Source organism: Gramella sp. KN1008 (assembly GCF_004332155.1).
In the GTDB taxonomy this organism is placed as follows: domain Bacteria; phylum Bacteroidota; class Bacteroidia; order Flavobacteriales; family Flavobacteriaceae; genus Christiangramia.
In genome coordinates this window covers 1-112,808 of the sequence record NZ_SJDV01000007.1, presented here as the reverse complement: position 1 = coordinate 112,808, position 112,808 = coordinate 1, and the positions used below count along the sequence as shown (strand labels likewise).

97 protein-coding genes and 1 tRNA gene are annotated in these 112,808 nt (G+C 40.4%); 44 read left to right on the top strand and 54 right to left on the bottom strand.

What is annotated here, in order from left to right:
- Positions 1 to 480: 480 nt before the first annotated feature.
- The 13 genes from EZJ28_RS13300 to sucC form a co-directional block, all read right to left on the bottom strand.
- Positions 481 to 1,215, bottom strand: coding sequence for a hypothetical protein (locus EZJ28_RS13300; protein ID WP_131398686.1), 735 nt, complete (start codon positions 1,213 to 1,215; stop codon positions 481 to 483).
- An 11-nt stretch (positions 1,216 to 1,226) separates the two neighbouring features.
- A complete protein-coding gene (locus EZJ28_RS13295) occupies positions 1,227 to 1,655 on the bottom strand; it encodes a hypothetical protein (RefSeq protein WP_131398684.1) in 429 nt (142 codons plus the stop codon).
- 683 nt (positions 1,656 to 2,338) lie between these two features.
- Positions 2,339 to 3,199: a biotin-dependent carboxyltransferase family protein gene (locus EZJ28_RS13290; RefSeq protein WP_131398682.1), complete on the bottom strand. Its 861-nt coding sequence runs from the start codon at positions 3,197 to 3,199 to the stop codon at positions 2,339 to 2,341.
- Positions 3,183 to 3,893, bottom strand: a complete 711-nt coding sequence (pxpB, locus tag EZJ28_RS13285; RefSeq protein WP_242670124.1) for a 5-oxoprolinase subunit PxpB — start codon at positions 3,891 to 3,893, stop codon at positions 3,183 to 3,185. The genes EZJ28_RS13290 and pxpB overlap by 17 nt, the downstream gene beginning before the upstream one ends.
- Positions 3,894 to 3,919: 26 nt before the next feature.
- A complete protein-coding gene (pxpA, locus tag EZJ28_RS13280) occupies positions 3,920 to 4,660 on the bottom strand; it encodes a 5-oxoprolinase subunit PxpA (RefSeq protein ID WP_131398678.1) in 741 nt (246 codons plus the stop codon).
- Between the two features lie 5 nt (positions 4,661 to 4,665).
- On the bottom strand, positions 4,666 to 5,886 hold the full coding sequence (locus EZJ28_RS13275; protein WP_131398676.1) for an Nramp family divalent metal transporter: 1,221 nt from the start codon (positions 5,884 to 5,886) through the stop codon (positions 4,666 to 4,668).
- Positions 5,883 to 7,037: a DUF2891 domain-containing protein gene (locus EZJ28_RS13270; RefSeq protein WP_131398674.1), complete on the bottom strand. Its 1,155-nt coding sequence runs from the start codon at positions 7,035 to 7,037 to the stop codon at positions 5,883 to 5,885. The genes EZJ28_RS13275 and EZJ28_RS13270 overlap by 4 nt, the downstream gene beginning before the upstream one ends.
- Before the next feature lie 115 nt (positions 7,038 to 7,152).
- Positions 7,153 to 8,691, bottom strand: coding sequence for a YifB family Mg chelatase-like AAA ATPase (locus EZJ28_RS13265; RefSeq protein ID WP_131398672.1), 1,539 nt, complete (start codon positions 8,689 to 8,691; stop codon positions 7,153 to 7,155).
- A 98-nt stretch (positions 8,692 to 8,789) separates the two neighbouring features.
- Positions 8,790 to 9,929 (bottom strand): sensor histidine kinase KdpD, encoded by a 1,140-nt coding sequence (locus tag EZJ28_RS13260; RefSeq protein WP_131398670.1) that lies wholly within the window; start codon positions 9,927 to 9,929, stop codon positions 8,790 to 8,792.
- Between the two features lie 149 nt (positions 9,930 to 10,078).
- Complete coding sequence (locus tag EZJ28_RS13255) at positions 10,079 to 10,939, bottom strand: BadF/BadG/BcrA/BcrD ATPase family protein (protein WP_131398668.1); 861 nt, start codon at positions 10,937 to 10,939, stop codon at positions 10,079 to 10,081.
- A gap of 105 nt (positions 10,940 to 11,044) precedes the next feature.
- Complete coding sequence (gene gap / locus EZJ28_RS13250; protein ID WP_131398666.1) at positions 11,045 to 12,043, bottom strand: type I glyceraldehyde-3-phosphate dehydrogenase; 999 nt, start codon at positions 12,041 to 12,043, stop codon at positions 11,045 to 11,047.
- 16 nt (positions 12,044 to 12,059) lie between these two features.
- Positions 12,060 to 13,046 (bottom strand): 6-phosphofructokinase, encoded by a 987-nt coding sequence (gene pfkA, locus EZJ28_RS13245; protein ID WP_131398664.1) that lies wholly within the window; start codon positions 13,044 to 13,046, stop codon positions 12,060 to 12,062.
- A 246-nt stretch (positions 13,047 to 13,292) separates the two neighbouring features.
- On the bottom strand, positions 13,293 to 14,486 hold the full coding sequence (gene sucC, locus EZJ28_RS13240) for an ADP-forming succinate--CoA ligase subunit beta (RefSeq protein ID WP_131398662.1): 1,194 nt from the start codon (positions 14,484 to 14,486) through the stop codon (positions 13,293 to 13,295).
- 266 nt (positions 14,487 to 14,752) lie between these two features.
- On the opposite strand from sucC, the gene lysA reads away from it, so the two are divergent.
- The 4 genes from lysA to EZJ28_RS13220 all read left to right on the top strand — a co-directional run bounded on the left by lysA (position 14,753) and on the right by EZJ28_RS13220 (position 18,476).
- Complete coding sequence (gene lysA / locus EZJ28_RS13235) at positions 14,753 to 15,985, top strand: diaminopimelate decarboxylase (RefSeq protein WP_131398660.1); 1,233 nt, start codon at positions 14,753 to 14,755, stop codon at positions 15,983 to 15,985.
- 226 nt (positions 15,986 to 16,211) lie between these two features.
- Positions 16,212 to 17,120, top strand: a complete 909-nt coding sequence (locus EZJ28_RS13230) for a CHAD domain-containing protein (protein ID WP_131398658.1) — start codon at positions 16,212 to 16,214, stop codon at positions 17,118 to 17,120.
- Positions 17,121 to 17,134: 14 nt separating this feature from the next.
- Positions 17,135 to 17,908, top strand: a complete 774-nt coding sequence (locus tag EZJ28_RS13225; RefSeq protein WP_131398656.1) for a cyclase family protein — start codon at positions 17,135 to 17,137, stop codon at positions 17,906 to 17,908.
- Between the two features lie 4 nt (positions 17,909 to 17,912).
- Entirely contained in the window at positions 17,913 to 18,476 is a 564-nt protein-coding gene (locus EZJ28_RS13220) for a 2'-5' RNA ligase family protein (RefSeq protein WP_131398654.1), read from the top strand.
- A 24-nt stretch (positions 18,477 to 18,500) separates the two neighbouring features.
- On the opposite strand, the gene EZJ28_RS13215 is transcribed toward EZJ28_RS13220, so the two are convergent.
- The 3 genes from EZJ28_RS13215 to EZJ28_RS13205 are packed head-to-tail and all read right to left on the bottom strand — an operon-like array spanning position 18,501 to position 25,688.
- Positions 18,501 to 20,456, bottom strand: coding sequence for a DUF3857 domain-containing protein (locus EZJ28_RS13215; protein WP_131398652.1), 1,956 nt, complete (start codon positions 20,454 to 20,456; stop codon positions 18,501 to 18,503).
- Between the two features lie 4 nt (positions 20,457 to 20,460).
- Positions 20,461 to 22,395, bottom strand: coding sequence for a transglutaminase domain-containing protein (locus EZJ28_RS13210; RefSeq protein WP_131398650.1), 1,935 nt, complete (start codon positions 22,393 to 22,395; stop codon positions 20,461 to 20,463).
- The gene (locus EZJ28_RS13205) at positions 22,392 to 25,688 is read right to left on the bottom strand and encodes a toxin-antitoxin system YwqK family antitoxin (protein WP_131398648.1); all 3,297 of its coding nucleotides are present in this window, start codon (positions 25,686 to 25,688) and stop codon (positions 22,392 to 22,394) included. Before EZJ28_RS13205 ends, EZJ28_RS13210 begins: the two co-directional genes overlap by 4 nt.
- 246 nt (positions 25,689 to 25,934) lie before the next feature.
- Here EZJ28_RS13205 and EZJ28_RS13200 point away from each other — a divergent pair, with 246 nt between their 5' ends.
- A complete protein-coding gene (locus EZJ28_RS13200) occupies positions 25,935 to 26,870 on the top strand; it encodes an isoaspartyl peptidase/L-asparaginase family protein (RefSeq protein WP_131398646.1) in 936 nt (311 codons plus the stop codon).
- Here the strand turns inward: EZJ28_RS13200 and EZJ28_RS13195 are convergent.
- The gene (locus tag EZJ28_RS13195) at positions 26,858 to 27,730 is read right to left on the bottom strand and encodes a cyanophycinase (RefSeq protein ID WP_131398644.1); all 873 of its coding nucleotides are present in this window, start codon (positions 27,728 to 27,730) and stop codon (positions 26,858 to 26,860) included. The genes EZJ28_RS13200 and EZJ28_RS13195 overlap by 13 nt on opposite strands.
- 89 nt (positions 27,731 to 27,819) lie before the next feature.
- Between EZJ28_RS13195 and cphA the strand changes: the two genes are divergently transcribed.
- Entirely contained in the window at positions 27,820 to 30,474 is a 2,655-nt protein-coding gene (gene cphA, locus EZJ28_RS13190) for a cyanophycin synthetase (protein ID WP_131398642.1), read from the top strand.
- Between the two features lie 235 nt (positions 30,475 to 30,709).
- Positions 30,710 to 32,095, top strand: a complete 1,386-nt coding sequence (locus EZJ28_RS13185) for an FAD-binding oxidoreductase (protein ID WP_207388467.1) — start codon at positions 30,710 to 30,712, stop codon at positions 32,093 to 32,095.
- A 136-nt stretch (positions 32,096 to 32,231) separates the two neighbouring features.
- Here the strand turns inward: EZJ28_RS13185 and EZJ28_RS13180 are convergent, their stop codons facing one another.
- From EZJ28_RS13180 to EZJ28_RS13160, 5 genes are all read right to left on the bottom strand, one after another.
- Positions 32,232 to 34,778 (bottom strand): M14 metallopeptidase family protein, encoded by a 2,547-nt coding sequence (locus tag EZJ28_RS13180; RefSeq protein ID WP_131398638.1) that lies wholly within the window; start codon positions 34,776 to 34,778, stop codon positions 32,232 to 32,234.
- 42 nt (positions 34,779 to 34,820) lie between these two features.
- Positions 34,821 to 35,480, bottom strand: coding sequence for a hemolysin III family protein (locus tag EZJ28_RS13175; protein WP_207388466.1), 660 nt, complete (start codon positions 35,478 to 35,480; stop codon positions 34,821 to 34,823).
- Between the two features lie 106 nt (positions 35,481 to 35,586).
- On the bottom strand, positions 35,587 to 36,696 hold the full coding sequence (locus tag EZJ28_RS13170) for a sensor histidine kinase (protein WP_131398636.1): 1,110 nt from the start codon (positions 36,694 to 36,696) through the stop codon (positions 35,587 to 35,589).
- Entirely contained in the window at positions 36,697 to 37,461 is a 765-nt protein-coding gene (locus EZJ28_RS13165; protein WP_131398634.1) for a LytTR family DNA-binding domain-containing protein, read from the bottom strand.
- Between the two features lie 182 nt (positions 37,462 to 37,643).
- Complete coding sequence (locus tag EZJ28_RS13160) at positions 37,644 to 38,201, bottom strand: hypothetical protein (RefSeq protein ID WP_131398633.1); 558 nt, start codon at positions 38,199 to 38,201, stop codon at positions 37,644 to 37,646.
- 328 nt (positions 38,202 to 38,529) lie between these two features.
- Between EZJ28_RS13160 and EZJ28_RS13155 the strand changes: the two genes are divergently transcribed.
- Positions 38,530 to 39,900 (top strand): short-chain fatty acid transporter, encoded by a 1,371-nt coding sequence (locus tag EZJ28_RS13155; protein ID WP_131398631.1) that lies wholly within the window; start codon positions 38,530 to 38,532, stop codon positions 39,898 to 39,900.
- Between the two features lie 27 nt (positions 39,901 to 39,927).
- Here the strand turns inward: EZJ28_RS13155 and EZJ28_RS16050 are convergent, their stop codons facing one another.
- From EZJ28_RS16050 to serA, 3 genes are all read right to left on the bottom strand, one after another.
- Positions 39,928 to 40,083, bottom strand: a complete 156-nt coding sequence (locus tag EZJ28_RS16050; RefSeq protein WP_165499083.1) for a hypothetical protein — start codon at positions 40,081 to 40,083, stop codon at positions 39,928 to 39,930.
- 373 nt (positions 40,084 to 40,456) lie between these two features.
- Positions 40,457 to 42,040 carry an NADP-dependent glyceraldehyde-3-phosphate dehydrogenase gene (locus EZJ28_RS13150; RefSeq protein WP_131398628.1) on the bottom strand — a complete coding sequence of 528 codons (1,584 nt, stop codon included), beginning with the start codon at positions 42,038 to 42,040 and terminating at the stop codon, positions 40,457 to 40,459.
- Between the two features lie 92 nt (positions 42,041 to 42,132).
- The gene (gene serA, locus EZJ28_RS13145; RefSeq protein WP_131398626.1) at positions 42,133 to 44,025 is read right to left on the bottom strand and encodes a phosphoglycerate dehydrogenase; all 1,893 of its coding nucleotides are present in this window, start codon (positions 44,023 to 44,025) and stop codon (positions 42,133 to 42,135) included.
- A gap of 320 nt (positions 44,026 to 44,345) precedes the next feature.
- On the opposite strand from serA, the gene EZJ28_RS13140 reads away from it, so the two are divergent.
- The 10 genes from EZJ28_RS13140 (at position 44,346) to EZJ28_RS13095 (ending at position 55,540) form a co-directional block, all read left to right on the top strand.
- Entirely contained in the window at positions 44,346 to 45,035 is a 690-nt protein-coding gene (locus EZJ28_RS13140) for a TetR/AcrR family transcriptional regulator (RefSeq protein ID WP_131398624.1), read from the top strand.
- Positions 45,025 to 46,689, top strand: coding sequence for a peptidase domain-containing ABC transporter (locus EZJ28_RS13135; protein WP_131398622.1), 1,665 nt, complete (start codon positions 45,025 to 45,027; stop codon positions 46,687 to 46,689). Before EZJ28_RS13140 ends, EZJ28_RS13135 begins: the two co-directional genes overlap by 11 nt.
- Before the next feature lie 3 nt (positions 46,690 to 46,692).
- Positions 46,693 to 48,039 carry an HlyD family secretion protein gene (locus EZJ28_RS13130; RefSeq protein WP_131398620.1) on the top strand — a complete coding sequence of 449 codons (1,347 nt, stop codon included), beginning with the start codon at positions 46,693 to 46,695 and terminating at the stop codon, positions 48,037 to 48,039.
- Entirely contained in the window at positions 48,036 to 49,421 is a 1,386-nt protein-coding gene (locus EZJ28_RS13125; RefSeq protein WP_131398618.1) for a TolC family protein, read from the top strand. The genes EZJ28_RS13130 and EZJ28_RS13125 overlap by 4 nt, the downstream gene beginning before the upstream one ends.
- 304 nt (positions 49,422 to 49,725) lie before the next feature.
- Positions 49,726 to 50,511, top strand: coding sequence for a DUF1080 domain-containing protein (locus tag EZJ28_RS13120; protein WP_131398616.1), 786 nt, complete (start codon positions 49,726 to 49,728; stop codon positions 50,509 to 50,511).
- A 446-nt stretch (positions 50,512 to 50,957) separates the two neighbouring features.
- Positions 50,958 to 52,043, top strand: coding sequence for an efflux RND transporter periplasmic adaptor subunit (locus tag EZJ28_RS13115; protein WP_131398614.1), 1,086 nt, complete (start codon positions 50,958 to 50,960; stop codon positions 52,041 to 52,043).
- Positions 52,040 to 53,302 (top strand): FtsX-like permease family protein, encoded by a 1,263-nt coding sequence (locus EZJ28_RS13110; protein WP_131398612.1) that lies wholly within the window; start codon positions 52,040 to 52,042, stop codon positions 53,300 to 53,302. The genes EZJ28_RS13115 and EZJ28_RS13110 overlap by 4 nt, the downstream gene beginning before the upstream one ends.
- Before the next feature lie 8 nt (positions 53,303 to 53,310).
- Positions 53,311 to 53,985 carry an ABC transporter ATP-binding protein gene (locus EZJ28_RS13105; RefSeq protein WP_131398610.1) on the top strand — a complete coding sequence of 225 codons (675 nt, stop codon included), beginning with the start codon at positions 53,311 to 53,313 and terminating at the stop codon, positions 53,983 to 53,985.
- A gap of 160 nt (positions 53,986 to 54,145) precedes the next feature.
- Complete coding sequence (locus EZJ28_RS13100) at positions 54,146 to 54,628, top strand: hypothetical protein (RefSeq protein WP_131398608.1); 483 nt, start codon at positions 54,146 to 54,148, stop codon at positions 54,626 to 54,628.
- Positions 54,629 to 54,751: 123 nt separating this feature from the next.
- Positions 54,752 to 55,540, top strand: a complete 789-nt coding sequence (locus EZJ28_RS13095) for an endonuclease/exonuclease/phosphatase family protein (protein ID WP_131398606.1) — start codon at positions 54,752 to 54,754, stop codon at positions 55,538 to 55,540.
- Positions 55,541 to 55,684: 144 nt separating this feature from the next.
- Here the strand turns inward: EZJ28_RS13095 and EZJ28_RS13090 are convergent.
- Positions 55,685 to 55,769 (bottom strand) — tRNA-Ser (locus EZJ28_RS13090).
- A gap of 179 nt (positions 55,770 to 55,948) precedes the next feature.
- On the opposite strand from EZJ28_RS13090, the gene EZJ28_RS13085 reads away from it, so the two are divergent.
- Together EZJ28_RS13085 and EZJ28_RS13080 are read left to right on the top strand one after the other, a co-directional pair.
- The gene (locus EZJ28_RS13085) at positions 55,949 to 56,656 is read left to right on the top strand and encodes an SGNH/GDSL hydrolase family protein (RefSeq protein WP_131398604.1); all 708 of its coding nucleotides are present in this window, start codon (positions 55,949 to 55,951) and stop codon (positions 56,654 to 56,656) included.
- Positions 56,657 to 56,748: 92 nt separating this feature from the next.
- Entirely contained in the window at positions 56,749 to 57,771 is a 1,023-nt protein-coding gene (locus EZJ28_RS13080) for a M28 family peptidase (RefSeq protein ID WP_131398602.1), read from the top strand.
- Between the two features lie 255 nt (positions 57,772 to 58,026).
- On the opposite strand, the gene EZJ28_RS13075 is transcribed toward EZJ28_RS13080, so the two are convergent.
- Entirely contained in the window at positions 58,027 to 58,668 is a 642-nt protein-coding gene (locus tag EZJ28_RS13075; protein WP_131398600.1) for a protein-L-isoaspartate(D-aspartate) O-methyltransferase, read from the bottom strand.
- Between the two features lie 135 nt (positions 58,669 to 58,803).
- Between EZJ28_RS13075 and EZJ28_RS13070 the strand changes: the two genes are divergently transcribed.
- From EZJ28_RS13070 to miaA, 7 genes are all read left to right on the top strand, one after another.
- Positions 58,804 to 59,769 carry a Gfo/Idh/MocA family protein gene (locus EZJ28_RS13070; RefSeq protein WP_131398598.1) on the top strand — a complete coding sequence of 322 codons (966 nt, stop codon included), beginning with the start codon at positions 58,804 to 58,806 and terminating at the stop codon, positions 59,767 to 59,769.
- A 151-nt stretch (positions 59,770 to 59,920) separates the two neighbouring features.
- Positions 59,921 to 60,811, top strand: coding sequence for a 3-hydroxyacyl-CoA dehydrogenase family protein (locus EZJ28_RS13065; protein ID WP_131398596.1), 891 nt, complete (start codon positions 59,921 to 59,923; stop codon positions 60,809 to 60,811).
- Between the two features lie 102 nt (positions 60,812 to 60,913).
- Positions 60,914 to 62,149 (top strand): DUF1015 domain-containing protein, encoded by a 1,236-nt coding sequence (locus EZJ28_RS13060; protein ID WP_131398595.1) that lies wholly within the window; start codon positions 60,914 to 60,916, stop codon positions 62,147 to 62,149.
- A 66-nt stretch (positions 62,150 to 62,215) separates the two neighbouring features.
- Positions 62,216 to 62,875 (top strand): YggS family pyridoxal phosphate-dependent enzyme, encoded by a 660-nt coding sequence (locus EZJ28_RS13055; RefSeq protein WP_131398592.1) that lies wholly within the window; start codon positions 62,216 to 62,218, stop codon positions 62,873 to 62,875.
- A 15-nt stretch (positions 62,876 to 62,890) separates the two neighbouring features.
- Positions 62,891 to 64,264 carry an exonuclease domain-containing protein gene (locus tag EZJ28_RS13050; RefSeq protein WP_131398590.1) on the top strand — a complete coding sequence of 458 codons (1,374 nt, stop codon included), beginning with the start codon at positions 62,891 to 62,893 and terminating at the stop codon, positions 64,262 to 64,264.
- Positions 64,265 to 64,296: 32 nt separating this feature from the next.
- Positions 64,297 to 65,127, top strand: a complete 831-nt coding sequence (locus EZJ28_RS13045) for an ion transporter (protein WP_131398588.1) — start codon at positions 64,297 to 64,299, stop codon at positions 65,125 to 65,127.
- The gene (miaA, locus tag EZJ28_RS13040; RefSeq protein ID WP_131398586.1) at positions 65,120 to 66,034 is read left to right on the top strand and encodes a tRNA (adenosine(37)-N6)-dimethylallyltransferase MiaA; all 915 of its coding nucleotides are present in this window, start codon (positions 65,120 to 65,122) and stop codon (positions 66,032 to 66,034) included. Before EZJ28_RS13045 ends, miaA begins: the two co-directional genes overlap by 8 nt.
- Here the strand turns inward: miaA and EZJ28_RS13035 are convergent.
- From EZJ28_RS13035 to EZJ28_RS12935, 21 genes are all read right to left on the bottom strand, one after another.
- Positions 66,031 to 70,530 carry an Ig-like domain-containing protein gene (locus EZJ28_RS13035; RefSeq protein ID WP_131398584.1) on the bottom strand — a complete coding sequence of 1,500 codons (4,500 nt, stop codon included), beginning with the start codon at positions 70,528 to 70,530 and terminating at the stop codon, positions 66,031 to 66,033. The genes miaA and EZJ28_RS13035 overlap by 4 nt on opposite strands.
- A 232-nt stretch (positions 70,531 to 70,762) precedes the next feature.
- The gene (locus tag EZJ28_RS13030) at positions 70,763 to 71,485 is read right to left on the bottom strand and encodes a response regulator transcription factor (RefSeq protein WP_131398582.1); all 723 of its coding nucleotides are present in this window, start codon (positions 71,483 to 71,485) and stop codon (positions 70,763 to 70,765) included.
- Positions 71,486 to 71,489: 4 nt separating this feature from the next.
- Positions 71,490 to 73,067, bottom strand: a complete 1,578-nt coding sequence (locus tag EZJ28_RS13025; RefSeq protein WP_131398580.1) for a sensor histidine kinase KdpD — start codon at positions 73,065 to 73,067, stop codon at positions 71,490 to 71,492.
- Between the two features lie 64 nt (positions 73,068 to 73,131).
- On the bottom strand, positions 73,132 to 73,725 hold the full coding sequence (gene coaE / locus EZJ28_RS13020) for a dephospho-CoA kinase (RefSeq protein ID WP_131398568.1): 594 nt from the start codon (positions 73,723 to 73,725) through the stop codon (positions 73,132 to 73,134).
- Positions 73,722 to 74,663, bottom strand: coding sequence for a YbbR-like domain-containing protein (locus tag EZJ28_RS13015; RefSeq protein WP_131398566.1), 942 nt, complete (start codon positions 74,661 to 74,663; stop codon positions 73,722 to 73,724). Before EZJ28_RS13015 ends, coaE begins: the two co-directional genes overlap by 4 nt.
- Positions 74,656 to 75,672: a glycosyltransferase family 2 protein gene (locus EZJ28_RS13010; protein ID WP_131398564.1), complete on the bottom strand. Its 1,017-nt coding sequence runs from the start codon at positions 75,670 to 75,672 to the stop codon at positions 74,656 to 74,658. The genes EZJ28_RS13015 and EZJ28_RS13010 overlap by 8 nt, the downstream gene beginning before the upstream one ends.
- A gap of 98 nt (positions 75,673 to 75,770) precedes the next feature.
- Positions 75,771 to 76,592 carry an enoyl-ACP reductase gene (locus EZJ28_RS13005; protein ID WP_131398562.1) on the bottom strand — a complete coding sequence of 274 codons (822 nt, stop codon included), beginning with the start codon at positions 76,590 to 76,592 and terminating at the stop codon, positions 75,771 to 75,773.
- 180 nt (positions 76,593 to 76,772) lie between these two features.
- Positions 76,773 to 78,425 carry a DNA repair protein RecN gene (gene recN, locus EZJ28_RS13000; protein ID WP_131398560.1) on the bottom strand — a complete coding sequence of 551 codons (1,653 nt, stop codon included), beginning with the start codon at positions 78,423 to 78,425 and terminating at the stop codon, positions 76,773 to 76,775.
- Positions 78,426 to 78,483: 58 nt separating this feature from the next.
- Positions 78,484 to 79,371 (bottom strand): DUF4835 family protein, encoded by an 888-nt coding sequence (locus tag EZJ28_RS12995; RefSeq protein WP_131398558.1) that lies wholly within the window; start codon positions 79,369 to 79,371, stop codon positions 78,484 to 78,486.
- A complete protein-coding gene (coaBC, locus tag EZJ28_RS12990; RefSeq protein ID WP_131398557.1) occupies positions 79,364 to 80,572 on the bottom strand; it encodes a bifunctional phosphopantothenoylcysteine decarboxylase/phosphopantothenate--cysteine ligase CoaBC in 1,209 nt (402 codons plus the stop codon). Before coaBC ends, EZJ28_RS12995 begins: the two co-directional genes overlap by 8 nt.
- A gap of 14 nt (positions 80,573 to 80,586) precedes the next feature.
- Entirely contained in the window at positions 80,587 to 80,913 is a 327-nt protein-coding gene (locus EZJ28_RS12985; RefSeq protein ID WP_131398555.1) for a DNA-directed RNA polymerase subunit omega, read from the bottom strand.
- A gap of 10 nt (positions 80,914 to 80,923) precedes the next feature.
- On the bottom strand, positions 80,924 to 81,748 hold the full coding sequence (locus tag EZJ28_RS12980) for an outer membrane protein assembly factor BamD (protein ID WP_131398553.1): 825 nt from the start codon (positions 81,746 to 81,748) through the stop codon (positions 80,924 to 80,926).
- 123 nt (positions 81,749 to 81,871) lie between these two features.
- Entirely contained in the window at positions 81,872 to 82,747 is an 876-nt protein-coding gene (gene dapA, locus EZJ28_RS12975; protein WP_131398551.1) for a 4-hydroxy-tetrahydrodipicolinate synthase, read from the bottom strand.
- A complete protein-coding gene (locus tag EZJ28_RS12970) occupies positions 82,747 to 83,259 on the bottom strand; it encodes a DUF6913 domain-containing protein (protein ID WP_131398549.1) in 513 nt (170 codons plus the stop codon). The genes dapA and EZJ28_RS12970 overlap by 1 nt, the downstream gene beginning before the upstream one ends.
- 119 nt (positions 83,260 to 83,378) lie before the next feature.
- Complete coding sequence (locus EZJ28_RS12965) at positions 83,379 to 84,077, bottom strand: hypothetical protein (RefSeq protein WP_131398547.1); 699 nt, start codon at positions 84,075 to 84,077, stop codon at positions 83,379 to 83,381.
- Positions 84,078 to 84,224: 147 nt separating this feature from the next.
- Complete coding sequence (locus EZJ28_RS12960; RefSeq protein WP_165499082.1) at positions 84,225 to 84,902, bottom strand: M15 family metallopeptidase; 678 nt, start codon at positions 84,900 to 84,902, stop codon at positions 84,225 to 84,227.
- Positions 84,903 to 84,919: 17 nt separating this feature from the next.
- Entirely contained in the window at positions 84,920 to 86,914 is a 1,995-nt protein-coding gene (gene ligA / locus EZJ28_RS12955) for an NAD-dependent DNA ligase LigA (RefSeq protein WP_131398545.1), read from the bottom strand.
- Between the two features lie 16 nt (positions 86,915 to 86,930).
- On the bottom strand, positions 86,931 to 87,602 hold the full coding sequence (locus EZJ28_RS12950; protein WP_131398543.1) for a VOC family protein: 672 nt from the start codon (positions 87,600 to 87,602) through the stop codon (positions 86,931 to 86,933).
- 2 nt (positions 87,603 to 87,604) lie between these two features.
- Positions 87,605 to 88,207, bottom strand: a complete 603-nt coding sequence (locus EZJ28_RS12945) for a TIGR00730 family Rossman fold protein (protein WP_131398541.1) — start codon at positions 88,205 to 88,207, stop codon at positions 87,605 to 87,607.
- Between the two features lies 1 nt (position 88,208).
- Complete coding sequence (prmC, locus tag EZJ28_RS12940) at positions 88,209 to 89,060, bottom strand: peptide chain release factor N(5)-glutamine methyltransferase (protein WP_131398539.1); 852 nt, start codon at positions 89,058 to 89,060, stop codon at positions 88,209 to 88,211.
- Positions 89,061 to 89,151: 91 nt separating this feature from the next.
- Complete coding sequence (locus EZJ28_RS12935) at positions 89,152 to 89,637, bottom strand: GNAT family N-acetyltransferase (protein ID WP_131398538.1); 486 nt, start codon at positions 89,635 to 89,637, stop codon at positions 89,152 to 89,154.
- A gap of 28 nt (positions 89,638 to 89,665) precedes the next feature.
- On the opposite strand from EZJ28_RS12935, the gene ribD reads away from it, so the two are divergent.
- The 4 genes from ribD to EZJ28_RS12915 are packed head-to-tail and all read left to right on the top strand — an operon-like array spanning position 89,666 to position 92,790.
- The gene (gene ribD / locus EZJ28_RS12930; protein WP_131398688.1) at positions 89,666 to 90,724 is read left to right on the top strand and encodes a bifunctional diaminohydroxyphosphoribosylaminopyrimidine deaminase/5-amino-6-(5-phosphoribosylamino)uracil reductase RibD; all 1,059 of its coding nucleotides are present in this window, start codon (positions 89,666 to 89,668) and stop codon (positions 90,722 to 90,724) included.
- Positions 90,702 to 91,310: an HAD family phosphatase gene (locus EZJ28_RS12925; protein WP_131398536.1), complete on the top strand. Its 609-nt coding sequence runs from the start codon at positions 90,702 to 90,704 to the stop codon at positions 91,308 to 91,310. The genes ribD and EZJ28_RS12925 overlap by 23 nt, the downstream gene beginning before the upstream one ends.
- Complete coding sequence (locus EZJ28_RS12920) at positions 91,307 to 92,179, top strand: EamA/RhaT family transporter (RefSeq protein ID WP_131398534.1); 873 nt, start codon at positions 91,307 to 91,309, stop codon at positions 92,177 to 92,179. Before EZJ28_RS12925 ends, EZJ28_RS12920 begins: the two co-directional genes overlap by 4 nt.
- The gene (locus EZJ28_RS12915) at positions 92,176 to 92,790 is read left to right on the top strand and encodes a YigZ family protein (RefSeq protein ID WP_131398532.1); all 615 of its coding nucleotides are present in this window, start codon (positions 92,176 to 92,178) and stop codon (positions 92,788 to 92,790) included. Before EZJ28_RS12920 ends, EZJ28_RS12915 begins: the two co-directional genes overlap by 4 nt.
- On the opposite strand, the gene EZJ28_RS12910 is transcribed toward EZJ28_RS12915, so the two are convergent.
- Positions 92,787 to 93,185: a thioesterase family protein gene (locus EZJ28_RS12910; RefSeq protein WP_131398530.1), complete on the bottom strand. Its 399-nt coding sequence runs from the start codon at positions 93,183 to 93,185 to the stop codon at positions 92,787 to 92,789. The genes EZJ28_RS12915 and EZJ28_RS12910 overlap by 4 nt on opposite strands.
- Positions 93,186 to 93,388: 203 nt before the next feature.
- Here EZJ28_RS12910 and dnaA point away from each other — a divergent pair, with 203 nt between their 5' ends.
- From dnaA to EZJ28_RS12895, 3 genes are read left to right on the top strand one after another with little or no spacing between them, the layout of a single operon-like run.
- The gene (dnaA, locus tag EZJ28_RS12905; protein ID WP_131398528.1) at positions 93,389 to 94,816 is read left to right on the top strand and encodes a chromosomal replication initiator protein DnaA; all 1,428 of its coding nucleotides are present in this window, start codon (positions 93,389 to 93,391) and stop codon (positions 94,814 to 94,816) included.
- Positions 94,817 to 94,826: 10 nt separating this feature from the next.
- Positions 94,827 to 95,294, top strand: a complete 468-nt coding sequence (locus EZJ28_RS12900) for a low molecular weight protein-tyrosine-phosphatase (protein WP_131398526.1) — start codon at positions 94,827 to 94,829, stop codon at positions 95,292 to 95,294.
- Entirely contained in the window at positions 95,291 to 96,019 is a 729-nt protein-coding gene (locus EZJ28_RS12895; RefSeq protein WP_131398524.1) for an SAM-dependent methyltransferase, read from the top strand. The genes EZJ28_RS12900 and EZJ28_RS12895 overlap by 4 nt, the downstream gene beginning before the upstream one ends.
- Here EZJ28_RS12895 and EZJ28_RS12890 read toward each other — a convergent pair.
- From EZJ28_RS12890 to dapF, 4 genes are all read right to left on the bottom strand, one after another.
- The gene (locus EZJ28_RS12890; RefSeq protein WP_131398522.1) at positions 96,016 to 96,684 is read right to left on the bottom strand and encodes a peptidoglycan-binding protein LysM; all 669 of its coding nucleotides are present in this window, start codon (positions 96,682 to 96,684) and stop codon (positions 96,016 to 96,018) included. The genes EZJ28_RS12895 and EZJ28_RS12890 overlap by 4 nt on opposite strands.
- A gap of 197 nt (positions 96,685 to 96,881) precedes the next feature.
- Positions 96,882 to 97,925, bottom strand: a complete 1,044-nt coding sequence (gene mltG, locus EZJ28_RS12885) for an endolytic transglycosylase MltG (RefSeq protein WP_131398520.1) — start codon at positions 97,923 to 97,925, stop codon at positions 96,882 to 96,884.
- Entirely contained in the window at positions 97,915 to 98,445 is a 531-nt protein-coding gene (locus EZJ28_RS12880) for a GNAT family N-acetyltransferase (RefSeq protein ID WP_131398518.1), read from the bottom strand. The genes mltG and EZJ28_RS12880 overlap by 11 nt, the downstream gene beginning before the upstream one ends.
- Positions 98,439 to 99,224, bottom strand: a complete 786-nt coding sequence (dapF, locus tag EZJ28_RS12875; protein ID WP_131398516.1) for a diaminopimelate epimerase — start codon at positions 99,222 to 99,224, stop codon at positions 98,439 to 98,441. The genes EZJ28_RS12880 and dapF overlap by 7 nt, the downstream gene beginning before the upstream one ends.
- A gap of 131 nt (positions 99,225 to 99,355) precedes the next feature.
- On the opposite strand from dapF, the gene EZJ28_RS12870 reads away from it, so the two are divergent.
- The 10 genes from EZJ28_RS12870 (at position 99,356) to EZJ28_RS12825 (ending at position 112,055) form a co-directional block, all read left to right on the top strand.
- Positions 99,356 to 100,753, top strand: coding sequence for a trypsin-like peptidase domain-containing protein (locus tag EZJ28_RS12870; RefSeq protein WP_131398514.1), 1,398 nt, complete (start codon positions 99,356 to 99,358; stop codon positions 100,751 to 100,753).
- A 234-nt stretch (positions 100,754 to 100,987) separates the two neighbouring features.
- On the top strand, positions 100,988 to 102,436 hold the full coding sequence (locus EZJ28_RS12865; RefSeq protein ID WP_131398512.1) for a glyceraldehyde-3-phosphate dehydrogenase: 1,449 nt from the start codon (positions 100,988 to 100,990) through the stop codon (positions 102,434 to 102,436).
- Between the two features lie 202 nt (positions 102,437 to 102,638).
- Positions 102,639 to 103,232, top strand: a complete 594-nt coding sequence (locus tag EZJ28_RS12860; protein WP_165499081.1) for a hypothetical protein — start codon at positions 102,639 to 102,641, stop codon at positions 103,230 to 103,232.
- Positions 103,233 to 103,276: 44 nt separating this feature from the next.
- Positions 103,277 to 103,957 (top strand): tRNA (guanosine(37)-N1)-methyltransferase TrmD, encoded by a 681-nt coding sequence (gene trmD, locus EZJ28_RS12855; RefSeq protein WP_131398508.1) that lies wholly within the window; start codon positions 103,277 to 103,279, stop codon positions 103,955 to 103,957.
- A 117-nt stretch (positions 103,958 to 104,074) separates the two neighbouring features.
- Positions 104,075 to 104,425, top strand: a complete 351-nt coding sequence (rplS, locus tag EZJ28_RS12850; RefSeq protein ID WP_131398506.1) for a 50S ribosomal protein L19 — start codon at positions 104,075 to 104,077, stop codon at positions 104,423 to 104,425.
- A gap of 586 nt (positions 104,426 to 105,011) precedes the next feature.
- Positions 105,012 to 107,240 (top strand): NADP-dependent isocitrate dehydrogenase, encoded by a 2,229-nt coding sequence (locus EZJ28_RS12845; protein ID WP_131398504.1) that lies wholly within the window; start codon positions 105,012 to 105,014, stop codon positions 107,238 to 107,240.
- A gap of 144 nt (positions 107,241 to 107,384) precedes the next feature.
- Positions 107,385 to 108,611, top strand: a complete 1,227-nt coding sequence (locus tag EZJ28_RS12840) for a multidrug effflux MFS transporter (protein WP_131398502.1) — start codon at positions 107,385 to 107,387, stop codon at positions 108,609 to 108,611.
- Between the two features lie 29 nt (positions 108,612 to 108,640).
- Positions 108,641 to 111,022 carry a TonB-dependent receptor gene (locus EZJ28_RS12835; protein WP_131398501.1) on the top strand — a complete coding sequence of 794 codons (2,382 nt, stop codon included), beginning with the start codon at positions 108,641 to 108,643 and terminating at the stop codon, positions 111,020 to 111,022.
- A complete protein-coding gene (locus tag EZJ28_RS12830) occupies positions 111,023 to 111,832 on the top strand; it encodes a DUF4249 domain-containing protein (RefSeq protein WP_131398499.1) in 810 nt (269 codons plus the stop codon).
- 1 nt (position 111,833) lies between these two features.
- Entirely contained in the window at positions 111,834 to 112,055 is a 222-nt protein-coding gene (locus EZJ28_RS12825) for a DUF6095 family protein (protein WP_131398497.1), read from the top strand.
- 2 nt (positions 112,056 to 112,057) lie between these two features.
- Here the strand turns inward: EZJ28_RS12825 and EZJ28_RS12820 are convergent, their stop codons facing one another.
- Complete coding sequence (locus EZJ28_RS12820; protein ID WP_131398495.1) at positions 112,058 to 112,567, bottom strand: hypothetical protein; 510 nt, start codon at positions 112,565 to 112,567, stop codon at positions 112,058 to 112,060.
- Positions 112,568 to 112,808 lie beyond the last annotated feature (241 nt).

Sequence of the window (112,808 nt, the reverse complement as noted above, 5' to 3'; positions counted from 1 at the left end):
CTGGAATTAGTAAGAACAGATAGGATACTCAATTTTCAAAGAGAGTTGCCACTTTTTATTTCAATTGGCCTGCTTATTTACCAGCTGGGAATAACGCCTTTATTCATTTTTCAGAAATATAAAGTGAACATTGAAGATGAAATAAGTGTCAGGACGTTGTAAATCCAAAAAACACTTTTAAATGGAGTATCCTTTAAAAACTCTATATATTTATAATCATAGACTATAGTGTACAGCGCATAGAGAAAACCCGTAAGATCGGTTATAAAGATAAAACTCAGACAAAAAACTATAAGCTTGTCTGCCCTGTTAACCGGCTTTTTTACGATTAGATAAAAAAGCCCTGAAACTGCTGCGATTAGCTCAACTATATAAGTTGGATAGAGTCGATTTTCAATAATTATTTCCCACAATTCTTTAGCTTTAACAAATGAATATATCTTCTCTAGGCAATACTCTACCACTAAATACTTAAGTAATCTAAGTTGGAAGATTATAACTTTTCGTGCTTACTCTATACGTACTCCTGATAAAGCCATAAGTAAATATTGAGTACATAAATATATTGGCTATTTTAATAGACCAGGTAAAAATCAAAAAAAACTCATCGCTTACCTGGGTATATTTTGTAAAAATAAAAAGAGGTGTTATACTTAATTTATAAACCAGGAGTCCAATAGAAATGAATATCGCTAACTCCTTTTTAAATTCCAATATTCGATCTGTCTTAATTAATTCAATATAATATACTCCTATAGACAAGCTAATCATTAAGGCTCCAAAAATATATACATAGGAAGAGGTGGTTTCAAAAAAATTATCGCTTATAAAAAAACTCATTATGCCTGTAACCACAAATAATCCGATCAAATAAAAAAGAGATCGTTTTATCCTTGCAGATCTTAATTGCAACGCAAAATAAAGAGTATAAATAGAAGAAGTAATTATCGCCAAACTGTTGTAAAGCCAGGAATTATTTTCAAAAACGGTTCCCTTCACAAACTCGACATGTTTAAAATCGTAAAAACCGCCATATAAGTAAAAACTTATTCCAAACAGATCAAAAACGAAAATAAAAATTAGATAAGCTACTAAAAGCTTCTCGGCAAACTCTAACTTCTTCCTTTTCACCAGGTAAAACACCCCCGCAGTCGCAGCCAATAACTCAAAAATATAGGTAAGGTAAAGACTGTGCTCAATTATATAATCCCACAAAATTCAAAAGTTTAAAATTTCTGTGGTGGCCAGCCTACGCCTCCATCATTATAAGCATCAATTTCATAATTAGTTTCATAACTCTCTGAGGTAAGGGCCAACACCACATCAGAGGATCCTGAATTATTCTCTACTACTGCATTTTCCGAAGCCGATGATTCTTTTGTGGCAGAAAGGAAAACAGTTGAGAGTCCATCTTTTTTACCTTTATTATCTTCCGCTCCTAACCAGATACTTATTCCTGGCCGCTCTACTCCCTGCTCAGCAGAAAGGTCGCGTACATAATTAATATATTCCTGAAGCTCATCCAGACTATACCACACTTCACAGGAATCCTGGTATTTCTCATTTTCTTCAAATAACTTTCCCCTGGTATCTCGCCACTTCTTTTGAAGCACTCTTGCTTTTTCAATAGTAATACATTTGGCTGGTCGTTTCATAATATGGTTTTTGGAAGACCAAATATGGTCTTAAGGTTAGTAATATGTTAAAAATAGAAATATTTAAGTTTAAATCTATATAGGAAATAGAAAAAGGGGAATTTTCCCCTTGCTCAACTGTAGTGGCTCTAATACATTTGGTCAAGTCATTTTAGTAAAGCTAAAGTGTTTTGGGGCAAAAAAGTGTCGACTAAGGTTTTGTTATAGTTCTGAGTAGGGTCTTTTCTATAACTTCAATACCAAAGTGACACTTTTTTATTTTTTGCCCCTTTTAAAGGAAGTATATTACTACAAGTTAGCACAGAATATCTTAATATTCTACTTTTCTCCAGTTTTTTCTACCGCTTATTTTCCCTCAGGATATTACCCACCAATACATACTGATACTTGGTTTATTAAAGGACATATTTCAGAAATAGTTTAAACCTATAAACCATAGGAACCATTAAGCTGCTTTAAGAAAAAATAACTATTAGGCCTATAAAAAAAATGGGGGTTCTCCCCCTTGCATTATTTTATATAAGCATCTAATTTGCAATGTCTTTTAGAAAATAAAGAAAATTGGGGCAAAAAATTTTTGCTTAAGTTGCTTTATAGTTCTGAGTAGAGTCTTTCTATATTCCGCAACCAAATCCATTCATTTTTTGCCCCACCATAACTACTCTAATTTAGCACAGAATCTCCTAATAATCTAGTTTTCTGAACCTTATTTTTTCTCCTGGCATTTTTTGGGAAAGGACCTGCTGTCCGATTTCCGACAGCTGAAGTACCCTGGGATAGCCACCAGTAGTCTGACAGTCTTTCATAAGAACTATTAGTTTTCCTGAAGGTGTTAGTTGAACGGTTCCCGGAACCACCGGCCCTGTGATTATAGATTCAAGCTGGTTCTCAAAGGTCTCTACCATCTGAATTGCCATTCGGTTACTACTTTTATGGATACTAAAAGAATCCTGTAACAGATTTTTCTGTTCCTGCCGGGACAATTTTTCAAATTCAGGGCCAGGATAGGCCTCTATTTCTGTTGACTGTAGATAATCTAGATCTATTTTTAAATGAGAATGTGTCTCCCTGTTTCCGGCTTCACCGGAATCAAAAATAAGACGCATTCCTTTTTTTAACCGTAAGTGTTCGGTAAGTCCTTCATACCAGCTCCGGCTTCCCATAAGCATTTCAGACTTAAATCCCCCCTTGATTCCCAAATAAGCCCTGAAACCAGATTGCCTGTTTCCGAAACTAAGAACCTCCCCGGCAGACACATGAATCATTTCACCCATTGGTAATGGATTTCTATTTAATTGCGGAGAGAGGTCAGCTCCACAAATACAGATAAGTGCCGGGGCCCCAAATTTTAATTGCGGTCCCTGAAAAGTGATTTCCATTACTGCAGCCTCCTGTGGATTTCCTAATATTAAATTACAAAGCCTCATGGCATACCTGTCCATCACCCCACTTTGTGGAACTCCGTATTTCTGATATCCGAACCTTCCCAGATCCTGGATACAGGAAAACAGACCTGGCTGTAAAACTTCAATTTCCTGCTTCATAAACCTCAGTCTTTAACTCGTAACTACCTTTCTTTATCTGACGCTCGATTTCAAAAAATTGCTTTTTCGGAACAGGAAAAAACCTAACCATATCCCCTGGGGAAAAAGGAGACGGAGGATCCTGATTTTTATCGAAAAAAATAACGGGACATTTACCAATTATCTGCCATCCCCCGGGACTGGATTTTGGATAAATTCCGGTCTGATTTTCACCTATCCCAACAGCTCCTTTTTCTACAGATTTTCTAGGTGTATCTTTTCTTGAAATCTGAAGCTTTTTGTCTAGTCCACCGAGGTATAAAAAACCTGGTAAAAACCCGATAAAATAAACCTGGTAAAGTGGAGCGTAATGAAGCTCAATTATCTCATCAATAGAAAGATTTTTTTCTGCTGAGATCAGCTCAAGATCAAGCCCAAAATCCACATCATAGCATACCGGTAAATGAAAAATTTGAGAGTTAAGGTTTTTTGGTATATTCGCTTGTGAAATTAAGCCTTTTAATCGTGATATTTCACCATAAACATCCTCTATAGTAAACATGTAACTAATTAATATCGAGGAATATGTATTAATAACTTCAAGCTTTTCTTTAACTGAATAATTTTCAATCAAATCCTTATAGAAAAGCAGCTTACGAAGTCCTTCCGAGCTGTAATTCTGACCAAATTCGATCAAAATTGCCCTCTCTCCCATGGGCGATATTTCAGGAAAATCTTGCATTAAGTATTCTTTATTCGCACTTCGTGTTCGGCAAATTTCCTGTGAAGAAATTGAATGATTTCAAGAGAAGAAGGTGTATCACTGTGCACACAAAAAGTATCGGCTTTTGCTTCGACTTTTACGCCGTTCCGACACACGATTTTATGGTCTTTGAAGATAGTAAAAACATGTTGAAAAACTGCTTCTTTTTCGGTGATCAGAGCGTCAGTTTCAGAGCGGGAAACAAGGCTGTAATCTTCATTATATTTCCGGTCTGCAAAAGCCTCAAAAACCAGGTCGAATTTTCCCATCGCCAGCTTCGAAATTTTCGAATTTAAAGGCACGTAAAGTTTAATATCATCCTCCAGAATTTCCAGGCTCTCAAGAATGATCCTGGCAATATTTTCGTCTTTAGCCGCATCATTATAAAGTGCTCCGTGAGGTTTGATATGGGTAAGTTTTCCACCTTCAGATTCGCTTATCTGTTTAAGACTTAATACCTGTCCTTCAATGGAAAGTTTAAGATCTTCGTCAGACATTTCAACGGAATTCCTTCCGAAGTTTTCCCTGTCAGGATATGAGGGGTGCGCACCGATTTCAACATTATGCTCCATAGCGAGTCTCACGGTGCGATGCATACTTTCCAAATTACCCGCATGCCCGCCACAGGCAATGTTGCAGGCTGAGATAAGTGGCATAAGTTCTTCATCGAACTTTCCTCCTTCCCCGAGATCACAGTTAATATGAACGGTCTTTTTCATCTTGATTAAATATTCTGAATTACGCTAAAAATAGATTTGGCTCCGAGAAAAACAGCAAGAGCAATAACCACAAAACCAACCAGGTTTTGAAAAATGCTGTTTCTATACTCCCCCAGAACCGAACTTTGATTTACTATCCAAAATAAGAAAATTGCGATGATTGGCAGCACAAGACCGTTGGCAATTTGTGCAAATTGAATGATTTCAACAGGTTTGATCCCCAAAGAGGAGAAAAGAACCCCCAGAATGAGAATGAGTACCCAAACCAGCCTGAATTTTTTAGACTGCATGCCTCCTTTCCACCCCAGACACCCCTGAACTACATATGCGGCTGCCAAAGGTGCCGTAATAGAAGATGTGATCCCGGCGGCCAATAGCCCCATTGCCAGAAATATAGTCGCTGAGTTGCCAAAGAGAGGTTCCAGACCTGCAGCCAGATCACCTGCGTCTTCAAGGCTATCTATACCCGAGGCTGCAGCACAAACAACGATCGCCATTGAAACAAGACCACCCAGCCCGATAGAAAACACCAGCTCCTTGCGAACAGCTCCAATATATTTAGCCCCTTTCCATTTTTCACTCACCAATGAAGCATGCAAAAACAGGTTGTATGGGACCACAGTGGTTCCTACGAGGGCAATGATGGTAAGCAGGCCTGCATCAAAGCTTCCCGGTATAAAACCTTCAAAAATGCCGGAGATATTGGGTTTTGTCAAAAAAGCCGTCAGAATGAACGCTATGCTCATAAGAAGGACAAGGCCTATAAAGACTTTTTCAAGTTTCTTATAGCTTCCTAAAAAAAGAAGGATAAATGCAATACCACCAATTACCAAACTCCAGATATTAAAACTGAAACTTCCAAAATTGAAGCTAACAGAAGGAAAAACAGCTTCCAGACCCAGGACGGCACCTGTGATATTACCAGCCTCATAGGCTGCATTTCCAATCACGATAGCCAGGAAAATAAGAATGAGCGTTATAATTCTAATGAAAGGAACTTTCATTTCTTCCCGTATACAATCGCTTAATCCTTTGCCGGAAATCAAACCAAGTCTGGCCGACATTTCCTGGAGAATGATACATGCGAATACGGAGATGAGAAGAGCCCACAGGAGGGAATAGCCAAAATTAACCCCGGCAAGGCTACATACCGTGACAGTTCCCGGCCCGATAAAGGCCGCCGAAACTAATATCCCGGGCCCCAGATTCCTGAAAAAGTTCTTCACTCTTTTTTCTTATTCCCCGCCTGCTGCAAGGCATAAATAGCAAAAGTTCCCAGCCAGTGCCCACCTTCATAACTGTCACCTACCACATTTGGAAAAGAGTAGGCAATATGTTCCTGTGCTACAGATTCAAGGTGTCCGAATTGTTCAGGATATTGATTTGCCAGTCCGTAAAAAACCCAGGCTCTGCTAAAATTAAGTCCGTCAAGATGTACCAGTTTACCATCAGAACGATCTGATACCTCTCCTACTTCCATCGCGAAGTCTTTGTTTTTAAGCTGGGGCATAAAATCGTCTATCCACATGCTAAAAGTATTTTTAGGAAGAACTCTCCTCATAATATCTACTTCTGAAAGGCATGGAGACAGAAAATCATATCCGCTAGGTTCCCATTCCACAGGACAGTTATCATCCTTAAGATAAAATTCCTGGGCTCTCTTGGCAATCGTCTCACGGAGTTTTTCATTTTCGGTGGTTTGAGCATAATCATAGGCGAAAGCAAGTCCAAAAGCAGTATTTGTATGTTCTCCCACCCTGATAGGGTAATTCAGTTTTGGCAGGAACTCAATATATCTCTGCACTATAAGATCTGTTAATGGCTGTAGATTATTGGCAAGCTCCTGGCCAAGTTCATCTTCCCAGGTTCTTAATTCTTCAGCAAGTTTCAATAGCCAGGCCCAGCCATAGGTACGTTCATACGAGTCACTTTCAGCCCTGTTGAAATAAGCCAGTTCCCCCTGAATGTTTTCTGCTGAAAGAGAATTTTGCAATGCTTCCCTAATAGCCTCCTTTTTTTCCATTTTAGGAAACTGCTTCAACAGACTAACAAGAGACCAGTGTGCATGTACGGATGAATGCCAGTCAAAACAGCCATAAAAAGCAGGATGCAGCTCATGAGGTTCACCAATGGCCTCTTTATTTTCCAGTGTCTGGCCAAGTTTGTTAGGATACTCGGTATCTATACAGTTAAGAGGCAGCTCAACGAGCTCATTAGCTTCCTCTATGGTAAGGGTCACGGGTTCGGGAGCCATGATCTTATTTATATCTTCGGTTATACTATCGGTCGAAATACCATTCTTTTTTTCGACATCGGCTTTATCGCCTTTACAAGCGGCAAGTACAAGACAGATAATTACAGGAATAAGTCGTTTCATTAGATTAGGTTATTGGTTACCGAATTTAAACCAGGTTTATATTGGCCAATCGTTCACGGATTTACCAAAAATATAAAAATCCTTTCAAGGATTAGTTAATTAAAACTGAAGATATTCAGCCAAGCCAGCCCTCGCGATCCAGACTTCGATACTGTATGGCTTCGCTCAAGTGATCTCCCTTTATGGATTCACTCTGTTCCAGATCGGCGATGCTTCGGGAAACCTTTAATATGCGGTCGTAAGCCCTTGCGGAAAGATTAAGCCGTTCCATAGCGGTTTTCAGCAATTGCTTCGAAGCATCGTCCAGAACACAGAACTCCCTGATCTGTCTTGATCCCATCTGAGCATTATAATGTATATTTTCATTATCCCTGAATCTTTCTGCCTGCATTTCCCGGGCTTTTGTAACGCGATCTCGTATCTTGACGCTACTTTCTCCATTTCTTTCTTCGCTAAGTTTTTCAAAGGGTACAGGAGTAACTTCAATATGTATATCAATACGATCCAGCAGGGGGCCGCTTATTCTACTCAGGTAGCGCTGCATTTCAGCCGCACTGGATGTCACCGGGGCGCCGGGATCGTTGAAATAGCCTCCGGGACTTGGATTCATACTTGCGACGAGCATAAAACTTGAAGGATAGGTAACCGTAAATTTAGCACGCGAAATAGTAACCTCTCTATCTTCCAGAGGTTGACGCATTACCTCCAGAACACCTCTTTTGAATTCCGGAAGTTCATCCAGGAATAAAACTCCATTATGTGAAAGAGAAATCTCTCCCGGTTGGGGATAAGCGCCACCTCCCACAAGAGCAACATCAGAAATTGTATGATGAGGGCTTCTAAAGGGCCGGTGAGACATCAATCCCACATGATCTTTAATCCTTCCTGCCACACTATGGATCTTCGTGGTTTCCAAGGCTTCCTGCAGGGTCATTGGAGGAAGGATACTCGGCAGGCGTTTTGCCAGCATGGTCTTACCTGCACCCGGTGGACCAATTAGAATAATATTATGACCTCCGGCGGCTGCAATCTCCATACAACGTTTGATAGATTCCTGACCTTTTACATCGGCAAAATCATATTCGAAAGTATTCAGATTATTAAAAAAGGTTTCCCGGGTATTTATCTCAGTGATTTCCAACTCCCGGTTATCATTAAAAAATTCGATAACCTGGGTGATATTATCCACACCATAGACTTTAAGTCCTGATACAATACCTGCCTCCTGCGCATTTTGTGTAGGCAGAATAAACCCCTTGAATCCTTCTTTCCTGGCCTGAATTGCAATGGGAAGTGCTCCTTTAATAGGTTGCAGGCTACCATCCAGCGAAAGCTCTCCCATAATAAGATAGTCAGCAATATTCTCAGCCTTGATCTGCTGAGATGCTGCAAGGATACCAAGCGCGAAAGTAAGATCGTATGCCGAGCCTTCCTTTCGAAGGTCGGCCGGAGCCATATTTATAATAATCTTCTTTCCAGGAAGCTTAAAATTGTTATTCTGAAGGGCTGCGGTAATACGATAACTTGATTCTTTCACCGCATTATCCGGCAGGCCGACTAAATGATAACCAATACCCGCGGTGACATTAACCTCCACCGTAATAGTGGTAGCCTCGACCCCGAAGACCGCGCTTCCAAAAACCTTTACCAGCATCTAATTTTGTTTGGGCTAAATGTAATTTATTTTCCCATACGCAATCAAAATATTTTTAATGTTATTGGATGTTAACTAACTGAATTACAGATGGTAAATCAGTTCTGAGAATAGTTCAATTCAGTACGAATCTTACCCGGGGAATTTGACTGTTTACCAAGGCTAATTGAAAATGTGGTTCCGTGCTCTTCATCACTTTCCAGACCTACTTTTCCTGCGTGGGCCTGGGCCACACTTTTAACAAGTGTAAGTCCCATCCCCCAGCTTTCAAGATTTCCTGCCTGGACATTACGACCACGATTAAGGAATTTAAAAATTTCTGACTGGTTCTTTTTGGCAATAGGCTTCCCGTAATTATGAACTTTTATGATCACCTCGTCATCTTTATCTTCTACGGTGATTGTAACGGGCGTACTATGCGAGCCATATTTAACCGCGTTAGTAACCAGATTCTCTACAACCCTTCTGATTGCAGTTCCATCGAAAATACCTGTTATCTTTTCTGAGTCACACTTAAATCCAATTTCATTCGTATATATCTGTGAAGCTTCATTATAAACCCATTTAAGTTCCTTCACCAAATCAATTTCTTCAAAGTTGAGAGTAATCCCTTCACCAGCCTGTACGCTGATCGCATCAAGAAGACCTTCAAGGAGTTCTAGGGACTTCTCCAAGCTCTTCATTCCCATAGATTTAATATTCACAAACCTTTCTTCAGACTCACCCGGTCGCAGGATATCCAATGCGAAATAGGCAGTAGAAATAGGAGTGCGAATATCATGAGCAAGAGTACCTACAAGTTTTTCGCGCATTTCCTGCAAAGAATCACTAAAGGAACTGGCCGAATTGAGCATTGCATTTTCAAGAGTATACTTTAGTATGATCCCTACTTCTTTAGTGTAAACATTATGTTCAATTAAAATTTCGGTAAGTATTCGGTGAAAAACTACATATTCCTTTAATATCTGTTTTACCGTATAATGGGAGGAAGTCGCCCGGTGCCTTCCATGGTCAAGACTGTTTTTTATGACCTCCTGGTACTCTTCCTGGTTATTAATGCCTTTAAAATTATCATACCTGATCATAATTTCAGAAATATCGTCCAGGAGATTTGGTAATTGATTACGAACCGCAAGACTGGACATATTGGATGCTTCAATCTCCTGTTTTACCGATTGCTCCCACTCATCCATTATCCTATTACTATTCTGTTTTATTATTTCTGCTGCGCGTCTCATTATCAATAAAATAAAGCTTAAATTTAACTTAATTTTTGTTTTTAAGCAATTTAAGCGAGAGATATCTTAAACCTATCCTAAAATTATCTTAAAACGAAAGAGACCCGCCATTAGGCGGGTCTCTTTTATTCAAAAAATGAGTAATTGTCCTATGAAACTTTTATAACCTTTTCTCTGTAGTACTCAATTAATCCATCTATTGGACGGCGCACAATATTTCCCAGCTTAATACCATATGGTTGTAAGACAGCCCTGATGATATCTTCACTAAAATAAGCGATACTTCCTATAAAGTGAACCGGCACCGAAGTTACCTGAGGATATAAAAGTACTCTTGAATGAATAAAATCTGAGATACCTTCGTGAAGCAACTTATAGAAATAACCGTTCCGCTCATTGGTGAAAATAAATTCAGCAAAATTAGCAAGATAGGTATTGGGATTTTCTTTGCGATAAAGATTCATCTTTATCGTATCTGAATTAAGATCGAACTTCTGCTCGAACTTTTCAGCTATCTCCGGGGGCATTCTCTTATAATAGTAATCCCTTATAAGCCTTTTTCCGAAATAATTTCCGCTGGCCTCATCCATCAGAATATAACCAAGAGAGTCAACAGCCTGATGGATATTTTCACCATCATAATAACAACTGTTAGATCCCGTGCCCAGTATGCAAACGATGCCCGGCTCTGTGGTCGCGGCATGTACCGCAGCAACGGTATCTTCCATTACCAGAACCTCATCGGCATTCGTAAAATAGTTGGCTATAATACTTCGAAGCAATTCGCGGGGCGTGGGAGTACCACAACCGGCTCCATAAAAATGTATTTTTTCAATTTTATCCTTTACTTCAGACAGCTCCGGGTTTTCTGCAAGTCTTTCTTCAAGAACGGCCTCCTGAAATACGGCCGGATTGAGTCCCTTACTTCTTGTCTTGAAAACCTGTTCTCCTTCATTATTTAGAAGTATCCAGTCGCACTTTGTGGAACCTCCATCTGCGATTAATATCATGCGTTCCTTTATAATTAGTGAATAAACTGAAGATAATTCAGTTTAAAGCGGTAAAATTAATAAATAATATACTTTTAAACTGAACTATCTTAAGGTATAATGAGTTTAAAGAGATGCCACGTGAACAGCAAGATCAATCAGTTTGGCAGAATAGCCATATTCGTTATCATACCATGCAATTAACTTAAAGAAATTATCATTAAGCGCTATTCCAGCTCCGGCATCAAAGTTACAGGTATGAGGATCAGAAACATAATCCTGACTAACCACTTCTTCGTCTGTATATGAGATAACTCCTTTAAACGGTCCATCTGCTGCCTTTTTGAAAGCTGCTTTAATATCTTCGTAAGAAGCATTCTTTTCGGTACGTACCGTTAAATCCACCACAGAAACATCTGTAGTTGGTACTCTGAATGCCATTCCTGTTAATTTACCTTTTAAAGAAGGAATTACTTTTGTTACAGCTACTGCCGCACCGGTAGAACTAGGAATAATATTAGCCATTGCACTACGTCCCAGTCTGAAATTCTTTTTAGAAGGAGAATCAACTGTATACTGTGTAGAAGTTGTAGCGTGCACCGTAGTCATAAGCCCCTCTACAAGACCAAATTCATCATCGATCACTTTTGCAAGTGGAGCAAGACAGTTGGTCGTACAGGAAGCATTAGATACAATATGATCATCAGCCGTTACATCCTGATGGTTCACTCCCATCACGAACATCGGCGCTGTTTTAGAAGGCGCAGAGATCACTACTTTCTTGGCTCCAGCATCCAAATGAGCCTTAGCATTATCCTTATCGGTGAAAATTCCGGTACAATCAAGAACCACTTCTACTCCAACATCACTCCATTTTAGATCTGCCGGGTTCTTTTCTGAAGTTACTCTTATCTTATTACCGTCAACGAACAGATCTCCATCCTTAACTTCAACAGAACCTTTATATTTTCCATGTACCGAATCGTATTTCAGTAAATATGCAAGGTGATCTACATCCAGCAGGTCATTTATAGCTACTACTTCTACATTTTCATTTTGAGCGGCAATTCTGAAAGCTATCCTTCCAATACGCCCAAATCCGTTAATTCCAATTTTTGTACTCATTTTCTTTGGTTTTTAATTATACCGAAGTGATGTCTGCCACCCTTCGTAATTCATTATCAATTTTTGCTTCTCCTTTAATAGCGGTAACCAGGTCTACAGTTACCACTTTCTGGTGATGAAGCCCCACCATAACCTCAGATTTTCCGTCCATAAGGGCTTCTACCGCGCCCACGCCCAGTTTACTTGCCAGAACCCGGTCAAAACAACTTGGAGAACCTCCACGCTGAATATGCCCCAGTACCGACACCCTTATTTCATAGTCATCAAGGTTTTCCTCTATGTAAGTGGCAAGCTCAAAGATGTTCTTTCCGCTCTTTTCTCCTTCAGCCACCACAATGATGCTTGAAGTCTTACCAGAGGTCTTACTTTTTCTCAGGGATTCCAGCATCCGCTCAACCCCAAGGTTCTCCTCGGGTATAAGGATCTCCTCAGCCCCTGCTCCTATTCCGCTGTTAAGGGCAATATCACCGGCATCCCTTCCCATTACTTCAATAAGGAAGAGCCTGTTATGTGAACTTGCAGTATCGCGAATCTTATCTATGGCTTCCACCACAGTATTAAGGGCGGTATCATAGCCTAAGGTATAATCTGTCCCGTTTATGTCATTATCTATGGTTGCAGGAATTCCTACTATAGGAAAATTAAATTCCTGACTAAAGAGCTGGCCTCCCGTAAAGGTTCCGTCTCCCCCAATTACGACAAGGGCGTCTATACTATTAGCCTTGAGATTTTCGTAAGCTTTTTTTCTACCTTCTTTAGTTTTGAATTCTTCAGAACGTGTAGATTTCAGGAAAGTCCCTCCTTTATTGATAATATTTCTAACCGAACGAGCATCCAGTTTTTCAAAATCGGCTTCAATAAGCCCCTGATACCCTCTATATACGCCCGTACATTCAAGTTGATAGAACGAGCAGGCACGCACTACGGCCCTGATGGCGGCATTCATTCCGGGAGCATCTCCTCCCGAGGTTAAGACCGCTATATTTCTTATATTTTCACTCATCACGCTCAAAGCTATTCCATTTCAAAACGATAACCTAATTTCGGAAAAAACTAAAACGTTTTCGGTTAATAACTAATAAAAAAAGCCACTTTAGCATGGGTTTTTGCAAATATTTAGCACTTTAACTGGATTTTTGTCAAAAAAGGACTACTTAAATGGAGAATTGTTTTGTAAAAGCTTATTCGGGTTGATGAATAAAAAAACCCTCACATTTGTGAGGGTTCTTATTTTTCAAAAATATTCTATTTAAGAGAGTACTTCCTGAACTTTATCTGCCGCTTCTTTAAACTCAACGGCACTGTAAACCTTAAGCCCACTGTTATCTATAAGTTCTTTGGCCTTTTCAGCATTAGTCCCCTGTAATCTCACGATAATAGGAACATTTATAGCGTCCCCCATATTCTTATAGGCATCAACTATCCCCTGTGCCACACGGTCACAACGAACGATCCCTCCAAAGATATTTACGAGAATAGCCTCAACCTTATCATCTTTTAGAATAAGCCTGAAAGCCTCTTCAACTCTTTTCGCATCAGCGGTACCTCCAACATCAAGGAAGTTGGCCGGCTCACCACCTGCCATTTTAATAAGGTCCATGGTTGCCATAGCAAGTCCGGCACCATTCACCATACACCCAACATTTCCGTCAAGGTCAACATAGTTCAACCCAACTTCCTTGGCTTCCACCTCGGTTGGATTCTCCTCACGAATATCTCTCATTTCTGCATAATCCTTATGACGGAAAAGAGCATTATCATCTAAAGTCACCTTTGCATCAACGGCAAGGATCTTATCATCACTAGTCTTCAACACCGGGTTGATCTCGAAAAGGGAAGAATCTGATTTTTCAAAGGCCTTGTATAAAGCCATCACGAATTTCACCATTTCTTTAAATGCCTGTCCGCTCAATCCAAGATTGAAAGCGATACGACGGGCCTGGAATCCAAGCAATCCTGTAGCAGGATCAATATCTTCGGTAAAGATAAGATGCGGAGTCTCTTCAGCAACAGTTTCTATATCCATACCACCTTCAGTAGAATACATGATCATATTTCTACCTGTAGAACGGTTTAGGAGTACGGACATGTAATATTCTTCCGGCTCACTATCTCCCGGATAATAAACATCTTCGGCCACAAGCACCTGGTGAACCTTCTTACCTTCGGCAGAAGTCTGCGGAGTCACGAGATTCATCCCTATGATATCTCCTGCTATATCTTCTACTTCTTTAAGGTTCTTGGCAAGCTTAACACCACCGCCTTTCCCACGGCCTCCGGCGTGCACCTGAGCCTTGATCACATGCCATCCGGTCCCGGTTTGCTCGGTTAGTTCTTTTGCAGCATCCACTGCTTCTTTAGCGTTTCTTGCCACGATACCACGCTGAGTGCGTACCCCGAAGCTGCTTAATATTTCTTTTCCTTGATATTCGTGTATATTCATAATCAGCTATTTCTTCTTGATTAATATCGGAGAGCAAAAGTAACAAATACATACTATTGTACCAATCTTTTTTGAGCTTCTTAACTCTTGAAAATATGGGCTGTTTCCACAGAATTTATTCCTTTTGCTTAAATCTTTTTTCCATAAGCTTATTACGGATATTGCTTTCATGGAAATAACAAATAATATAAATCGGTTATATTTGAGCCATGGCTTGTCTAACAAGCAATAAGTAAAGTATTTTTACCCAAAATTTTTATAAAAGAATGACTCAGAAGGACCTCCTCGCAATAGCCGACGAATTTGGCAGCCCAGTATACGTCTATGATGCAGAAAAGATCATTTCGCAATATAAAAGACTTACTTCTGCATTTAAGGTAAATGAACTCCGAATTCATTATGCCGTGAAAGCGCTTTCAAATATTTCTATTCTGAAACTATTAAATTCCCTGGGCTGTGGACTTGACACCGTTTCGGTTCAGGAGGTGAGACTGGGATTAGAAGCAGGAGTTGATCCTTCGAAGATAATCTATACACCCAATGGAGTTTCGCTTGAAGAGATCGAAGAAGTGGTAAAACTTGGAGCTCAGATAAACATAGACAATCTCTCCATACTAGAGCAATTTGGAAGCAGGCATCCCGAAATTCCCGTTTGTATAAGGATCAATCCTCATGTAATGGCGGGAGGCAATTCAAAGATCTCTGTTGGTCATATTGACTCTAAATTCGGCATAAGTATTCACCAGATGCCACATCTGCTTCGCATTGTTGAAAATACAGGAATGCATATCAATGGCATCCACATGCACACAGGAAGTGATATTTTAGATATAGGTGTCTTCCTGTATGCTTCCGAAATACTTTTTGAGGCGGCAAAGAATTTTAAGGAACTGGAGTTTATCGATTTTGGAAGCGGATTTAAAGTACCTTACCGAGAAGGGGATATAGAGACCGATATCGAAGATCTGGGAGCTCAGCTTACCAAAAAATTCGATAAGTTTTGCAAGGAATATGGAAGAGAGCTGGCCCTTGCTTTTGAACCGGGCAAATACCTGGTTAGCGAAGCAGGTAAATTCCTCGCGAAGGTTAACGTGATCAAGCAGACAACATCCACCGTATTCGCGGGAGTCGATACCGGATTTAATCATTTGATAAGACCAATGTTCTATGGCTCTCATCATCACATTGAAAATATTTCAAATCCCGATGCAAAAAAAAGGTTCTACAGTGTGGTTGGATATATCTGTGAGACCGATACATTTGGCAGCAATCGCCAGATCGCGGAAATAAGGGAAGGTGACATTCTTAGCTTCAGCAATGCGGGGGCTTACTCTTTCTCCATGGCCAGTAACTTTAACTCAAGATATCGCCCACCGGAAGTTCTCTGGTATAAAGGCAAAGCTCACCTGATCAGAGAGCGGGAGACTTTCGAAGACCTCACAAGGCATCAGGTTGTAATGGACTTTGAAGACTCCGGTAAACTTGTAGAAAAGAATTAAAATAGAAAAGCAGCCGATTGGCTGCTTTTTTTATTCAGTGCTACAGGTAACCAGTCTTTTTTTACCTTAATCTCTCAAAAGAAGAAGCTAATAATTATGTATCTCATCCATATTCCATATTAGAAAATCAAATCCGGAATAATTTTCATTCCAGGCTTTCTAATTTTAATAAAATCATAACCTGTTCTGTAAGTCCAATTAGGTATCTTAATACGAAAATCGGGAAATGACCTACAAACTTGAAAAGGATAAAAGCTTAAAGAAAAATATCACTTATGTGGCTGCTGAAGAGGTTGACGGATGTCTTAGCTCGCTTAACACCCTAAATATTCATGAGGCCGTACATGATATCCGAAAACGCCTTAAGAAACTCCGTGCCCTTGCCCGACTGGTAAGGGACGACATGGGGGAAGAAAATTACAAATCTGTAAATATCTATTATCGCGATCTTGGAAGAGAACTTGCCGAATTAAGAGATCTTACCGCTCATATTGAAACTATGGAAGCCATAAGAGAACGCTATGGCAATTATCTTTATGTAAACTTCTTCAATACGGTAATAAAGAATATTGAAAAGGAAAGGGATAAGATGGAAGGGGAACTCAGGAAGGAAAATTTCTTTTCAGAACATCTTCCCGGAAAGCTTGATTATGCTAAAAATGAGCTCGTAAAATGGCCGGTAGACAGCAATGATATCCAGATTATCCTGCCCAGCATTCAGCGAGTCTATAAAAGAGGAAAGAATGCTCTGAAAGAAGCTTATGAAAATCCTTCTAAAGAAAGTTTTCATGAATGGCGAAAAAGAGTAAAGTATCTGTGGTATCAGATTCTGTTACTTCAGGATACCTGGCCCGAGCTGTTCGGTAGTTTTGAAGCAGAAATTCACGAACTGGCCGATCTGCTTGGCAATGATCATGATCTTATGGTTCTGAAGGAAAGGCTAAATAAAGATGCGTTTGGCCTTAAGGACCCAAGCCATGCAGAATTGATCCATGCTTTGGTAAGAGAGTACAGCGACCACCTTCGCAGTACTGCAAAGCTAAAAGGCGAATTGATCTATGCCGAAGAACCTGAAGCCTTTACAAAACGCATGGCAGCTTATACAGAGGCTAACTGGAACGCGCAGTCAAATTAGTTAAAGATTATATCATGAAATATTTAGTTTTTATATCCCTTCTACTGGCCATGCAACTTTGTAAAGCCCAGTTAAGAAATGGAGAGATCATAGATCTTACACATTCCTTTTCGGAAGAAAGCGTGTATTGGGTCACCGCTAAGGAGTTTTCGCTGGAAGAAGTCACCAAAGGAAAAACCGGCCAGGGTTATTATTATTCTGCAAATAATTTTGAAACTGCGGAACATGGGGGTACTCATATAGATGCTCCCATACATTTCGCTGAAGATGCACAGACCGTAGATGAGATCCCTCTGGAAAACCTTATAGGGAATGCGGTGAAAGTTGATGTATCTCAAAAAGCCCTTAAAAACCCTGATTATTTAATAAGCCTGGAAGACATCTCCGAATGGGAGGAAAAGCATGGTTCCATTCCACATGCTGCCATTGTACTCTTTGAAACAGGATATGGCAGCTACTATCCCGATGCTTCAAAATATCTAGGTACTGATAAAAGAGGTCCGGAGGCAGTAAAAGAACTACATTTTCCGGGACTTTCAGCAGAAGCTGCAGAATGGCTTATTACAAACAGAAAGATCAAGGCGGTTGGAATAGATACCGCCAGTATAGACTTTGGCCAGTCCCAGGACTTTGCAACGCATGTCGCCTTAATGACTCAGAATGTACCTGCTTTTGAGAATGTTGCTAACCTGGACCAGCTTCCTGCAACAGGTTTTACCGTGATCGCTTTACCTATGAAGATCAAAGGTGGAAGCGGCGGTCCGTTAAGGATTATAGGCATAAAATAACAGGATGTCAATAAATGCCCACAGGCCACTCTATTTTATTGCACTCATGCCGCCGGCTAATATCAGGGGTGAAATTGATGCATTAAAGAAGGAGATCAAATCCAGACACAATATAAAGCATGCTTTAAAACTTCCCGCGCACATTACCCTTCAAATTCCATTCAGAATGGAGAAAAAAAAGGAAAATATCCTCATAAAAAAAATTGAAAAATTCAGCAGGCAGAACCTGGGCTTTGACGTGGAAGTTAATGGCTTCGGAAAATTTGCAAAGAATGTGATCTTCGTAAAGTTCGAAGATCATGCGCCTTTTAATGAATTGCATAGAAAACTTCAGGATCTTATCCTGAAGTTTCTTGATCTCAAAAGCCATGAGATCTCTTCAAATATCCACCCACACATAACCCTCGCCACCCGGGACCTTAAAAGAAGCACTTTTCCGGACGTATGGAATGATTTTAAAGACCGGGAATATTCGGCATCTTTCAAAGTTGAAGAGCTTTTTATCTTAAAACACAATGGAAAGACCTGGGATATCTTTAGAAAGTTCAAATTGGGACCAAATAAATAGCCCGGCTAACCGGGCTATTTATTACTATGCTTTTGGTTTCAGGACCAGAGTGATTTTATTAAAATCAGCAGCACTATTAATTACTTTCCGGTATTCCTGAAAGTGTTCGGTATCAACCATATTCCTTTTATAGTGTTCATCTGCAAAAATCTTTAAGATGTTCCCTTCCATTTCATAACCAGATTCAAAGGAAAATACTTCTTCATCCCCCTCAAAATATGAGTTTTCTATTACTATATCTTCGAGATTAACAATCTCATAACCTTCAGGAATTGCAACGTCTATAGTACGAAAATAACTACGCGTGAACTCATTCTCCAGAGGCAATACTCTTTTCTTTTCCTGATACATTTCTATTTGCTTTCCTATTAAAGCTCCCACATTGAAAAGGTATCTGTTGCCCGCTTTTTGCATAAAAGCATCTGAATTTGCATTTATCACAAATTTTAATGGCTTAATCCCAAAAAGCTGAGGATCGCCGTTTACGATTTCTTTTTTGGTTACATTTATATCCTCGTTCATGCTTTTTGCAAAGTTTTCCACTAACTCATCCCTGTTTTCCTTATCTATAAGGTTCATGAACGGATGAAAGTACATTGCGTAATATCCGCTCATGCTTTTTTCCATATCTATTTTTGTAGTGGACATATCTTTCTTATCAAATTCTACATGAATTGCCATCTTATCAACAGTCTTATCCGAAGTAATAGGATCAATGTATCTTATTTCTCCTAAAGCTGATTTGAACTCCCCTACCTTAACTTCTTTAATAAAAAGACCATAGTTATCTGTAAGCACTGCAGGAGGGTAACCTATCCTGGATGGTATATCGGTGGGAGACATGTAAACATCCATTTTTGGGAAATATAAGAGAACATCTGTTAGAAAATTCTGAGCTTCAAATTCTTTATCGAATTTGAGATTAGTGCGATCAGTAGTAAAGACAAGTTCATGCTTAATTCCCATACTGTAAAGGAGTGCTGCATAGAGTTTCACAATACCCACCTCACTTGCAACCTTCTTTTCCAATATATTATCAAGATCCCCCAAATCTTCATTTGACGCCTCAGCTATATAGAATTCATTTTTTATAAGGTATTCCAGTTTACGCACCTTTTCGAGATCACTCCCCTCTCTGGAAACTGCTTTTGCTAATTTTTCTAGCTTTTTTTCAATTTTTCGAGGTTGTTCCTTGTAATAAAAATTATAAATATTCTGGGCCATATTACTATAGGAAGAAATATCATAAACGCCTGATGTAGTATTCTGATCTAATTTATAAATAATGAAACCCCGGGATGCCTGATAGGCTGAAAGTTCCTCTTCTTCAAGCGCTGCCAGATCAATAGCTTTAAAATTCCAATGACGTTTACCTTCTTCCTCCACACTTTTAACTTCTGGCAAACCATTATAGGATTTAAATTTAAATATCAGATTAGAAGGTGCGAACAAATCGAACTCCACATTCTTTTTCTCAAAACCGGATTGAAAGTTTAACCGATTTCCATTATAATCAGGTAAGCGTTCAATAACATAATAATAATCTATAATACTACCCTTCTCAATTCCTTCAAAAGCGAAGTATTTATACTGTTGTCCTGTCTCCTCGTCCTGAGCCGTAAGTACTTTGGACTCGTCCAGTTCCATTACTTTTCCGGCCGGATTGATTACGCGGGCTTTAGTTACAATGAGCCTTGAAGTACTTGAGTGTGGCAAATAGATCTTATTATATTCTTCAATTTTATCGTCTGAGTTTAACCGCAGAATATTATGCTCCAGCATATATTCTGTAAGCCTATTATCTTGAGTGAAAAAGAACTCAGTGACAATATGATGCTTTAAACCAATAATAGTCTCATCGAGTTGGGAACCCACTTCATAATCAGGTTTTTCTTCCCAATCAAAAGTTTTATAGTAAGGCTCCTGGGCTATTATATTTTGAGCAAAAAGAACGAATAATAAAATTGAAAGTTGTCTCATAAAATTAACTATTGATTTGTTTTAATATAACCACTTCTTTAAAGGCTTCCTCAACATCTTCCAGTAACTCATTAAGTTGCAACTGCTCTTCAGGAGTTAACAGGATAAAGTCCAGGACACACTTGAATCGATATACTATTTGCTCATCCTGGTAAGCATAGGTTATATTTGCGAAAAAAAAGTCATTGGAAATTTGGATATTCTCAGGCAAATATTCCACCTCATAACCAGCCGGAATTTTAAGGTTATTGGTTATATCGTAAGTTTTGGTATACTCGTATTCTACATCTGCCTTTCTTTCCTTAGTAATTTTAAAACTGGTTATTTCCTTATTTAAATTAAGGTTAAGATATATTTCTTCCCCAAAATTCTTCACGTAATCGCTAATACTGAAAGAGTAATCAACCTTCAGGGGTTTATCATAATCGTCACGATTCGTTTCAGTAATACTGTCAATCAAAAACTTATTACTTCCTTTTAAGAACATATGATTATAAAAATCCTTGATTTTTGAGTCGGTCTGCAGGTCTTCCGAATAAAAGGTATAATCCATCTTTCCGTACCCGGTAATTGTTGCTGAAGACTTTCCTTTTATATCGTCACCACTAATCTCCAGATCGGATATATCAGTAATCACATTCTGGCTAGCGGGCACCACAGGCACTTTTTCAAGGATATAACCATCAATTCCATTTTCGATAAGAGCTTCCTTTCCCTGAATAAATGAAGATGGGTACTCCAAGGGATTAAATCTTCCGGTTGCGTCAAGAAAATAAAGTTTTCCATCCTGAGCTCTATAAGAGAGGATCATATGATTATCCACCACAGGTGTGGGTACATCATCATAGCTATAAGGAATACTTCGGGTACCTATCCAGGTTAATCTACCATCAATCCCGGCAATCTCAAGCATCTCTTTTAAAATACTTGAATTATCCTTGCAATCACCGTATTTACGATCAAAAACCAGGTTGGCCTCTCTTGGAACAAAACCACCAAGAGCATATTCGTAAGCAATGTATTTTATATTCTCCTGTGCCCAGTAATAGATTGCTCTTACTTTTTCAAGTTCATTCTTTTTACCCAGGGTAAGTTTTTCTACCAGTTTTTTTAATTCCTCACTAGGCTCTTCCTTGTTTAAATCTTTTACAAGCGAATGATACCATTGGTACAAATGATCTACTTTACCCGATAAATGTATTTTTTTATCTGCAGTTTTACTTTTATAAGAAGTTATAATAGGTAATATATGAGGTACAACATTTCTAAAATTTGAAGATTGATCCTCGATCTTAAATCTTTCTACGTCTATAATCTTCCAGGTGTAATGGTAATTACCCCATTTCTCCTCCTTAGAAAATTTTATATCCAAACCCTCTGTATTAAACTCTTTAAAATTCAAGTCGATCTCCTTATCCGCGATAATATTGAATTTTGAATTCACGATAGGAAAAAAGTCTCCCAGAAAGAATGCCCCCAAAAACCTTGGGTTCTTGATCTTTTCTGAATATTTGAGGTAAGTTTTAGCTCCTTTTTTAAGATTGGGATAATGGAAAATGACAGACTTGGAGTCATCGTAAAACGAATTATCCAGATTATCTTTCTGAATATAATTATCTACTTCATAATTCTTTGGTCTATTCCCATCAAAAATAGTCGTAAAGGCCTCGATATCCTTCAATTCGATGAAATAGGAAAAGTTAAGGTCTTCTCTCGCAGCCATATTGGCTCCATCAGTCATATAAAGGGTTTCCTCAATATTATCCTGGAAGATATCCAGACCATCATTTTTAATGGAAATATGAATAGTTACCTCCCGGTTAAGAACAACTTTGTTGGCATCCTTATATTTCTCCTTGTAAAGATTAAATTCTGGTGAATACTGAGCATAAACAGGAAAAGCCAATAAAACCAGAACCAGTATAACTACTTTTCTCATCCTTCAAATTTTTCAACTTTTATTGCATCTCCATTCAAGAATTCTTCCCGTTTTTTAATTTTTCCCTCAGAGTCATAATACATGGCAGGACCTACTTCTATATTATTCTTATAAACAGTTTCAGACTTTAGTGTTCCATTCGGGTAATATTCCTTTTTCATTCCATGAAGGTTATCAAAAAGGTATTCTGCTTCCGTTTTCTTCTTACCGTTTTCATAATATTCTATATTCCAGCCATGGCGTAGCCCATAACTATATGGTGTTACTTCCATTAATTGCCCATTGAAATAATAGGTGTTATAATTATTATGAAAATCACCTCCAATTACCTCAAATACCCGGGAAGGATTACCATTAGAATAGAAACTTTCAATTTTTCCCGTTTCATTTTTCAACGGGATCATTTTCTTCAGAGCTCCCTCGCCGTCGAGATAACTATACCCTAAAAGCCTACCGTACTCATAATATCGTATGAGCTGCAGGTTTCCTTGGTTATCATATAATTTCCATTCTCCATGCTCAGAACCATTTTCATGAGGGATCTGAGTTGCCTGCTCGCCATTTTCATGATAAGATTTCCAAACACCGGTATCAATACCATAGTTATAGATATATTCAGTATCTAACTGTCCGTTCTCATAAAACACCTCACTTTTGCCATTATATGAACCATATTCGAAGTTTCTCTTAAATATTACATCTCCGTTTTCTCTATAATCAGTCCATTCTCCATGCTGCAGATTATTGAAATAATCGCCTTCCGTTTCCAGAATTCCTTCCACTGAGTAAGCCTTGAATTCACCATGTTTATAGCCATGGAGATAAGTTATGGATTTCTTTAGCCTACCTGAAGGATAATGAGTCTTAACGATGTACTCATCTTTATTTTGCTTATACCTGATTGTGTCGTAAGCTGCACCTTCAGGCATGAAGGCAATAGAATGCTCCAGTTTCCCATAATTATAATGATCAGTCATATATTTTTTACCATAAGCTTCAAATAGAATTTGCTCCCCATGAAGCTCATTATCATGATAGAAGTTTATGGCCTTTGGAGTACCGTCAATATAATATTCTTTCCACACACCTTGCTTGAGATCATTTTCATACAAACCATGATTTTGTATTTGCCCATTAGGAAAATAGAAAACTGCATACCCCTGCATCTTTCCATTCACATAGTTAACTTCTGAATCCTTCTTTCCTGAATTGAAATATAGCGTTACAAGGCCGTTTGGTTTATCGTCTATGTAGTTTCCATTTTCGGTTAATATTCCATTGTCATCATAATACTTCCATACACCTGTTCTTCCTCCTGAAATATCATAAAGACCTTCTGAATTCTTTTCCCTATGTGGCGTGAATGATTTATAATAAAACTCCCCGCCTTTCTTTCGCTCATCTACCAAGACATTCTCATCTTTGTCATAAAACCTGTATGCTATTATCTCTCCTTTTCTGTAATCATATTCAAAATATAATTTGCCATCCTTATCAAATTCCTGATAAAGATCGTGAGCCAAACCTTCATGATAGTTCGAGACACTTGCGAGATTACCATTTTCATGGTAGGTCCTCCATTCTCCCTGGAGCAATCCGTTTGAATAATACCCTTCCTGACTTAGGACTCCGTTAAGATGATATTCGGTAAATTTACCCTGGAGTTCACCATTCCTATAACTCATTTCCTTATAAACATTCCCATTGCGATAGAAAGATTTTTCAACCCCGTTCTTAAGGTCGTTTTTAAAATTCATTTCTGTATATACATCGCCATTCTCAAAATATTCATAAGCCTTGCCATCAGCCTTGCCGTTTATATAATTACCCTGTATCTCAGGATACTTCTCTCCGATTTTAAAATATGACTTGAATTCACCGTCCAGCTCATTATCTTTAAAATATTTCTTTTGGATCAATGCCCCGTATTCATTGTATACTTTGTACTCTCCATTTAAATTTTCATTTTTAAGGCTTGTTTTAATATAAAGGCTTCCATCTTCAAAATAGTGCATATTCTCTCCTGAAACCTCTCCATTCACATACATAGCAGTTTCTTTGATATTGCCGTTGGTATGAAACCAGGTCCATAATTTTTCTCTTTCTCCGTTTTCGTCAAATTCACCCGTTGCGAGTCGCTGTCCTTCCGCAGAATAAAATTCCCATTTACCTTTAGGCCCCGCCTTGGTTATTTGTCCAATCCCATCAAGTTGGGTACCCGAATAAGCCACACTTAAATTCTCATTAGAAATGTATACATGACTCTTTTTTTGAAGATTTTCTTTCCATTTTTCAATAAAAGCACCATAAAATTCCTTGACCTCATCAGTTTTACGGTTAACTATCTTCTTATAATTCAGATTTTCGATTGAATATAAAAGTGTATAAGTAAAATCCTCAAAATAATCACTTTGGGAGATCCACTCATACATTGGCAGGTAAACTTCGGTCCAGAAGCCCTCTTCTTTCTTTACATTTTTTAATTGCTCAAAAAGCATATGATTCTGCTTTGTAAGTGGCACCGGTATATCTGAACCTGTTTCATAGCGATCATTTAGGGCGAGCTTGTTTTCAAGTATCAGATCAAGCTCAGAAAATGCCTCTTGATCTTTAGAAACACTAAAATCAGGAACAGGAATGTTTTCATTTTTAACGACCACCAGTTCGTTTAGAGCCCTTAAAAGCGGAAAAGCATTTTCCCCATCGGGATCTAACAGGATAGCGAAATTAAACGACATTAATGCCTGCGACAAATTGTGTTGTCTATAACACATTTGCCCAAGTCTTATATGTGTCTTTTTTTCAAGCGGGTTAAGAAAAATTGCTCTTTTATACAGTTGAAGGGCTTCATCATGCCGTTCCAGTTCTTCAAGCAAAATAGCTTTATTCACCATTAAACTGGCATCCACAGGAAATATCTTCAGTCCCTCATCATAAACTTTAAGAGCTTTCTCTTTTCTATTAGTATTGGACAAGGCAAAAGCTTTATTGGTGTAAAAAGCTTTTGTGAATTTTCCTTTATCTGTATTTAACCCTGTTTCAATGACGGAGAGAGCTTCATCAAAACGCTTAAGCTGCGATAAATAATAAGATCTGGAAACTAAAGAAGTGATATACATTGAATCATTCTTATTAACTTTTTCCAGAAATTCGATTGTCTTTTCAAAATCACCAACTTCTGCGGCTGCTGAAGCTTTTTCCTGAATAGAGGAATATGATTCGAATTCAATATTTTCCTGAGCGTTGATATAAGAGACCCAAAGAAATAATAGGAGGAGAGGGGCTTTTTTCATGTAAAAAATTTCATCAACTAATATATAATTTTTTCTTAATAAAAATATCTACTTTCTGAAAAACCTTATTATTACTCGGTTTTAAATTTTCAGGACATGAAATTAATGTTAAAAAAATCAAAAAACATTAATAAGAAATTCAACTAACTCTTACCGTTAAAAAATTTCAAAAAGACCAGAATTCATTACAATCCATTATCCAAATTTTCCTATCTTAATTACTGTATATTCGATACAATGAAAATTATGAATTCACCGGTTTCCATAGCCATCCACGGGGGCGCAGGTACACTTATCAAAGGTAAAATGACTCCTGAAAAAGAAAAGTCTTACCGGGAGACCCTCCAACTGGCGCTTGATGAAGGATTCAGTATTTTGAAAAAGAACGGGTCTGCTCTCGATGCGGTGGAAAAAGCGGTCATTGTTCTTGAGGATTCTCCACTTTTTAATGCTGGAAAAGGCAGTGTCTTTACCGCTGATGGAACACATGAGATGGATGCTGCCATTATGGAAGGAAAAGATCTTAAAGCCGGCTCGGTAAGTCTGGTCACAAGGATCAAAAACCCTGTGTCCCTTGCTCGTGTGATTATGGAAAAAAGTCCGCATGTCTTACTGGCGGGCCAGGGAGCTATGGATTTTGCCAAACTTCACGGTTTTCAGCTTGAAAATGAAGATTATTTCTATGATGAATTCCGCTATCAGCAATGGCAGAAAATTAAGGACAGTGATCATTTTCAGCTGGACCATAGTGATAGGAAAGATTCAAAATTCGGAACTGTGGGGGCGGTGGCATGTGACGCAAACAGAAATATAGCGGCTGCTACATCTACCGGAGGAATGACCAATAAAAACTGGGGGCGTATTGGTGACAGCCCGTTAATAGGTATAGGAAATTATGCCAATAATGAAACCTGTGCAGTAAGCTGTACTGGAAGTGGAGAGTTTTTTATCAGGGGTGTTGTAGCCTATGATCTTTCCTGTTTAATAGAATATAAAAAACTTCCTCTAAAAGAAGCGGCAGATGAAGTTATATTTAAAAGACTTCCAAAACTAAAAGGAGATGGAGGACTTATAGCAGTTGATCGCTCCGGCAATATCACTATGCCTTTTAATACGGAAGGTATGTATCGCGGTATGAGAAATTCAAATGGAGAAAATAAGATAGCTATCTATGAGGACTGATGACCCTGAAATGGAGTCTCTACATGAAGTATCTTTACCTGATGTTTTTCTATATTGAACATATCCCCCTGTGCTAAAATATGTGTCTTTAGGTTTGTAACGGACATCAGCTCGCCTTCTTTCACATATCTTTCAGTATTGTGCTCAAGTTCTCCCGGATCAAAAATAATTACCATACCCGTTCCCACGATTTCAACTGTATTACATTCCTTAATAACCAGCCCGGTATCTTCCGCCAGGCCAATTCCGATTAACTGAGGAAACCTTGCCACTGCCTCAGCCAGTCTTCCAAAACGTCCCCTTCGGATAAAATGGGAGTCTATAACCACATGAGGAAGGAACCCCATGCCTTTGCTCATTCCCACAGCTCCTTTTACGAAGGCTTCCTTATGTCTCCCCCCTATTATCATCTCTTCACTCATACACATTGCTCCTGCGCTGGTACCGGCAATCACCAGGGAACTATTCTGATACCTGTCCACCATTATTTCATGGAGCTTTGTGTCTTTGATCTTGCTAGTGATCTCAGACTGATTCCCACCCGAGAACATGATACAGTCGGCCCTGGACACCAGGTCAATGTTCTCCTCCAATTCTGTATCGACTCTATTTCTTATATCGGCCACACGAATATTACGGCATCCCAGTTTTCCAAAGGCATCGATATAGCTCTGACTAACCTCAGCGGGAATACTTGACGCCGTTGGAATCACTACGATAAGTGAATCTGTGCCACCACTTTCAAATACGACTCGGGAAAGTATACCCCTTTCAATATGTTCAGTATGAAATTTCTCGTTAGTGCGAATCCCTTTATTTTCATTCCCTCCGATAGGAATTAATGTTCCTTTAGATTTCATTAACGTAACTTTTAGAATACTAAAATACAGTTGTTGGCCGAAATAGTCTAATTTTATTTAAATCATTATAAGTCAATTGACTACACCCTATGAGAATCAAGGAAATCACCGCCACGCGTGGGCCTAATTACTGGTCTGTAAGGCGTCACAGACTCATTATCATGGTTCTGGATCTGGAAGAAATGGAGCATTACCCATCCAATGAAATTGAAGGGTTTAATGGCCGCCTAAAAAAATTACTTCCGGGTCTCGTGGAACATCAGTGTTCGGTGGGAAAATATGGAGGTTTTTTCATACGACTGGAAAAAGGTACCTGGATGGGGCACGTTATAGAGCATATTGCGCTGGAGATCCAGTCTATGGCAGGAATGGACACTTCATTTGGCCGTACCCGGGGTTATGGTGAAAAAGGAGTATATCATGTTGTTTTTGAATATACTGATGAAAACGCAGGAAGGTATGCGGCCCGTGCTGCTGTAGAAATTTGTGAGGCACTTATTAACGGTGAAACCTACGATCTGGATAATGACATTCAGATATTAAAAGAGCATAACAAAAATGGTAAATTAGGTCCAAGTACAGAATCTATAATAAAGGAAGCAGAATGCAGAGGAATTCCCTGGTTCAGGTTGAATGAAGGCTCCCTTTGCCAGTTAGGCTATGGATCAAATCAACAAAGAATACAGGCTACAATAACCGGCAGAACCAGTAATATAGGAGTAGATATCGCCTGCGATAAAGAAGAAACCAAACGGCTGCTAAAAGAAGCATCTATAAAAGTACCCTATGGCAAGACTATTGCCAAACTTTCAGAATTACAGGAAGCCTGTGAAGAAATCGGTTATCCGGTAGCCATCAAACCCATCAATGGCAATCATGGGCGGGGAATAACCTCAAATGTTCAGAATTTGGAACAGGCAACCGAAGCTTTCTCTCTGGCCAAAAAGATATCAGAAGACATTATCATTGAAAGTCATATAGATGGGGCAGATTTCCGTCTACTTGTTATAAATTATAAATATGTCGCGGCCGCAAAGCGCAAGCCTGCCCAGATTACCGGCAACGGCAATTCCTCAATAGCTGAGCTTATAAGGCTTACCAATAGCGATCCCAGGCGTGGCGACGGGCATGATAACGTACTGACCAGAATTGAGTTAGATAATAACAGTCTTCAACTTATAAAGAAGAAAGGCTATAATCTACATTCGGTATTACCTGCCGGAGAGAACCTTATATTAAAAGACACCGCAAACCTGAGTACAGGTGGTACTGCCGAAGATGTTACCGAGATTTTACACCCCTCTATAATATCTCAGGCTGAAAGGATCGCTAAACTGATTGATCTCGATATTTGCGGGATAGATGTTATTACCAGTGACATAAGTAAACCCATTGAAGAAACCGGAGGCGCAGTGATCGAGGTAAATGCCGGCCCGGGTTTCAGGATGCACCTGGCTCCTACCCTGGGCATTGCCCGGAATGTAGCGGCCCCGGTAATAGATTCTCTTTTTCCCGATAAGAAAAATGGAAGGATTCCCTTAATTGCAGTCACAGGCACAAACGGAAAAACTACCACTACCAGGCTTATAGCTCATATTGCAAAACAGGCCGGAAAACGGGTGGGTTATACTACAACAGACGGGGTCTATATTCAGGACAACCTGGTAATGAAAGGTGATTGCACAGGTCCCGCCAGCACTAAACTTGTTCTGAAAGATCCAGGAGTTGATTTTGCCGTGCTGGAATGTGCACGAGGGGGACTGCTGCGAGCAGGCTTGGCTTTTGATTACTGTGACATTGGAATAGTAACTAATGTGGAAGGAGATCATCTTGGTCTTGATGGCATACATACACAGGAACAACTGGCACGGGTAAAATCGGTAATCCCGGAAACCGTAAAAGTTGATGGCTATTCAATCCTTAACGCCGATGATGATCTGGTTTATGAAATGAGAAAACATTTAAAATCAAAGATCGCCCTGTTCTCAATGGACGAAAACAATCCCAGGATAAAAAGTTTTCAGCTTGAAGGAGGCATTACTTCTGTTTATGAAAATGGCTACGTAAGCCTTACAAGTGGTCCATGGAAAACCCGGGTGATGAAAGCGGCAGATATTCCATTAAGCATTAATGGCAAGGCCCGTTTCATGATCCAGAATATCCTTACAGCCATAATCGCCGCTCAGATAAGCGGGTTTGATATTGAAGATATCCGAAAAGGTCTGCAAAGCTTCCTTCCTTCCGATACTCAAACCCCCGGAAGACTGAATATGTTCCGTTTCAAAAATTTCACATTTATGCTCGACTATGCTCATAACCCAACGGGAATGCGGGCCCTCCAAAGTCTTACCAATTCCCTGGATTATAAGTACAAAGTAGGTATCATAGCGGGCATTGGAGACAGACTGGATAGCGATACCGAAAAAATAGGGATGATTGCCTCTGAAATGTTTGATGAGATCATTATTAGGAATGACCGCGACCTTAGAGGAAAATCAGCTGAATATCTAACTACTTTATTGAAGAACGGGATCAACAAAGTAGATCCGGGCAAACTTGTAAGCCAGGCAGGATCGGAGCCGGAATCCATAAAATATGCTATACGCAATGCCCGAAAGGATTCCCTGATCGTTCTTTGTAGCGATGATATAAACGACTCCCTAAGCCTATTAAGACAACTAAAACAGAAAGATGAAAAAGGAGAATTGAAATTTGAAAATTCATTCTGGCTTAACACTCTTTAAATGGTACTTGTTTTGACAATAACCTGGAATACAGGAATTTAAAATAATTTTATTGTATTATCATAGTCTTTCATTTTTTAAATATGCTTATATTGCATAGCTTTTCTCTCTCTCAGTAAAAGCCAGAGATTGATTAACTCCCCCCAACTTTTCGGTTCATGCAGCTCCACTACTCCTGCACGTATTTTTTAGGCTATGGATAATGTTCAAATCATTTATCTATAAATCCATAATCATGAGTACAGTAAAATTAGAACCTTCATTGGTTGAAGAATTAAGGAACAGTCTCCGGGGTGAATTGATCCTGGAAGGAGACGTGAACTATGAAGATTCACGTAAGGTCTTTAATGCAATGATCAGTAAAAAGCCAGCCATGATCGCGAAATGCGTTGATGTAGCCGATGTGATCACTGCAGTAAATTTTGGAAGAGAAAATAATATGTTGACTGCCGTACGCGGTGGCGGGCACAATGGGGGTGGTCTTGGAATCTGCGATGAAGGCCTTGTGATCGACCTTTCTAGAATAAAATACGTACGGGTGAATACATCTAATAACACTGTAAGAGTTGGCGGCGGTAATCTTTGGGGAGAAGTGGACCACGCTACACATGCCTACGGACTTGCCGTTCCTGCCGGTATAATTTCCACTACCGGTGTGGGAGGTCTTACCCTTGGAGGAGGCGTAGGACACCTCTCGCGTAAATTTGGGCTCACAATAGATAATCTGCTGGAGGTTGATATGGTACTGGCAGATGGAAGTGTGGTGACAGCCAATAAAGACCAGAATGCAGATCTCTTCTGGGCTGTGCGTGGAGGAGGCGGTAACTTTGGAATTGTTACTTCCTTCCTTTTCCAGGGACATGAATTGAAAACTGTTATTGGTGGGCCTACTCTGTGGCCAATAGAAAAAACAGAAGAGATCATGAAATGGTATCACAGCTTCATACATCACGCACCTGAAGATCTTAACGGCTTTATTGCTACAATGGTGATACCAGGGCCGCCATTCCCTGAAGAACTTCATGGAAAAAAATTCTGCGCGATCGTTTGGTGTTATACCGGCAACCCTGATGAGTTTGATGAATTATTTGAGCCTGTAAGGGATCTGAAACCTGTATTTGAACACGTTGGTGAGATGCCATATCCAGTAATTCAGACGTTATTCGACGGGTTATTACCACCGGGCTTCCAATGGTACTGGCGTGGTGATTTCTTTAGCGAGATCCCGCCCGAAGCTTCCAAACAACATTTCAAATTCGGATCTATGATCCCTACACCTCTATCGCAGATGCATCTATATCCCATATCTGGGGCGGCTGCCAGGGTAGGATCTGACGAAACTGCCTGGGCATATCGCGATGCAAAGTATGCAGGTGTATTTGTAGGGATAGACCCAGATCCTGCAAAAGCAATGGAGATCACCAACTGGTGCAAAGACTACTGGAATGCACTGCATCCATTTTCAATGGGAGGCTCTTACTCCAATTTTATGATGGAAGAAGGCCAGGAACGAGTTAAAGCTTCTTTCAGGAATAATTATGAAAAACTTCAAATGATAAAAGCGAAATACGATCCCGAAAATTTCTTCAGGGTAAACCAGAACATTGAGCCTAAATCCTGAGAAGTTTTATTACTACTGTCCTTTCAGAATAGATTTTTTCTAATCTGAAAGGACAAATTTCACCCTACTATAATAACCTATCTTTCAATTAGTTTCCCAATACATAAACATGAAAAAGTTTCAACGCTCGAAGCTATCAGAAGATCAGAGAGCCAAAAAATACGGCATTCACAAATAACTTATGGGTTTCCAGCATCATCGCTCTAAAATTTGGATTATCACTGAACATGACCACACTTCCCCTACCCTTTTGCCGGGCTAGAATAGCGGCAGAACCCTTTATAAGTTCAAGATTATCAGAATGTATATACCCGCTCAGATAAGGGGCCCTGGTAAATACAGCCACTTTGTTGAAGGGGTCTTTCCCAGGCTTGAGAAAGACCGTACTGTTCTTATATATAGAAAGCTGTCTATCCTCATATCCAAATCCAATTGGATGAGTGATGTCAAGATCTGCCTTATAGAAAGATCCTCCAATGGCTCGGGAACCGTAATAATTATCAGATCTGGCGTAATTAATTCTAAGAAGACTGTCTTTCTCTTGTTCCTGTTTCCTTAATTCTATCTCTACAAGCTCTTTATTTATCACCCACTCACTTGCCGTACGCTGTGTTATAAGAGTTCCACCATTGTTTACCCAGCTTTTAATCCTTTCGGGGTCAAGATCTTCGTAATTTCCCGAAACCATTATTAAAACATCATAATCTTTGAGTGGCAATCTTTTAAAATCGCTCTTATCTACTTTTGTGATAGGCATTTTCAAATAGGTATCTGCCATGAACCATATTTCTCCCGCTTCATAACCACTTGTTCCCTCTCCTGTAAGCATCACAACCCTGGGAAGTTCCACATTTTTAAACTCGGGACTACCAAGGTCAATACCAAATTGACTTCTTCCAGAGACAACCGGGTCTATTCTTAGCTCAACTTTCTGGGATGCTTCCATAATCAGATCATATAACTCCTCTGATTCCATCGATTGATCTACAACCGGAATCATCAGGCTTCCGTAGCCAAATTCTTTTCTTTCTTTTCCAGTTTGAATGGAAAAAGGTTTAAAAGCAGTTTTCACGTTTACTTCGTTTTTCAGGAGGAAGTATAAGGCGGCCGGTGCCCCAAATTGAGACCAATCTATTATGTAAGCATATTTTGATTGTGAAGGGATTTTAATATCAGGTTTTATATCCTCTGGTTTAATCCGGGAACCGGGCTCAAACTTTGCCGACGATATTTCGGTATTATCAATTCCATATGCCAAAGCCATTGACCAGGCAGAAGTATCATAGAAAACACTATCTGTAAAAGTGGTTACATTATCAAATATGGATTTTACCATCAGGTTCTGCACCTGTCCCTCGGGTACAGCATATGCAGAACCCGGCTTATATATTTTATTTTCCGCTTTAATCTCCTCTTCAATATTATAAACCTCAATTTGATGATCCAGCAATAAACGGGTAAACATATGGGTCACATCAGGATCATTCTCATTACCGTATATGTGAACCTTCCTTTCTTTGAGTCCTTTCTCTCGAATATCACTAAAAAACTTACGCTGCCACTTGAGCAGCATCGCCTTGTTTTCAACGCAGGCCTCTATGGTAGCCAGACTGGTACGGAGATGGTTTCTTATAGAAAATGGAAATGTTATATTCTCTGTTCCGGTTCTCTGAACATGGCCACGGGAACTTGCCTGCTCATACACAATGCCCAATGCTCCATGAAGGTCGGGGTAAGTGGAGCCATAACCGGGGTATGAATTATCGAATCTTTCACCTGTAAAATATAACGAACCGATCTCATCCAGAGATTCCTGATGATATTTCGCGAAAATACTGTTTAAGGTATCATAATTAAACCTGGGTACGATAGGGTTTTCTGAACCATACTTCTTAGTAGGTTCAAAAAAGTAAGTGCTTGATGAACCCATTTCATGATAATCGGTCACCATATTTGGTAACCATTTATGGTAAAAAGCCACACGGTTCTTACTTTCAACCTGCGTAAGAGGAAGCCAGTCCCGATTGAGATCAAACCAGTAATGGTTTGTTCTCCCTGATGGCCAGGATTCATTATGCTCCCTGTCCCATGGATCCGATACTGGAGGATTTCCTTTATTGCTATTCACCCAGGTTGTATGCCGATCCCGGCCATCCGGATTTAAAGCAGGCTCTATATGAAATACCGCATTCTTGAGATAATCATTAAGCTTTGGGTCTATTGCTGCTAACAAATAATAGGCCACCAGCATGGACACCTCGGTACTCGAAGGTTCATTCCCATGTACATTATAACCAAGATGAACAATCACCGGCATATTTTCTACATCACCTTCGGGTTGTTCCGGATTAGCATGTGCAAGGTGTTCAGTACGGATTTTTTCAAGATTAGAAAGATTCTCTTCAGAAGTAATCGTAAGTATAATCTGGGGTCTTTTTTCGTGAGTATATCCAATGGTTTGTATTTGTGCTTTAGGCGATACCTCGGCTAGTCTTTCCATATAACTAACCATTCTCGCATGCCTGGTATGCCACTCACCAATTTCATAACCAAGAAATTCGGCAGGACTGGGAATACTCTCATCGAAGGTCATTCCCTCGGGAAAATAATAGTCAGCCTGCGGTTGTACAGAGCATGGAAGTAAAATAAAGAAAAGGCCAAATAAAAAATAATAGGGTTTCATATAACTTAATTTCTATGAATATTAAAGATAGAAATTTAAGGTTCATATACTATCGGGTAGAACATAAAAATAGATGGAGATAAAATGGCTGAAGGTTCCCAGAAGAACAAAAATATGGAAGATCGCATGGTTATAAGGAATTCTGTGTTGCATGAAGAGAATCGCCCCTACGGTATAAGATATCCCTCCGCCAAACAACCACCAGAGGCCCGGGCCTGAAAAATTATCAATAAGAGGTTTTATTGCTAATACAATGATCCAGCCCATCACTACATACATGATGGTGGAAAGTAACTGGTACCTGCCGGTATAGAAAAGCTTTAGGATAACCCCCGTGAGGGCCATTCCCCAAATCACCCCAAATATGGTCCAGCCAAGGGGACCTTGAAGCGTAACCAGTGCAAAAGGAGTGTAGGTTCCCGCGATGAGTATATAAATGGAAGCATGATCCATGATATTAAGTCTCATCCTTAAGCGATGTGTTTTTGCACTATGATAAAAAGTGGAAGCCGCATATAACAATACCATGCTCCCACCAAAGATGGTGAAACTTACCAAATGCTGAGTTTCACCCAGTTGGTTGGCCCTTAGAATAAGCAAAACAAGAGCAAGAATACTCAAACCGAAACCAATGCCATGGGAAATGACATTAAGTTTTTCTTCTATAGGATGATAATATTTTGGCTTTTTGAATTTACGCATTTGAAAGGATACTGATGATTAATATAAATTAAAATCCCTTATTTCAAAAGGGATAATCTGAGCTTTTTTTAAAAAGGATGCCGAAGGTAGTATGACATGAAAATATCTATTCAGGAATTTTAATGATGGTTTCTACTCCACCGCCATCGGCCTTATTCCTGATTTCAAAGAAATAGTTATCCTGGTAAAGATTCTTCAATCTGTCATTAATATTGGTAAGTCCCACTCCCTTCTTCATAAGTTCTGCATGGGTCTGAGAAATGGGTGCCCCGTCATTTTCCACTTTTATCACCAGTTTATTATCTTCATTATAAACTGAAATCCTAATAGTAAGATCGGTATGATCATACGAATAACCATGCTTTATGGAGTTCTCAATTAAAGGCTGTAAAAGTAAGGCCGGCACTCTTTTTACCAGTAAGGAATCGTCTATTTCTTTAATAATATTAAGATGGTCTGAAAATCTTACGTTAACGATATTCAGATAATATTCCAGTATCCGCAATTCCTCATCAAGGCTAATCCTACTACTATCGCTATTATAAAGAATTTCCCGAAGAAAATCACTCAGATCGGCAATAGTGTCCTTTGCCTTCGTTGCATCTATATCGGTTAGAACTGCAATAGAGTTTAGAGTATTGAATAAAAAATGTGGCTGCAATTGGGACGAAAGCATTTTCATCCTGGTATTCACCAGCTGGGATTCAAGCTTTGAATGTCTTTTTTCGGCTTCCTTGACCTGTCTAAGATAATAGTAAGTATAGATTATGAACACCATTGCAAAATAGATGAGAAAATTCAGGTCTATTACGTAGATAAAGGCATTTATACTTTTGCGCAGGTCAAATTCGGCCAGGGAAATCCTGCCCACAATTATTGAGTAGAAATCAAAGATGAACCTGATGATCAATCCAATAAGAATGGAAAAAATGGTATGTATGGAAATGATCTTAACCCAGGAATAATTTCGGTTAAGGAACCTCTTGGTACTTATGGCGATTAGAGTCATATAGCTCACCACAATTATATAATCAAAAAGCAGGTTCTGAACTAAAAACTCTCCCCAGGTAAAATAATCATGAGTATCTTCAGGCATATAATGCCTCATATACGCCACTTTAACGATGAGGACGATATCGAACATAAGATAAAAACCGGCCAGAAGAAGAACCAGCTTAAGATCTATATATTTTCTTTTTAAAGTAGAAAGGCTCATTTAAATACCTATTTTTTCCAGGAAATCCTTTTTATGGGACTTACTCACGCGAAGCAGTTTCCCATCGGTCATTTTCGCATCTATTTCAGAATATTCTGAATGTATAATTTCTTCCACAAAATTCATATTAACAATAGTAGACCGGTGTATCCGTACAAAGATATTCTCATCCAGAATCTCTTCCAGATTATTAAGGGATTCCCTCAACACATATTTCTTTGATTTCACGTATAATTCAGCATAATAGCCTGAAGCAAGTATATATAGGATGTCTCTGGGGTCTACTAAAGCCGTTTTATTTCCCTGCTTTACCGGGATCTTGGATACCGAATTCAACTGGAGACCTCCCATTGAATACTGATGAAAAAATTCCACCATCCGTTTCTCGAAATTGGAATTGGCTTCGGTTTGTGTTGTTTTCAGCACTTTATTGATGGTTTTAAAAAATCTGTCATCTTTAAAGGGTTTGAGGAGAAAATCAAATGCTTCAACATCAAAAGCCTTCAGTGCATAATTGTCATAAGCGGTGACAAATATCACTATAGGCTTGGGAGATATCTCCACATTCTTTAACACCTCAAAACCATTCATATCCTTCATATTGATATCCAGAAAAATGAGGTCTGGCTTATCGGTATTTATCCTTTGTATGGCTGTTTTTCCGTTTGAGCATTCCCCCAGAACCTCTATTTCTTCAATTTCATCCAGCAGGTTTAAAACCCTTCTACGTGCAAGTTCCTCGTCATCTATAACAAGTGCTTTCATAGTTATAAAAAGTAGTTAATTACTGCAATTTAAAACTATTTAAGCACAAGCATTAACTTTTTTAGTAGTGTCGAGCTTTTAACTGCTTTTAATCTTCAATATTTTTTGTAAAGCTTTATCCAAAAAGGCCATCAGAATTTAAAATTCCGATAGCCTTGCTAAATTCAAATTATAGTTTTAAACTATTCTTTGCTGGCAACACTTGTGTGGCCTATAGACCTTGGATCCAGCTTAATTGTTTGGGATCGACTACCATTTTCCAATTTAATTTTATAGTATTCCTTTTTCAGCAAATCTCCCCTTCCTGAGGCTACATACTTATTTTCGGTCATGGTCCATCCTTTATTTGCCAGGTACAGGTCCCTGCGCACATCCAGTGGCAACACAACATTTTTAAATTTCTGATAGGTTCTTACAATTTCACCTGTACGGTTGAAATCTGCTTTAAGAAAACCCTGTCCGCTTTTGAAAGTTAAATGATAAGAATTGTAATCACGGTCTCCATAAGTAGCGATGAAATTCTTGATGTCGAAATTGGATTTCATAAAGGCAATTGGATCTTTAACAAATTCTCCTGCATATGATTCATTTACGGTATAGGTGAAACTATCTCCGTCTTCGCTAATCTCAACATCCAGAGGTGCAAATCCAACTTTTGCTTCTTCAAGTTCTGTGATCTTTTGTGCATGACCTAAAGAGGTCGCAACGATAAATAATAAAGAAAAAATTAATGTTTTCATGATGAATGATTTTTTAAATGAATAATTTTTTTGATGTAAATCAGTTGATTCCTGATGATTATGAAGCTAATTTACATCGAAGGCTACCTTATTATATAGATAAGATGTCAGTAGCTTATTAAAATATAATCAGCTATATAAAACCAGATCTGAAATTAAAAAGGCAGAGATTATCGCACTTAGTAAAAGATTTCTGAAGTTCACTGCAGTTAAATGGATTTTCATATACTATTTCAGGACATTCACCACAAAGCCTGATAATCAGGCTCCGTACACCATCTATAGCTGAATTGTTTTATTTTAAAAATATTTCAGGATATTTGAGTACATGAATATTTCCCAACATATTGAACAGGTTTTCAAGAAACTCATTCCATCTCCTTTTACCCTTGCAGTTCTGCTTAGTTTTCTCACGATCTTGATCGCTTTCATTTTTACCGGTGACAAAAGTGGAACTTCAGTTTTAAATATTTTAAGCTATTGGCAGGAAGGTATGTGGAATCCACCGTTGCTGGTTTTTGCAGTTCAGATGATGCTGATCCTGGTGCTTGGGCATGTACTGGTACTTAGCAGACCGGTAGCCTGGCTCACACGAAAACTAACAAATATTGTGAATGGCAATACCTCTGCGGTAATTACCGTTTCGGTTTCTACCATGCTGGTTGCATTTTTTAACTGGGGGCTCGGACTAATCTTTGGAGCTATCATGGCCAGAAAGGTAGGAGAAGCCGCTCGTGATCGAAATTTTGAAATCAATTACCCGTTAGTTGGAGCTGCTGGATACGTGGGCCTTATGGTATGGCATGGAGGTATAAGTGGAAGTGCTCCATTAAAGGCTTCGGAAAGCGGACATCTGAGCAGTCTTTTTTCAGAAGGTGTCCGCGCAACGGTTTTGAATAGCCTGCCGGATACAGTACCTACCTCAACTACTATCTTCGCGGGATGGAATCTGCTACTTTTTATTATTTTATTAATACTCGTCCCGGGTCTTTTATGGTTAATATCGCGCAAAACTGCTACCTCCCGGATAGATCTGCCCCGTGACAAACAACCAGGTAAAAACATTCTGATAGAAGGAGCAGAAAGAATGGATCATTCCATTTGGTTGAAAGCCATATTCGGTATGCTACTTATGGCAGCCTTTTTTGCCAGTTATTCCGGTGATCTTTTAAAAGGTAATCTTACTCCTAATATGCTGAATTTTTTCATGCTGGCATTGTGTATTCTCTTACATTCATCCTTTGTTTCCTTTTTAAATGCGCTTGATGAGGCCATTGGTGGCGCTGCGGCTATACTTATTCAGTTTCCGCTGTATTTTGGAATAATGGGAATCATGAAAGAAACCGGCCTGGTAGGAGATATTGCCCAATTCTTTTCCTCGATGGCTACCGATGTGAGTCTACCCGTCTTTACTTTTTTCAGTGCTGCGCTGGTAAACATCTTTGTGCCCAGTGGCGGCGGACAATGGGCCATTCAGGGTCCTATAGTTCTGGAAAGTGCCTTAAACCTTGGAGTTCCCCTTAATAAAGCTATCATGGCATTTGCCTACGGAGATCAGATTACCAATATGCTTCAGCCTTTCTGGGCACTTCCCCTGCTGGCGATTACGCGTTTAAAGGCGAGGGAAATATTGCCCTATACATTACTTATAATGTTACTGGGAATAATTGTGTATATAAGCGGATTATTGCTAATATGAATGGGCGAGCCGTAAAGGTCAAAAAAATTATTTCTTCTGACTGTTTTTTATCAGGGCGATATCACGGTTATGCTGCCTGATGATCTTCTCTTGCCTGGCATTATCACGCTTTAAAAGAAACAGAATTACGCCACCAATAAAAATAAATGCGCCTACAAGAATATAAAATGAAATAAGGTTCATAAACTTTATAAAATGCTAAAAAGAGTAGGGGGAGCACTAAGATAAATCGATAACTGAAGTGAAAAGAATCGAAACCCGTTAATTAAGAAATAATTAACATTTACGGATACTGCCTAAACAAAGAATCAGGAATCCCCAAATTCCTGATTCTTTGAAATAGTACTTCAATCTAAAGCATTTAAAAAAGGGTAACCAAAATATTTAAACCATTTTCCAGTTACCCTTCGAAATTATCGTCTATTTCACCGATAATTACATAGTAAATGTAGTTTAAAAAAGGCTTATCTAAAGTTAACTCAAAGCCAATTTTATCCCAACAAAAAGCTAAAAAGCAGGTAATAAAACTTGCTAAGTATTGCGTGGAGCTTCCAGCTTATAATATATAATCTGTACTCACGAAATTGGAACTTTTACTGTCCAGTAGCTTTCTTAGAATCTCATTATTATAAGCCTTATCCTTACTAGCCACGAAGGTTCTAATAGAGAAAGAACGCAATGCGTCATGTACGCTTAAAGTACCAACCGCCGAATCCTTTCTTCCGGTAAATGGAAAAACATCCGGGCCTCGCTGACAGGAACTGTTAAGGTTTACCCTGCACACCAGATTCACCAGCGTATCAATAAGCGGCGCGATTCTGTCTATTCCTGTTCCGAAAAGACTTACCTGCTGCCCATAGTTAGAATCGGCAATCTCGTCCAGAAGTCTCTCTATAGAATTGAAAGGCTTTATGGGAATAACAGGTCCAAACTGCTCTTCTTTGTATACTCTCATATCTTCCGACACAGGATACAGCACAGCAGGAAAAATGTAATTTTCTGAAGTGGCTCCTCCCCTTTCATTAATTATGCTCGCTCCTTTTTCTACAGCATCATCTATAAGTTCCTGGATATATTCCGGCTTCCCTGGTTCAGGCAGTGGCGTAAGCATTACGTGGTCTACCCAGGGGTTTCCAAATTTGAGCTCATCCACTCTCCTGGCAAATCGTTTGTTGAATTCTTCCTTTACCTCCTCATGCACATATAAGATCTTTAAAGCCGTGCAGCGCTGACCGTTAAACGACAATGTTCCGGAGATACATTCTTCCACCGCCAGATCAAGATCGGCATCAGGTAGAATAATTCCGGGATTCTTGGCTTCGAGACCCAATACTAGCCTTAGTCTGTTCTTGTACGGATGTTGATCCTGCAAAGCGATGGCCGATTTGCTGTTCCCAATAAGCGCCAGAACATCTATTCTTCCAGTTTGCATGATAGGTGCAGCCACTTCTCTACCCCTTCCATAGATTACATTCACTACCCCCTTAGGAAAGGATTTCTGAAATGCCTCAAGTAAAGGAGAAAGTAATAATACTCCATGTTTAGCCGGTTTAAAGACCACAGTATTTCCCATAATTATGGCCGGAATAAGCAAAGCGAAGGTCTCGTTAAGCGGGTAGTTATAGGGACCGAGGCAAAGCACCACTCCAAGCGGCCCTCGACGAATATGAGCATATACTCCATCCTTTTCCGTGAATTTAGCGCTATCCCGATCCAACTGCTTATAATCTTCTATGGTATCCTGGATATACTCTACTGTACGGTCAAATTCCTTTCGTGAGTCAGGCAGAGATTTACCAATTTCCCACATCAGGTATTTTACCACCTGCTCCCTTTGGGTCTTCATTTGCTCCACGAAGTTTTCCATACATAATACCCTATCTGCCACTTTCATGGTAGGCCATTTCCCCTGTCCCTTGCCATAGGCATCACAGGCCGACTCAAGCACTTCCACTGCCGAATCCTTATCCATATGTGGAACGGTACCTAATAAAGTAGGTTCATACTCATCTTTTGAAGAGATCGTAGAATAGACCTCATCTGTCTTTCCATTCCATTTTATGAGTTCCCCGTTAGAAAGATAAGTTTCCTGATGCAGTTGCTCGGTTATTCTATATTCTTCAGGTATATGTATATCCATGATTCAAGTCTTTTTTAGTGTTAGAGGTTTAAAATCTGAGGTTCAATATATCATTCAATGCAGTCTAATTTCTAATGACTAACGACTACAATCTAATACAATACCCTGAACCTGATGGTTCCCTGTATGCCTTTCAGTTCTCTTATCACTTCATTATCATATTCCTTGTCAATATCAGTGATTACGTACCCTATGGTTTCATTGGTCTTAAGATATTGCCCTACAATATTGATATCGTGCGCAGCAAGTATCCTGTTTATATGAGCAATGATTCCGGGTTGGTTATGGTGAATATGAATAAGCCTGTGTGCATTCTCAAGGATAGGTAGTTGCAGGTTAGGGAAATTCACCGAATTAGTGGTACTTCCCGTATTGATATACTCAATGATCTTTCCTGGTACAAAATTTCCAATGTTTTCCTGAGCCTCTTCAGTACTCCCACCAATATGCGGAGTAAGGATCAGGTTGGGCAGACCTCTTAAGGTGGATTCAAATTCTTCCTGGTTGGTCTTTGGTTCTTTAGGGAACACATCCACCCCGGCTCCTTTTATTCTGCCAGATTCCATATGTTTTCTAAGTGCATCCACATTCACAACCTGGCCGCGGGCAAGATTAAGGAATATAGAACCTTCTTTCATCCAGCTGAATTCCTTATCTCCTATCATATTCTTATTTTCCTTGCGTCCATCCACATGCAGGGTCACGATGTCCACTTTTTCGAAAAGCTCCTTAAGACTGTTACATTTGGTGGCATTTCCCATGGCCAGCTTTTCAACGAGGTCATAATAATATACATCAAAGCCAATGGCTTCTGCAACCACTGATAGCTGTGCTCCAATATTTCCATAACCTACAATCCCGAGCTTTTTACCCCTGATCTCGTAACTCCCGCTTGCAGACTTGTTCCATTCCCCGCGATGCATCTCGGCAATACGATCGGGAAGGTTTCTCATAAGCAGAATAATCTCTCCTATGGCCAGTTCTACCACAGACCTGGTATTACTAAAAGGAGCATTAAACACCGCTACTCCTTTCTTAAGGCAGGCTTCCAGATCTATCTGGTTGGTCCCTATACAAAAAGCACCCACACCTATAAGGCGGTTGGCATTCTCAAGAACTTTAGCGGTAAGGTTTGTTTTAGACCTGATCCCAAGAATAGAAACATCCTTAATCTTTTCGGCCAGCTCATCTTCATCAAGAGCTCCGGAAATTGTGGTCACATTATAACCTTCATTCTTCATTATATTAACGGCATCTGTATGCACATTTTCAAGTAAAAGGACCTTAATACGATTTTTAGGATAAGAGATGGCTTTGTTCATTTTATGAAGATATAGGAATTCGTCAAGACTAGGAGTGATATGATCGGCTTTGTCAAGGATCTTATCTCGCTCAACATTTTCAGTGAATGCATAGAACTTATTGGCAAGACCCGCAGCTTTGATCTCATAATCGTTATAGCCGTCGCCAATAACATAAACATCGCCTTTAAGGTCAAGTTGCTTAAGCAGTTCTACTTTTCCGTTATTTTTAGAAAGAACATTAGATTTATCAAATCCTGTGATATTTCCTTCCTTATTAAATTCAAAGGTATTTGCATATACATTTTCCGGTTTCACACCCATATCACTTACAATGGGTACGATCACTTCTTTAAAACCACTGGAAATAATGTAGATATGATCCTGGTACTCCTTAAAGAATTCCTCGTTGCGCACAAAAGATACCGACACCCTGTCCCGAAGCATTTCCACCAGTTTGGGAAGGGAATCCTTATGGGCTTCAAGAATATCCAGCCTTTTTTCCAGGGATTCCCTGAAAGCCAGTTCTCCCGCCATGGCCTGATCTGTAAGTTCCTTAAGTTCCTGTAATTTCTGTGGTTTTTTGGGGTGATTGGCAAGTGATAGTTCACCAAGTACATCCAGGGCTTCCACCTGGGTGAACGTACTATCAAAATCTATCACGAAATAGCGATTGTTCTCCATACCTTTTTATAATTCCGAATTGTAATTAATTCGTAAAACTAAGTCTTTTTGAAGCATTTAAAAACAGGAGAAATCAGGAAACTCAACCTCAATTATGATTTCGGCAATTTTAGAACATTTAGATTTTAAAATTGAAAAATTAAGCTCAGTTTCCGGGTTTTTATTGAATGAATTGCAGGAAATTGACAAAATAAATTTTGAAAAAAAGTATGAATGCTTGAGATTCTCTTGCTTAGCTGCATCAACAAAGGTTAAAATAATAGTAATACTATTATTTTTAAAACTTTTACTATTATTTTTGCGTGATTAAGTTTCATAGTATGGAATACATATTAAAGGATATAAAAATTGGAGTAAATAATAAGATCTACCTTAAAGATCCGGAGTCGACTCCTCTTGGTAAAAGAATAGTGCAGGATGGCATAAGACTTATCAGTGAATCGGGATTTGAGAACTTTACTTTCAGGAAACTGGGGAAACGTATCAAATCCAATGAAAGCTCTATTTACCGCTATTTTGAGAACAAGCATAAGTTCCTAGTATACCTTACCTCATGGTACTGGGGCTGGAAAGAATATCAGCTGGTATTTGCTACCAACAGTATTGAGAATACTGAAAATAAATTACTTACAGCCATAGAGATACTTACCAAACCCGTGGAACGGGATTCAACCTTTGGTCATATAGATGAAGTAGCTCTAAACCAGATCATCATCAACGAATCCTCAAAGTCTTTTCTTACCAAAGAAGTAGATGCCGAGAACAAAGATGGTTACTTTCTTATCTATAAGAGACTTGTAGGTAGATTATCGGAAATGATCAAAGCTGTGGATCCTGGATATAAATTTCCAAAAAGTCTTGCCAGTATGGTAATTGAAGGTTCGCTTCATCAATATTTTTTAATAGATCATTTTACATCGATCACCGATTGTAATGAGAAAGTATTACCGCCAGATTACTTCAAGAACCTGGTACAAAACGTCCTTAAAATTGAAAATAATGGCCGATAACAAACTATCAACCTGGCAACGTTTCCTGGGACTTCTCAAACTTGAGAAAAAAGACTTTTTGCAGATAGTCTACTATGCGATCTTCGCGGGTCTGGTGAACCTTTCTGTGCCATTGGGAATTCAGGCCATCGTTAACCTTATTCAGGGTGCGCGCATAAGCACCTCATGGATAGTTTTAGTGAGTCTGGTAACGCTGGGCGTCGCATTTGTGGGAATACTACAATTAATGCAGATACGTATTCTGGAGAACATTCAGCAAAAGATATTCACCCGTGCCTCTTTCGAATTTGCCTACAGGTTCCCGAAAATAAAGATGAGTGAACTACACAACTTTTATCCACCGGAGTTGGCTAACAGATTTTTTGATGTATTAAGTATTCAGAAAGGGATCTCCAAACTTGTGCTGGATTTTCCTGCTGCAATTTTCCAGATCATTTTTGGACTTATCCTGCTCTCACTCTACCATCCGTTCTTTATTTTTTACGGACTTCTTCTAATAGTTCTCATCTACCTGGTATTCAGGTATACCGGGAAGGCGGGGCTCCACACCAGTATGAAGGAGTCAAAGATCAAGTATAAGATCGCTCACTGGCTTCAGGAAGTAGCTCGCACGCTTATCAGCTTCAAAATATCGGGAAAAACAAACCTGGCGGTAAATAAAAATGATAAGCTGGTAAGCAGTTATCTGGACGCAAGGGAAAGCCATTTCAGGATTCTTAGACTCCAGTTTATTCAGATGATAGGTTTTAAGGTGCTTATAACTGCCGGATTACTCATTATTGGAGGCATCCTTGTCCTGAATGAGCAAATGAACATAGGCCAGTTTGTGGCTGCCGAGATCATTATCCTTCTTATCATAAGCAGTGTGGAAAAAATGATCATAGGCCTGGAAAATCTTTATGATATGCTTACATCTCTGGAGAAACTGGGAGAAGTAGTGGACAAGAAACTGGAACCTGTTGATGGGGATACGAGTTTTGCTGATAATGCTAAACTGGAAATAGAACTTAAAAATGTAGGTTTTGTGGCCAATGATGGCACTGAGATCCTAAAAAATATCAATCTGCAAATAAGTCCTGGAGACAGGATCATCCTGGAAGGCCCCAATGGAGCAGGAAAATCAACCCTGTTGAAGATCATTGCCGGATTGATGGAACCTACTTCCGGAAAGATATATGTAAATGGGATTTCTCTGCAAAATATCAATCTGAATTATTATCGCTCACTCATAGGCCAATCGCTTACCGAGGAATCTCCCTTTGAGGGAAGTCTTTTGGAGAATTTAAGTTTCGGAGACCAGAATATTCCGCAGAAAGACATTTTTGAAGTATTGAAGAATACCGGTTTGACAAATTTTGTAAGACAACAACCTAAGGGACTGGACGCTCTTATCTTTCCGGAAGGCCGCCAGCTTGCTTATACCGTGGCTAAAAAGATCGTACTGGCCAGAAGCATTGTAAAGAAACCTCAGCTCCTGGTGCTTAACGAACCCCTGGATCAGATAGACAAGGAAGAAGCTGCTTCTATCATGAACTTTCTGTTCGCTGAAACGAACCCCTGGGCAATCATTGTTATAAGCCAGGATAGGGAATGGAGAAAATACTGTAACCGAAGGATAAGAATCAGCAATGGTGAAATTCAAAACAACCCTTAAGCGATGTTGAACATTACTAAAAACAGCCTGCATGAGCATGTTGACCTTAGCCAGTTTGAGGCAGGTAAGAAAGTATTTCATAAAAGGCATTATAAATATCTGAATCTTTTCCTGAAAATCTTCGCCGTGATAGGTCTAATCATACTTTTCCTGCCCTGGACCCAAACTATTTCAGGAACAGGATCTGTAACCACTTTAACACCAGGTCAAAGACCTCAAACCATCCAATCCCCAATCCCGGGCCAGATCTCCCGGTGGTATGTACGGGAAGGAGAATTCGTAAAAAAAGGTGATACCATACTTCATATCACTGAGGTGAAAAGTGAGTATATGGACCCAGACCTGGTTCGAAGAACCGGTGAACAGGTAAGGGCCAAGTCTAATTCTCTGGTTTCATATGATGAGAAGATCGATGCTCTGGGTCAGCAGATCATGGCGTTACAGAATGAGAAGCAATTGAAACTGGAACAGGCCCGAAACAAGCTGGAGCAGGCAAGATTAAAGACGAAAAGCGACAGTATAGACCTGCAGGCTGCCCAAACAAATCTCAAGATCGCTGAAACGCAATTTGAGCGTACCCAAAAGCTTAAGGAAGAGGGGCTCAAAGCCATGACCGATGTTGAGGAAAAGCGGTTAAAATTACAGGAAAACCAGGCAAAACTCATATCGCAGGAGAATAAACTGCTGGCCAGCAGAAACGATATAATAAATGCCAGACTGGAACTCAATCGTATTGAGGCCGAATACAGCGATAAGATCGCTAAGGCGCGAAGCGATCGTTCCACCGCCCAGTCTATGCGCTATGATACCGAAGCTGAAGTGAGCAAACTTGAGAATGCCTATGTAAATTACGATATAAGAGATGCGCTTTATTATATAAGGGCTCCCCAGGATGGATATATCAATAAAGCTCTGGTGGGTGGTATTGGAGAAACCTTTAAGGAGGGTGAAAAACTGGTAAGCATCATGCCTGCCAATTACGACCTGGCCGTTGAAACATACGTAAAACCTCTTGATCTTCCCCTTTTACACGTGGGAGAGAAAGTGCGGGTAAGATTTGATGGCTGGCCAGCGATCGTCTTTAGCGGGTGGCCCAATATATCTTATGGAACCTACGGTGCCGAGATCGTGGCTATAGAAAACTATATTAGTGAGAATGGCAAATACCGTGTATTACTGGCCCCGGATCCGGACGGTCAACCCTGGCCGAATGCATTAAGGGTTGGCTCAGGAGCAAATACCCTGGCTCTATTGGAGGATGTCCCCATCTGGTATGAGATATGGCGTCATCTTAATGGCTTCCCTCCTAATTATTATTCACCGGAGTCTGAAAAAACAGCTAAAGAATGAGAAGATTATATATAATCATATTGTTCATCTCGCTGCCACTGCTCAATTTCGCTCAGGAAAAGGATAGTTTGTATCTGGGATTTGAAGAATATCTGGATATAGTTAGGGCGAATCATCCGGTGGTAAGGCAGGCTGGTCTATTGATAGAACGGGTAGAAGCCGATGTGCGAAAAGCCCGGGGAGGCTTCGATCCTAAACTGGAAACCAATTATGACCGAAAGGAATTCAGAGAAACTGAATATTTTGATATTCTCAATGCAGGTTTCAAGATCCCAACCTGGTATGGCATCGAGTTAAAAGCCAAATATGAGAATAATTCAGGGGAGTTTTTGAACCCCCAGAACAAGGTTCCAGAAGGCGGTCTATTTGCGGCTGGAATTTCAATCCCGGTTGGCCAGGGGCTATTTATCAATGAGCGTATGGCAGCCTTAAAACAGGCTAAAGTATTCAGGAAGCAATCGCAAGCTGAGCAGCAATTGATGCTAAATGAGATCTTATACCAGGCCTCGATAGCTTATTTTGAATGGCAAATGAACTACCGTGAATTAAAATTGTTCAGAGACTTCAGGGAAAATGCCGCCCTGAGATTAAGAGGAGTGAAAAGAAGTTTCGAGGAAGGCGATAAACCGGCCATAGATACGGTGGAGGCACGAATTAGTTTTCAGAACCGAAATCTGGATCTTGAGCAGGCTCAACTGGAATATACCAAGGCTGCTTTAAAGCTGGGAACTTTTCTCTGGCAGGAAAATAATATTCCTTTGGAGATAGATGAAAATCTTTTCCCGGCGCAGGCCCCCCTAAAAGTAAGTCTGGAAATGGGACTGGAGAGTGATGAGCTTGAAACCCATCCCAAGATATTGTCCCTGCGTTATAAGCTGGAGGCACTGGAATATGAAAAAAGGCTGAAAGCGAATAAACTATTACCCACCCTGGACCTTGAATATAATTTCCTTGCTGAGGAATATGAGGATCTGAACAGTCTTAACTATGATGAATATAAATTCGGGCTGAAATTCAGTCTACCCCTATTTTTAAGAAAAGAGCGTGGCGATCTTCAGCTTAGCAAAATAAAACTTGAAAATGCCGGGTTTGATCTATATACAGGCAGGCTGGAATTACGAAATAAGATAGCCGCAATAAAAGAACAAAGAAGGTCACTGGAAACGCAGAATAAGATGATGGAAAACCTGGTCTCTTCTTATCGTCAGATGCTAGAAGGTGAAGAACGAAAAATGGAACTCGGGGAAAGCTCTGTTTTTCTGGTAAATTCAAGAGAGAACAGCCTTATCTCAGCGAGACAGAAACAAATAAAATTGCAGAACAAACTTTTACAAACCCAGATCGAATTACTGAAAATACTGGCAAGGCTACAGGAAATTTAGGATTCTATATAAAGGAACAAAGGGAACAAAAATGAATATTTCACATTAACTGTTCCCTTTGAGTGTCATACTCTTTATCTGGCATTATCCAGACAATCCACAGGTCTTTTCTCAGCCCATCTTAATGTAGCACCCTGAATGACAGCATTAAAGGTAGTGAAAAATATCTCACCCCTGAACATTTAAAATTTATTTAACTGCGAAAAACTGGAAAAAGATTGTACTCAAGGGAGTAGTTATTCATCCCTTCTTTGATTCTATCACTTATAAGCTTATTTTAGGAAATTCAATAAATACGCCTAAAATGAAGAAGCTTAGCCTTTTCCTTCTACCCACTATTTTATTAGTGAGTTATATAAGCCAGGCTCAAGAAGAGTATCCTACTACTCCACCGGAAGTCTCACCAATGCCAATGAAACCAGAAATGACCGAGATCTGGGAGCCCCGGGTAGAAGTGATAGAACCGGGGAAAGAAGCTGGTGATGCCCCTTCAGATGCCATTATTCTGTTTGACGGCAAGGATCTTAACAATTGGGTAAGCCAGAAAGACACTACCCGCCCTGCTCCATGGCAGATCAAAGACGGATATTTTGAAGTGGTTCCCGGTACCGGGGGTATTCAGACAAAGATGAAATTTGGGGATATCCAACTGCATCTCGAGTGGAGCGCACCAGATGAGATTCAATATTCAGGGCAGGGCCGCGGAAACAGCGGACTCTTTTTCCAGAATCGGTATGAGCTGCAAATACTGGACTCCTATAATAACCGAACCTACTCCAATGGCCAGGCCGCAAGTATTTATAAAGACCATCCCCCTCTTGTAAACGCCATGAGGTCTCCCGAAGAGTGGAACAGTTATGATGTGATCTATACGGCACCTCGCTTTAAAGAAAATGGAAAGCTGGATAGTCCCGCCAGAATAACCGTAATGCATAACGGAGTGGTAGTACAGAACAACGCGACCATCAATGGACTAACCCTTTATATTGGACTTCATAATTATCCAGAGGCCCATGGAGAGGATGTGATCTCCCTTCAGGACCACGAGACCAAAGTACAGTTCAGGAATATCTGGCTTAGAAAGCTTTAGATTGTAATACGACATCCCATATAAAACTACTCGAATAATAGTTAAAAACTTATAGGGAATACAGGTATAAAAAAATCCCCGCTTTCCGGTGGGGATTTTCCTCGACTAATTCAGTAATTAATAATTTTTTTAAAAATTCTTTGAAAACATTTTCTTAGAACATTTCTGTCATTTATACCTCCTATTTTAAATTAGTCTAACCTATTTGATTCAAAACTAACGACATACTTCAACGGGAATGAACTGTATTGAAGTTTTCTTTAACTCTTACCATCTTTATTTCAGAAATTTATGACCAGACGAAAAACGTCCTATATCAGGTTTCATCTCTAGTATAATCCATTTCAAAATAAACAGACCTAAAGAGCTTTATAAACAGTTAAATATGATTTTGATCATTATTAAATTTGCGATAATACAGGAAATTTGAGGTAAATACCCTTCTCATGGCCAGGCAGATAACAGGAATATTGGTTTGCTTTCTATTCCTATCCTGTAATACCAACGAGGAAAAGATCCTCCCGGTATACGGAGATCTAACGGAATTCGTCTATGCATCCGTAAAAGTGCAACCAGACAGTCTGTATAAGGTCTATTCGACAGTGAACGGTATAATGGATAAAGCATTCGTTGAAGAAGGAGAATTGGTTAAAGTCGGGGATCCCATCCTGCAGATAGTGAATAGCAACCCCAAACTTAACACCCAGAACGCCCTGTTATCCTTTAAACTCGCCCAAGAGAATCTGAGCGGTGAGAGAACGGTATTAGACGGCATTGAAGATGAAATGGAAGCTGCAAGACTGAAGCTCCATAATGACTCGGTTCATTTTAAAAGACAGGAAAAGCTCTGGGAGCAACAAATTGGTTCGCAATCTGCATACGAAGAGAAAAAACTGGCTTATGAATTGTCACGGAACCGGTTGCAGCTTCTGCAGAACAGATATCGCCTTACCCGAAATGAACTGGAAACACAGTTAAAACAGGCTCGTAACAATTACGAGACCTCCCTTATCAATACAGCAGAATATACCATTCACAGTAAGATAAACGGTAAGATATATGCTTTTTACAAAAATAAAGGAGAGATAGTAACCACACAGGAGCCCCTGGCAAGCCTTGGTAGTGATTCGGTTTTTGTGGCCAACCTGCTGGTGGACGAGGTGGATATAGTCAGATTGAAGAAGGGGCAGCAGGTGCTTATTCAGCTTGATGCCTATGAGGGGGAGGTATTCGAAGCGGTGATACACAAGATATTTCCAAAAAAAGATGAGTTTAACCAGACCTTTACCGTTGAAGCCAGGTTCAGGAATACACCCCCTATCCTTTACCCCGGTCTATCGGGAGAAGCAAACATATTTATTGGCCGTAAGAAGAATGTGCTTAGCATTCCCCGAAATTATCTAGTGGGTGATTCCAGCGTAAGAACTGAAGACGGCCTTATCCACGTTACTACCGGCATGCAAAACATGGAAATGGTAGAAATAACTTCGGGGATTAGTAAAGATACATGGATCTATAAACCCATTCCGTGACTAACTGGAGATTGATACTAGGCATCGCCAGAAAACATCTGCTAACCAAATTCAGGCAGACGGCGATCGCTGCCCTGGGGGTAACCTTCGGAATAGGATCTTACATAAGCCTGGTTGGATTCATGACCGGCTTAAACCAGATGCTGGACAGCCTTATACTCAACCAGACACCACACGTACATGTCTATAATGAGATAAGGGCTTCGGAGACACAACCTGCAGACCTCTATTCAGAATTTGCGGACAGCTTTAAGATGGTCCATTCCGTCAGGCCCAAACAGTCTCAGAAAAAGATCCATAATGCACTTCCCTTAATGGAACATCTTGAAAAGGATAATAATGTGCTCGCCGCCATTCCGCAATTAAAGACCCAGATATTCTATATTTCAGGGTCCATAGAGCTTGGAGGTAATCTTACAGGCATCGATGCGATGCAGGAAGTAAGGTATTTCAATTTTGAAGATTACCTGCTAGAAGGAGATGCGCAGAGCCTGGAGAACATTAATAATGGCATTTTCCTGGGAGCGGGAGTAGCAAAAAAACTGTCCATATCCCAGGGAGACAGGGTACAGATAAGTACCATAAAGGGAGGCACCTTTCCGCTAAAGGTTGCCGGGATCTTTCAAAGTGGGATAGCCGATTTGGATAATGTTCAGAGTTTCGCTTCAATAAAGACCGTACAACGAATCCTGGGTGAGCCGGAAAACTATATTACAGATATCAATATCAAACTTAAAGATATAGACTACGCGCCACAGCTGGCAGAGAAAATAAGGGAGCAGTTCAACCTGCAGGCCATAGATATAAACACGGCAAATGCCCAGTTTGAAACGGGCTCCACCATACGTAACCTTATTACCTATTCGGTCTCCATTACCCTGCTCATCGTAGCAGGCTTTGGAATCTATAATATTCTTAATATGCTCATCTATGAAAAGATGAATGACATCGCGATCCTGAAAGCCACTGGCTTTTCAGGGAAAGACGTGCAACTTATCTTTATGAGCCAGGCCATGATTATAGGTTTTGCCGGGGGAATCTTGGGACTTCTGATAGGGTATGTGCTCTCTTCAGTAATAGACGGGATCCCTTTTAAAACCGAAGCGTTGCCCACCGTGACCACCTATCCTATCAATTATAACCCCTGGTTTTATGTAATAGGAATATGTTTCGCGCTGGTCTCCACCTTTCTAGCGGGTTACCTGCCTTCTATAAAAGCTAAAAAGATAGACCCGGTAACTATAATAAGAGGACAATAAGAAGTGAGATGAGAACAGTTCTTGAAACAAAAAATATCAACAAGTACTTTAAGAAGCCGGTATTGTTCCATGTGCTTAGCGATATCAGCTTTAAAGTGAGTCCAGGAGAATTTGTTTCCATAATGGGAAAATCTGGTTGCGGTAAATCGACCCTGCTTTACATCCTCTCTACCATGGACACAGATTATGAAGGAGACCTGTACTTAAATGATAAACTCATAACAGGCTCACCCAGAGATGAGCTTTCTCAACTGCGTAGCGCCCATATAGGCTTTGTATTTCAGTTTCATTATTTACTGGCAGAATTTTCAGTCCTGGATAACGTGATGCTTCCGGCAAAGAAACTTGGCCGGAAAAGTATTCAGGAAATTGAACATGATGCCATTGAGAAACTAAGAATGCTGGACATTGAAAAACTTGCCCTCAAGAAGGCGTCGAGAATTTCGGGTGGGGAAAAACAGCGGGTTTCCATTGCCAGGTCGCTAATCAATGACCCTCTGATCATTATGGGAGATGAACCTACCGGGAACCTTGATAGTTATAATTCAGAACTTGTTTTTGAGATCTTTAAAAAATTGAGTGATGAAGATGGTCTTTCCCTTCTAATCGTCACCCATGATAAGGATTTTGCCAGCAAGACCAACCGCATCATCGAGATGGAAGACGGTAAGATCATCAACTGAGCTGTAAATACACTACGGATGAAAAAAAGACATGCCGTTCCTGTTTTTTAATTACGTAATCAGCTAATTTTCTTAACTTTAGAAAATGATCTTTCCTACAAAGTGTGATCGGCCAGATCTCACTTAATGCAATAATGGTTTTTCACTTAATACCAATCTTATGAAAACACTATTAGTACTCTTCAGTATTATGTTCTGCACACCACTCTTTTCGCAGGAACCAGAGGCGCCGTTAAGATTTAAAGACACTTTCGTCCGGGTGTTCGATGTGAACGGAAAAAAGATCGCAAAGGGAAAGATCGTGAATATCAGCGAACAGACTTTAACCTTAAAATCTGGAATGGGATATTCAGAAACCGGGATGGATAGGATACATCTTATAAAAACAAGACATTCAGCCGCTAACAATGTGATCATCGGCGCACTGGCCGGAGGTGTTGTTGGCGGGATTATAGGGGCCGAGGACACGAAAGATGACTGGCTTTTCAATTCCCGGGAAGGTGCCTTACTGGGAGCTTTGGCAGGTGCGCCCATAGGAGCCGGTGTAGGAGGCCTTACCTTATTATTCCGAAAAGGAAATGTTTACCATATACAGGGAAGCGAAGAGGCCTGGGAATATTTCAAAGATTCGATGGCTCGTTAATATTGCCTTTCTATAATCGAATTACAATGGTAACCCGAGATTTTTCGTCATGGAGATAGTTTGTTAACAGACCACCCTCCGGGCATAATTTTTTTGAGTACATTGGCCTGTAAATCCCAGACCATGTTAGCTAAAGAATACCTTGTTCTTATCTGTCTTCTTTCTTTCACTACACTTAGCCTAGCCCAGACTGGTGACGAACCACAGAAGTTAAAGGTTTTGAGTTTCAACATACATCATGGTTCCAATACCGACAATAGTTTTGATCTGGAGAGGATTGCAGGAATTATAAATGATCTGGAGGTCGACCTTGTCGCACTCCAGGAGATTGACATCAGGACCCTAAGATCGCATAAACGTGACATCCTTAAGGAACTGGCAACTTTAACCGGTATGAAGGCCTATTTTGCCAAAGCCATGGATTTTGATGATGGTGAGTACGGGGTGGGAATACTGAGTAAAAAGCTCTTTTTCAATGCCGAAAACATTTCACTGCCAGGAAATCCCGGCAACGAACCCCGGACAGCAGCTAAGGTCTCGGTGCCACTGGCAATGAAAGACAGCCTTATTTTTATGAGCACACATCTTGATTATAAGGAAGACAACAGCGAAAGACTGCTGCAGGTTAAAAAACTGAATTCACTAATAACACAAGGGCAACCTATGATCCTGGCAGGAGACCTGAACGCCGAACCCGGCAGCCCGGAGATCACCTTTCTTTTAAATAAATGGACCGCCGCCGATACTTCCCCGTCACCCGCGCCTACCTATCCCTCGGGTAAGCCTGATAAAAAGATAGATTATATCCTTTTCTATCCTAAAGAACGCTGGAAGATATTGGACACCAGAGTAGTTAACGACAGCATTGCGTCAGACCATAACGCTTTTTTTAGCGTTCTGGAGTTAAGATAAAGGCAATTATTATAAGCGTCCTGGTATAAAGAATATAGACACTGCTCTGGCAGTGTCATTTTTATTTTCCCGACCTGGTGGAAGCAAGCTCCCCGGTTTTCTGAAATAAAAAAACCCGCAATTTTCATTGCGGGTTTTACTTTGCGGAGGAAGAGGGATTCGAACCCCCGGAGGTGTGACCCTCAACAGTTTTCAAGACTGCCGCATTCGACCACTCTGCCATTCCTCCAATATATCTCAGGATGCTTGTGCCGTTCCTGCTTAGCGGATGCAAATATAATAAGCTTTTCTAATTTACAACAACTAAAACCTAAACTTTTTTCGGGCTTTTTTCCAGCTCCTTATATATCAGCATTTTTGATATTTTTATGCTTTAATAATCACTCAGTAATCCAAAATCTTACCCCAATGTTAAAAACATCCTTTTCTATCTCCTGCTTTCTGTTAATTTTCATTTCTTTAAGCGCGCAACACAAAGATTATAAAGAATTAATGGAACAGGACTGGGCCCAACTTAAACACTACCAACAGGAAAACCGGGAGATCGTTAAGGAGTCCAACTGGCCCGATGTGGTCTTTATAGGCAACTCCATTACTGAAGGCTGGGCCGATATGCATCCTGATTTTTTTACAGAAAATAACTACCTGGGCAGAGGCATTGGCGGCCAAACAACTCCACAAATGCTAGTCCGGTTCATGCCGGATGTCCTGGACCTCAACCCCAAAGCTGTGGTGATTCTGGCCGGGACTAACGACCTTGCCGCGAATACCGGATTCTCTTCGGTTAAAATGATCACCGATAATATCAGGGCTATGGCTGTACTGGCAGAAAAGAATGATATCAGGGTTATTCTAAGCTCCGTACTGCCGGTCTATGATTATCCCTGGCGCCCGGGCCTGGAACCAGTGCCCAGAATCGCCGAACTAAATTCATGGCTAAAAAATTATGCTGCAGAGAACGGACATATTTATCTGGATTATTTTAGCCATATGAACCGGGAAGATGCAGGAATGAAGAAGGAATATTCTGAAGATGGAGTGCATCCTAATGAAAAAGGCTATGAAGTGATGGAGCCACTGGTAAAGGCAGCCATTGAAAAAGCTTTGGCTGAATAAATGTTTTTATGGGATTTTTAAGCTTTCAGGTTCTGCATTTTTAGCTTAAATCTGTTATATTGCCCGGCATTATCATAAAATTTAAACTTAAAATGAAAAAAATACTGGTTCTGGCCATTCCGGCCATACTTACAGCCTGCAGTGCGCAGAATAAGAAGATAGAGAATGCCGATCCGATGGAATATGCGAATACGATCACTGCTCCTGAGCTAAAAGAACATTTGTACACTTTTGCCAGTGATGAGTTTGAAGGTCGTGAAACCGGTGAACCGGGGCAGAAAAAAGCCGCGGAATATCTTAAAAATGAATATAAACAACTGAAACTCGTTTCTCCTATTGGTGGCGATGACTATTACCAGGAAGTTCCCACCAGCTACTTTAAACGTGGTAACGTAAAACCTACCGAAAATGTAGTGGCTTTCCTTAAAGGTTCAGAAAAACCTGATGAAGTGCTTGTGATCTCGTCTCACTATGATCATGTGGGAATAGACGAGAATGGTAACATCTATAACGGCGCCGATGATGACGGTTCCGGGACCGTGGGAATCCTTGAGATCGCCGAAGCATTCGTAGAAGCAAGTAAGGATGGTTACACCCCAAAAAGATCCATTCTTTTCCTAAACGTTACCGGAGAGGAAAAAGGCCTGGTAGGTTCTAAATTCTATACAGACGAGCCAATATTTCCGCTGGAAAATACTGTGGCCAATCTTAATATAGATATGATAGGCCGTATAGACCCTCAACATCAAGGAAACGACGATTATGTTTACCTTATTGGAAGTGATAAATTGAGCACGGACCTTCATGATCTGAGTGAAGCTGTGAATAAGAAGTTTATGAACCTTGACCTTGATTATACTTATAATGATGAGAACGATCCTAATCGTTTCTATTATAGAAGTGACCACTATAACTTCGCCAAGAATAATATCCCAATTATCTTCTATTTCAACGGAACTCACGCCGATTATCATAAACCAACCGATACTCCTGAAAAAATCGAATATGACCTACTGGCTAAAAGAGCTAAACTCGTTTTTCTTACGGCCTGGGAGATTGCGAACAGGGATGCCCGACTTGTAGTGGATAAGGCAGCTGACACGACCGGGAAATAATTGAAATTTTCTACAAAATAAAAATGGCCTCGTTTTGCGGGGCTTTTTTTATTAATTGATAATAGCTAATTAGTAATTGGCCAACTGGTGTTTTTCCCCTTGTGATAGAAAAAATTCTTTCTTAAGCTGGGAATCAGTTTATATGAGGTTTTTCATTCGCTTTTCTCACTTAAAATGACTTAAAGAACATTCCGGTTTCTGAAAGTAAGTGAATAATTCCTCCTCTTATTAAAAATTCATTGAAAGGTGAAATTGTCAATTTTTATCCTCAAGCAGAGGCACAAATCTGAAAGAACCGAATTCCGTTTTATCAAATTCCTTTGCAGATTTTCTAATGAAGAGTGTCATGGTCTGTACATCGCTTCCTACCGGGATCACCATCCTGCCTCCTACCTTAAGCTGGCCAAGCAGGTCTTTTGGAACCTCTGGCGCGCCGGCAGTCACAATGATCTTATCAAAAGGAGCGTATTCCGGCAGGCCTTTATAACCGTCTCCAAAACTTAGATATTTAGGGCGGTAGCCTATGTTCTGAAGAAAGCTTTTGGTCTTCTTGTAGAGCTCCCGCTGGCGTTCAATACTATATACCTTAGCGCCAAGCTCACAAAGTACAGCGGTTTGATAACCACTACCCGTCCCTATTTCGAGTACCTTCTCGCCTTTCTCCACTTCCAGCAGCTGGGTCTGAAATGCCACGGTATAGGGCTGTGAGATGGTCTGATCAGCAGCGATGGGAAATGCCTTATCCTGGTACGCATGATCTTCAAAACTGCTGTCCATAAAAAGGTGGCGGGGTATTTTCCCTATGGCCGCAAGCACCTTTGCATCGGTAATTCCCTTCTTTTTCACAGTCTTTACCAGCTGCTGTCTCTTGCCCTGATGTCTATAGGTATCTTTCAACTCGGTTATGCTTTAATCAGGCTATAAAATTAGGGAAAGAAGCTGATTTATCCCAAGCAAAAACCCGGCGGGATTTGGCCTTATTTTATAAAGTATTTAATATCAAAATGCTATTTTTGTGAAAAATGCAAAAATATGCTAAAAGCAGGAGTCCTGGGCGCAGGCCATCTTGGAAAGATCCATCTCAAACTTTTAAAACAATCCGAAGAATATGAACTCATCGGATTTTATGATGCAAACAAGGAGAATGCCGAAAAAGTAGCTTCAGAATTCGGGTATAAGATGTTCGAAAATCTTGATGATCTTATTGCCGAATGCGATATGATAGATGTGGTCACTCCTACCCTTTCCCATTTTGAGGTAGCCCGGAAAGTGATATCCGCGGGGAAGCACCTCTTTATAGAGAAACCAATTACCAACACATTTGAAGAAGCTAAGGAGCTAATTGAGCTTGCCATAAAACATAATGTAAAAGGACAGGTAGGGCATGTTGAACGATTCAACCCCGCTTTTCAGGCGGTTTCAGATCGCATAGAAAACCCCATGTTCATTGAGGCTCATCGCCTTGCGGAATTCAATCCTCGGGGCACCGATGTTCCCGTGGTGCTGGACCTTATGATCCATGATATAGACGCCGTTCTCAGCGTGGTAAAGTCTGAAGTGAAAAAGATCAATGCCAGCGGAGTCTCAGTAATTAGCGACACTCCCGATATCGCGAATGCCCGTATCGAATTTGAGAATGGCTGTGTGGCTAATCTTACAGCGAGCAGAATTTCGATGAAGAACATGAGAAAATCCAGGTTCTTCCAGCGGGACGCTTATATTTCTGTAGATTTTCTCGAAAAGAAATGTGAAGTGGTGAAGATGAAAGACGCGCCTGAAAAGCCCGATGATTATGCCATGATACTTCAAAATGCCGAAGGGATCAAAAAACAGATCTATTTTGATAACCCTGAAGTATCAGCCAATAATGCCATTCTTGACGAACTGGAAAGCTTTGCCGATGCCATTAACAATGATACGGAGCCGGTAGTGACCATGGAGCAGGGAGCCAAAGCATTAAGGGTGGCCAATCAGGTGATTGCCGGCTTTGATGTATAAATAATGAATTTGAATTAAGATCTGTCATCCTTAACTTATTTAACTCTGTTGAATCGTCAATTACAGGATTTCTATAATTTGAATGAGAAGATAACATCCCGATAGCTATCAGGACAGCTTGGCGGCAACTTTGAAAAGTAAAACTAATAATATGAAAAACGTAGCAGTAATAGGAGCCGGAACCATGGGTAACGGAATAGCACACACCTTTGCCCAGTACGGCTATAAAGTCCAGTTGATCGATATATCTGAAGAAAGCCTGAAAAAGGGAATGGATACCATTTCCAAAAATCTTGACAGGATGGTCTCAAAAGAAAAGATCAGTGAAGAAGACAAGAACAACACCCTTGAAAACATAACGACCTATACCGACATTTCGGAAGGAGTTAAAAATACAGGTCTGGTGGTTGAAGCGGCAACCGAAAATACGGAACTTAAATTGAAGATCTTCCGTCACCTTGATCAGCATACTTCAGAAGATACCATTCTGGCGACTAACACCTCCTCTATTTCCATAACCCAGATCGCCTCGGCAGTTTCCAATCCGCATCGGGTTATTGGGATGCACTTTATGAACCCCGTACCGGTGATGAAACTGGTTGAGATCATTAGAGGTTATAATACCAGTGATGAAGTAACCAAAACGGTGATGGGGCTGTCTGAAAAACTGAACAAAGTTCCGGTAGAGGTTAATGATTATCCAGGTTTTGTGGCTAACAGGATCCTCATGCCAATGATAAACGAAGCTATCGAGACCCTTTATAATGGGGTAGCCGGCGTTTACGAAATAGACACCGTAATGAAACTGGGAATGGCGCATCCAATGGGACCACTTCAACTTGCCGATTTTATCGGGCTTGATGTTTGCCACTCCATACTCGAAGTAATGTATGATGGGTTCAAGAATCCTAAATACGCCCCCTGCCCGTTACTTACCAATATGGTTAGAGCCGGGAAAATAGGGGTAAAATCAGGTGAAGGCTTCTATGACTATTCTGAAAGCAGAAAAGCCGAAAAGGTTTCGTCTCAGTTTAGTGGTTAGACTTTAGTATTGAGATGAGATTTCTCGCGATGCTCGGAATGACTCACAGATGTTGTCATTTTGACCTTAGGGAGAAATCTCTTTTAAAACACAGGCAATAATTTGACAAAGATACTTCCATTCAAAGCAGTACGGCCTGCGCCCGCATATGCCGGCCTGGTCACTTCACGTTCTTATGAGGACTATAGTGAAGAAGAATTGCGTGCCCAGCTGGAATATAATCCGTATTCGTTTTTACATATCATTAATCCCGGTTATAAGTTCCAGCACGAGATTGGTGGTGACAAACGCTTTGGGATGGTAAGGAACCGTTACCTGGAATTCAAGGAAGAAAGTACCCTGATTCAGGATGAAAGTCCCTGTTACTATATTTATAAGATCAATAGCAGGGAAGGCTGCTGCTGTGGTATAATTGCGGCAGCGAGCGTTGAAGATTATGAAAATAACGCGATAAGAAAACACGAAGACACCATTGCCTACCGAGAAGAACTTTTTAAGGAATATCTCAAAGTAGTGGGATTCAATACCGAACCTGTGTTACTAACCTATCCCGATAACCCTGTGATAGATGAGCTTTTGGAAGAAAGAATGACTACCCGGCCAGAGTATGAGTTTGCCACGGCAAATAAGGAAACACATTCACTATGGCTAATAGACAATCCAGAAAGTATTGAAAAGATAAAAGCCGAATTTGACAAACTGGAGAAGATTTATATCGCTGACGGTCACCACCGCAGTGCTTCTTCATATCTGCTTGCAAAGGAAAGCAGGGAACTGAATCCCGGGCACACGGGAGATGAATCCTATAATTTCTTTATGAGCTATTTAATTTCAGAAAGCAATCTGAGGATCTATGAATTCAGCAGGCTTGTGAGGGATCTTAACGGTCATACCAAGGAAGAGTTCCTCATCCTGCTTGATGAATGGTTCAGGATCGAAGACAGGGGGCATAACATTTATAAGCCCTCTAAAAAGCATCATTTTTATATGTACCTGGATGGTGAGTTTTACTCGCTTTACCTGCGAAAAACACATTACCAGTTCACCGATTCGCTCAGCCAGCTGGATTCTTATATCCTGTATGAGAAGATCCTGAAACCAATTCTTGGCATCAAAGATCTAAGACATGATAAACGCATTTCCTATATACCAGGGCTTAACGACCTTATAGAAATCAAATCCCAGGTGGACAAAGGTGATTTCGCGGTGGGCTTTGGCATGCTTCCTGCTGAAATTGAAGAAATTAAGCAAATTGCAGATGAAAATTTGACTATGCCACCCAAAAGTACTTATATTGAACCTAAATTACGTAGTGGCCTGACGATTTACGAGTTCTAGGTCACCCGGAACACGGAGTTCGAATACCAGAATTGACTCCAGATCCTCATATTAAAATATAGAAGGATGAATATTTCTGAAAACATCAAGAATTATAAAGACGAGCTTCCCGAAAACGTGAAGCTCGTGGCAATTTCTAAAACGAAACCAAACGAGGATATCCTGGAAGCCTATCGCGCCGGCCAGCGTATCTTTGGAGAGAATAAGATTCAGGAGATGACCGATAAACAGGAAGAACTTCCTGAAGATATCGAGTGGCATATGGTGGGCCATGTTCAAAGGAACAAGGTAAAATATATGGCACCTTTCGTGTCACTGATCCATGCCGTAGACAGTCTTAAACTTCTGAAAGAGATCAATAAAAGAGCGAAACAGAACGATCGCGTCATCAACTGCCTGCTTCAGATAAAGATAGCCGAAGAAGATTCAAAATTTGGAATTTCAGATGATGAAGCCAGAGAGATCCTTGCTTCAGAAGCCTACTCCAAAATGGAGAATGTAAAGATCGTCGGCCTGATGGGAATGGCCACCTTTACTGATGACGAAGACCAGGTACGCTCGGAATTCCAGTATCTGAAATCGGTCTTCGAAGAACTGAAAATGGATTATCCTGCTCTTGAAGAGCTGTCCATGGGAATGAGCGGCGATTATAAGATCGCAATTGAATGCGGTTCTACTATGGTTAGAATAGGAAGTAGTATATTTGGCGCGCGAAATTATAATTAATTAATAGAGAAGTATTTGTACGCGATATTAGACATAGAGACTACCGGCGGGAAATATAATGAAGAAGGGATCACTGAGATCGCGATTTATAGGTTTGACGGACATCAGGTGACCGATCAGTTAATTAGCCTGGTAAATCCTGAACAGCCAATTCAGCCGTTCGTGGTAAACCTCACCGGCATTAATAACGAGATGCTCAGGAATGCTCCGAAATTCTACGAGATCGCTAAGCGTATCGTAGAGATCACTGAAGATTGTATCCTGGTTGCCCATAATGCCAAATTCGATTACCGCATCCTTAGAACCGAATATAGAAGACTGGGTTTTGAGTTTGAAAGGAAAAGTCTTTGTACGGTGGAACTTTCAAAGAAGCTTATCCCGGGACTTCCTTCCTACAGTCTTGGTAAACTGGTTAGATCCCTTGGGATTCCTTTAAGCGACAGGCACAGGGCTGCGGGGGACGCTCAGGCTACCATCAAGCTTTTCAAGATGCTGCTCGCAAAGGATACTGAAAAGAATATCCTTAAAGAACACGTGCGTAAGGAACCAAAACGTATGATGGATACCAAACTGGTTTATATTCTGGAAGAACTGCCTTCATTAACCGGAGTCTATTATTTTCATGATGAGAATGGTGAGATCATATACGTGGGTAAATCCAGGAATATCAAAAAAAGGGTGAACCAGCATTTTACCAATGACAATCCCAAGTCCAGGGAAATGCAGCGTAAAGTAGTTTCTGTTTCCTATGAACTTACCGGGACCGAACTTATCGCGCTTCTAAAAGAAAACCAGGAGATCAAGGAAATAAAGCCCCGTTATAACAAATCTCTGAAAAGAGATATTTTCAGTCATGCGCTATATCATTTCAAAGATGAAAACGGTTATCTGAACCTTAAGATTGGCCGGGCGAATAGGAACAGGAAGAATATCACCACATTCAGTAACCTGAGATCTGCCAAAAACTCCCTTACCAAATGGGTGGAAGAATATGAACTATGCGAAAGGCTTTCGGGTCTTCACGGCGGAGATGGCAACTGTTTTGGATATACCATCAAAAGCTGTTTTGGAGCCTGTGTGGAAGAGGAAAGTCCCGAAGAATATAATATACGGGTGAGCGAACTTATTGACCGCTATTCGTATGAAAATCAGAATATGCTCTTGATTGGAAAAGGCCGTGAAATTGACGAAAAGAGTGCTTTGTTAATAGAAGATGGAGAGTTTAAAGGCGTGGGGTATTTTAACCTGAACCACCAGGTAAATAACCTAGATATCATTCGCTCTATCATTACTCCTATGGATAATAACAGGGACGCACAGCATATTATTCAGAGTTTTTTAAGAAAAAAGCATAATTTCAGGATCATTCCATTAAGTGTACAGGATTGATCTTCACGAAATTTTCATACTTTTAACCTACCGTGAAAGAAGAAAGCAAACCTATCCCCCACTGGAAATTCAAACTTCATGAGGTGATCTATGAAGCAGACACCCCAGCGGGTAAGTTTTTTGACATTGCCATTCTCATAGTCATCCTCATAAGCGTGGCCCTTGTCATGATGGAGAGCGTAAGTTCCCTTCTTTACAAGTATGCCTGGCAGTTCTATATAGCCGAATGGATCATCACGGCTATCTTTACTATCGAATATATTCTGAGGATCGTAGCTATTAACAAACCCAAGCGATATATCTTCAGCTTTTACGGGATCGTAGACCTGCTTTCTACCCTGCCAAGTTATATAGGCTTCATTTTTGGCGGTACCAACCTGCTTTTTGCAATAAGAGCCTTAAGATTATTGAGAATCTTCAGGGTACTGAAGATCACCCGTTATATTGGAGAATCACGTAAATTAATGCTGGCCCTGCGCAATAGTAAGGCCAAGATCCTGGTCTTCCTGTTTGCGGTTCTAATCATCTGTATCATTGCGGGAACACTGATGCATCTCGTGGAAGGAAAGGGTGCCGGGTTTGATAATATCCCGTTAAGTATCTACTGGTGTATAGTAACCCTTACTACGGTTGGTTTTGGAGATATTGCACCTGTAACCCCCCTGGGAAGACTTATTGCCTCGATAATAATGATCACCGGTTACGGGATCATTGCCGTGCCAACAGGGATCGTAAGTGCCGAATTCAGTAAGGCTACCGAGAAACCTATCACCAATACCCAGGTTTGTCCCAATTGCAATGAAGGCCGACACCTGGATAATGCCGAATTCTGCCATAACTGCGGATTCAAACTGAATGAATAATTTTCTTATCAACATAATAGGGCCAACCGCTATTGGTAAGACCGCCCTTGCCATTGCCGTAGCGAAACATTTTAATACCGAGATCATTTCAGCCGATTCCCGGCAGTTCTTTAAGGAGATGAAGATTGGTACCGCTGTGCCCGACGCTGAGGAACTGGAGGCTGCTCCCCATCATTTTATTCAGCATATCTCCATAGAAGACAAATATTCAGTAGGAGATTTTGAAAGAGAAGCATTAAGAAAGCTGGAAGAACTCTTCAAAGAACATAAGATCGCCGTAATGGTTGGAGGCAGTGGGCTCTATATAAAAGCGGTGACCGAAGGCCTGGATGATTTTCCTGAAGTAGATCCCGAAATAAGAAAAAACCTTAACAAGCATCTGGAAGAAGATGGGATTGACTGGCTGCAGCAGAAACTTTTCGTGCTGGATCCTGACCACTATAAGAACATTGATGTACAGAACCCGCACAGGCTCATCAGAGCACTGGAAGTCTGTATAGGGACCGGCAAAAGCTTTTCCTCTTTTTTGAACAAGGAAAAACCCCCACGTGATTTTGAGACCATACATATAGGATTGACCGCAGACAGGGAGATCATTTACGACAGGATCAACAAAAGAGTGGATTTAATGATCGAAAACGGTCTGATTGAAGAAGCTAAAAGCCTTTATCCAAAACGGGAACTCAATGCTTTAAATACAGTAGGCTATAAAGAGCTTTTCCAGTATTTTGAAGGGGAAACGGATCTTGAAACGGCTATTTCAGAAATAAAGAAGAATACCCGCCGATTTGCCAAAAGACAACTTACCTGGTTTAGAAAAGATGAGGACATCAAATGGTTCGAATTTGATGAAGACCCGGAAAAGATCTTCGGGTATATTGAAAATAAGATAGCGAACGGAGATTAATCTCTTTTAAAGATTATTCTTTTTATATATACGCCTTCGTTCGTATCCAGTTTCAGCACATAAATGCCTTCCTGGAGGGGCCCCAGATCCATGGCATATTCAATCACGGTGCTCTCGAAGTTCTTGGCCCGTATGAACCTTCCCCTCTTATCAAAAACTTCGATACGCTGTATGCTTACATCAGCCGGAGTCGCGATCTTAAAACTACCGGAATTAGGATTTGGATAAATGAATATATATTCTGAACCAGGCAGCGGATCGTTACAAATTTCATATTCGGCAAATACTGTTACTACCGTCGAGGCAGTAGCAATATTCCCACTATCATCCTCCGCTGTGACGATAACGGTATTTTCTCCAAGGTCCTTACAACTAAAAAATGTCTTGCTCAGCGTGTAGGTCACCTCAGTATCACATTCATCAAAAGAGCCGTTATTGATATCATCAAAGCTGATCTCCGCATTCCCCTGCAGGTCCAGATCTATACTAATATTCCGAAGCTGGAGAACCGGGGCTGTATTGTCTACCACTATCACCTTAACGGTGCAGGTTCCTTCAACCCGTCCGGAATATGAAAGAGTGACGGTATTTTCGCCAATATCATCACATGTGAACTCAAGTTTATCAGCGCTCAGCTGCAGACCCTCAGCATCACCCTGATAAAGAAGCCCTATATCCAGGCTGGTATCTCCGTCGGGCCCAAGCTCCAGCGCCACCTGTGAAGTACAGCCAAATTCCCCACTGCTATCTTCCACGTTAATTGTAACCGAGATACTATTGGAATTGAATTCCCCATCATTGGCCATGTAGGTAAAAAAGTCCTGTCCCACGAAGCCGGTATCCGGTGTATACGTAAATGAGCCATCCAGATTTAGCTGCAGGGATCCATTTTGAACATCAGTATCCAGAACTGCGGTTAGATCGTCGTTATTAGGATCGGTATCATTTACAAGCACTCCATTAGCTTCTGAAATATTAAGCGTGGTATTAATCTCAGTAGAATATTCGTCATCATTCGCTACCGGCGGCTGGTTATCGTTTCCTCCTGAAACCGTAACGGTTACGATAGTCTGGCAGGTTTCGACATTCCCGGCCTCGTCCCGTACCGAAAGTGTAACCGTATTATTACCTTCATCGGCCGCGGTGAATTCTGTTTTGTCAAGGCTCAGACTTACACTTCCGCAGGTATCGGAAGAACCATTGTCTATCTGGGAAGCTTCCAGGTTTTTCGTCTCACCGTCATTAAGTGTAATATCATACGTACCCACACACAAGACCTCCGGTGCAATTGTATCTTCCAGGTTGACCAGGAAGGTACATTCATCGGAAGCTCCATCCTGTTCCACCCTTAACCGCACTTCAAACTGAGAATCGGTTATCAGAGTACCCTGTACCGGTTCCTGGGTTACCTGTGCCCCATCACCGTTGGTCACTAAAGCCTGAGACGTATAATCTGGAACTATAAAGGAACATCCATCATCAAAGGATTCGGTCTTATCTGAGGGGCAGTTTATAGATAAAGCAGCTGTAACATTAATTCTAACGGTTACTACATCGGAATTCAAATCCCCATCGGTGGCTATATAAGTAAAAGTATCCTCCCCTGTAAAATCTGTATCTGGAGTATAGGTGAAGGCACCGTCCTGCTCCAAACTAAGACTTCCATTACTAACATCGCTTTGTAATGAAGAAGTAAGATTATCACCGTCTGGGTCATTGTCATTCTCCAGCACTCCCGGTGCCTCAATGTTTAAGGATTGATTGACTGAAACAGAATATTGATCATCTACGCCAATCGGTGCCTGATTTGGTTGAGGACTTACAGTTATAGTGACCGTAACCTCATCGGAATTCAAATCCCCATCGGTAGCCAGATAAGTAAAAGTATCCTCTCCACTAAAACCCGTATTTGGAGTATACGTAAACGATCCATCCACATTTAAGTTCAGGGTACCGTTTGAAACATCCGTTCCTAACTGGGCGGTAAGAGGATCTCCGTCCGGATCAGTGTCATTTGATAATACTCCATTAGCGGCACTCACCGTCAGTGTGGTTTCAAAATCTATTGGATAAGAATCTGCCACGGCAGTTGGAGCCTCGTTTGGTTGAGGATTTACAGTTACGGTGACGGTAACCTCATCGGAATACAAATCCCCATCGGTAGCCAGATAAGTAAAAGTATCCTCGCCACTAAAACCCGTATTTGGAGTATAAGTAAACGACCCATCCACATTTAAGTTCAGGGTACCATTTGAGACATCGGTTCCCAACTGGGCGGTNAAATCCCCATCGGTAGCCAGATAAGTAAAAGTATCCTCGCCACTAAAACCCGTATTTGGAGTATAAGTAAACGACCCATCCACATTTAAGTTCAGGGTACCATTTGAGACATCGGTTCCCAACTGGGCGGTAAGAGCATCTCCGTCCGGATCAGTGTCATTTGATAATACTCCATTAGCGGCACTCACCGTCAGTGTGGTTTCAAAATCTGTTGGGTACGAATCGGCTACGGCAGTTGGAGCCTCGTTTGGTTGAGGATTTACAGTTATGGTGACGGTAACCTCATCGGAATTTAAATCCCCATCGGTAGCCAGATAATTAAAAGTATCCTCTCCACTAAAACCCGTATTTGGAGTATACGTAAACGATCCATCCACATTTAAGTTCAGGGTACCATTTGAAACATCGGTTCCCAACTGGGCGGTAAGAGGATCTCCGTCCGCATCAGTGTCATTTGATAATACCCCATTAGCAGTACTCACCGTCAGGGTGGTTTCAAAATCTGTTGGGTAAGAATCTGCTATGGCTATTGGAGCCTGGTTTGGTCGAGGATTTACAGTTATAGTAACAGTTACTTCGTTGGAATCCAATTCTCCATCATTCGCAATATAAGTGAAGGTGTCCTCGCCGCTAAACCCGGTATCGGGAGTATAAGTAAACGATCCATCCACATTTAAGTTGAGGGTACCGTTTGAGACATCGGTTCCCAACTGGGCGGTAAGAGGATCTCCGTCCCCATCAGTGTCATTTGATAATACCCCATTAGCAGTACTCACCGTCAGGGTGGTTTCAAAATCTGTTGAATAATTATCTGCTATGGATATTGGGGCCTGATTATTGGATTCCCCGGGATTTACCGTAATTTTCAACGTACAAGTGGAAGAATTCCCAAAAGAATCGGTAGCGGTGAACTCAACCGTGTTCTCACCCATGGGGAATTGACTCCCTGAAGCCAGGCCTGCAGTTTGGGTTACAATAACACCACAAGCATCCGTAGCTGTTGCATTATTATAATCGACAATCGCATAGTTATTCCCTAGTTGAGCTTCGGCAACAATATCGACCGGACAGGTAATCTCAGGATCTGTAATATCAAAAGCTGGAGTTCTTTTATAGATTTCAAGGTCAAAATCGAGATTAGCATTCATATCAATATAACCAAGCCAAGCTGTTCCTTTCGTTCCCGACAGAATAAAGTTATTAACATAGAAAGAATCGCATGAATCTAATGCCAGATCAATTGCCAAGTCGATTTCATCAGTAATAGAAAACCTATAATTCCCACTTGGATCAAATACATCAATATCAAATTTATTTTGTTGAATACCATTTTTGATAATATCAAAGGCATCAACCAGTTGGGATGGGTCATCAGCCGCACCCAAAATTGCTGTAAGATTTATATCATTACCAAAATCTGCAACGTGAATATAACCTTGAGAATCTACCACAATATCACCGGGAGAACCTAAGCTTGGGCTAGAAATTATTCCTTCTGAATATGGTTGATTATTACTATCAAGTCCAATTTTTTGTAATCTACCGTTCCCAGTACCAAGATCTGCCAGATAAATTTTTCCTTGCGTATCAGAGGCAATACGGTAAGGAAAATTAATTGCAGAACCAGCTACATTATCAAATTCTACAAAATTTCCATCTTTATAGTAAATTTTGACGTGACTTTTATCCGTTGCGGCACTATTATCTCCGGTATAGTGATCAGCGACATAAAGATTATCCTCATCATCAAAAGCTACACTCATTGGACCTTTAAATCTGTCCGGGCCTGTGCCATATTCTCCAGTTCCAAGTGTTTTACTGGGCAGATAAGTTCCTGTACTGGAATAGACAAATATTTGCCTTTCCAATGGAGCATTATTAGCCACATAAAATTCTCCTAGACTGTTAATGGAGAAATCCATTGGTGCGGTAAGACGATCCCCACTTATAAAGTCCTCTATATTACCGTTAGAATCAATATGCTTAATTCCATTTCCATAGGTAAGAAAATACACCTCTCCTGATGGAGAGGTTTCAATTGCTATAATTAATCTGTCACTTTTAGCTTCAAAGTTTAAAAGATCTGCAAATTGGACATTTATATACTCCAGGTCATGGCCATTTAACCAACTATATGATGGTTGCTGAGAATAAGATATCACAAGGCCAAAAAACAGCAACAGGAAAGTGCAAGCCTTCCGTAGGGGAAAGCCCATAAAATTACATATCTCGGCTGCACTTATCAAGTCCGGGCTTATTTGGTGAACGCCATAAAGATAAGTATTGTAGGAAAACCGATCTTAAAATTATGCTAAGACTGATAATTTTGGTCTTTAACCGACCGGAAAGTGAAATCTCCGGGCTTACTCCCTTATTATGATAAGGAAGTGTACCGCATCGCGGGGAAAGTCCGCCGCGATGCAGTAACTCCGGAAACTGAACTAAAACTTAAGCTTCGGTCTCTTCCTTGTTCTTAACAACAAGTCTGAAACCTTCTCCGTGGATATTAAGTATCTCCACGTTCTCGTCTTTTTTCAGGTATTTTCTAAGCTTGGCAATATACACGTCCATACTCCTGGAGGTAAAATAATTGTCATCTCTCCAGATCTTGGTAAGTGCGAGTTCCCTTGGCATAAGATCGTTCTCATGCAATGCCAGCAATCTTAATAATTCGTTCTCCTTTGGAGACAGTTTTTGTGGTTCCTCATCCTTGAAGGTAAGGAATCTCAGTTTTGAGTTCAGGTGGAAATCACCGATCTCGAACTCGAACTGCTTACTATCGGCAACACTATCCGTAGCTTTACGCTGCATGATCGCCTTTATCTTCATCAACAGCACCTCACTATCAAAAGGCTTGTTAAGGTAGTCATCTGCACCCACCTTGTAACCCTTTAGAACATCCTCTTTCATCGCCTTGGCGGTAAGGAAGATGATAGGCACTTCCTCGTTTTTATCACGTATTTCCTTGGCAAGAGTGAATCCATCCTTATAAGGCATCATCACATCCAGGATACAAAGATCAAAATCATCCTTTTTGAATTTTTCAAATCCTTCCATCCCGTTCTTGGCATGTGTTACCTCGTAATCGTTCATTGCGAGATAATCTTTAAGAACCGTTCCGAAGTTCGGATCGTCCTCAACTAATAGAATTTTCTTGTTTTCAGTTTCCATGTATTTAAGATATTAGTGGTAGTTTAATTATAAAGGTACTTCCTTTTCCTTTTTCGCTGTTCACGGTGATCTGTCCATGATGATCTTCAACGATCTGCCTTGCATAGGCCAGGCCAAGACCATGGCCCTTGATATTATGGATATCACCGGTGTGTTCACGATAGAACTTCTCAAATATTTTTTTCTGAACCTGTTTGCTCATTCCTACTCCCTGGTCTCTTATCTCACAGTAGATATAATTCTTAACGTTCGCAGTATGAATGTCTATCTTAGGAGCCTCTTCAGAATATTTAATGGCATTATCCAGTATATTCACTATCACATTTGAAAAGTGATCCTGGTTAGCCAGCACTGAAGAGCGCAAGGCTCCAAAATGCGTCTGAATATAGCCTCCCCTGTCATCTACGATTAGCTCTACATGACGTATTGCGTCTAGAATTAAATCGTGCAACTGGTGTCTTTCCTTTTTTAGATCGAGTTCATTCTTCTCCAGCTTAGAGATACGCAGCACATTCTCAACCTGGGCATGCATCCTCCTGTTCTCATCCTTTATCATCTGCAGATACCTGGAAACCTTGGATTGATCTCCCATGATCTTCGGATTCTTGATCGCATCCAGCGCCAGGTTTATTGTCGCGATAGGCGTCTTGAACTCGTGCGTCATATTATTAATAAAATCTGTCTTTATCTGCGATATCTGTCTTTGCTTAATCAATTGTGAAAGCGCACTTGAGTATGCAATCACGATGATAAGTGTGAAAATGATGGAAAGACTGGCCATCAGAATCACCGAAGAGAGCACCGCTTCCTTCTTTTGAGTAAAGTTAACCAATAATTGGTAACTACTGTTGCCTACACTATCCATAAATAACGGCACCGCATACGTGGCCGGGTGGTTGAGACTAAAATTCTCAGAATGCAGGTTGGTAGCAATTGAATTACTGTACACTCCATACTCAAAACCGGTTTGCATGTCTCTTTCCTTTATTTCCTCGGCAAGTAACTCTTCAAGGGTTTCTCCTGAAACCCTTTTATGTACCGGTAATCTGCTCACAAGTTCGGAAATTGCAGAACGAAGAATATCCTTTTCTACCTCTTCCATTCTTGATATTCGTTCTATATGTTCAATCCTTTGCCTTGCACTCAAATTATCACCGTCCAGTTGATTGTTGTTCACGATATCGGTCACCCGCTTGTTAATCATTTTGGTGAACTGTATACTATCCTGAGCAAACTGTAAAAATCCCGAGGTAACCTTATAATCTTCTTCTAATATGGTTTCAGAGTTGAAAAGGGTCTCGTTCCGATTCTCGTTCCTGCTGGTATAAAAATATTCGGTTAAGGTTCTGTCACTAAGTTTACTATTCGTACTGTCAGGATTCTTAAACTGAAAATAGTATTGCTCGAATTCCCTGTTCTGTATCTCTTCAGAAACGTTTAGGAGAACCTGTTTCGCATCATAAGAAAACTGCTCTTCCCGGTCATCTATCGTGCTTTTGATCCAATATCCCTGGACGAAAATAATGCCAATTAGGGATAAACTCATGAGAGCTACGAGAAGGACAAAAAGCTTCTTATTCATGCGGTCAAAAGTAATATTTTAACATTTAGACATTAAAGTGTTTAACCAAATGTTAACAGAACTTCTAGCAATTTTTGCCTGCTTTTAAGATTTCTTCGTGGATATGTTTAACCTGAAGCCGGGTCTGCCCTAATTCAACGTTTTTTATTATGAAATTGGCAAGTTTGCGCTTCTTTTCATCACTCCACTGGTTATTCATTCTTTGCCTAATTTCTTCTGTAGAGCTATTATCCCTTTTCTGAAGTCTCTCTATTCTTAAATTTTGCGGAGCGGTGACAAGAATGTTGAAATCGCACTTTTTATAACTTCCTGTCTCAAATAAAATAGCCGCCTCATAGATCACATACTCCCCCTTCTCTTCGGTAAGCCAATTCTGAAAATCGATTTCTACGGCAGGATGGATTATGCTGTTGAGCTTCTCCAGCTTCATTTTATCATTAAACACCTGTGCAGCTATGAATTTCCGGTTGGGACTATCTCCGGTATAGGCTTCGCTGCCAAACAGGGCTATAACTTTTTTCTTTATTTCAGAAGAAGTATTCAGCAATCGTTTCCCGGCATCATCAGCGATATAGACGGGTACCCCCAGTTCTCTGAAAAAACCAGCTACGGTGGTTTTTCCGCTCCCTATTCCCCCGGTAAGGCCTACAATTTTCATCTCTTGATCACAAATTGAATTCGCCTTTCGTTAAGTCGCAGGTTATTCACAAACTTTGGTTTTTCCTCAATTTGCGCCAGCATATAATCGTCTCCCTCAGAAATACTCTTATAATCACAAACCACCCTGAAGTCTGAAGCGCTAACCTTATCAAATTCCTTCAGATTCACCTGATAGTAAACTATCACGGTTTTAGGAAAATAAGCAAGGTTAAGGCCTTCGGGAATATTGATCACATCTACCGGCACTTCGGCACTACCTTCAGTAAATTTGCTTACCGGCTGAAAATACTTTACGCTGTTTTCATAAAAGCTCAACATTCCAAGGTTGGAAGTATCTATTTTTACACTGCCTTCCAGATCGTTGTTAACCTTATTAAGCTGAATGGATTTTGTAGGCACGGTAATAATACTGTCTATGATCTTCTCCGGTCCGCTTACCCTTATGGAATCGGGTTTCAGTCTAACAGGCTGATCGGCTGAATATCCTACCGCATAGTTCACTTCTATATTTGGAAGAACCTTGACCATTTTTTCCTTTTTGAATTGAAAAGGGATCACGATCTCATCCTGGATGATCCTGGATTTTTCAAGATCTATCTTTAACTGTTCCTCTATTTCGGTAAGGTGATTCTCAAGCTGATATACCAGGTTGTTTTCGGTTTCCTGAGCCCTGGAAAGGTCTATGGTAAGCTGTGGATTAAAGATCCTGTAATAATATATACTGAAACCATTATCCTGGATCTGGAGATCCACATGGTCTGGCCTTTCATCTGAAATACTCTTGTCCAGAGGTGCATTAATATATTTCAGAGGGACTTCAATAAGCTGGGTATAGGTCTTTGAGAACTGAACCAGCACCCATACCACGGTGGCGAACCCCAGAAAAAAACTGAAGGTCTTTAAACTTGATTTTTTAAAGCTTGGTCTTTTAAACACCTGATACCTTTTTAAAGAATAATTGAGGAAACGCCTTTTGCGGCTCCCTGTTCATAATCCCGATCCTTATGGCAGACATGAAAAATCCCCAGCCATAACCTGCAAACTGAATAATTACTGCCTTTATAGAGAGTATTCCAATATAAAGACTTTTATATTTTATCGCAGCATCCATGCCAACAATTAGAAAATAAATAAGGTAAGCTCCAATAAAGAAGATTTCCCCCGCCAGCAGGGCGGCAAGGGCAAAGAATAAACCTAGTATAAAAAATAAAGGAAACCAGTAGGTGATCCTGGCCGAGCCGGGATGCCATTTGTTTAAAATTGGGCGCACCATCCCGAATTTCTTAACCTGTATGTAGAATTTATTCCAGTCTATGCGTCGTTTATGAAAGACCTTCGCATCTGGAATCAGGCAGGTGGTAAAACCAGCTTTCTTAAGTCTTAAACTAAGATCGGGGTCCTCACCGGGATGTATCTGCCCGAAACCTCCACTTTTCTCAAAGGCTTTCCTGCTAATGCCCATATTAAAACTTCGCGGCTGGAATTCGTCCACAGCCTTTTTTCCACCTCTTATTCCTCCGGTAGTAAAGAAAGAGGTCATGCTATAATCTATGGCTTTCTGAACATTGCTGAAAGAAGGATGGGCGGCATCAGGACCGCCAAAGCAGTCACATGGATTTACGGAAAGGAATTTATGTACGTGACTTAAATAATCTTCCGGAAGGATCACATCAGAATCCAGGATAATGAAATACGAAGACTTTGCCTTTCTCATTCCGTAATTACGGGAATCACCGGGACCGGAATTCTCTTTATAGTAATAGGAGATATCCAATTGATCTGAAAACTCCTTCACCACTTCTTCAGAACTCAGATCTGAGCCGTCTTCCACGATCACCACTTCAAAGGGAATCGAAGCTATAAGTTTTTGCATGCTTTCCAGCAATTCCCTGATCTCTTGGGGACGATTATAAACAGGAACTATAAAAGAATATTCAGGCTGCATGCGAAGCATTTTAAGAAAAAACCAGCTGTAAAATTAGCCTGTCCGTACTTCTCGACTTCGCTCGAAGTGACATAGACTTTACAGCCGGTTTTATAAATTTATTCTTCTTCCCGCGTGAAAGCTTCCATCACTTCCTGGCTTACACCGGTATTGGAGAAACCACCATCGTGATAAAGGTTTTGCAGGGTTACCTTTTTGGTAAGATCAGAAAATAATGTAAGTGTATATTCAGCACATTCCTCTGCAGTCGCGTTTCCAAGCGGAGACATCTTTTCAGCGAAAGAAATAAACCCGTCGAATCCTTTCACTCCCTGTCCTGCCGTGGTTGGCGTTGGGGATTGTGAGATGGTATTCACCCTTACTTTTTTATCTTTTCCGAAAAAGTATCCAAAACTACGGGCGATAGATTCAAGATAAGCCTTATTATCGGCCATATCGTTATAATCAGGAAATACCCTTTGAGCTGCCATATAACTAAGCGCCACGATACTTCCCCACTCATTCATTGCGTCTTTCTTATAAAGAACCTGCATGGTCTTATGGAAAGAAACGGCTGAAACATCCCAGCCTTTAGTGGTAAAGTCGTAGTTCATATTGGTATAATGATTCCCCTTTCTAACGTTGACAGACATACCTATGGAGTGAAGCACGAAGTCTATCTTTCCGCCAAGGATCTCCATGGCCTTATCCACAAGGTTCTCAAGATCTTCAATTTTTGTAGCATCTGCTGGAACGATCTCAGACCCGGTCTTTTCCGCTAGGTCCTTAATATTACCCATTCTCATAGCGATAGGTGCATTAGTGAGCACAAATGTCCCGCCTTCTTCATGTACCTTTTCGGCAGTTTTCCAGGCGATAGAATTTTCGTCAAGAGCGCCAAAAATGATTCCTCTTTTACCTTTAAGCAGGTTATATGACATGTGATTTATATTTTATGGTTGTTCGCCTGTAAAGATAGGAAAGTTGTTTGAATTCAGTTCGCAGTTTTCGGTATTCAGTGTCAGTGACCAGTTAGCAGTAAAAAATTCAATATTTAAAGTTCAAAACCTTACTACACTAAGCATCATTTAAGGATCAATTTTGAATCCATAAAATAAAAGCTAGTTCAAAAGGGATTTAGCGTGTGCCATGGCCGAATCACTTTTAGTATTGCCGCCCAGCATAAGAGCAAGTTCTTCTATACGAGCCTTTTCATCCAGCCTTATGATCCTGGTTCGGGTGGTTTCCTCATTATCTTCCTTAAAGATCCTGAAATGAGAAGCTCCCTTCCCCGCAATTTGTGGTAAATGAGTGATGGCGATCACCTGCATATTATTGCCCATTTTCTGAAGTATCTCCCCCATTTTCTGCGCGATCTCGCCGGAAACACCGGTGTCTATCTCATCAAAAATGATAGTAGGCAGATTGCTCTGGGCAGCCAGAATGCTCTTTACGGCAAGCATGATCCTTGAAAGCTCTCCTCCGGAGGCCGCTTTCTTCATTTCTTTAAAACTCCCTCCTTTATTAGCGGCCAGATACCATTCCAGCCTGTCCCTTCCGTTTGAAAGAAATTCCTCTCCCTGTTCCAGTTCAATATTGAGTCGGGCATTGGGCATTCCCAGGTCTTTCAGTATCTGTTCTGTCTGCTCAATGAAGGCGGGGATGATTTTTTTTCGGTTTTCGTAGAGTTTATCAGCGGTTTTGGAAAGCCGGGCTTCCTGTTCCTTTATCGCCAGCTGTACTTCGTTCAGGGCAGTTTCGGCATTTTCGGTTACTGAAACCTTTTCACGAAGATCATTCATGATTTTCAGTAGTTCCTCAACATTTTCGGCATTATGCTTTTTCTGAAGATTATAGATCAATTGCAGTTTTTGATTCACCGTCTCCAGTTCTTCAGGATTAGCCTCTACCCTTTCCAAAGCGCTAGTCATTTCAGCTTCAAGATCATCCAGCTCAATAATGGCACTTTGAATACGCTCATAGAAAGACTCATAATTCGAGGAAAACTGGGCGATCCTGGAAAGATGAGACCTTACCGATTTTAAACTCTCAAGGCTGCCAATTTCTTCCTGCTGGAGGTAATTGATGGCAGAACCAAGGTTTTCAGTAAGCTCCTCCACATTATTCAGTTCCTCATACCTTTCTTCCAGCTCATCCTGCATTCCGGCCTGGAGCTGAGCTTCTTCAAGCTCATTGAGAAGGAACAGATTGTAATCATATTCTTTTGCCGCCTGAGACTGCTCCTCTTTTAACTCATCAAATCGCTTAAGCAGCGCTCTGAATTCCTTAAGCTCACTTTTGTATTCTATGATAAGAGATTCATTCTTTGCAATGGTATCTATAACCTCAAACTGGTAATCTGAATTCCCCAAACTCAGGGTTTCGTGCTGACTGTGAATGTCTATAAGATAGGTTCCCAGGTTCTGAAGTGCCGTTATCCTAACCGGTGTATCATTTATGAAAGCACGAGATTTGCCTGAAGGCAGGATCTCCCTTCTGATAATACTGTTCGGTTCATAGTCAAGATCCTCCTTTTTAAAGAAATTCTCCAGCTTATAGTTCGAGATACTGAAATTCCCTTCTATAACGCATTTCTTTTCAGAGTCCCTTATAGAACTAAAATCGGCCCGGTCTCCAAGCAGGAGCCCCAGAGCCCCAAGCATGATGGATTTTCCCGCGCCCGTCTCACCTGTTATAATGGTAAATCCAGACTGAAGATCAATATTGATATCTTCAATTAAAGCGTAGTTCTTTATAGAAAGGGATGTAAGCAAACCGATTAAAATTTGCGCTAAATATACGTGAGAAAAAAATTGAAATCAACCAAAAAGCCTACTGAATATTTCGCCAGTTCTTAGAATACCTTGGCGCAATATTGTTGAGGGTCTCCACTAGCTCATTACTATTTATGGAAGGCCCTCCAGAAAAGATCTGGGAGATCTCATCGGCCTTGGCATCAAAAAAGACTCTGAGGAGCAGAGAATTATTTCTCCTGTTATTCATCACCTCGAGTTTTTCCATTGCTGCGGCAATATTTTCTTTTCCTCCAAGTACATCTTCATGCATCACGTCAAGACCCAGACGGTGATAGTCGTACAGCGCCTGCCTGTACTCAGCATAGGTGTTGGCCAACAGATCGGCGTTAAGACGGTATCTTGACCTTTGTCCATCGGCCCCTCTCCAACCCTGCGAATTCCCTTGCTGTGCAGTGGTGACGATGCGGTTAGCCTCCTCAAAGTAAGGAGTTCCTCCTTGTGGAGCAAAAGTATCGGCATCCAGCCCCAATATGGTATATACATAAAATGAGATCACCGAAACCAGATTGGAAGTGTAACTGTTCTGGCTGTAATTGAGTGGCTGATACTCGCGGTAATTAAAACTTAACTGTTCATCGTTAAAATTAAAAACCGGAGTGATCATGGATGTACCATATACTGGTCTTGAAGACTGCACCTGTATACTGCCATTAAAGCTTTCTCCTTCAAAGCTGTTAATGGTGATGAACATGCTGCAGTTAATGCGCTCATGATTCTGAAAATCCCTTTCGGTCCAGGTTGTCTGGTTTATGAATTCACTAAGAGCTCTTTGAAGCGTGTTGAATACCGAAAGATTTGTCTGGCCGGTCTGTTCGGCATTGATTATCACTTCACAATTAAGTTGTTGTGCAGTAGCAACCTGCATTCCAAAAAAGATAAGTATGAAGCTTAAAATCTTACGCATTCAGCAATTCTATGATCTCGGTTAAAATATCCCTGGCAACCTCGGTTTTGGGTTTCAGTTCAAAATCCTTGATAATGTTAGGATAAATAATACTTACTTTATTGGTGTCTGTTTTAAAACCAGCACCTTTATCATTGAGTGAATTTAATACAATAAAATCAAGATTCTTCCTTTTGAGCTTATTTCTTGCATTTTCAACCTCGTTGTTAGTCTCCAGGGCGAAACCAATAAGTTTTTGATGCTCTTTCCTTTCTCCCATACTGGCCAGTATATCTTCGGTCCTGGTAAGCTCCAGACTAAGAGATTGATCATCCTTTTTGATCTTCTCACCGGCTACGGTTACGGGCTTGTAATCGGCTACGGCTGCTGAAGCTATAAACACATCTGTATCCTTGAACCTCGAGCTTACAGCTTCATACATTTCATGAGTACTGGTAACTTTAATAAGATCAACCCTGTCATCATCCATACTCAGATGCGTTGGCCCCGAAATCAGGCTAACCTCAGCTCCCAGTTTTACAGCTGCCCGGGCAATCTCATAACCCATTTTCCCGGTAGAATGATTTCCTATAAAACGCACTGGATCTATAGCTTCGTATGTGGGCCCCGCAGTTATAAGTATCTTCCTGCCTTTAAGAGGAAGATTCTCGGTATAATGTTCTTCAAGAAATTTCAGTATTCCCTCAGGTTCAGCCATTCTGCCTTCGCCATGCAGCCCACTGGCGAGTTCTCCGTCTCCCGCCGGAATCATAATATTCCCATATTCCTGCAGGATCTTGAAACTATTTTTAGTGGAAGGATGTTTGTACATGTCCAGGTCCATCGCGGGTGCGAAGAACACCGGGCATTTGGATGAAAGATAGGTAGCGAGCAAAAGATTGTCACTATTCCCCGAAGCCATTTTGGACAGCGTATTCGCTGTGGCCGGGGCTATAAGCATGAAATCAGCCCAGAGGCCGAGTTCAACATGATTGTTCCATTGCGCGTTTTCGTCTTCCTCATCTGTAAATGAAGAATAGACTTCATTTTTGGAAAGTGTGGAAAGAGTAAGCGGAGTGATAAATTCTTTAGCGGCCGGAGTCATGACTACCCTTACCTGGGCACCGGCTCTGATGAACAAACGTACTAAACTGGCAGTCTTATAAGCGGCAATACCACCGGTAACGCCCATTAATACCTTTTTACCCTTTAGTACCGACATGTTCGTGCCCGATTCTATTCTTCGGTCTCTTTTGTATTTCTCCAGTAGATCTTGTCTTCCAGCCATTCCTGGATAGCAAGAGCCTGTGGCTTCGGAAGCCTTTCGTAAAATTTAGATACCTCTATCTGCTCCTTGTTCTCGAAGATCTCATCTAAAGAGTCATTATAAGTAGCAAACTCGTCCAGTTTCTCCAATAATTCCTTTTTGATCTCTCCATTGATCTGCGTAGCTCTTTTGGCAACTATAGAGATCGCTTCATAGATATTCCCGGTTGGGTCATCTACTTTATTCCTGTCTATGGTAGTAGTGTTTACCGGCGCATCAATTTTCTTAAAATCCATCATTCCTAAATTAAAAGTTCTGTAGTCTTTTTTCTATGTCTAAAAGGGATTCTTCCAACTGGGGAAGATATTCACCTTCAGGATAATATTTTTTATAAGAATTGCTAAATTCTTTAGCGTTTTCCAGTCTTTCTTCCATCAACACCTGAAAACTGTTAATTGCCAGTTTATAGGCTGAATCAAATCTGTAATAATAGGCCGCTTCCCTGAACGGAGAACCGGGGTAATCGGCAATAAAGTTATTGAAAGACGCGATCGCTGCCTTATAATATTCAGTGTGATGATACTGTTTTGCGATCTCGTAGGCCTTCTTCTCCAGTTTGATCCTTAGCTCGGTAGCCATCTCATTGGCAGGCTCTACAAACTCCCCTTCCGGATACTTATTCAGATATACCTGTAATTCTTCGATCGCCTTATGCGTATCACTCTGGTCAAGATTATATCTGGGAGACCTGTAGTAAAAGCTGGCCGCTCTTTTATACGAAGCCTCTTCAGCTTTTTCACTGTCGGGATATAGCTGAAGGAACCTTTCAAACTGGAAAGGAGAAAGATAATAATCCCCCAGTGAGTAATAGGTATCAGCTAAAAGGAAAACAACCCTCTGCCCCTGAGGCTTTCCACGGAATTGAGGCTCTATCTGCTCCAGTAATCTTAAAGCTTTTCTCAACTTCTTATTACTATCTTCAGCTTTACCTTCGTTATACAATTCCTCAGCCGTGCTGTATTTCGCAGCAGTGTCATCACTTTTAAGCAACTTCTGGTATTCACCGCAGGACAGTGTGAGCATTAGTAAACTTAAAACGAGAATTCCTTTTTTCATGATACGTAAAAACATCTGGCAAAAATACATTTTTTGTGACTATAAAAAAAACTTTCCTCAACCTGTGCAATAACCCTGTTTCTAAGGGTTTATTGCAGACCAAGCCTGGTTTCTCAAATAATTCTGATCTAATAGGAATCAGAATTTTTCCATAAATGCATTTATCCTGGACTGCAAATTTTCACTTGCCTCAACCAACGGAAGCCGCAGCACATTGCTTATCATTCCCTTTTTGGCCAGAAGTGCTTTGATCCCGGCCGGGTTACCTTCAGCAAAAATAAGGTCTATAGAGGGAGCTATCCTGTAATGAAGTTCATAAGCATCTTTCACTCTGCCATCCAGTCCTGCTCTTACCATATCTGAAAATTCCCGGGGCAGCCCCTGGCCTATCACAGAGATCACTCCTTTTCCTCCCGCAAGGGTCATGGGAAGTGTGATCATATCATCTCCCGAGATCACTTTGAAATCTTCAGGCACCAGGCTTATGAGTTTCATTGCCTGAACTATATCTCCGGCCGCTTCCTTTACCCCAATCACATTGTCCAGTTCCCTCGCAATACGATTAATGGTCTCTGGCAGCACGTTAGAAGAAGTCCTTCCCGGTACGTTATAAAGTATTATCGGTAAGGGAGAAGCCTCCGAAACAGCTTTAAAATGACGAAATACACCTTCCTGAGTAGGCTTATTGTAGTATGGTGAGACTGAAAGTATCGCATCAAAACCATCAAGATCTGCCGATTTTAGTTCTTCTATTACTCCAGCGGTATTGTTCCCGCCTATACCCAGTACCAATGGCAATTTTCCTTCATTAGCCTTTTTTACTACAGATTTCACCAACTCCTTCTCTTCCTGCTTTAGTGTCGCACTTTCAGCCGTAGTTCCCAAAACCACAAGATAGTCTATACCATTCTCAATCTGGTCTTTAACAAGGCTTGCCAAAGCTTCGCTATCTACACTTAAATCCTCTTTAAATGGAGTGATAAGAGCCACTCCTGTTCCCACAAAGGCATCCATCAATTATTCTTTTTTAAGATTTTTAAATATTTCAATGCTTCCTGTTGAAAAACCTCAACCTCCCGGGCATCTATCTCAACATCATAGATCCCATATTCGTCCGGGCTGTTACCTATTCTGATCCTAGCTTTAGTAAGAGCCGAAAGTAAGGCTGAAGCCACACTGTTCTTTGAAAAATAACAAAGTATGAAATCAAAGTCCTCTTCTGTAAAACTTCTAATCTCCTCACTTCTGAATTCACCTCTTAATGAAATCTCCTTCGAGTCTAGAACAGCAGCTTCGATATCTTCTGGTAAATTCTGCCTGGAGCCACAAATAACAATGTAAAAATTCTCCTTTTTTAGCTGAACCAGCTCGTAAAAATCAGTCAGCTTCCATTTTTCATCCAAATTATCAGCATCAATTATCAAACCGGCTTTGCCCGAAAATTCACTTTTCACATCACTTTTTGAGCCAAGCGCCTTACGGATCTTCTTTAAGTAAAAAACATTCTTCAGGTTACCGCTAATCATCGATTAAATTTGGAGGGCAAATGTAAATAATTTAAAGGAAGAAGAAAGCTAATAAGCATAGGCTATCACAGGATAATATTGGAATTTAACAGCTTTGTATTTTTTGTGAAATGCGGATATTAAACCAGATTGATTAGCCTGAGTTTCTTTTCTTCGGTCGCAAAGAACTCAAAAGCCAGGATCACACTGGCAAACCTGAGAACATTCTCAATGAAAATCACACTGGGGTCCCGAAGATAAAAAGCCGCCATATCCCTGAGAACATCCGCCACGATAAGGGATAATACCATGCTGATGAAAAATACCGATTTTCGTGAAAAAGAATTCAGGTAGTAGATAAGAGCCACGATTCCGAGCACAATGAGATTGATGTAATAAACAGAATAAAAACCAAATTCCAACATCCCGGTAATATGTATTTCCAGCTGTTGTAAATGCTGAAAGAGGAAATAGATATTTACGGCTATAAGGACAAAAAAGAAAAGCAACATGAACTTATTAGCTGCTTCGCGCTGAGTATATCTTAAGGCTTCCCTCATGAGAAAAAAATAAGAGATCATATTTATAAAAACAGCGAAAAAGAAAATCAATCTTTGCTCATGGAAATAAAACATGGTGGTAGCGAGAAGCGAAAAGCTAAAAAAGCCGGAAATATTCAGATTGTAAAATTCAAGTCTCCTGTAAAAACCAATGAGAAGCAGACAGTAAATAAGAATTTCAGCGGTTGTGGCTAACCATTCCAGTTCATAAATCTCCGCTGTTAAATTAACCACTATAAGCGGGAGGCATGCCAGTATAAAAATACGGCTATATTTCATAATTTCGATTAGGGATTTGGGGCTGCAAATATCCTTAAATTTTATCAGATTAGGAAGCAAATACGCGCTTTTCATTAATAAAAACAGTAAAAGCCGCCCAATACTGCGGTTTTCATAATTACCAGAAAGATAAGACTTAGAAAAAATCTACTCGACAGGAAAATCAAAATAAGTATCCGGATAGGGTTCCGGGATGAATGTATAATGCCACCATTCTTCCGAATAATGCCGGAAACCATGTTTTCTCATTACCCTTTTTAGCAATTCCCGGTTCTTTTTCTGTTCAGCTGTTATCTGATTAGTGTTATGATGGGATATCTCACCAAAAAAATCATAGGTACTGCCCATATCCACTTCTTTACAGCTTTCAGCATGGATCAAAGTAAGATCCACGGTGCTGCCGCGCGAATGTCCCGATCGGGACGCTATATAACCCAGTTCAAAAAGGTCTTTTTTTGCAACATCAGGATAGAACTCCTGCTTCTTCAGCGTATCATTCCGGTCCCTCGCCCATTCAATGAACTGGTTCACGGCTCGTTGTGGCCGGTAAGCATCAAAAATCTTTAGCATATAATCCTTCAGAATCAGTTCCTTTTGAACTTTAGCCAGTGCCTTTGCGGCAGGTTCGCTCAAAATAGCCTGTTCACTATTATAGCCCCACACAGGCCCACCGATAAAATTATTGTCCCCTGCATACCGAATCTCGTATACCACCCCGGGAACCTCATTATCTATATAAACAAAACCCTCCGGCAGTACTTCTGACTGAGAAAAACAGTTATTAAGAGCCGCCAGTATAAAAAACAGGATAAGTCTAAATTTCAAAGCAGATAAGTTTAAAGTCAGTTCACCATCGCGAGAAAATCGTCTTCGCTTATGATATTGGTTCCTAATTTTTCAGCTTTGGCCAGCTTACTGGGACCCATATTCTCACCGGCCACCAGATAATTGGTCTTTGAAGAAATAGAACTGGAGACCTTCCCGCCATTATCCTCAATGAGTTTCTTGAGATCATTACGGGAAACCTTTTCAAACACTCCCGAAATCACAAAGGTGTTTCCTTCAAGTTTATCGGTCTGGTTCGCCAGCTTCTCAGCAGAAATCTCAAGCTGCACGCCATACTCCCTGAGTCGCTGAACATTCTCCCTGTTCTCTTCATTTTTGAAGAAATCAACCACACTCCAGGCGATACGCTCACCTATTTCATCAAGATTGATAAGCTCCTCTTCTGAAGCAGCCATCAATGCATCTATATTTTTAAAGTGTTTTGCAAGTTTCTTTGCGACCGTCTCCCCTACGTATCGTATTCCCAGGGCGAACAGAACCCTTTCAAATGGAACTTCCTTGGACTTTTCGATTCCATTGATCAGGTTTTCGGCCGACTTGTCTGCCATTCTTTCCAAAGGCAAAACATCCTCCTTTTTCAAGGTATACAGATCAGCGTAATTACCAATAAGATCTGCATTCACCAGCAGCGCGACCGTCTCCCCTCCAAGACCTTCAATATCCATGGCCTTCCTTGAAATATAATGCTGAATACGGCCTGTGATCTGGGGAGGGCACCCATTGGTATTGGGGCAGTAATGCTGAGCCTCGCCTTCATTACGAACAAGTTCTGTATTGCATTCAGGACAATGGGTGGCATACTGAGTAGGCTCAGAATCGGGATCCCGTTTGGCAAAATCAACCCCGACTATTTTAGGAATGATCTCCCCGCCTTTTTCCACAAATACGGTATCCCCTTCCCTTACATCCAGTTTTTCTATCTGATCGGCATTATGAAGCGATGCTCTTTTCACCACCGTTCCGGCCAGTTGCACAGGTTCCAGATTCGCGACCGGAGTAATAGCCCCGGTACGTCCCACCTGGTAGGTAATCTTCTTCAGTTTGGTACTTTCCTGTTCTGCCTTGAATTTATAGGCCATGGCCCATCGCGGAGATTTGGCCGTATGCCCTAATTCTTCCTGCTGGTGAATATTGTTCACCTTCACCACTACACCATCAGTCTCGTACGGCAGGTCATGACGATGCTCGTCCCAGTAATTGATATATTTAAGCACTTCCTCTATGGAATCTTTCAGCTCTGATTCTTCCGGAACTTTAAAGCCCCATTCACGGGCTTTTTCAAGACCTTCATACTGGGTTGTGATGCCCGTATTATTACCAACGATACTATATAGAAGACATTCAAGCGGCCTTTTGGAAACCTCTGCACTATCCTGAAGCTTCAAACTACCAGAAGCAGTATTTCTGGGATTTGCATAAGGTTCTTCCCCAATCTCCACTCTTTCAGCATTCATTTTCGCAAAACCTTCATATGGCAGAATGATCTCTCCCCTTATGTCAAATTTTTCAGGATAATCTCCCTTAAGTTTTAAAGGAACAGAACGTATGGTTCGAACATTATTGGTCACATCGTCTCCCTGAAAACCATCCCCCCGGGTTACCGCTTTTTTAAGCCTTCCATTCTCATAAGTAAGACTAATGGAAGCTCCATCATATTTTAACTCACAAACATATTGCACCTTACCTTCAACTATCTTCCTTATCCTCTTTTCCCAGTCTTCCAGCTCTTCCTTGGAATAGGAGTTTGAAAGGGAATACATCCTGTGATCATGGACTACGGTTTCAAAATTCTTAGTGACCGCTCCCCCCACACGCCGGGTAGGTGAATTCTCATCCTGGAATTCAGGATACTTTTCTTCAAGCTCCTGAAGCTCCTTCAGCTTCATGTCAAATTCATAATCACTAATCTGAGGCTTATCCAGCACATAGTAATTGTAGTTATGCTGTTGTAATTCTTCGCGAAGACTCTGAATTTTCTTTTCGACGTCCATGTAAAATCAGTTGGTATTAATTCTTGGAAATTTTCAATTCGTTATCACTGTAGCTAAGATCGAATTTATCGCCCCTATGTTCAAATTCCAGCTCAAAGGCCGACATATAGGCTTTATCACTTGTAGGGAACCAGTCTTTAAGTTTATTATTTATAGTAATGAGAAGTCCAGAAGGCTCTCCTATCGCGCAAAACCTCTCATAATCCCCATCAAACCTATGCAAGCCGCATTCGAGGTTCACCTGTTCGAATTTTTCCTTCACGTTGTCTGTAACCAAACCTATTTCGGCTATTCCTACGATATTTGAAGGATCAAAAATGGCAGATTTCGGCTTGCTGAAATCACGCCTTGAGATGAACTCCATGATATTTTTATCACAGTCATAAAAATAGACAGACATCGCCTGCCAGTTGCTGAAATCGATGATTTTCTCCTTATTATGCCTTAGTGCCGACATCTTATTTTCTATCCAGGCAAGGGCTTCATGCTCCTGTCTGTCCGGAATATGAAAAGCAATATGATAGGGTGTTGCGTTCTCTTTGTATTGAAATCTTAAAACCGAATACCCGGCCACAATTTCAAAGCTTTTTTCAGAATAATTCCTTACTTCAAAATTAAGCTCATCACGATAGAATTTAAGCTGCTCCTTTATATTATCACTGTAAATTGTAAGCTTAGTAATTTTCATTATCAGGTCTGGTTTTTATTCATCCATTTCGGAACCGGTTTCGGCTCAAATCTTCTCATCTCCTCCAGAAGCTGTTCAAAATCATCATATACTAATAGTATATCCAGGTTATCCTGTTTTAGCAGTCCTTTTGAAGTCATTTTATGAAGCATGCTTACAAGATCGTCATAAAAACCGCCAATATTAAGCAGTCCGATGGGTTTTCTGTGTAGTCCCAGCTGGGCCCAGGTAACGATCTCAAACAGCTCTTCAAAAGTTCCGAAACCACCCGGCAATGCCACAAAACCATCACTTAGTTCATTCATGGTCAGTTTACGTTCATGCATATCATTAGTAGTGATAAGTCTGTCCAGTCCATCATGAACAACCTCTTTGGTCTTCAAAAAATCGGGGATCACCCCGGTCACCTTCCCATCGTGATCCATCACCCCTTTAGCTACCTGACCCATAAGGCCAAGTTTACTTCCGCCGTAAACCAGCCTTATATTATTATGGGCAATTATTTTCCCAATATCGTAAGCTGTTTTATATATCTCGGTATCGTTCCCATCACTGCTGGCGCAGAAGACAGCCAAATTGTGAATATTATTAAGAGGTTGGCTCATATTATCTATTTAGTGATGCTTTAAGCATACGGAAGTTTCCAAAAATATCCTTTTTCAATTCGGTTTCAAAACCTGAATTTTTCAGCAGTTCTTCGGTTTCAGTAGAGAGGTACTGATTTATTTCAAAATATAAGCATCCCTGAGGTTCCAGGGCATCTTTCGCGAGCGAGGCGATCTTTTGATAAAATAAAAGGGGATCTTCATCTTTTACATATAAAGCCTTTTCGGGTTCGTGATCCAGTACATTCCTGTGCATCTCTTTTTTTTCGAGTTCCCGCACATAAGGTGGATTTGACACGATAATATCGAACTTCCAGTCAAGTTTTTCAGTTTTAAGGATATCCCTTTCCTGAAAATTCACCTCCACATGATTTTCTTTTGCGTTGTCTTTCGCCAGTTTCAAAGCTTCAGCCGAAATATCAAAAGCATGAACCTCACTACCCTTAAGCTTCTTACCGAGGCTTATCGCAATGCATCCGCTGCCTGTCCCAATATCCAGAATCCTGATTGGCTTACCCGCATTCTTGAAGTCTAACACTATCCACTCTACCAGTTCTTCTGTTTCCGGCCTGGGAATAAGAACTTCTTTATTAACTCTGAATATTAAACCAGAGAACTCTTCCTTACCTATAATATGTTGTATAGGTTCATGATCTTTCAGCCGAAGCTCTGCATGTTCGAACCATGCTTTTTGCTCTTCCGACACTTCAAAATCGGTATTGAGCGCAGCTTCGAGTCTGGTCATCCCTAAATACTCTTCGGTAAGAATATTGAAAAATGATTCAATTTCGGTTACAGGATAATCTTCCTTCAACCGATCTATGAACTGAATCTTTAAATGAGAAAGAAGCATTTTAAAGCTGAAAGTTTTAAGTTAAAAGTATAAGCAACAAATTGATGAAATTAGTCTTTATGCCATACCGCCAAGGGCTTGTTCTTCAAACCTATAGTTGTTTCGTCATAAAGACGGTGCAATTATAATGACCGGTATTGCCTAATGGTTTCTCAATTACCTCAAACCCGTTCTTATCATATAATTTACGGGCATTTTCCATATAAGGAAGGGTTTCAATATAGCATTTTTTAAAACCCATATTTTTCCCGAATTCAAGACAACGAGTGATCATTCTGGTTCCTATTCCCCTTCCCCTGGCTTCCGGAAGAAAATACATCTTCTGGAGTTCACATATTTCATCTTCCATACCCGTTAGAGGAGCGATTCCTGCCCCACCGATAATTCTGGAATTTTCTTCTACTACAAAATAAGTGCTCCTTTCATCTTCATAAGTCTGCGTCATATCATCAAGAGCTTTATCTTCATAAGCCGTACCCACCTTTGGTACGCCCATTTCAACCAGAACACTTCTTATCAGGTCTTTAACCTGCTGATTGTCTTCGGGTTTTATTTCCCGAATTTCCCATGTACTCATTCTGCCTAATTAATTCTATTTTTGTGTGGTGAATATAAGCGAAAAATACATAAAACGCTGCATAGAACTTGCCCGAAACGGCCTTGGAAGCACCTATCCAAATCCGATGGTTGGAAGTGTGATCGTACATGACGGAAAGATCATTGGAGAAGGCTGGCACAGGAAAGCCGGAGAAGCCCATGCCGAGGTCAACGCGATCAATTCGGTGAAAGATGAGAAGCTTCTGCAGGATTCAACGATTTATGTTAGTCTTGAGCCCTGCAGTCATTATGGAAAGACACCTCCCTGTAGTGACCTTATTATAGATAAAGGAATCAAAAAAGTGGTCATTGGTACCATGGATCCTTTTGCAAAGGTAGCAGGCCGGGGAATTAAGAAACTGTTGGATGCCGGCTGCAAAGTGAAAGTAGGAGTTCTGGAAGAGGAATGTCTGGAACTGAACAAACGCTTCTTTACTTTTCACAAAAAAAGGCGATCTTATATAATACTTAAATGGGCACAGACCCAGGATGGTTTTATCGCACCGCAAACAAAAGCCGAAAATAAACCAGTCTGGATCACCAATAAATATTCGGGTATTCTGGTTCATAAATGGCGTAGCGAAGAGACTGCCATTCTCGTTGGAACAAAAACGGTACTAGAGGATAACCCCAATCTGAATGTAAGAAAATGGAATGGTGAAGATCCTGTTAGGTTAATAATAGATAAAGACTTAAAGATCCCCCGGGAGACTTCCGTTTATAACAGGGAACAAAAGACTATTATTATCTGTAGTAAAAAACCGGAGAATCAAAATAGAGATAATCTGATCTTCGAAGAAATCGATTTTTCGGATAATATAGCCACGGAGATCTGCGATATTCTTTACAAACACGAATTGCAATCGGTGATCATTGAAGGAGGCTCAAAAACAACTCAGCAGTTCATAGATAGTAATCTTTGGGATGAGGCCAGAATTTTTACCGGAACGACACGTTTTAAAACTGGTGTAAAAGCTCCTCTTTTGAATGGAAATCTCGAAAACGAGTTGCTGATTGCAAATGATAATTTAAAAATTTACAGAAATGATCAAGGCGATAATCTTTGATTTTGGTGATGTTTTTATCAGCCTGGATAAAGCTGCCACAACAAATAAACTTAAGGAAATCGACATTCACGACCTACCCGAGTCTCTTATGGCCAAGAACAGGGAATATGAACAGGGTTTTGTTACTTCCGATGAAATTTCTGATCATTATACAACTGAGTTTCCCCAGCTAAATTCGGAGGATTTTCTAAATGCCTGGAATTCCATTCTGCTGGAATTTCCCGAATATAAATTCAGGTTTATTCAGAAACTCTCCCGGGAAAAGAACTATAAACTGATTTTGCTGAGCAATACCAACGAAAATCATATAGAATATATAAAGAACAATGTCTCATTTTATGAAGATTTCAGGAATTGTTTCGATGCTTTTTACCTTTCCCATGAGATAGGTCTTAGAAAACCAGATCCCGAGATTTTTGAATTTGTTCTCCAACAGCATAACCTCAGGCCGGAAGAATGTCTCTTTATTGACGACACGGCTGAACATGTTGAATCTGCGGCAAGCCTTGGTTTTCATACCTGGAATATCGAGCCTACCCGGGAAGATGTAATAGACTTGTTCACCACTAAAAGTGACTTATTTTGATCTACCTGCTTCTTAGTGTATTATCGTCTACCATAATATTTGTGGTATTCAGACTTTACAAAAAGTTCAATGTTAATACTCTTCAGGCGATCATAATTAACTACTTTATTGCCTGCACGGTTGGCTTCTTCGGTTATATTGAAGGTTCAGATTTTACGCATGTACCATCCGAAAACTGGTTCCCTGGGGCATTAATGCTCGGAGCGCTTTTTATCACTGTTTTCAACCTTGCAGCCATAACTACTCAGAAAAGTGGCCTTTCGGTAGTGGCAGTAGCTACGAAAATGTCGGTTGCCATTCCGGTTCTCTTTGGAATATTCCTTTATAATGAAAGTACAGATGCTCTAAAGATTACAGGAATTGTCCTGGCCCTGGTAGCTGTTTACCTTACTTCCATAAAGACAAAAGAGGGCCTTAATATAAAGAGCAAGAATCTTATTTTCCCTTTGCTTGTATTTTTAGGTAGCGGAATAATAGACACCAGTCTCAAATATCTTGAAACCAGCTATGTTGCAGAAGATGAAGTAGGCCTCTTCTCTTCTACCATATTTGCTGTGGCAGGAAGTCTCGGAGTATTAATACTTATTGGTCAGGCGTTTATGGGAAAACTTAAGATCACCTGGAGGAATATACTTGGCGGGATCGCACTGGGAATTCCGAATTATTATTCCATCTATTTCCTGGTAATGGCTTTAAGAAGTCATGGATTTGATAGTTCCACCATCTTCACCATCAATCATGTCGCTATCGTGACATTTTCAACAATAACCGGAATCCTTTTATTTCATGAAAAGCTGTTAAGGAAAAACTGGATAGGCCTCGCCATTGCCGTAATTAGTATAATTCTCGTAGCTAATTCAGCGATATGAAAGATACGTATCAAAGCATTACAAAACCTTCACCCGAAGTCCTTTTTAAGGACAGGAATTCAAAGTTTTTCGGCTATGCCTTTCCTATAAAATCGGAAGAAGAGGCAAACGAACATATTGAGGAGTTAAAATCAAAACACCATAAGGCCCGTCACTGGTGTTATGCCTGGCAACTGGGAAAGTCAGAACAGGATTATCACTACAGAGCTAATGATGACGGGGAACCTTCTAATTCTGCAGGAATGCCTATTTACGGGCAAATACAATCTTTTGATGTCACCAATATACTCATAGTAGTGGTGCGTTATTTTGGAGGAGTGAAATTAGGTGTTGGGGGACTCATAAATGCCTATAAGACTGCAGCCCAAATGGCATTGGAACAATCTGATATCATTAAAAGGACTATTGATGAAATCTTTGTGGTGAAGTTTGATTATCCTGAAATGAACAAGGTAATGCAGGTTATAAAACAGAACAACCTGAACGTAATTGATCAAAAACTGGAGATCGATTGTAAGATCTATCTTTCAGTTAGAAAAAAAGATGCCGAACAGATCTATTCCAAATTTGACAACACCTATAAGGTGGAGATCACCAAACTGAAAGGTTAATCTTTCAGTTTTTCCAAAATATATTTTGGGCAGCGAATAGGTCTTCTCGATTTCGCATCCATAAAAACCAAAACCGAGGTTGCTGAAGTAACCAAATCACCTTTTGAGTTAAACACAGAGTAATCAAAAATAATTTTAACATTTGGCGTTTCCCGTAAACGGGTTTCCACCCTAAGATCTTCGTGAAAAGTAACAGGTTTGTGATATTTCAAATTTAATTCGAATACCGGCAACATAACACCCTCCTCTTCCATACTTTTGTATGAGATCCCGAGTGACTCTAACCAGTCAATTCGGGCCATTTCAAGGTATTGAGGATAATTACCATGATGCACCACACCCATTTGATCGGTTTCGGCGTATCGGACTTTAACAAAAGTTTCGTGTGATTTCATGTAAAAAAAATAGCCTTTTTGAGAAAGGTTTTTTATATTCAGGCTCGGAACTAAGTATGCATAAATTTTTCTTAAAATTCAACCCCAAAATGGTTTTTTTTTTACATTTTTTGTTCACATATTTGTTCCGCTCGAGTTGGGAAATTCAATTGCCTGACTTCCAACAGAACTTACTACTAACCTAAAATAACGTTTAACTAATAATGTCGAAAACTGCGCAATCGGTTTGGAATAACTGTCTGTCATTTATTCAGGATAACATTACCCCTCAAGCTTACAAAACATGGTTTGAACCTATCCAAGCAGTGAAACTAACAGATTGTGCCTTAAGCATCCAGGTACCTTCTAAGTTTTTCTACGAGTGGCTGGAAGAACATTATGTTAAGTTATTGAAGGTCTCCCTCACACGTGAGCTTGGTGAAAAAGCCAAACTGGTTTATGTGATAAGAATGGAGAACACTTATGGCAACAAGCTTCCCTTTACCGAAAAGATCCCAAGTACGCAAAGATCCCAAATGGCTTCACAGGAAGTTGACGTGCCCATTAAAAATAAAAGTCCTGAGCTGAAGAACCCTTTCATCATTCCCGGAATAAGGAATGTGAAGATCGAATCTCAGCTTAATCCCAACTATAACTTTGAAAATTTCCTTGAAGGTGAGTCCAACAGGCTGGCAAGATCGGCAGGATTAGCGGTAGCTAACAAGCCCGGAGGAACCTCTTTCAACCCACTTTTAATATTCGGAGGCGTTGGATTAGGAAAGACGCATCTTGCTCACGCTATTGGAGTTGAGATCAAGGATAAGTATCCAGAGAAAACCGTCCTTTATATATCGGCTGAAAAATTCACCCAGCAGTATATTGAATCGGTAAAGAAAAATAACCGTAACGATTTTATTCATTTCTACCAGATCATTGATGTGCTTGTGGTGGATGATATTCAGTTACTTTCCGGAAAAGCAGGAACACAGGATGTTTTTTTCCATATCTTCAATCATCTACATCAAAACGGCAAGCAGGTCATTTTAACAAGTGACAAGGCTCCGGTGGATATGCAGGATATTGAACAACGTTTACTTTCAAGATTTAAATGGGGACTTTCGGCTGAACTACAACATCCGGATTTTGAGACCCGCGTTTCTATTATAAAGAACAAGCTTTATCGCGATGGTGTTGAAATGCCAGAAGATATCGTAGAGTTTCTGGCCAACAACATTAAGACCAATATCAGGGAACTTGAAGGCGCTATCATTTCATTGATAGCACATTCATCCTTTAATAAAAAGGACATCACCCTTGAACTGGCTAAAAAGATCGTTGATAATTACGTTAAGAACACAAAACGTGAAGTTTCAATAGACTATATCCAGAAAGTGGTTAGCGATTACTTCCAGATGGATGTGGATACACTTCAGTCCAAGACCAGGAAAAGACATATCGTACAGGCTAGACAACTGGCTATGTTCTTCGCGAAGAAATTCACCAAGGCGTCTCTGGCTAGTATTGGCTCACAAATAGGAAGCCGTGATCATGCCACCGTGCTGCATGCCTGTAAAACGGTAGACAACCTGGCTTCGACCGACAAACAATTCAAAAAATTTGTTGAAGACCTCAACAAAAAGCTCACTTTATAAAATACATTTTATGAAAACCAGGGTATTGATGGTGTGCCTCGGCAATATTTGCAGATCACCCCTGGCCGAAGGTATTCTTAAATCCAAAGTAGACACAAACAAAGTATTTGTAGATTCTGCGGGTACCGGCAGCTGGCATATAGGCTCACAACCAGACAGACGGTCTATCGCTATCGCGAAAAGATATGATCTTGACATTACCGATCAGCGGGGAAGACAGTTTTCTGAAGAAGATTTTGACAGGTTTGATCATATTTTCGTGATGGATAATTCCAACTTCAGGGATGTGATGTCCATGGCAAGAAATGACGAAGACCGCCAGAAGGTACATTTGATCCTTGAAGAGATCTTCCCTTCAGAAAATGTTGATGTCCCAGATCCTTATCATGGCGGAGAGCAGGGATTCGAAAATGTCTATATGATGCTCAACGAAGCCTGTGAGCAGATCGCTGAAAAACTGAACAATGGAACCTTATGAGTTCAGCCGAAAAAAATTACGGTAAACTTTATCTCATCCCGGTAGGCCTGGGAGATTCGGCTCCAGACAGGGTTTTTCCTCCAATCAATAAAAACATTATTGAGAACATCGACGATTTCATTGTTGAAAATGAAAAGTCTGCGCGTAGATTTATAAAACAGATACTTCCTGAAAAATCGCAACAAAACCTTAAACTAAAAGGCCTTAATAAGTTTACAAACCCTGCTGATATACCGGGTTTCTTAGACGCTGCTAAAGAAGGCAGGAACATTGGACTCCTCAGCGAGGCAGGTTGTCCCGGTGTGGCCGATCCCGGTGCTGAAATCGTAAAACTGGCGCACCGCTACAATATTCAGGTTGTGCCACTCATTGGCCCCTCCTCTATCCTTCTGGCCATGATGGCCAGTGGAATGAATGGTCAAAGTTTTACTTTTCACGGATATTTATCTATTGATAAGAAAGAGAGAAAGCACGAGATAAAACAACTGGAAAGAGTTTCATCAGAAAAGAATCAGGCCCAGATATTTATTGAAACTCCTTACCGAAATATGAAATTCCTGGAAGATCTCATCCAGAACCTCCATCCTTCTACAAGAATTTGTGTAGCCTGTGATCTAACTTTAGAGTCGGAATTTATCAAGACGGCAACCGCTTCGGAATGGAAGAATATAAAGACCGATCTTCATAAAAGACCGGCAATATTCATTATTCAAAAGGATATTTAAGCTGAAAGCCTATCGAAATCCACCCTGGCATTCTTTTCGGTCTTCACAAAGGAAACATCATACCCGCCAAAACGCTTCATATAGGTTTTAATAGTAGTTCCAAAAGCATCGCTAAATGCCTGGGCACCCCAACTCCTAAGATATTTCTTAACACTACCTGGGCCGGCAAGATGGGCCGCCGCCAGAATTCCCGATTCAGTTACCAGCACTCCGTTAATGGTCTTGCCCGCGAAACGCTTGATATCCCTTTGCAGGATCCATTTGTTTCTTGAAGCATTAGCATAGAAGGCGGCTTCCTGAAGGGCCGGTGAATTAAGAAACTCCACAGTATCATAGACACCTACAAGCTTTAATGTTCCTTTCCCGAACTGGTATTTACCAAGATATCCATACTCGTTAATGGTCCTGTAGTCTCCCCCGGACTCTTTAAAAGCCAGTGCTTCTTTAAAACCTACATAGGATTTCCCTAATATGGGAGCAGTGTGAGAGATTTCAAAATCTGGTGTGATTTCCTCCTTAAGATCTTCTACTGTATAATCCAGTTCAAGATTGTAAGTAGAATAATTTTCCAGATTTGGTTTAGCAGCATCTTTAGTTGAAAAACTAAAAAAAATAGAGCCCGCTGCCAGAGGCAAGATTGAAAATTTTGCAATTTTCTTTCTCATTGCTTTCGTTTTTGAAAGGTTGATGGCATATCTATTAACATAGCTTACACCCCTTTCATATTCGCCCGGCAAATGTATAACAATTTTTAATAATCTGAACTACAGCCTGTTAATGCTTTTTTAAAGTTATTGTGTTTTTAACGAAAGTATAACTTATTGAAGTTCAAAACCTTAAACTATCCTAAAGAAAATTGCGCTTACCGGTTAATCCCCTGCTTGTTGATCCAGCGTATATATTCCTGCTTATTTCGGTTATGTTGCGCAAGAGTTTTAGCGAATTTATGATAGCCAAAATTCTCAACATCAGCCACGAAATAGTAGAAATCGTGGTCTTCATAATTTAATACCGCCTCTATAGAAGAAATATCTGGCATAAAAATAGGACCCGGAGGAAGTTGACGATATTTATAAGTATTGTACGGGGAATCAAGTTCCAGATCTTTATAAAGTACTCTTTTGATTACGGTATCAAAATTCCCGGTCTTTTCCTTAATAGCATAGATCACTGTAGGATCTGCATCGAGTTTCCAGCCATTCTTATACCTGTTCATATAGACTCCGGCTACTCTGGATCTCTCTTCCACCTTTGCCGTCTCTTTCTGAACAATGGAAGCCAATGTAGTCACCTCATAAGGTGTTAACCCTATTTCCTCAGCCTTTTGAAGGCGTTCTTCAGTCCAGAACCTATCATACTCCTTTTTCATTCGTTCACGGAATTCATCTGCCGAGGTATTCCAGTATAGTTCATACTGATTAGGGATATACATTCCCAAAGCATTTCTTTCTGTGAATTCATTCTCTTTCAGGAAAGAGAATTCCTTAAAGGAATTCAATAGTTCGGTACTGTCTGCTTCTATCTGATCTGAGATCCTTCCAGCCAGATCTTCGAGGCGTTCCTGATTATTAAAAATGACCTTAACAGGTTTATTGCCAATACGCAGTTCATTTACCAGCTCATTATTGTTCATTCCCTTTTTCAGAATATATCTTCCTGGTCTTACCTTACCGACATAGCCTTTTTTCTCGGCAACTAGTCTGAACGATTCAGTATCCTTCAGCAAAGGACTTAAAGAATCCATTACTGTCTGAAAATTAGCTCCAGTAGGGATATAAAGTGTTTCCTGCTTGGAATCAAACGCTGTATTTGAAGAAAATATGCTGTTATAGACGTAATAACTGAATATTCCCAGCGCTATCACACCAAGGATGGCGATAGCGATAAGTATCTTTCTAATGTACATTATTAATTAATTGATAAAGCCATTCATCTTTGAATTTCCCGTTGAAAAGCGACCAGTCTTTCTTCAGGCCAACCTTTCTAAAGCCGTTACTTTCAAAAACCCGCATGCTATCAGCATTACCGGCAGTAACATTCGCATATACCTGATGAAGGCCCAGATGCGTAAAACAATAGTCACAAAGCAACGATAAACTTTCGGAACCATAACCTTTTTTTCGATCCTTTTTACTGGCGATCAAAATTCCTAAGGCAGCACGCCTGTCTCTGGGTTCCAGATCATAGACATCTATCAAGCCAACGCGCCGGTGTCTCTTTGTACAAATAACCAGCCTTAGTTGTTTTATGTCGTAGATATCTCTGTGAGCATTCTCAATATATTGCCTAATAAGAAATTTGGAATATGGAGACTGGGTAGAACTGATCTCCCAGAAATCTTCATCATTCTCGATCTTATGGACAAAATCCAGGTCTTCCGGTTCCAGTGCCCTGAGGTATACCTTTTTGCCCTGTAGTGTTAACATACTATCTCGCCTTTAAAGACCAGTTGGGCCGGACCTGATAACCAGATATCGGAATACCCCTTTTCTGTCTTTTTGAAGTCTACAAAAAGCTCACCTCCCTGGGTTATCAATTTCACTCTTTCTGAACCTGTCCTGCCAGCAGCATAAGCCGCTATAGCAACTGCCGTAACGCCGGTGCCGCAGGAAAGAGTCTCATCCTCCACTCCTCTTTCATAGGTTCTTACCGAAAAGGTATCCTGGGATATTCCTTCCACGAAGTTTACATTGGTACCTGCAGTCTTATATCGGTCAGAATATCTTATAGCCGCACCCTCTGTTTTAATATCCTTTTCAGCGATATCTTCGGCAAAGACCACATGATGTGGCGAGCCAGTATCCAGGAAGGAAAAATTGTCATTTTGAGAGATCTGCAATACATCCTGCATTTTAAGGCTTACGATCCCATCTTTCACTGTGGCATCATGAGGCCCGTCAATGGCCGTAAACTTCGCCTTATCTTCAATTATCCCTAAAAACTTGGCAAAAGCCACGAGACAACGACCACCATTTCCACACATACTGCTTTCATTCCCATCGGCGTTGAAATAGACCATCTTAAAATCGTCTTTCGGATCTTCAGAATTTTCAAGAAGGATTAGTCCGTCAGCTCCTATGCCAAATTTTCGGTCACAAAGCCGTCTTACTAATTTGGTATTATTTTTGGATATTTTCAGATCCCGATTATCGATCATTACAAAATCGTTACCTGTACCCTGATATTTATAGAATGTCAGTTTCATAGATCTCTTTCAAAGTGCACAAATATACGATTTTGAAGAGGAAATTAAGGGTGTTAAATGGTCGTTAAATTATACATAATGTATAATAATGAGTTAATTGAAATGGTTTTATAATTAAATAATATCCGAAAATGAAAAAAGTAGCCAGTTTACTATTTGTTTCCATCCTTGGAGGTGTACTTACATTAGGGAGTTACAAGTTGTTTTTCGATGAAGAATCGGGACAGCGATATCCTGAGGATGGGACCACTCAAACTTCTTTTATACCTGTAAATAATTCTAACCGGGTTTACGGGACAAATGCCGATTTTACCGAAGCAGCTGAAAAAACTGTTCATGCTGTGGTTCACGTTAAAAACGTGGCAGTATTTAAAGGTCCCAGAAACATATGGGAATACTATCAATATGGCAATAGCGGAGGGCGTGCCCTGCAGGGTGCAGGCTCTGGTGTGATCATTACCCCAGATGGCTATATAGTAACAAATAATCACGTTATTGATGGTGCGAGCGAAATTGAGGTCACCTTAAACAACAATCAAACATATAAGGCGGAGGTGATTGGCAGTGATCCAATCTCTGATATCGCTCTTATAAAAGTGGATGCCGAGGATCTTGAATATATTCCATTTGGCGATTCAGATAATGTAAAACTTGGAGAATGGGTACTTGCCGTGGGAAACCCTTTTAATCTGAAATCTACGGTTACCGCCGGTATTATCAGTGCAAAGGCACGAGACCTTAACGCCCGTGACAATTCCCCTCAATCATTTATTCAGACCGATGCTGCCATCAATCCGGGAAATAGCGGTGGCGCTTTGGTAAATATCAATGGTGAACTCATAGGTATAAACACTGCTATTAGCTCACCCAGCGGAAGCTATATTGGTTATGCCTTCGCTGTACCTTCCAACAACGCGAGAAAGATAGTTGAAGATATCATGGAGTATGGAGATGTGCAGCAGGGAATTCTGGGTATACGTGGTATGGGCATTTCCCCTGCAGCTATCCGGGAACTGGATCTGGAAGAAACCCAGGGAGTAATTGTGAGTGATGTTACTCCGGGCAGCGGCGCGGCGAAAGCAGGTTTACGACAAAAAGATATTATTAAAAGAATTGATAATGTACAGATTACCAAGTTTTCAGACCTAACCGGTTATATCAATTCAAAAAGACCCGGTGATGAAGTTAGGGTTCAGATAGTACGTGATGGTGACGAAAAAGAGGTGAATGTAAAACTTTCAAAACTTGAAACCTACAGCATTGCAGCTATAGGACTTGAAGTCGCGAATGTAACCGAAGAAGAGCTGGAAGCTGTAAATGCTCCAAATGGTGTAAAAATTAACCGTACCCTGGCAGAAAATCTTCCCTCTGCAGACCTTGTTGGTGGAATCATTTCAGAAATCAATAACCAGAAAGTGAATTCCATCAGGGATGTAAGACAGGTTATCCAGGAAAGAAGAACTTCAGATCCCATAGTCATCACATTTTATGACAGGAATGGAGAAAAGCAAAGAATGGCCTGGAGATAGTTAATAACTATAGACCAGATTATATTTATAGAGGTTTTCTTGAAACTATGATCGTCATCCTGTTCCGATAGTTATCGGAAAAGTTCAATCCCCCAATTGAACAGGAAAGCTGAAAAAAGTTCAGTTTGACGAATCAAGAGTTTCAGGAACACCTCTTTTTCTTTATAAAAAACTTTTACGAAAACGTTTGAAATATATACTTTTGCGGCAAATTTATAACAACACATCTTAAACATGGACTTTAATAAAGTTTACGAAAAAGAACTTTCCTTCCAGGCAGATCGCCGCAAAGCCACCGTAGAATTTATCAATATCGTTAGCGACCTTTGGTATGACAAATCGATCGAACTTGTACTTTTCAGGAATCAGCTTATCAACAGAAATGTAAGCGACATCCTGGATCTACATGAGTATGCAGGTGAATTTGTAGGAAAACCTATTTCGATCTTCGATTCGGTTGAGATCGCAAAAGCAATCCAGGATCTTAAGCTTCCTCCGGCCAAACTGGATATTGGTAAATTAACTTATGAATATCATCTGGAAGACCAGGTTTATAGTAATGCCATGGCATTCGTGTCTAATAAACTAAGCAATGCCAAGAAAACCGAAACCGTCACTCCAAAAGACGTGGTCCTGTATGGTTTCGGAAGGATAGGAAGACTTGTCGCACGGGAACTGATGACGAGAACCGGGAAAGGAAATCAATTAAGACTTCGGGCTGTGGTGACCAGAGGAAACGTAGACCGAAGCGTTCTTGAGAAAAGAGCTTCTCTTTTAAAGAGTGACTCGGTTCACGGACCTTTCAGCGGGACTGTGAATATAGATGAAGAAAATTCTGCTCTCATTATAAATGGCACTACTGTCCATATGATTTCTGCCAATCAGCCGGAAGACATAGACTATACTAAATACGGAATAAACAATGCTCTGGTCATAGATAATACCGGAGCATTCAGGGATAAAGAAGCTCTTAGCAGGCATTTAGCATCCAAAGGAGCATCCAAGGTTTTGCTTACTGCACCAGGCAAGGGTGTACCAAACATTGTTCATGGAGTGAACCAAAAGGAATATAGCCCTGAAGAGATCGATATTTTCTCTGCTGCGTCCTGTACCACCAATGCCATTACGCCTGTACTTAAAGCAATACAGGATTCACTGGGTGTGGTTCACGGACATCTGGAAACCATACACGCCTATACCAACGACCAGAATCTGGTAGATAATATGCATAAAAAGTACCGTAGAGGCCGAGCTGCAGGACTTAATATGGTGATTACTGAAACTGGAGCTGGAAAAGCCGTTTCCAAAGCTCTTCCTGTATTTGAAGGAAAACTTACTTCCAACGCCATTCGCGTTCCTGTTCCCAACGGATCGCTGGCCATATTGAATCTGGAAGTAGAAAAAGAAACCAGTTTTGAGGATGTGAATTCCATTCTTAAAAAATATGCTCTGGAAGGAGATCTTGTTGAACAGATACAGTACTCGGTTGATAACGAACTGGTATCTTCTGATATCATTGGTTCTTCTGCTCCCGCCATTTATGACAGCAATGCGACCATCGTTTCGGCTGACGGGAAGAATGTGATACTCTATATATGGTATGATAACGAGTATGGCTACAGCCACCAGGTAATTAGGCTTGCCAAATATATTGCCAAGGTAAGACGATATACTTATTACTAGATATTACCAGATTTTATTAAAAAATGACCCCGCCTTTCGCGGGGTTTTTTTATTTTTGCGCCACTTTAAAGTCATTAAAAAACTGATTTAAAACATTTTAAAAAACCTGCAAAAGGCGAATTTCTTCCCGAAAATCTGAAATACTAACTATTACATTCGCTCGTTGTTGTTTATGAACCCAAACAAAATCAAACCCCAGAAAATGAGTAAGAAAAATTACATTTTTGCTGTTTTTATTCTTGTTAGTGTATTTCAGATGAATGCCCAAACAGACAGTCTTAAGACCGAAACCCCGGTACAGGACGAATTCACTAAACTTATAGAAGAATCTAATAATTATCAGGGCTACAAGGTTGTGGACTATGACAAGTTAATAGGTCTTAGAAACACCACCAGGAATTATATTACCGAATTAAAGGAAGAGATAATCGTTCAGAAAAACACGGTAGATCAGCAAAATGATGAGATTGAAAAATTAAAAAGCGAACTTCAATCCACTCAGGAAGACCTGAAAAGGGTGAGCGAAGAAAAAGATGCTCTTATGTTTCTTGGAATGCCGTTTAGTAAAGGTGGATATAAAGCCATGATGTGGGGAATAGTAGCCGTGCTCGTTGTGATCCTGCTTATACTGTTTTTCCGTTACAAAAGTTCTCATGTTGCTACCCGTGATGCGAAGCAAAAGCTTAATGAAACGGAAAAGGAGTTTGATGCATACCGTACCAAGGCTCTGGAAAAAGAACAACGCCTGGGCAGAATGCTCCAGGATGAACGTAACAAGGCAAGCGGAAATTCGTAATTCCGTTTTCGCTGATAGGCTTGCCAAATTATAATTCATTTTAGATGCGTATCGATATAATTACCGTAGTACCCGATATTCTTAAAAGTCCGTTTGAAGCTTCAATACTTCAGCGAGCTATCAAAAAAGGATTGGTGCAGGTACATTTACATAACCTGAGGGACTATACTACTGATAATTATAAGCAGGTAGACGATTACCAGTTTGGTGGAGGCGCAGGAATGGTGATGATGATCGAACCTATAGATAAATGCATTTCAAAACTGAAGTCTGAGAGGGATTACCAGGAGGTAATATATATGACGCCAGATGGTGAAAGGTTTAATCAGAAAATGGCTAACAGGCTTTCGCTTCAGGAAAACATTATAATTCTATGCGGTCATTACAAAGGAGTAGACCAACGTGTACGCGACCAGTTCATCACCAAAGAGATCTCTATAGGAGATTATGTACTCTCGGGAGGGGAACTTGGTGCCGCCGTTCTCTGTGATGCAATTATAAGGTTGCTGCCCGGTGTTCTAGGCAATGAAACCTCGGCCCTAACCGATTCATTTCAGGACAATTTGCTGGCTCCGCCTGTTTATACCAGGCCTGCCGAATATAAAGGCTGGGAAGTTCCCGAGGTACTAACATCCGGAAATTTCCCCAAAATTGAAGCCTGGCGGGAAGAACAAGCTTATGAAAGAACAAAACAATTAAGGCCTGATCTTTTAGAGGAAGAGTAATTTTTTAGAAAACAGGCTTGTACAGTAATATAAATTAATTAATTTTGCACTCATTCTAAAATAACCTCTGGCGATAACCGTGAATGTTGTTTTGGATTTTACTTTAAACTATCAAAAATGGAATCGTTAGTAAAATACGTTCAGGACGAATTCGTAGACAAGAAAGACCTGCCACAATTCTCAGCCGGTGATACCATCACTGTTTATTATGAAATTAAGGAAGGACAGAAGACCAGAACCCAGTTCTTTAGAGGTACTGTAATTCAGAAAAGAGGAACAGGTGCTTCTCAAACATTTACCATCAGAAAAATGAGTGGTACTGTTGGAGTAGAAAGAATCTTCCCTATCAATCTACCTGCTATTCAGAAGATTGAAGTGAATAAGCGTGGTAAGGTAAGAAGAAAGAGAATCTTCTACTTTAGAGGACTTACCGGGAAGAAAGCACGTATTCAGGAAGCGAAAAGATAATTTTCAACACCATTATACAATCCAAAGCTCTATGCAATCGCATGGAGCTTTTTTTATTACCAAAAATCTCCTACCAAAGCTGAGGATTCCTTAAAAACTTAAACGTTAAAATACTGATAAGACAGTAGTGTTTTTATTATATTTAACTGTGAAATTCAGGAATTCAAAGAATGACAAAAGGATTTCTCACTAAACCTGTTTTTCCCGTAAAGCAAGTTCTTTACATACGGTTTTTATCTTCTATATAACACCTTATATTTTGCAATGTCAAAATCAGTTTGAAAGATAAAAGCCCATTTTGGTTCTTTTTTAAATCCTTTAAAATTGAATCATCAGAAGCAGTATACACCAGAGAGTTTTCATTACTTTCTCACATCAGAGTGATAAAATACTGTTTCGGTAGAAGCCATTTCATTTTAGCCATAAAATGAAATGGCTTTTTTATTTATTATTTATGATTTCTTAACAGCATAGTCGATCTTTTCACTTAGGATAAACGCCCCAAAAACCGTATATTGCGCGGGTGATAACGCGCCCTGGCATTCCGGGGCTTTCTTTAAATATATTGCAACCAAAAACATAAAAAATGTCACAAAAAGAAAAAATTATCTATACCAAGACCGACGAGGCTCCCATGCTGGCAACTTTCTCATTCCTTCCTATAATTGAAGCTTTCACAAAAGCCGCCGGTGTAAGCCTTGAAACTCGTGATATTTCCCTGGCCGGCAGAATTCTGTCACAGTTTCCCGATTACCTGAACGAGGATCAGAAAGTTTCAGACGATCTGGCAGAACTGGGTGAGCTTGCTAAAAAACCCGAAGCCAACATCATTAAACTTCCTAATATCAGTGCGTCCATTCCCCAGCTTAAGAATGCCATCGCCGAACTTCAGGAAAAAGGATATGCCCTGCCTGATTATCCGGACGAGCCTTCCAATGATAAAGAAAAGGATATCAAAGCTCGTTATGATAAAGTAAAAGGAAGCGCGGTAAACCCGGTGCTAAGAGAAGGAAATTCAGACAGACGTGCGCCAAAGGCGGTAAAGAATTTTGCCAAAAAGAATCCGCATTCAATGGGCGAATGGAGTTCAGACTCTAAAACTCATGTAGCGACAATGGAGAGTGGAGATTTCAGGTCTAATGAAAAATCCCTTACCCTTGAAAAAGAGGATACTCTAAAAATAGAATTCACTTCAGAGAACGGCGAAAAGAAAACACTTAAAGATAATCTGAAAGTGCTTCAGGGCGAAGTGATTGATGCTTCAGTAATGAGCAAAAAAGCTTTGCTTTCCTTCCTTCGTGAGCAGGTAAAAGACGCCAAGGAAAAAGACGTTCTTTTCTCGCTTCATATGAAGGCAACGATGATGAAGGTTTCAGACCCTATCATCTTTGGTCATGCCGTTAGGGTATTTTTTGAGGATGTATTCGAAAAATACGGAGAAGAACTTGAAAAAGCGGGAGCTAATGCGAATAGCGGACTGGGAGATGTTCTAAAGGCTATTGAAAGTCTGCCAGCAGAAAAGAAAGAAGAAATAAAAGCTGCTATTTCAAAGGATCTTAAAGATGGTCCTGATATTGCCATGGTGAATTCAGATGAAGGTATCACAAACCTTCACGTGCCAAGTGATATAATTATCGATGCTTCGATGCCAGCGATGATAAGAACTTCCGGCCAGATGTGGAATGCTGAAGGTAAAACTCAGGATACCAAAGCAGTGATCCCGGACAGTAGTTATGCCGGACTTTACCAGGCTACCATCGATTTCTGTAAAGAAAATGGTGCTTTTGATCCTACTACAATGGGTACGGTTCCTAACGTAGGTCTTATGGCTCAAAAGGCTGAAGAGTATGGTTCTCACGACAAGACCTTTGAGATTCCTTCGAACGGAATGGTAAAGGTTATCAATTCAAATGGAGAGACCATCATTGAACATAAAGTGGAAGAAGGAGATATCTGGAGAATGTGCCAGGTAAAGGATGCTCCTATCCAGGACTGGATCAAACTTGCGATCAGCAGAGCCCAGGCTACAGGGATGCCTGCGGTTTTCTGGCTTGATGAGAACAGGGCCCACGATGCGGAACTAATTAAGAAAGTAAATAAATATCTTCCAGATCATAATACCGAAGGGCTTGAGATCAAGATCCTGGCTCCTACCGAAGCTACTAAATATACTCTTGAACGTGTAAAAGCCGGTAAGGATACTATTTCTGTAACAGGTAACGTATTGAGAGATTATCTAACCGATCTTTTCCCAATCCTGGAATTAGGTACCAGCGCTAAAATGTTATCCATAGTTCCCTTGATGAACGGTGGTGGATTGTTTGAAACCGGTGCCGGTGGTTCCGCTCCAAAGCACGTGCAGCAATTCGTGAAAGAAGGCCATCTTAGATGGGATTCTCTTGGTGAATTCCTTGCGCTGGCGGTTTCTCTGGAACATCTTGGAGCTAAATATGACAATGATAAAGCTCTTACGCTTTCAGAATCACTTGATGAAGCAACAGAGAGATTCCTCAATGAGGGAAGGTCACCGTCCAGAAAGGTTAATGAGCTTGATAATCGCGGTAGTCACTTCTACCTTGCCTTATACTGGGCTGAAGCTCTAGCTAAGCAGAAAAGTAATACAGATCTTAATATCTACTTTGGAAAAATAGCTAAAATGATGGAAGATAATCAGGAGAAAATACTTCAGGATCTTTTGGATGCTCAGGGATCTCCTGTAGATATTGGAGGATATTATTTCCCTGACGAAGATCTTACAAAGACAGCTATGAGGCCGAGTGAGAAATTCAATGAGATTCTTGCCACTACTGTGTAGGCTTTCAACCGACAACTGAAATAAAGGCCGGATCCAATACGATCCGGCTTTTTATATTGAGTAAATCCGATCAAAATAGTTTAATCTTTCGTTAAACAGGCATCGAAATTAGAACAGCATATTCCGTTTATTGAAATTTGCAAAATGAACCGGAGCTCCACTGAAAGAAACAAAAAACAGGAATATATTATTTTACTGGTTCTGGGAACTCTTATCGCACTTGGACCATTTTCCATCGATGCTTATTTGCCGGGTTTCGCCAGTATCGCCGAGGATTTTGACACTTCCATCAGTGAAATTGGCCTTACCCTTACCAGTTATTTTATAGGAATTTCTATCGGGCAGTTAGCCTATGGCCCAATCATGGACAAATTCGGAAGAAAAAGACCTTTATTAATCGGCCTGGGAATTTATTTTCTTTCCGCCTTAAGCTGTATGTATTCTCCAAACCTTGAATGGCTTGTCATTTCAAGATTCTTCCTGGCGATTGGTGCCGCAGCTGGAATGGTAGCTGCCAAAGCCGTAGTAAGGGATATTTTTCCGGTAAATGAAGTTGCCGGCGCAATTTCAATACTCATGCTTATTATGGGTGGCGCACCTATCATAGCACCCACGGTAGGGAGTTTTATCATAGAAGCTTTTGGCTGGGAAATGATCTTTCTCTTCCTCGCCGGCTTTTGCCTGCTTATGATGATAAGTGTTACCCGATTTCTTCCTGAAAGCATAGTACCGGACAGCAGCGTGGAATTGAAACCAAAGCAGGTAGCTATCAAATATTTTGGAATCTTAACACATCCCGGTTTCTGGAGTTTCGCAATGGCAGGCAGTTTCGCTATTGGAGCTATGTTTGCATATATTTCTGGCGCACCGAAACTTTTTATGGAAAATTTTGGCCTGAGTCAGAAAGAATTCGGACTGCTATTTGGTCTTAATGCCGGCGGACTGATTCTGGGAAGCCAGATCAACCGGCTTTTTCTAAGAAAATTCAGCACACTTCAGATCACTCTCTTTAATAGTGTATTACTCCTGATACTTTCAGCCTTTTTTCTTGTAAGCGCTATTTTTAAATTCGGATTTGTTCCAACGGCAGTACTAATTTTTCTCATGCTCTTTCTTCTGGGATTTCAGAATCCCAACACTACTGCCCTGTCACTGGAACCGTTTGAGAAAAAAGCCGGAAGGGCCTCCGCACTCATTGGGAGTTTAAAAATGATTCTGGGAGCATTAACCTCTTTCCTTATAAGTCTTTTTCATTCAGGAAGCTCAGTCCCGCTGGCAATTATCCAGCTATCCTGTCTTTTAGTAAGTTTTGCGCTTCTCTTTCGATTTAATAAGAAAGAGCGGAAAAGCCTGAACCTTACTGAAGTTTAAATTTTTTATTAGCCGACTTAATTCTATTTTTGAATAAAAAATTGAAAATTCGATACTTAGCTTTCTTCTTCCTGCTATTCCTTCAGGCAAATGTCATGGCCCAGGAACAATTCACGCTTAGCGGTGTGGTTACGGATGCGGCCAGCAATGAAACCCTTATTGGCGTTAACCTAATAATCCCTGAGGCCGGCACCGGGGTGGTTACCAATGACTATGGTTATTTCTCCATAAAGCTTCCTGTGGCTGAATATACTATCCAGATCTCGTACCTGGGTTATCAAAGTCTCGAGCGAACTATTGATCTTAATGCTGATAAAGAGATAGATTTCCAGCTAAGCAAATCTTCAGAAAATCTGGAGGAGGTGGTAATCACCGGTGAAAATAAAGGTTTGAATATTCGGAAACCCGAAATGAGCGTTAACAGATTATCGATTAGCACCATTCAGAGAATGCCGGTAGTCTTTGGAGAAGTAGATGTAGTCAAGTCCCTGCTTCTTCTTCCGGGAGTTTCTAACGCCGGGGAAGGTTCTTCGGGTTTCAATGTTCGTGGAGGAGCCGTAGATCAAAATCTCATCCTGCTGGACGAAGCTACCATCTTTAATTCGTCACACTTGTTCGGCCTTTTCTCTGTTTTCAATCCGGATGCTATTAAGGATCTTAAACTTTACAAAGGCGGCATCCCGGCAGAATATGGTGGAAGGGTTTCTTCTGTCCTGGATATATACCAAAGGGATGGTAACAGTAAGGAATTTAAAATGCAGGGTGGTATTGGTGCAATTTCAAGCAGACTTTTGGCTGAAGGTCCCATAGTAAAAGATAAGGGTTCATTTCTAATCGGTGGCCGAAGTTCCTATGCCCATCTTTTCCTGAAACTTACCGACAATAGCAATTCGGCTTATTTCTATGATCTCAACACAAAGCTCAGTTATAAGCTGAATAGCAGGAATAAAATCTTGCTTTCTGGATATTTTGGCCGTGATGTCTTTAGGATAAGTCAGACTTTTGATAACACCTATGGAAACGCTGTTCTAAACCTGCGGTGGAACCATGTTTTTTCAGACAATATTTTCACCAATCTTTCCGCTATCTATAGTGATTATTATTACGGTCTTACGCTAAGTTTTGTTGGCTTCAACTGGGATAGTGGCATCAAGAACCTTAATCTCAAATATGATTTCAACCATTATATCAACGATCATCTTCAGCTGAAATATGGCATCCAGAATACCTATTATGACTTTAATCCGGGTGAGATAGAACCTATAGTTGAAGAGTCTGGGATCAATTATTTTAAACTCACCAACAAGTATGCCCTTGAGAATGCTTTCTACATTTCTGCCGAACAAAAACTTTCCGAAAAATTCTCTGCAGAGTATGGATTAAGATTCAGCAATTTCTTCAGACTTGGACAGCAAGGTCTTAACAGCTACGAAAATGACAATCCTGTTGAATATGATGAGGAAACCGGTATTTACAGGGAAGCTGAAATTCTGGATACTCAGAATTCTTCAAGAAGTGAAATTCTAAAATCCTTTAATAATCTGGAACCAAGGATTGCTATCGCTTACGCTTTCAATGAAAAGGAATCGGTAAAAGCGAGTTATAACAGGATGACTCAATACCTGCACCTCATATCAAATACAAGTTCGCCCACTCCCCTTGATGTATGGACACCAAGCGGACCTTTTGTAGATCCACAGATCCTGGATCAGTACGCAGTGGGTTATTTCCGCAATTTTAAAGAGAATTCCTATTCACTTGAAGCAGAAGCATTCTACAAACAGATAGATAACAGAATAGATTATATTAACGGAGCCAATCTCATTGCAAATAATGCCATAGAAAGAGTGGTATTGAATGGTGAATCCAGAGCTTATGGACTGGAACTCCTATTGAGGAAAAATACCGGCAAACTTACAGGATGGCTGGGTTATACGCTTTCCAGGTCTCAGCAACGTACACCCGGAAGGAACCAATTGGAACCAGGAATAAACGATGGTCAGTGGTATAATTCTAATTATGACAAGACTCACGATCTAAGCCTTACCGCAGGTTATGAACTGAACGCGAGATGGCAATTGAATGCTAATTTTATTTACCAGACAGGCCTGGCCACCACCTATCCTACTGCGCAGTATGAATATGAGGGAGTAACTATCCCGGTTTATGGTGAAAGGAATGGCGATCGGCTCCCGGCCTATCATCGGCTTGACCTCTCAGCCACCTATGAACCTAAAAAGAATGACAGGGATTTCAGGTCTTCCTGGAACTTTGGTATATATAATGTTTATAACAGGATGAATGCCTATTCCATCAGTTTTAGAGAAAACGCTGATACAGACAAGAACGAAGCAGTAAGATTATCATTATTTGGGATAATCCCATCTGTCACCTATAATTTCAAATTTTAGATGAAACGATTTTTGAAATATTTCGGGCTAATAATTGTCTTTTTCCAGACCTCCTGTGAAGAAGTGGTTACTGTTGATCTCGAGAAAAGTGAACCCAGGTTGGTGATCGAGGCATCTATTATCTGGCAAAAAGGAACAACCGGTTCTAATCAGGTTATCCGGTTATCCCAGACATCTGCCTTTTATCAGGAAGAAATCGAAGGAGTCGGAAATGCAGAAGTGCTAATAAGTTCTGAAAACGGTGATACTTTTCGTTTTGAACATGCAGAAGCAGGTATCTATATGAATAATAACTTCAGACCGGAATTAAATAGGAGATATTATCTGGAAGTTATTCATGAAAATGAGATTTATACAGCCAGTGAAGTTCTGATTCCGGTTACCAAAATCGACTATATAGAACAAACCCAGGGCGGAGGATTCTCGGGAGAAGATATTGAGATCAAGGCATATTATACGGATCCGGCAGGTGAAGAGAATTACTACTTGTTCAAATTCAGCAATGAGAATATCAACCTGGAATTCTATGAGGACGAATTCACGGACGGTAACCAGATCTTTGGCTATTATTCCACAGAAGATATTGAACCGGGCGACCTTGTCGAGATCGAATTGCAGGGAATTTCGAGGAACTATTATGAATATCTTTTTATCTTGCGATCTCAGATCGGATCAAATGACGGAGGCCCTTTTGAAACCATGCCTGCAACCGTAAAAGGAAATATTAGCAACCAGACTAATGGAGAGAAATATCCTTTTGGTTATTTCAGGCTGTCAGAGATGGATTATACCAGTTATACCGTGGAATAATATGAAACATACTAACAAAAAAGTACTTACCACAGGAATCAAGTATCTTGCCGGGGCCCTACCATTAGCAATGATAGGCCCCTCAATCCTCTATAGTGCATTTAATAATCAGGATAAACCACTATATCTTGCAATTCTTATTTTAGGAATATTAGCTTCGGCTGCTGCAGTCTTCCTGATGTTCAAAGGCATTTTAACCATTGTGAAATCTCTTTTTGACTGAGTCTAGTTGGTGATTAACCTGAATTTTCCATCGGTTACCCTTCGAATACTATTATCTTCGAAATTCTGACCGGCAAAATTAAATAGTCCTTCCACTATATTACCATCATCTTTAAGAATTTCCACGTAGTTCTTCTCAACTTCGTTCGGGCCCGGATGATTACAGAACCAGTTTCCGTAAGGCACGGCACTTTCATATTCAATGATGTTTGGAAGCATGGGATTATCCCCTATCATATAAAGATTCTTACCAGAATATTTAGGAATGATAAATCTAAGGCTTTGCCCATCAGAAGAAATGATTTCAACTTTTAATTTGGAAATACCTGCCGGCCCCACGAAACGAGTGGCAGTAAGTTTAGATGATTTTGAATCCATATAATACTCTACTCCGTCAATTTTCGCGCTCATATAGATCTCATCTGAAAATTCCAGATCATCATCTGAACAGCCAGCAAAAAGTAATCCAATAATAAAAAGATAGGGTACGATGGTTTTTGTAAAATAACTCATGATAAAGGTTTTTTTGATTGATAAGTGGTGAATTTACTTCAAAAAACCATGCAGCACCATGGGGAAAAATACCCTAATTGACTGATTATCAATTATGTAAGAAAAGCCTTATGAGGAAATTATACGCATAAAAAAACCCTTTATCTGTTTAGATAAAGGGTTTTCAAGAAGAAGGCGGCGACCTACTCTCCCACAATGATAGCAGTACCATCGGCGCTAACGGGCTTAACTTCTCTGTTCG

Bases quoted from the DNA above. Each gene is read 5' to 3' on its own strand.
- dapA (WP_131398551.1), bottom strand. From the start codon at position 82,747: ATGGATGCCTTTGTGGGAACAGGAGTGGCTCTTATCACTCCATTTAAA.
- EZJ28_RS12910 (WP_131398530.1), bottom strand. From the start codon at position 93,185: ATGAAATCACACGAAACTTTTGTTAAAGTCCGATACGCCGAAACCGAT.
- EZJ28_RS13030 (WP_131398582.1), bottom strand. From the start codon at position 71,485: ATGGAAACTGAAAACAAGAAAATTCTATTAGTTGAGGACGATCCGAAC.
- EZJ28_RS12845 (WP_131398504.1), top strand. From the start codon at position 105,012: ATGTCACAAAAAGAAAAAATTATCTATACCAAGACCGACGAGGCTCCC.
- EZJ28_RS13215 (WP_131398652.1), bottom strand. From the start codon at position 20,456: ATGAGACAACTTTCAATTTTATTATTCGTTCTTTTTGCTCAAAATATA.
- EZJ28_RS13065 (WP_131398596.1), top strand. From the start codon at position 59,921: ATGAAAAACGTAGCAGTAATAGGAGCCGGAACCATGGGTAACGGAATA.
- EZJ28_RS13195 (WP_131398644.1), bottom strand. From the start codon at position 27,730: ATGAAATCTAAAGGAACATTAATTCCTATCGGAGGGAATGAAAATAAA.
- EZJ28_RS12980 (WP_131398553.1), bottom strand. From the start codon at position 81,748: ATGTTTTTACGTATCATGAAAAAAGGAATTCTCGTTTTAAGTTTACTA.
- EZJ28_RS12870 (WP_131398514.1), top strand. From the start codon at position 99,356: ATGAAAAAAGTAGCCAGTTTACTATTTGTTTCCATCCTTGGAGGTGTA.
- EZJ28_RS12970 (WP_131398549.1), bottom strand. From the start codon at position 83,259: ATGATTAGCGGTAACCTGAAGAATGTTTTTTACTTAAAGAAGATCCGT.
- EZJ28_RS13010 (WP_131398564.1), bottom strand. From the start codon at position 75,672: ATGCAGCCTGAATATTCTTTTATAGTTCCTGTTTATAATCGTCCCCAA.
- EZJ28_RS13085 (WP_131398604.1), top strand. From the start codon at position 55,949: ATGTTAAAAACATCCTTTTCTATCTCCTGCTTTCTGTTAATTTTCATT.
- EZJ28_RS13130 (WP_131398620.1), top strand. From the start codon at position 46,693: ATGTTGAACATTACTAAAAACAGCCTGCATGAGCATGTTGACCTTAGC.
- trmD (WP_131398508.1), top strand. From the start codon at position 103,277: ATGCGTATCGATATAATTACCGTAGTACCCGATATTCTTAAAAGTCCG.
- coaBC (WP_131398557.1), bottom strand. From the start codon at position 80,572: ATGTCGGTACTAAAGGGTAAAAAGGTATTAATGGGCGTTACCGGTGGT.
- gap (WP_131398666.1), bottom strand. From the start codon at position 12,043: ATGAGTACAAAAATTGGAATTAACGGATTTGGGCGTATTGGAAGGATA.
- pxpB (WP_242670124.1), bottom strand. From the start codon at position 3,893: ATGGGAGAGAGGGCAATTTTGATCGAATTTGGTCAGAATTACAGCTCG.
- EZJ28_RS13205 (WP_131398648.1), bottom strand. From the start codon at position 25,688: ATGAAAAAAGCCCCTCTCCTCCTATTATTTCTTTGGGTCTCTTATATC.
- EZJ28_RS13260 (WP_131398670.1), bottom strand. From the start codon at position 9,929: ATGAGACGCGCAGCAGAAATAATAAAACAGAATAGTAATAGGATAATG.
- EZJ28_RS13270 (WP_131398674.1), bottom strand. From the start codon at position 7,037: ATGAAACGACTTATTCCTGTAATTATCTGTCTTGTACTTGCCGCTTGT.
- EZJ28_RS12965 (WP_131398547.1), bottom strand. From the start codon at position 84,077: ATGAAATATAGCCGTATTTTTATACTGGCATGCCTCCCGCTTATAGTG.
- mltG (WP_131398520.1), bottom strand. From the start codon at position 97,925: ATGTACATTAGAAAGATACTTATCGCTATCGCCATCCTTGGTGTGATA.
- EZJ28_RS13005 (WP_131398562.1), bottom strand. From the start codon at position 76,592: ATGTCATATAACCTGCTTAAAGGTAAAAGAGGAATCATTTTTGGCGCT.
- EZJ28_RS12840 (WP_131398502.1), top strand. From the start codon at position 107,385: ATGAACCGGAGCTCCACTGAAAGAAACAAAAAACAGGAATATATTATT.
- EZJ28_RS12890 (WP_131398522.1), bottom strand. From the start codon at position 96,684: ATGAGAAAGAAAATTGCAAAATTTTCAATCTTGCCTCTGGCAGCGGGC.
- dnaA (WP_131398528.1), top strand. From the start codon at position 93,389: ATGTCGAAAACTGCGCAATCGGTTTGGAATAACTGTCTGTCATTTATT.
- pfkA (WP_131398664.1), bottom strand. From the start codon at position 13,046: ATGAGTGAAAATATAAGAAATATAGCGGTCTTAACCTCGGGAGGAGAT.
- EZJ28_RS13255 (WP_131398668.1), bottom strand. From the start codon at position 10,939: ATGATATTAATCGCAGATGGAGGTTCCACAAAGTGCGACTGGATACTT.
- ligA (WP_131398545.1), bottom strand. From the start codon at position 86,914: ATGGACGTCGAAAAGAAAATTCAGAGTCTTCGCGAAGAATTACAACAG.
- prmC (WP_131398539.1), bottom strand. From the start codon at position 89,060: ATGCTTCTTTCTCATTTAAAGATTCAGTTCATAGATCGGTTGAAGGAA.
- EZJ28_RS12820 (WP_131398495.1), bottom strand. From the start codon at position 112,567: ATGAGTTATTTTACAAAAACCATCGTACCCTATCTTTTTATTATTGGA.
- EZJ28_RS13150 (WP_131398628.1), bottom strand. From the start codon at position 42,040: ATGGATATACATATACCTGAAGAATATAGAATAACCGAGCAACTGCAT.
- EZJ28_RS13095 (WP_131398606.1), top strand. From the start codon at position 54,752: ATGTTAGCTAAAGAATACCTTGTTCTTATCTGTCTTCTTTCTTTCACT.
- EZJ28_RS13210 (WP_131398650.1), bottom strand. From the start codon at position 22,395: ATGAGAAAAGTAGTTATACTGGTTCTGGTTTTATTGGCTTTTCCTGTT.
- EZJ28_RS13230 (WP_131398658.1), top strand. From the start codon at position 16,212: ATGACCTACAAACTTGAAAAGGATAAAAGCTTAAAGAAAAATATCACT.
- EZJ28_RS12865 (WP_131398512.1), top strand. From the start codon at position 100,988: ATGGACTTTAATAAAGTTTACGAAAAAGAACTTTCCTTCCAGGCAGAT.
- EZJ28_RS12985 (WP_131398555.1), bottom strand. From the start codon at position 80,913: ATGGATTTTAAGAAAATTGATGCGCCGGTAAACACTACTACCATAGAC.
- EZJ28_RS13140 (WP_131398624.1), top strand. From the start codon at position 44,346: ATGGAATACATATTAAAGGATATAAAAATTGGAGTAAATAATAAGATC.
- cphA (WP_131398642.1), top strand. From the start codon at position 27,820: ATGAGAATCAAGGAAATCACCGCCACGCGTGGGCCTAATTACTGGTCT.
- EZJ28_RS12880 (WP_131398518.1), bottom strand. From the start codon at position 98,445: ATGTTAACACTACAGGGCAAAAAGGTATACCTCAGGGCACTGGAACCG.
- dapF (WP_131398516.1), bottom strand. From the start codon at position 99,224: ATGAAACTGACATTCTATAAATATCAGGGTACAGGTAACGATTTTGTA.
- lysA (WP_131398660.1), top strand. From the start codon at position 14,753: ATGACTCAGAAGGACCTCCTCGCAATAGCCGACGAATTTGGCAGCCCA.
- sucC (WP_131398662.1), bottom strand. From the start codon at position 14,486: ATGAATATACACGAATATCAAGGAAAAGAAATATTAAGCAGCTTCGGG.
- pxpA (WP_131398678.1), bottom strand. From the start codon at position 4,660: ATGAAAAAGACCGTTCATATTAACTGTGATCTCGGGGAAGGAGGAAAG.
- EZJ28_RS12895 (WP_131398524.1), top strand. From the start codon at position 95,291: ATGAGTTCAGCCGAAAAAAATTACGGTAAACTTTATCTCATCCCGGTA.
- EZJ28_RS13155 (WP_131398631.1), top strand. From the start codon at position 38,530: ATGAATATTTCCCAACATATTGAACAGGTTTTCAAGAAACTCATTCCA.
- EZJ28_RS13225 (WP_131398656.1), top strand. From the start codon at position 17,135: ATGAAATATTTAGTTTTTATATCCCTTCTACTGGCCATGCAACTTTGT.
- miaA (WP_131398586.1), top strand. From the start codon at position 65,120: ATGAATAATTTTCTTATCAACATAATAGGGCCAACCGCTATTGGTAAG.
- EZJ28_RS13200 (WP_131398646.1), top strand. From the start codon at position 25,935: ATGAATTCACCGGTTTCCATAGCCATCCACGGGGGCGCAGGTACACTT.
- serA (WP_131398626.1), bottom strand. From the start codon at position 44,025: ATGGAGAACAATCGCTATTTCGTGATAGATTTTGATAGTACGTTCACC.
- EZJ28_RS13175 (WP_207388466.1), bottom strand. From the start codon at position 35,480: ATGCGTAAATTCAAAAAGCCAAAATATTATCATCCTATAGAAGAAAAA.
- EZJ28_RS12825 (WP_131398497.1), top strand. From the start codon at position 111,834: ATGAAACATACTAACAAAAAAGTACTTACCACAGGAATCAAGTATCTT.
- EZJ28_RS12935 (WP_131398538.1), bottom strand. From the start codon at position 89,637: ATGAGTACATGGGAAATTCGGGAAATAAAACCCGAAGACAATCAGCAG.
- EZJ28_RS13165 (WP_131398634.1), bottom strand. From the start codon at position 37,461: ATGAAAGCACTTGTTATAGATGACGAGGAACTTGCACGTAGAAGGGTT.
- EZJ28_RS12995 (WP_131398558.1), bottom strand. From the start codon at position 79,371: ATGCGTAAGATTTTAAGCTTCATACTTATCTTTTTTGGAATGCAGGTT.
- EZJ28_RS12915 (WP_131398532.1), top strand. From the start codon at position 92,176: ATGAAAGATACGTATCAAAGCATTACAAAACCTTCACCCGAAGTCCTT.
- EZJ28_RS13290 (WP_131398682.1), bottom strand. From the start codon at position 3,199: ATGAAGCAGGAAATTGAAGTTTTACAGCCAGGTCTGTTTTCCTGTATC.
- EZJ28_RS13115 (WP_131398614.1), top strand. From the start codon at position 50,958: ATGGCCAGGCAGATAACAGGAATATTGGTTTGCTTTCTATTCCTATCC.
- EZJ28_RS13295 (WP_131398684.1), bottom strand. From the start codon at position 1,655: ATGAAACGACCAGCCAAATGTATTACTATTGAAAAAGCAAGAGTGCTT.
- EZJ28_RS13185 (WP_207388467.1), top strand. From the start codon at position 30,710: ATGAGTACAGTAAAATTAGAACCTTCATTGGTTGAAGAATTAAGGAAC.
- EZJ28_RS13220 (WP_131398654.1), top strand. From the start codon at position 17,913: ATGTCAATAAATGCCCACAGGCCACTCTATTTTATTGCACTCATGCCG.
- EZJ28_RS13135 (WP_131398622.1), top strand. From the start codon at position 45,025: ATGGCCGATAACAAACTATCAACCTGGCAACGTTTCCTGGGACTTCTC.
- EZJ28_RS13105 (WP_131398610.1), top strand. From the start codon at position 53,311: ATGAGAACAGTTCTTGAAACAAAAAATATCAACAAGTACTTTAAGAAG.
- EZJ28_RS13265 (WP_131398672.1), bottom strand. From the start codon at position 8,691: ATGCTGGTAAAGGTTTTTGGAAGCGCGGTCTTCGGGGTCGAGGCTACC.
- EZJ28_RS13080 (WP_131398602.1), top strand. From the start codon at position 56,749: ATGAAAAAAATACTGGTTCTGGCCATTCCGGCCATACTTACAGCCTGC.
- EZJ28_RS12945 (WP_131398541.1), bottom strand. From the start codon at position 88,207: ATGAGCCAACCTCTTAATAATATTCACAATTTGGCTGTCTTCTGCGCC.
- rplS (WP_131398506.1), top strand. From the start codon at position 104,075: ATGGAATCGTTAGTAAAATACGTTCAGGACGAATTCGTAGACAAGAAA.
- EZJ28_RS16050 (WP_165499083.1), bottom strand. From the start codon at position 40,083: ATGAACCTTATTTCATTTTATATTCTTGTAGGCGCATTTATTTTTATT.
- EZJ28_RS13170 (WP_131398636.1), bottom strand. From the start codon at position 36,696: ATGAGCCTTTCTACTTTAAAAAGAAAATATATAGATCTTAAGCTGGTT.
- EZJ28_RS12860 (WP_165499081.1), top strand. From the start codon at position 102,639: ATGAGTAAGAAAAATTACATTTTTGCTGTTTTTATTCTTGTTAGTGTA.
- EZJ28_RS12925 (WP_131398536.1), top strand. From the start codon at position 90,702: ATGATCAAGGCGATAATCTTTGATTTTGGTGATGTTTTTATCAGCCTG.
- EZJ28_RS13180 (WP_131398638.1), bottom strand. From the start codon at position 34,778: ATGAAACCCTATTATTTTTTATTTGGCCTTTTCTTTATTTTACTTCCA.
- EZJ28_RS12950 (WP_131398543.1), bottom strand. From the start codon at position 87,602: ATGAAAATTACTAAGCTTACAATTTACAGTGATAATATAAAGGAGCAG.
- EZJ28_RS13055 (WP_131398592.1), top strand. From the start codon at position 62,216: ATGAATATTTCTGAAAACATCAAGAATTATAAAGACGAGCTTCCCGAA.
- coaE (WP_131398568.1), bottom strand. From the start codon at position 73,725: ATGAAAATTGTAGGCCTTACCGGGGGAATAGGGAGCGGAAAAACCACC.
- EZJ28_RS13025 (WP_131398580.1), bottom strand. From the start codon at position 73,067: ATGAATAAGAAGCTTTTTGTCCTTCTCGTAGCTCTCATGAGTTTATCC.
- EZJ28_RS13070 (WP_131398598.1), top strand. From the start codon at position 58,804: ATGCTAAAAGCAGGAGTCCTGGGCGCAGGCCATCTTGGAAAGATCCAT.
- EZJ28_RS13160 (WP_131398633.1), bottom strand. From the start codon at position 38,201: ATGAAAACATTAATTTTTTCTTTATTATTTATCGTTGCGACCTCTTTA.
- EZJ28_RS12830 (WP_131398499.1), top strand. From the start codon at position 111,023: ATGAAACGATTTTTGAAATATTTCGGGCTAATAATTGTCTTTTTCCAG.
- EZJ28_RS13120 (WP_131398616.1), top strand. From the start codon at position 49,726: ATGAAGAAGCTTAGCCTTTTCCTTCTACCCACTATTTTATTAGTGAGT.
- EZJ28_RS13125 (WP_131398618.1), top strand. From the start codon at position 48,036: ATGAGAAGATTATATATAATCATATTGTTCATCTCGCTGCCACTGCTC.
- EZJ28_RS13100 (WP_131398608.1), top strand. From the start codon at position 54,146: ATGAAAACACTATTAGTACTCTTCAGTATTATGTTCTGCACACCACTC.
- EZJ28_RS12900 (WP_131398526.1), top strand. From the start codon at position 94,827: ATGAAAACCAGGGTATTGATGGTGTGCCTCGGCAATATTTGCAGATCA.